General features: G+C 63.1%; 118 protein-coding genes and 1 tRNA gene (1 of these 119 running past the window's edge). 68 read left to right on the forward strand and 51 right to left on the reverse strand.

Annotated elements, in window-relative coordinates:
• From QMG83_RS06865 to QMG83_RS06885, 5 genes are all read left to right on the forward strand, one after another.
• A protein-coding gene (locus QMG83_RS06865; RefSeq protein ID WP_283504638.1) for a Gfo/Idh/MocA family protein crosses the window boundary here: on the forward strand, window positions 1-1074 show its 3' portion. It extends 63 nt beyond the left edge of the window; the window shows 1074 of its 1137 coding nt (coding positions 64-1137); its start codon lies beyond the left edge, outside the window; the stop codon is at window positions 1072-1074.
• Between the two features lie 39 nt (window positions 1075-1113).
• The gene (locus tag QMG83_RS06870; RefSeq protein WP_283504639.1) at window positions 1114-1920 is read left to right on the forward strand and encodes a zinc-ribbon domain-containing protein; all 807 of its coding nucleotides are present in this window, start codon (window positions 1114-1116) and stop codon (window positions 1918-1920) included.
• A 32-nt stretch (window positions 1921-1952) separates the two neighbouring features.
• Window positions 1953-2315: an iron chaperone gene (locus tag QMG83_RS06875; RefSeq protein ID WP_283504640.1), complete on the forward strand. Its 363-nt coding sequence runs from the start codon at window positions 1953-1955 to the stop codon at window positions 2313-2315.
• A gap of 76 nt (window positions 2316-2391) precedes the next feature.
• Window positions 2392-4899: a glycoside hydrolase family 2 protein gene (locus tag QMG83_RS06880; protein ID WP_283504641.1), complete on the forward strand. Its 2508-nt coding sequence runs from the start codon at window positions 2392-2394 to the stop codon at window positions 4897-4899.
• Between the two features lie 166 nt (window positions 4900-5065).
• A complete protein-coding gene (locus QMG83_RS06885) occupies window positions 5066-5374 on the forward strand; it encodes a hypothetical protein (protein WP_283504642.1) in 309 nt (102 codons plus the stop codon).
• A 74-nt stretch (window positions 5375-5448) separates the two neighbouring features.
• On the opposite strand, the gene QMG83_RS06890 is transcribed toward QMG83_RS06885, so the two are convergent.
• Complete coding sequence (locus QMG83_RS06890) at window positions 5449-6303, reverse strand: carbohydrate kinase family protein (protein WP_283504643.1); 855 nt, start codon at window positions 6301-6303, stop codon at window positions 5449-5451.
• 130 nt (window positions 6304-6433) lie between these two features.
• On the opposite strand from QMG83_RS06890, the gene QMG83_RS06895 reads away from it, so the two are divergent.
• Together QMG83_RS06895 and QMG83_RS06900 are read left to right on the forward strand one after the other, a co-directional pair.
• Complete coding sequence (locus tag QMG83_RS06895; RefSeq protein WP_283504644.1) at window positions 6434-6796, forward strand: VOC family protein; 363 nt, start codon at window positions 6434-6436, stop codon at window positions 6794-6796.
• A gap of 85 nt (window positions 6797-6881) precedes the next feature.
• Complete coding sequence (locus tag QMG83_RS06900; protein ID WP_283504645.1) at window positions 6882-7067, forward strand: hypothetical protein; 186 nt, start codon at window positions 6882-6884, stop codon at window positions 7065-7067.
• Between the two features lie 18 nt (window positions 7068-7085).
• Here QMG83_RS06900 and QMG83_RS06905 read toward each other — a convergent pair whose 3' ends face one another.
• Complete coding sequence (locus QMG83_RS06905) at window positions 7086-7862, reverse strand: IclR family transcriptional regulator (RefSeq protein ID WP_283504646.1); 777 nt, start codon at window positions 7860-7862, stop codon at window positions 7086-7088.
• 155 nt (window positions 7863-8017) lie between these two features.
• Between QMG83_RS06905 and QMG83_RS06910 the strand changes: the two genes are divergently transcribed.
• Both QMG83_RS06910 and QMG83_RS06915 read left to right on the forward strand, forming a co-directional pair.
• Entirely contained in the window at window positions 8018-8581 is a 564-nt protein-coding gene (locus QMG83_RS06910) for a DJ-1/PfpI family protein (RefSeq protein WP_283504647.1), read from the forward strand.
• Between the two features lie 258 nt (window positions 8582-8839).
• Complete coding sequence (locus QMG83_RS06915; protein WP_283504648.1) at window positions 8840-9289, forward strand: PQ-loop repeat-containing protein; 450 nt, start codon at window positions 8840-8842, stop codon at window positions 9287-9289.
• 14 nt (window positions 9290-9303) lie between these two features.
• Here the strand turns inward: QMG83_RS06915 and QMG83_RS06920 are convergent, their stop codons facing one another.
• Window positions 9304-9951, reverse strand: coding sequence for a phosphoribosyltransferase (locus QMG83_RS06920; RefSeq protein ID WP_283504649.1), 648 nt, complete (start codon window positions 9949-9951; stop codon window positions 9304-9306).
• Window positions 9952-9974: 23 nt separating this feature from the next.
• Window positions 9975-10286, reverse strand: coding sequence for a hypothetical protein (locus QMG83_RS06925; protein ID WP_283504650.1), 312 nt, complete (start codon window positions 10284-10286; stop codon window positions 9975-9977).
• A gap of 88 nt (window positions 10287-10374) precedes the next feature.
• On the opposite strand from QMG83_RS06925, the gene QMG83_RS06930 reads away from it, so the two are divergent.
• On the forward strand, window positions 10375-10950 hold the full coding sequence (locus QMG83_RS06930; RefSeq protein WP_283504651.1) for an HhH-GPD-type base excision DNA repair protein: 576 nt from the start codon (window positions 10375-10377) through the stop codon (window positions 10948-10950).
• On the opposite strand, the gene QMG83_RS06935 is transcribed toward QMG83_RS06930, so the two are convergent.
• From QMG83_RS06935 to QMG83_RS06945, 3 genes are all read right to left on the reverse strand, one after another.
• Window positions 10913-11206, reverse strand: coding sequence for a hypothetical protein (locus tag QMG83_RS06935; RefSeq protein WP_283504652.1), 294 nt, complete (start codon window positions 11204-11206; stop codon window positions 10913-10915). The two genes, QMG83_RS06930 and QMG83_RS06935, sit on opposite strands and share 38 nt — an antisense overlap.
• Window positions 11203-11733 carry a hypothetical protein gene (locus QMG83_RS06940; protein ID WP_283504653.1) on the reverse strand — a complete coding sequence of 177 codons (531 nt, stop codon included), beginning with the start codon at window positions 11731-11733 and terminating at the stop codon, window positions 11203-11205. The genes QMG83_RS06935 and QMG83_RS06940 overlap by 4 nt, the downstream gene beginning before the upstream one ends.
• 112 nt (window positions 11734-11845) lie before the next feature.
• A complete protein-coding gene (locus QMG83_RS06945) occupies window positions 11846-12640 on the reverse strand; it encodes a hypothetical protein (protein WP_283504654.1) in 795 nt (264 codons plus the stop codon).
• Between the two features lie 139 nt (window positions 12641-12779).
• Between QMG83_RS06945 and QMG83_RS06950 the strand changes: the two genes are divergently transcribed.
• Genes QMG83_RS06950 through QMG83_RS06960 form a run of 3 tightly spaced genes read left to right on the forward strand, consistent with a single transcriptional unit; the run spans window position 12780 to window position 14016 of the window.
• Entirely contained in the window at window positions 12780-13190 is a 411-nt protein-coding gene (locus QMG83_RS06950) for an ArsR/SmtB family transcription factor (protein ID WP_283504655.1), read from the forward strand.
• Window positions 13178-13621, forward strand: a complete 444-nt coding sequence (locus tag QMG83_RS06955; protein WP_283504656.1) for an SRPBCC family protein — start codon at window positions 13178-13180, stop codon at window positions 13619-13621. Before QMG83_RS06950 ends, QMG83_RS06955 begins: the two co-directional genes overlap by 13 nt.
• 56 nt (window positions 13622-13677) lie before the next feature.
• Complete coding sequence (locus QMG83_RS06960) at window positions 13678-14016, forward strand: YciI family protein (protein WP_283504657.1); 339 nt, start codon at window positions 13678-13680, stop codon at window positions 14014-14016.
• Window positions 14017-14063: 47 nt separating this feature from the next.
• On the opposite strand, the gene QMG83_RS06965 is transcribed toward QMG83_RS06960, so the two are convergent.
• Window positions 14064-15827, reverse strand: a complete 1764-nt coding sequence (locus QMG83_RS06965) for a DEAD/DEAH box helicase (RefSeq protein ID WP_283504658.1) — start codon at window positions 15825-15827, stop codon at window positions 14064-14066.
• Window positions 15828-15917: 90 nt separating this feature from the next.
• Here QMG83_RS06965 and QMG83_RS06970 point away from each other — a divergent pair, with 90 nt between their 5' ends.
• Together QMG83_RS06970 and QMG83_RS06975 are read left to right on the forward strand one after the other, a co-directional pair.
• Window positions 15918-16688 (forward strand): hypothetical protein, encoded by a 771-nt coding sequence (locus QMG83_RS06970; RefSeq protein WP_283504659.1) that lies wholly within the window; start codon window positions 15918-15920, stop codon window positions 16686-16688.
• Window positions 16689-16789: 101 nt separating this feature from the next.
• On the forward strand, window positions 16790-18331 hold the full coding sequence (locus QMG83_RS06975) for an SPFH domain-containing protein (protein WP_283504660.1): 1542 nt from the start codon (window positions 16790-16792) through the stop codon (window positions 18329-18331).
• Between the two features lie 12 nt (window positions 18332-18343).
• On the opposite strand, the gene QMG83_RS06980 is transcribed toward QMG83_RS06975, so the two are convergent.
• The 4 genes from QMG83_RS06980 to QMG83_RS06995 form a co-directional block, all read right to left on the reverse strand.
• Window positions 18344-18664: a protealysin inhibitor emfourin gene (locus QMG83_RS06980; RefSeq protein ID WP_283504661.1), complete on the reverse strand. Its 321-nt coding sequence runs from the start codon at window positions 18662-18664 to the stop codon at window positions 18344-18346.
• A gap of 5 nt (window positions 18665-18669) precedes the next feature.
• Window positions 18670-19743 carry a M4 family metallopeptidase gene (locus QMG83_RS06985; RefSeq protein WP_283504662.1) on the reverse strand — a complete coding sequence of 358 codons (1074 nt, stop codon included), beginning with the start codon at window positions 19741-19743 and terminating at the stop codon, window positions 18670-18672.
• A 206-nt stretch (window positions 19744-19949) separates the two neighbouring features.
• Window positions 19950-20336, reverse strand: coding sequence for an RNA-binding S4 domain-containing protein (locus QMG83_RS06990; RefSeq protein ID WP_283504663.1), 387 nt, complete (start codon window positions 20334-20336; stop codon window positions 19950-19952).
• Between the two features lie 39 nt (window positions 20337-20375).
• A complete protein-coding gene (locus QMG83_RS06995) occupies window positions 20376-20819 on the reverse strand; it encodes a hypothetical protein (RefSeq protein WP_283504664.1) in 444 nt (147 codons plus the stop codon).
• A gap of 143 nt (window positions 20820-20962) precedes the next feature.
• Here QMG83_RS06995 and QMG83_RS07000 point away from each other — a divergent pair, with 143 nt between their 5' ends.
• The 3 genes from QMG83_RS07000 to QMG83_RS07010 all read left to right on the forward strand — a co-directional run bounded on the left by QMG83_RS07000 (window position 20963) and on the right by QMG83_RS07010 (window position 22889).
• Complete coding sequence (locus QMG83_RS07000; protein ID WP_283504665.1) at window positions 20963-21496, forward strand: FHA domain-containing protein; 534 nt, start codon at window positions 20963-20965, stop codon at window positions 21494-21496.
• On the forward strand, window positions 21496-22194 hold the full coding sequence (gene ftsR / locus QMG83_RS07005; RefSeq protein ID WP_283504666.1) for a transcriptional regulator FtsR: 699 nt from the start codon (window positions 21496-21498) through the stop codon (window positions 22192-22194). Before QMG83_RS07000 ends, ftsR begins: the two co-directional genes overlap by 1 nt.
• Before the next feature lie 146 nt (window positions 22195-22340).
• Window positions 22341-22889: a MerR family transcriptional regulator gene (locus tag QMG83_RS07010; RefSeq protein ID WP_283504667.1), complete on the forward strand. Its 549-nt coding sequence runs from the start codon at window positions 22341-22343 to the stop codon at window positions 22887-22889.
• 94 nt (window positions 22890-22983) lie between these two features.
• On the opposite strand, the gene QMG83_RS07015 is transcribed toward QMG83_RS07010, so the two are convergent.
• The gene (locus QMG83_RS07015) at window positions 22984-23793 is read right to left on the reverse strand and encodes a ParA family protein (protein WP_283504668.1); all 810 of its coding nucleotides are present in this window, start codon (window positions 23791-23793) and stop codon (window positions 22984-22986) included.
• A 122-nt stretch (window positions 23794-23915) separates the two neighbouring features.
• Between QMG83_RS07015 and QMG83_RS07020 the strand changes: the two genes are divergently transcribed.
• From QMG83_RS07020 to QMG83_RS07030, 3 genes are all read left to right on the forward strand, one after another.
• A complete protein-coding gene (locus QMG83_RS07020; protein WP_283504669.1) occupies window positions 23916-27314 on the forward strand; it encodes a pyruvate carboxylase in 3399 nt (1132 codons plus the stop codon).
• A 98-nt stretch (window positions 27315-27412) separates the two neighbouring features.
• Complete coding sequence (locus QMG83_RS07025; RefSeq protein WP_283504670.1) at window positions 27413-28831, forward strand: MinD/ParA family ATP-binding protein; 1419 nt, start codon at window positions 27413-27415, stop codon at window positions 28829-28831.
• Between the two features lie 4 nt (window positions 28832-28835).
• Complete coding sequence (locus QMG83_RS07030; RefSeq protein ID WP_283504671.1) at window positions 28836-29327, forward strand: peptide deformylase; 492 nt, start codon at window positions 28836-28838, stop codon at window positions 29325-29327.
• Between the two features lie 12 nt (window positions 29328-29339).
• Here QMG83_RS07030 and QMG83_RS07035 read toward each other — a convergent pair whose 3' ends face one another.
• The gene (locus QMG83_RS07035; RefSeq protein WP_283504672.1) at window positions 29340-31172 is read right to left on the reverse strand and encodes an AMP-dependent synthetase/ligase; all 1833 of its coding nucleotides are present in this window, start codon (window positions 31170-31172) and stop codon (window positions 29340-29342) included.
• Window positions 31173-31305: 133 nt separating this feature from the next.
• On the opposite strand from QMG83_RS07035, the gene QMG83_RS07040 reads away from it, so the two are divergent.
• From QMG83_RS07040 to QMG83_RS07050, 3 genes are all read left to right on the forward strand, one after another.
• Entirely contained in the window at window positions 31306-32250 is a 945-nt protein-coding gene (locus tag QMG83_RS07040; RefSeq protein ID WP_283504673.1) for an ROK family glucokinase, read from the forward strand.
• A 66-nt stretch (window positions 32251-32316) separates the two neighbouring features.
• Window positions 32317-33006, forward strand: a complete 690-nt coding sequence (locus tag QMG83_RS07045) for a lysophospholipid acyltransferase family protein (RefSeq protein ID WP_283504674.1) — start codon at window positions 32317-32319, stop codon at window positions 33004-33006.
• Window positions 33007-33130: 124 nt separating this feature from the next.
• Window positions 33131-34447, forward strand: coding sequence for a class II 3-deoxy-7-phosphoheptulonate synthase (locus QMG83_RS07050; RefSeq protein ID WP_283505523.1), 1317 nt, complete (start codon window positions 33131-33133; stop codon window positions 34445-34447).
• On the opposite strand, the gene pknB is transcribed toward QMG83_RS07050, so the two are convergent.
• Window positions 34444-36417: a Stk1 family PASTA domain-containing Ser/Thr kinase gene (pknB, locus tag QMG83_RS07055; protein WP_283504675.1), complete on the reverse strand. Its 1974-nt coding sequence runs from the start codon at window positions 36415-36417 to the stop codon at window positions 34444-34446. The two genes, QMG83_RS07050 and pknB, sit on opposite strands and share 4 nt — an antisense overlap.
• Before the next feature lie 83 nt (window positions 36418-36500).
• A complete protein-coding gene (locus QMG83_RS07060) occupies window positions 36501-37862 on the reverse strand; it encodes a lytic transglycosylase (protein WP_283504676.1) in 1362 nt (453 codons plus the stop codon).
• Between the two features lie 190 nt (window positions 37863-38052).
• On the opposite strand from QMG83_RS07060, the gene QMG83_RS07065 reads away from it, so the two are divergent.
• On the forward strand, window positions 38053-38394 hold the full coding sequence (locus tag QMG83_RS07065) for an Rv2175c family DNA-binding protein (RefSeq protein ID WP_283504677.1): 342 nt from the start codon (window positions 38053-38055) through the stop codon (window positions 38392-38394).
• A 30-nt stretch (window positions 38395-38424) separates the two neighbouring features.
• Here QMG83_RS07065 and QMG83_RS07070 read toward each other — a convergent pair whose 3' ends face one another.
• The gene (locus QMG83_RS07070; protein ID WP_283504678.1) at window positions 38425-39546 is read right to left on the reverse strand and encodes a polyprenyl synthetase family protein; all 1122 of its coding nucleotides are present in this window, start codon (window positions 39544-39546) and stop codon (window positions 38425-38427) included.
• 92 nt (window positions 39547-39638) lie between these two features.
• On the opposite strand from QMG83_RS07070, the gene QMG83_RS07075 reads away from it, so the two are divergent.
• From QMG83_RS07075 to dnaE, 20 genes are all read left to right on the forward strand, one after another.
• A complete protein-coding gene (locus tag QMG83_RS07075; protein ID WP_283504679.1) occupies window positions 39639-40016 on the forward strand; it encodes an SCO2097 family morphological protein in 378 nt (125 codons plus the stop codon).
• 237 nt (window positions 40017-40253) lie between these two features.
• Window positions 40254-40685, forward strand: a complete 432-nt coding sequence (gene mraZ, locus QMG83_RS07080; protein ID WP_283504680.1) for a division/cell wall cluster transcriptional repressor MraZ — start codon at window positions 40254-40256, stop codon at window positions 40683-40685.
• A 126-nt stretch (window positions 40686-40811) separates the two neighbouring features.
• Window positions 40812-41765: a 16S rRNA (cytosine(1402)-N(4))-methyltransferase RsmH gene (gene rsmH, locus QMG83_RS07085; RefSeq protein WP_283504681.1), complete on the forward strand. Its 954-nt coding sequence runs from the start codon at window positions 40812-40814 to the stop codon at window positions 41763-41765.
• Window positions 41762-42346 carry a cell division protein FtsL gene (gene ftsL / locus QMG83_RS07090; RefSeq protein WP_283504682.1) on the forward strand — a complete coding sequence of 195 codons (585 nt, stop codon included), beginning with the start codon at window positions 41762-41764 and terminating at the stop codon, window positions 42344-42346. Before rsmH ends, ftsL begins: the two co-directional genes overlap by 4 nt.
• 33 nt (window positions 42347-42379) lie before the next feature.
• Complete coding sequence (locus QMG83_RS07095) at window positions 42380-44113, forward strand: peptidoglycan D,D-transpeptidase FtsI family protein (protein WP_283504683.1); 1734 nt, start codon at window positions 42380-42382, stop codon at window positions 44111-44113.
• A gap of 90 nt (window positions 44114-44203) precedes the next feature.
• Window positions 44204-45607 (forward strand): UDP-N-acetylmuramoyl-tripeptide--D-alanyl-D-alanine ligase, encoded by a 1404-nt coding sequence (locus QMG83_RS07100; RefSeq protein WP_283504684.1) that lies wholly within the window; start codon window positions 44204-44206, stop codon window positions 45605-45607.
• Window positions 45604-46701, forward strand: a complete 1098-nt coding sequence (gene mraY, locus QMG83_RS07105; RefSeq protein WP_283504685.1) for a phospho-N-acetylmuramoyl-pentapeptide-transferase — start codon at window positions 45604-45606, stop codon at window positions 46699-46701. Before QMG83_RS07100 ends, mraY begins: the two co-directional genes overlap by 4 nt.
• On the forward strand, window positions 46686-48233 hold the full coding sequence (gene murD, locus QMG83_RS07110) for a UDP-N-acetylmuramoyl-L-alanine--D-glutamate ligase (RefSeq protein ID WP_283504686.1): 1548 nt from the start codon (window positions 46686-46688) through the stop codon (window positions 48231-48233). Before mraY ends, murD begins: the two co-directional genes overlap by 16 nt.
• Complete coding sequence (gene ftsW / locus QMG83_RS07115) at window positions 48187-49467, forward strand: putative lipid II flippase FtsW (RefSeq protein ID WP_283504687.1); 1281 nt, start codon at window positions 48187-48189, stop codon at window positions 49465-49467. The genes murD and ftsW overlap by 47 nt, the downstream gene beginning before the upstream one ends.
• Window positions 49464-50543: a UDP-N-acetylglucosamine--N-acetylmuramyl-(pentapeptide) pyrophosphoryl-undecaprenol N-acetylglucosamine transferase gene (locus QMG83_RS07120; RefSeq protein WP_283504688.1), complete on the forward strand. Its 1080-nt coding sequence runs from the start codon at window positions 49464-49466 to the stop codon at window positions 50541-50543. The genes ftsW and QMG83_RS07120 overlap by 4 nt, the downstream gene beginning before the upstream one ends.
• Window positions 50544-50567: 24 nt before the next feature.
• Window positions 50568-51968, forward strand: coding sequence for a UDP-N-acetylmuramate--L-alanine ligase (gene murC, locus QMG83_RS07125; RefSeq protein WP_283504689.1), 1401 nt, complete (start codon window positions 50568-50570; stop codon window positions 51966-51968).
• Window positions 51969-52230: 262 nt separating this feature from the next.
• The gene (locus QMG83_RS07130) at window positions 52231-52986 is read left to right on the forward strand and encodes an FtsQ-type POTRA domain-containing protein (protein ID WP_283504690.1); all 756 of its coding nucleotides are present in this window, start codon (window positions 52231-52233) and stop codon (window positions 52984-52986) included.
• Between the two features lie 199 nt (window positions 52987-53185).
• Entirely contained in the window at window positions 53186-54349 is a 1164-nt protein-coding gene (ftsZ, locus tag QMG83_RS07135; RefSeq protein ID WP_283504691.1) for a cell division protein FtsZ, read from the forward strand.
• A gap of 6 nt (window positions 54350-54355) precedes the next feature.
• Window positions 54356-55030, forward strand: a complete 675-nt coding sequence (locus tag QMG83_RS07140) for a YggS family pyridoxal phosphate-dependent enzyme (protein WP_283504692.1) — start codon at window positions 54356-54358, stop codon at window positions 55028-55030.
• Between the two features lie 36 nt (window positions 55031-55066).
• Window positions 55067-55534 (forward strand): cell division protein SepF, encoded by a 468-nt coding sequence (locus tag QMG83_RS07145; protein ID WP_283504693.1) that lies wholly within the window; start codon window positions 55067-55069, stop codon window positions 55532-55534.
• A gap of 9 nt (window positions 55535-55543) precedes the next feature.
• Complete coding sequence (locus QMG83_RS07150) at window positions 55544-55849, forward strand: YggT family protein (protein WP_283504694.1); 306 nt, start codon at window positions 55544-55546, stop codon at window positions 55847-55849.
• Window positions 55850-56029: 180 nt separating this feature from the next.
• Window positions 56030-56824 (forward strand): DivIVA domain-containing protein, encoded by a 795-nt coding sequence (locus tag QMG83_RS07155; RefSeq protein ID WP_283504695.1) that lies wholly within the window; start codon window positions 56030-56032, stop codon window positions 56822-56824.
• Window positions 56811-57419 (forward strand): signal peptidase II, encoded by a 609-nt coding sequence (gene lspA, locus QMG83_RS07160; protein ID WP_283504696.1) that lies wholly within the window; start codon window positions 56811-56813, stop codon window positions 57417-57419. The genes QMG83_RS07155 and lspA overlap by 14 nt, the downstream gene beginning before the upstream one ends.
• A gap of 2 nt (window positions 57420-57421) precedes the next feature.
• Entirely contained in the window at window positions 57422-58342 is a 921-nt protein-coding gene (locus QMG83_RS07165) for an RluA family pseudouridine synthase (RefSeq protein ID WP_283504697.1), read from the forward strand.
• 85 nt (window positions 58343-58427) lie between these two features.
• Entirely contained in the window at window positions 58428-61961 is a 3534-nt protein-coding gene (gene dnaE, locus QMG83_RS07170) for a DNA polymerase III subunit alpha (RefSeq protein ID WP_283504698.1), read from the forward strand.
• A 309-nt stretch (window positions 61962-62270) separates the two neighbouring features.
• On the opposite strand, the gene QMG83_RS07175 is transcribed toward dnaE, so the two are convergent.
• A complete protein-coding gene (locus QMG83_RS07175; RefSeq protein WP_283504699.1) occupies window positions 62271-62807 on the reverse strand; it encodes a flavin reductase family protein in 537 nt (178 codons plus the stop codon).
• 111 nt (window positions 62808-62918) lie between these two features.
• On the opposite strand from QMG83_RS07175, the gene hisD reads away from it, so the two are divergent.
• Genes hisD through QMG83_RS07190 form a run of 3 tightly spaced genes read left to right on the forward strand, consistent with a single transcriptional unit; the run spans window position 62919 to window position 65791 of the window.
• Entirely contained in the window at window positions 62919-64232 is a 1314-nt protein-coding gene (hisD, locus tag QMG83_RS07180; RefSeq protein WP_283504700.1) for a histidinol dehydrogenase, read from the forward strand.
• A gap of 25 nt (window positions 64233-64257) precedes the next feature.
• Window positions 64258-64734: a transcriptional regulator NrdR gene (gene nrdR / locus QMG83_RS07185; RefSeq protein WP_283504701.1), complete on the forward strand. Its 477-nt coding sequence runs from the start codon at window positions 64258-64260 to the stop codon at window positions 64732-64734.
• A gap of 31 nt (window positions 64735-64765) precedes the next feature.
• Complete coding sequence (locus QMG83_RS07190; RefSeq protein WP_283504702.1) at window positions 64766-65791, forward strand: quinone-dependent dihydroorotate dehydrogenase; 1026 nt, start codon at window positions 64766-64768, stop codon at window positions 65789-65791.
• A gap of 12 nt (window positions 65792-65803) precedes the next feature.
• Here QMG83_RS07190 and QMG83_RS07195 read toward each other — a convergent pair whose 3' ends face one another.
• Window positions 65804-66385, reverse strand: coding sequence for a DUF3043 domain-containing protein (locus QMG83_RS07195; RefSeq protein WP_283504703.1), 582 nt, complete (start codon window positions 66383-66385; stop codon window positions 65804-65806).
• 38 nt (window positions 66386-66423) lie between these two features.
• Here QMG83_RS07195 and QMG83_RS07200 point away from each other — a divergent pair, with 38 nt between their 5' ends.
• The 6 genes from QMG83_RS07200 to QMG83_RS07225 all read left to right on the forward strand — a co-directional run bounded on the left by QMG83_RS07200 (window position 66424) and on the right by QMG83_RS07225 (window position 71838).
• On the forward strand, window positions 66424-67821 hold the full coding sequence (locus QMG83_RS07200; RefSeq protein ID WP_502949011.1) for a dipeptidase: 1398 nt from the start codon (window positions 66424-66426) through the stop codon (window positions 67819-67821).
• A gap of 9 nt (window positions 67822-67830) precedes the next feature.
• A complete protein-coding gene (locus QMG83_RS07205; protein WP_283504704.1) occupies window positions 67831-68214 on the forward strand; it encodes a HesB/IscA family protein in 384 nt (127 codons plus the stop codon).
• Window positions 68215-68350: 136 nt separating this feature from the next.
• Window positions 68351-69208: an aa3-type cytochrome oxidase subunit II gene (gene ctaC, locus QMG83_RS07210; RefSeq protein WP_283504705.1), complete on the forward strand. Its 858-nt coding sequence runs from the start codon at window positions 68351-68353 to the stop codon at window positions 69206-69208.
• A gap of 2 nt (window positions 69209-69210) precedes the next feature.
• Complete coding sequence (gene ctaD, locus QMG83_RS07215; protein ID WP_283504706.1) at window positions 69211-70965, forward strand: aa3-type cytochrome oxidase subunit I; 1755 nt, start codon at window positions 69211-69213, stop codon at window positions 70963-70965.
• A 2-nt stretch (window positions 70966-70967) separates the two neighbouring features.
• Entirely contained in the window at window positions 70968-71408 is a 441-nt protein-coding gene (locus QMG83_RS07220) for a cytochrome c oxidase subunit 4 (RefSeq protein WP_283504707.1), read from the forward strand.
• Complete coding sequence (locus tag QMG83_RS07225) at window positions 71377-71838, forward strand: GNAT family N-acetyltransferase (RefSeq protein ID WP_283504708.1); 462 nt, start codon at window positions 71377-71379, stop codon at window positions 71836-71838. The genes QMG83_RS07220 and QMG83_RS07225 overlap by 32 nt, the downstream gene beginning before the upstream one ends.
• A gap of 5 nt (window positions 71839-71843) precedes the next feature.
• Here the strand turns inward: QMG83_RS07225 and QMG83_RS07230 are convergent, their stop codons facing one another.
• The 5 genes from QMG83_RS07230 to ctaE form a co-directional block, all read right to left on the reverse strand.
• Window positions 71844-72482, reverse strand: a complete 639-nt coding sequence (locus QMG83_RS07230) for a maleylpyruvate isomerase family mycothiol-dependent enzyme (protein ID WP_283504709.1) — start codon at window positions 72480-72482, stop codon at window positions 71844-71846.
• A gap of 69 nt (window positions 72483-72551) precedes the next feature.
• On the reverse strand, window positions 72552-74171 hold the full coding sequence (gene qcrB / locus QMG83_RS07235) for a cytochrome bc1 complex cytochrome b subunit (RefSeq protein ID WP_283504710.1): 1620 nt from the start codon (window positions 74169-74171) through the stop codon (window positions 72552-72554).
• Window positions 74168-75244 (reverse strand): cytochrome bc1 complex Rieske iron-sulfur subunit, encoded by a 1077-nt coding sequence (gene qcrA / locus QMG83_RS07240; RefSeq protein WP_283504711.1) that lies wholly within the window; start codon window positions 75242-75244, stop codon window positions 74168-74170. Before qcrA ends, qcrB begins: the two co-directional genes overlap by 4 nt.
• Window positions 75245-75283: 39 nt before the next feature.
• Complete coding sequence (gene qcrC, locus QMG83_RS07245; protein WP_283504712.1) at window positions 75284-76093, reverse strand: cytochrome bc1 complex diheme cytochrome c subunit; 810 nt, start codon at window positions 76091-76093, stop codon at window positions 75284-75286.
• A 53-nt stretch (window positions 76094-76146) separates the two neighbouring features.
• Window positions 76147-76821, reverse strand: a complete 675-nt coding sequence (gene ctaE / locus QMG83_RS07250; protein ID WP_283504713.1) for an aa3-type cytochrome oxidase subunit III — start codon at window positions 76819-76821, stop codon at window positions 76147-76149.
• Window positions 76822-76860: 39 nt separating this feature from the next.
• Here ctaE and trpD point away from each other — a divergent pair, with 39 nt between their 5' ends.
• Window positions 76861-77916, forward strand: a complete 1056-nt coding sequence (gene trpD / locus QMG83_RS07255) for an anthranilate phosphoribosyltransferase (protein ID WP_283504714.1) — start codon at window positions 76861-76863, stop codon at window positions 77914-77916.
• Window positions 77917-77930: 14 nt separating this feature from the next.
• Here trpD and glpK read toward each other — a convergent pair whose 3' ends face one another.
• From glpK to QMG83_RS07275, 4 genes are read right to left on the reverse strand one after another with little or no spacing between them, the layout of a single operon-like run.
• Window positions 77931-79451: a glycerol kinase GlpK gene (gene glpK / locus QMG83_RS07260; RefSeq protein ID WP_283504715.1), complete on the reverse strand. Its 1521-nt coding sequence runs from the start codon at window positions 79449-79451 to the stop codon at window positions 77931-77933.
• 36 nt (window positions 79452-79487) lie between these two features.
• Complete coding sequence (locus QMG83_RS07265; RefSeq protein WP_283504716.1) at window positions 79488-79877, reverse strand: YchJ family protein; 390 nt, start codon at window positions 79875-79877, stop codon at window positions 79488-79490.
• A gap of 22 nt (window positions 79878-79899) precedes the next feature.
• Window positions 79900-80331 carry an iron chaperone gene (locus QMG83_RS07270; RefSeq protein WP_283504717.1) on the reverse strand — a complete coding sequence of 144 codons (432 nt, stop codon included), beginning with the start codon at window positions 80329-80331 and terminating at the stop codon, window positions 79900-79902.
• Window positions 80332-80340: 9 nt separating this feature from the next.
• Entirely contained in the window at window positions 80341-80649 is a 309-nt protein-coding gene (locus QMG83_RS07275) for a MerR family transcriptional regulator (RefSeq protein WP_283504718.1), read from the reverse strand.
• Window positions 80650-80770: 121 nt separating this feature from the next.
• Here QMG83_RS07275 and QMG83_RS07280 point away from each other — a divergent pair, with 121 nt between their 5' ends.
• Window positions 80771-81211: an Hsp20/alpha crystallin family protein gene (locus tag QMG83_RS07280; protein WP_283504719.1), complete on the forward strand. Its 441-nt coding sequence runs from the start codon at window positions 80771-80773 to the stop codon at window positions 81209-81211.
• Between the two features lie 697 nt (window positions 81212-81908).
• On the opposite strand, the gene QMG83_RS07285 is transcribed toward QMG83_RS07280, so the two are convergent.
• From QMG83_RS07285 to QMG83_RS07300, 4 genes are all read right to left on the reverse strand, one after another.
• Complete coding sequence (locus QMG83_RS07285) at window positions 81909-82478, reverse strand: alpha/beta hydrolase (protein ID WP_283504720.1); 570 nt, start codon at window positions 82476-82478, stop codon at window positions 81909-81911.
• Window positions 82479-82713: 235 nt separating this feature from the next.
• A complete protein-coding gene (locus QMG83_RS07290) occupies window positions 82714-83718 on the reverse strand; it encodes a TerC/Alx family metal homeostasis membrane protein (RefSeq protein WP_283504721.1) in 1005 nt (334 codons plus the stop codon).
• A gap of 68 nt (window positions 83719-83786) precedes the next feature.
• Window positions 83787-84089: a P-II family nitrogen regulator gene (locus QMG83_RS07295; protein WP_283504722.1), complete on the reverse strand. Its 303-nt coding sequence runs from the start codon at window positions 84087-84089 to the stop codon at window positions 83787-83789.
• A gap of 5 nt (window positions 84090-84094) precedes the next feature.
• Window positions 84095-85039, reverse strand: a complete 945-nt coding sequence (locus tag QMG83_RS07300) for a sodium-dependent bicarbonate transport family permease (protein WP_283504723.1) — start codon at window positions 85037-85039, stop codon at window positions 84095-84097.
• Between the two features lie 169 nt (window positions 85040-85208).
• Here QMG83_RS07300 and QMG83_RS07305 point away from each other — a divergent pair, with 169 nt between their 5' ends.
• The gene (locus tag QMG83_RS07305) at window positions 85209-85493 is read left to right on the forward strand and encodes a helix-turn-helix transcriptional regulator (RefSeq protein WP_283504724.1); all 285 of its coding nucleotides are present in this window, start codon (window positions 85209-85211) and stop codon (window positions 85491-85493) included.
• 22 nt (window positions 85494-85515) lie between these two features.
• On the opposite strand, the gene QMG83_RS07310 is transcribed toward QMG83_RS07305, so the two are convergent.
• Window positions 85516-86001 (reverse strand): heme-degrading domain-containing protein, encoded by a 486-nt coding sequence (locus QMG83_RS07310; RefSeq protein ID WP_283504725.1) that lies wholly within the window; start codon window positions 85999-86001, stop codon window positions 85516-85518.
• 378 nt (window positions 86002-86379) lie between these two features.
• On the opposite strand from QMG83_RS07310, the gene QMG83_RS07315 reads away from it, so the two are divergent.
• From QMG83_RS07315 to QMG83_RS07335, 5 genes are all read left to right on the forward strand, one after another.
• A complete protein-coding gene (locus QMG83_RS07315; protein WP_283504726.1) occupies window positions 86380-87591 on the forward strand; it encodes an ABC transporter substrate-binding protein in 1212 nt (403 codons plus the stop codon).
• Between the two features lie 85 nt (window positions 87592-87676).
• Window positions 87677-88546: a branched-chain amino acid ABC transporter permease gene (locus tag QMG83_RS07320; RefSeq protein ID WP_283504727.1), complete on the forward strand. Its 870-nt coding sequence runs from the start codon at window positions 87677-87679 to the stop codon at window positions 88544-88546.
• Window positions 88543-89649 (forward strand): branched-chain amino acid ABC transporter permease, encoded by a 1107-nt coding sequence (locus tag QMG83_RS07325; protein ID WP_283504728.1) that lies wholly within the window; start codon window positions 88543-88545, stop codon window positions 89647-89649. The genes QMG83_RS07320 and QMG83_RS07325 overlap by 4 nt, the downstream gene beginning before the upstream one ends.
• Window positions 89636-90412 (forward strand): ABC transporter ATP-binding protein, encoded by a 777-nt coding sequence (locus tag QMG83_RS07330; RefSeq protein WP_283504729.1) that lies wholly within the window; start codon window positions 89636-89638, stop codon window positions 90410-90412. The genes QMG83_RS07325 and QMG83_RS07330 overlap by 14 nt, the downstream gene beginning before the upstream one ends.
• Window positions 90405-91097: an ABC transporter ATP-binding protein gene (locus tag QMG83_RS07335; protein WP_283504730.1), complete on the forward strand. Its 693-nt coding sequence runs from the start codon at window positions 90405-90407 to the stop codon at window positions 91095-91097. The genes QMG83_RS07330 and QMG83_RS07335 overlap by 8 nt, the downstream gene beginning before the upstream one ends.
• On the opposite strand, the gene QMG83_RS07340 is transcribed toward QMG83_RS07335, so the two are convergent.
• The 3 genes from QMG83_RS07340 to QMG83_RS07350 are packed head-to-tail and all read right to left on the reverse strand — an operon-like array spanning window position 91094 to window position 93328.
• A complete protein-coding gene (locus QMG83_RS07340) occupies window positions 91094-92035 on the reverse strand; it encodes a LysR family transcriptional regulator (protein WP_283504731.1) in 942 nt (313 codons plus the stop codon). The genes QMG83_RS07335 and QMG83_RS07340 overlap by 4 nt on opposite strands.
• A 56-nt stretch (window positions 92036-92091) precedes the next feature.
• A complete protein-coding gene (locus QMG83_RS07345) occupies window positions 92092-92544 on the reverse strand; it encodes an NUDIX hydrolase (protein ID WP_283504732.1) in 453 nt (150 codons plus the stop codon).
• 4 nt (window positions 92545-92548) lie between these two features.
• Window positions 92549-93328 (reverse strand): SDR family oxidoreductase, encoded by a 780-nt coding sequence (locus QMG83_RS07350; RefSeq protein WP_283504733.1) that lies wholly within the window; start codon window positions 93326-93328, stop codon window positions 92549-92551.
• A 100-nt stretch (window positions 93329-93428) separates the two neighbouring features.
• Here QMG83_RS07350 and QMG83_RS07355 point away from each other — a divergent pair, with 100 nt between their 5' ends.
• The 4 genes from QMG83_RS07355 (at window position 93429) to QMG83_RS07370 (ending at window position 96137) form a co-directional block, all read left to right on the forward strand.
• Entirely contained in the window at window positions 93429-93938 is a 510-nt protein-coding gene (locus tag QMG83_RS07355; RefSeq protein ID WP_283504734.1) for an NfeD family protein, read from the forward strand.
• Window positions 93931-94860, forward strand: a complete 930-nt coding sequence (locus QMG83_RS07360) for an SPFH domain-containing protein (protein WP_283504735.1) — start codon at window positions 93931-93933, stop codon at window positions 94858-94860. The genes QMG83_RS07355 and QMG83_RS07360 overlap by 8 nt, the downstream gene beginning before the upstream one ends.
• Window positions 94860-95630 (forward strand): glycerophosphodiester phosphodiesterase family protein, encoded by a 771-nt coding sequence (locus QMG83_RS07365; RefSeq protein ID WP_283504736.1) that lies wholly within the window; start codon window positions 94860-94862, stop codon window positions 95628-95630. Before QMG83_RS07360 ends, QMG83_RS07365 begins: the two co-directional genes overlap by 1 nt.
• Window positions 95631-95771: 141 nt before the next feature.
• Window positions 95772-96137 (forward strand): RNA polymerase-binding protein RbpA, encoded by a 366-nt coding sequence (locus tag QMG83_RS07370; protein ID WP_283504737.1) that lies wholly within the window; start codon window positions 95772-95774, stop codon window positions 96135-96137.
• A gap of 13 nt (window positions 96138-96150) precedes the next feature.
• On the opposite strand, the gene QMG83_RS07375 is transcribed toward QMG83_RS07370, so the two are convergent.
• From QMG83_RS07375 to QMG83_RS07430, 12 genes are all read right to left on the reverse strand, one after another.
• On the reverse strand, window positions 96151-96909 hold the full coding sequence (locus QMG83_RS07375) for a polyprenol monophosphomannose synthase (protein WP_283504738.1): 759 nt from the start codon (window positions 96907-96909) through the stop codon (window positions 96151-96153).
• The gene (gene lnt, locus QMG83_RS07380; protein WP_283504739.1) at window positions 96902-98482 is read right to left on the reverse strand and encodes an apolipoprotein N-acyltransferase; all 1581 of its coding nucleotides are present in this window, start codon (window positions 98480-98482) and stop codon (window positions 96902-96904) included. The genes QMG83_RS07375 and lnt overlap by 8 nt, the downstream gene beginning before the upstream one ends.
• A gap of 57 nt (window positions 98483-98539) precedes the next feature.
• Window positions 98540-100972 carry a DEAD/DEAH box helicase gene (locus tag QMG83_RS07385; protein WP_283504740.1) on the reverse strand — a complete coding sequence of 811 codons (2433 nt, stop codon included), beginning with the start codon at window positions 100970-100972 and terminating at the stop codon, window positions 98540-98542.
• 21 nt (window positions 100973-100993) lie between these two features.
• Window positions 100994-101782, reverse strand: a complete 789-nt coding sequence (gene tatC, locus QMG83_RS07390) for a twin-arginine translocase subunit TatC (protein ID WP_502949012.1) — start codon at window positions 101780-101782, stop codon at window positions 100994-100996.
• 4 nt (window positions 101783-101786) lie between these two features.
• Window positions 101787-102029 (reverse strand): Sec-independent protein translocase subunit TatA, encoded by a 243-nt coding sequence (tatA, locus tag QMG83_RS07395; RefSeq protein ID WP_283505526.1) that lies wholly within the window; start codon window positions 102027-102029, stop codon window positions 101787-101789.
• Window positions 102030-102112: 83 nt separating this feature from the next.
• A complete protein-coding gene (locus tag QMG83_RS07400; protein WP_283504741.1) occupies window positions 102113-102475 on the reverse strand; it encodes a hypothetical protein in 363 nt (120 codons plus the stop codon).
• A 7-nt stretch (window positions 102476-102482) separates the two neighbouring features.
• Entirely contained in the window at window positions 102483-102884 is a 402-nt protein-coding gene (locus QMG83_RS07405; protein ID WP_283504742.1) for a hypothetical protein, read from the reverse strand.
• On the reverse strand, window positions 102881-103894 hold the full coding sequence (locus QMG83_RS07410; RefSeq protein ID WP_283504743.1) for a helix-turn-helix transcriptional regulator: 1014 nt from the start codon (window positions 103892-103894) through the stop codon (window positions 102881-102883). The genes QMG83_RS07405 and QMG83_RS07410 overlap by 4 nt, the downstream gene beginning before the upstream one ends.
• Window positions 103887-104882 (reverse strand): helix-turn-helix transcriptional regulator, encoded by a 996-nt coding sequence (locus tag QMG83_RS07415; RefSeq protein ID WP_283504744.1) that lies wholly within the window; start codon window positions 104880-104882, stop codon window positions 103887-103889. Before QMG83_RS07415 ends, QMG83_RS07410 begins: the two co-directional genes overlap by 8 nt.
• A gap of 9 nt (window positions 104883-104891) precedes the next feature.
• Window positions 104892-105866: an FKBP-type peptidyl-prolyl cis-trans isomerase gene (locus tag QMG83_RS07420; RefSeq protein WP_283504745.1), complete on the reverse strand. Its 975-nt coding sequence runs from the start codon at window positions 105864-105866 to the stop codon at window positions 104892-104894.
• 50 nt (window positions 105867-105916) lie between these two features.
• Window positions 105917-106915, reverse strand: coding sequence for a tRNA (adenine-N1)-methyltransferase (locus tag QMG83_RS07425; protein ID WP_283504746.1), 999 nt, complete (start codon window positions 106913-106915; stop codon window positions 105917-105919).
• On the reverse strand, window positions 106912-107583 hold the full coding sequence (locus QMG83_RS07430; RefSeq protein ID WP_283504747.1) for an HAD family hydrolase: 672 nt from the start codon (window positions 107581-107583) through the stop codon (window positions 106912-106914). Before QMG83_RS07430 ends, QMG83_RS07425 begins: the two co-directional genes overlap by 4 nt.
• 67 nt (window positions 107584-107650) lie before the next feature.
• Between QMG83_RS07430 and QMG83_RS07435 the strand changes: the two genes are divergently transcribed.
• Window positions 107651-108586: a proteasome assembly chaperone family protein gene (locus QMG83_RS07435; RefSeq protein ID WP_283504748.1), complete on the forward strand. Its 936-nt coding sequence runs from the start codon at window positions 107651-107653 to the stop codon at window positions 108584-108586.
• A gap of 31 nt (window positions 108587-108617) precedes the next feature.
• Here the strand turns inward: QMG83_RS07435 and mshC are convergent, their stop codons facing one another.
• Genes mshC through QMG83_RS07450 form a run of 3 tightly spaced genes read right to left on the reverse strand, consistent with a single transcriptional unit; the run spans window position 108618 to window position 112023 of the window.
• Window positions 108618-109832 (reverse strand): cysteine--1-D-myo-inosityl 2-amino-2-deoxy-alpha-D-glucopyranoside ligase, encoded by a 1215-nt coding sequence (mshC, locus tag QMG83_RS07440; protein ID WP_283504749.1) that lies wholly within the window; start codon window positions 109830-109832, stop codon window positions 108618-108620.
• 9 nt (window positions 109833-109841) lie between these two features.
• Entirely contained in the window at window positions 109842-110693 is an 852-nt protein-coding gene (locus QMG83_RS07445) for an undecaprenyl-diphosphate phosphatase (protein WP_283504750.1), read from the reverse strand.
• Between the two features lie 25 nt (window positions 110694-110718).
• On the reverse strand, window positions 110719-112023 hold the full coding sequence (locus QMG83_RS07450; protein ID WP_283504751.1) for a M20/M25/M40 family metallo-hydrolase: 1305 nt from the start codon (window positions 112021-112023) through the stop codon (window positions 110719-110721).
• 85 nt (window positions 112024-112108) lie between these two features.
• Here QMG83_RS07450 and QMG83_RS07455 point away from each other — a divergent pair.
• Window positions 112109-112193 (forward strand) — tRNA-Leu (locus QMG83_RS07455).
• The last annotated feature ends 100 nt before the right edge of the window (window positions 112194-112293 follow it).

Raw genomic sequence — 112293 nt, forward strand, 5'->3', positions numbered from 1 at the left:
ATCAGCGACACCTACCTCGAGAACCTCAACAGTTTCCCCGATATCAGTGTTCTCATCGTGGGCGACCTCGATCGAAGCAGGTCTGCTGCGCAGGCCGCGAAGCACGGCGTTCCGGCATCGGGAAGCGCCGACGATGTGCTCGCGCATCCTGACGTCGAGCTCGTCATCAACCTCACCATCCCAGCGGTGCACGCCGCCGTGTCATCCGCTGCGATCAGCGCGGGCAAGCACGTATGGAGCGAGAAGCCAATCGCGATCGACCGCGCCAGCGCCGCCGCCCTGCTGGACCAGGCGGATGCCGCGGGACTGCGCGTCGGCGTAGCGCCCGACACTGTGCTCGGCCCAGGCGTGCAATCCGCCAAGCGCGCGATCGAGCGCGGTGACATCGGGAGACCGCTCTTCGCCCAGACGACAATGCAGTGGCAGGGTCCGGAAATCTTTCATCCAGACCCCGCCTTTCTGTTCGCGACAGGTGCGGGGCCGCTCTTCGATATGGGGCCCTATTACTTCAGCACGCTAGTTCATGTGCTCGGGCCTGTGGCGTCGGTCGCCGCTTTGGGGCTGAAGGCGCGCGAGAACCGTACGGTGCTGGTCGGGCCAAAAGCGGGGGAGACCTTCCCCGTAGAGATTCCCTCGACCATCAATGTGCTCGCCGAGTTTGAAGGCGGCGCGCACTCCCAGTCGATGCTGAGCACGGACTCACCGCTGCTTCATCAGGGTTTTGTTCAGATATCAGGCACGGAGGGCACGATCCTGCTGCCCGATCCGAACATGTTCACCGGTCGCTCGTCACTAATCCGGCCACTCTCCAGCACTGATTCGACACAGGAATGGATCGAATTGGCCGAGGAGGGCGCCGTTGTCGGTCGCGGCCTTGGGGCGCTCGACATGGCGCGGGCTATTCGCGGCGGAACCTCCCACCGAGCGACCGGAGAGCTGGGGTACCACGTGCTCGACACCATGCTCGCCGCGGAGGAGTCGGCCGAATTGCGCGAGTTCGTTGAGGTGCGCAGCACGGCTGATCCCATCGAGGCCATGCCGGTTGACTTTGACCCGTTCGCTGCGAGTCTCTGACGCCGCCCAGAAGTCGGTGCCCGAACCTAGCATGGCGGTATGCCAGAGCAGGTGGAGGCGTGGTGGGCACGCAGGCAGTCGTCGAAGGGGGCGACCACGCCGTATCCGATCGGGGCGTTCCGGGATGCGTGGATGCCTTATCCGGTGCTGATCCGCCAATACCACCCCGACCTCAACTTCGGGATTGTGTTGAGCCAGATCCCGCCCGCCGCTGATGTGTATCTGCTCTGGCAATGCGAGAGCGGCCATCTCTTTGCCGCGACACCGTGGGAGCAGCGACAGCGACCCGGCCGAAGTCGCCGACGATCGACGTGGTGCCCCGAGTGCTCGATGGAAGCGACAGGACGGCCAGCTACCGCCCCTCGCAGAAAGCCGGCTGCCGACCTGTGCCCGAAAACTCCGTCATTGGCCGTCGGCGCGTCATTTCACAGCGAGTGCGCGCCGCGCCCGGCATCCGCTGCCGAGGAATTGCTGAGACAGAAGCTCACCGCGCGACTGAACTTTCAGAGCGGTGTGAATGCGGTGCGGGTCGCCCAACCGTTCTTCACGCACCTCGAGGTGTGGCCGGACATCCTTATCCCGGAACTCATGGTCGCCATTGAGTACGACACCACCGGGCGCGACGGGCTCGAGCATGTCGGCACGAGGGAGCCGGTTGATCGCCGCAAGGATCGGCTGCTTCGCCGCACCGGCTGGGAAGTCGTGCGCGTGCGGGGAGGAAAGCTGCATCACATTGGGCCATTCGACGTCACCAGCGCCACCGTGACGGGGAAACTCATCGATCGAGTGGTTGATCGGCTCTGTGAGATTCGGGGAGATCTCATCGTGAACTCCTACCTCGCCTAAGAAGGCTGGGTGCTCAACGCTAAATTGAGGTTATGGGTGAAAGAGCGAGGAGCGTCGAGGATTACCTCGGTGCGCTCGAGCCCGCATACCGAGCAGAACTCGAACGCATCCGCGCGCTCGTAAAAGATCTGGTGCCGGACACCGAAGAGACCATGAGCTATGGAATGCCGACTCTCAAATACAGGAACCGGGCATTGGTTTACTTCACCGCGTCCAAGAACCACATGAGCTTCTATCCCTCCTCATGGGCGATCGAGGAACTGAAGGATCAGCTCAAGCATTACAAGACCACCGAACACGTGATTCAATTCACGCTGGACAAGACCCTGCCCGACCGCCTGGTCGAGGAGCTTGTTCGTGTGCATGTGCGGGAAATTGACGCCAACAGGCAATAGGGCCAATCGCCGACATGGTGAGGGAATCCGAGTGGGTTGCCTGGCCCGACCACCGCCTGACAACTGGAGAAGCTAAATGACTCATCGACGAGAACTACACGATGGATGGACGGTGCAGGCAGCGCGCGGCCCCGTCCCGGCCGAGCTCTCCGTGGCGGTGATGAACGGCGCGGTACCTGCGGCCGTTCCCGGGTGCGTGCACACGGATCTGCTCAGCGCCAATCTCATCCCGCACCCATATCAGGGCGAGAACGAGGCACTGCTGGCGTGGATTGGTCGGGTCGACTGGACCTACTCGACCAGCTTCGAGTGGGCACCGGACGGTGAAGAGCGCCACGATCTCGTGTTCGAGGGGGTGGACACGGTCGCCGGGATCTGGCTCAACGGGACTCATCTTGGTTCGGTCGCCAATCAGCACCGAAGCTATCGCTTTGCCGTGGACGAGTACATCCGCGAGGGCGCGAACGCCATCGAGGTGCGATTCACCGCCCCCCTGCCGTACGCGAACGCGCAAAGCCTCGAACTCGGCAGCCGACCGCGACCGTACCCGCTTCCCTTCGAAGCGATTCGTAAGTCCGCCGCTAACTTCGGATGGGACTGGGGCATCGCGACGTTCACCAGCGGTTTGTGGCGGCCCGTGCGGTTGGAATCATGGTCGGTCGCGCGACTCGCCGAGGTGCGTGTGGTTGCCACCCCAGACGGTGACGGCGGCGCGGTCTCGGTCGTAGCCGATATCGAACGGGCGACCAGCAGCAGCGACGTCGATGTCAGGCTCCAGATGACGATCGCCGGTCCGGGGATCGACTCCACGATTGAGGCGTCGGCAGATTTCGCGGCATCAGAAAACCGCGCCGACACCCGCCTTGAGCTGCCAGCCGTGGAACGCTGGTGGCCCATCGGGCACGGTGCCCAACCCCGATACTCGGTGTCGATTGATATCCAGGGTGAGGGTGCGATGCGAGACTCCGCCCTCCGCGTCGTGGGATTCCGCACCGTGGAATGGGACACCGCTCCCGACGAGCAGGGAGCTCCGTTCACGCTTGTGGTCAATGACCGGCCCATCTTCGTCAAGGGTGTGAACTGGATCCCCGACGACGCACTTCCGGTGCGCGTGGATCGTGCACGCTACGAGCGACGACTCCGCCAAGCCGTGGATGCGAACGTCAACCTTGTGCGCGTGTGGGGTGGAGGTGTGTACGAATCTGACGACTTCTATGACCTTTGCGACGAATTGGGCCTGCTCACCTGGCAGGACTTCCTCTTCGCCTGCGCCGCGTACCCCGAGGAGGAGCCGATCCGGTCCGAGGTTGAGGCCGAGGCGCGCGACAACATCGTGCGCTTGGCAAGCCACCCTTCGCTGGTTCTGCTCACCGGAAATAACGAGAATCTCTGGGGCTTCGAAGACTGGGGCTGGAAGCAGCGCCTGGAAGGCAAGTCCTGGGGCGCGTACTACTACTACGACCTCTTCCCGCGGCTGATCGCCGAACTCGCGCCGCACGTGCCATACGCACCCGGAAGCCCTTTCAGCCCCGGCACAACGTGGGACGGTGAGGTGCAGAACGGGCCGCACCCCAACGATGAACGCCACGGCAGCACGCACTTGTGGGACCAGTGGAACCGCAAGGACTGGCTGACATACCGAGACCACACTCCGCGATTCGTCGCCGAATTCGGTTGGCAGGGCCCGCCGACCTGGACGACGCTCACCACATGGCTTGACGACGATCCGCTGACGCCGGAATCGCCCGGCATGATCCTGCATCAGAAGGCGACGGAGGGAAACGTCAAGCTTGAGACCGGACTCCTCCCTCACTTCCGGGTTCCCGGGGACATGGAGACATGGCACTGGGCGATGCAGCTGAACCAGGCGATCGCAGTGGGAACCGCCCTTGAGCACTTCCGCTCTCACGCGCCACACACCATGGGCGCGGTCGTGTGGCAGCTCAACGATTGCTGGCCCGTGATCTCCTGGGCGGCTGTGGATGGTGACGAGCGCCCGAAGCCCCTCTACTACGCCATGCGCAACGCCTTCGCTCCTCGGCTGGTGACCATCCAGCCGCGAGACGAAGGACTGACGGCGGTCGTGGTCAATGACTCCGACACGCCATGGAGCGGGACGATACATGTCGCGCGCCGCGACATGTCGGGCGGCATCCTCGCTGACTCGTCGATGCCGGTGTCTCTTCGGGCATACAGCTCGATTGGATTCGACATCGATGCGTCGGTCGCTGACGCCGGTGACGCCGCATCCGAGCTGCTCACGGCCGAGCTCGACGATGTGCGCGGAGTGTGGTTTTTCACGGAACCCCGCGACAGCAACATCCCGCCTGCTGTGTTCGATCTGGATGTCGTCGATGCCGGCGACGGCGTAGACGTCACCATCACGGCGCGCAGTCTGGTGCGTGATCTTACGTTCCTGGTCGACAAGGTCGACCCGGGCGCGGTCGCCGTCGACGGGCTGATGACACTGCTCCCGGGTGAGGTGCGCATTGTGCACCTGCGCGGGCTGAGCTCCGCGCGAGCGGCGGAGCTGCGCCACCCACGGGTGGCGCGCACCACCAACGAGCTCGTCGACGCGGGTTGAGCGTGGGGCAGCGTGATGGTTGTGGGAGACGTTCCTTCGACTTGTCGCGAGCGCTTGCCAATGATTGGGTCGAGGAGTAGCTTCGGCTTGTCGGTGACTCTCGGTCGCCTTGCGGTCGTTAGTTTCGATGCCAAAATCCGAAACACATCACAATGAGGTGGCGACTATGAAGCGAGCGATCATCGGATGTTTCGTTACATTCGGTCTTGTTCTCGGCGGAGCCGGAACGGCATTCGCGGGCGAGACGAATGGTAAGGGGGAGCCTGTCCCAGGCGCGCAGAAGGCAAGTTCGGCTTGCGCGTTCTCAGGGCGGGATCTGCCCGACTCGATCGAGGGTAACCCGCCGGGTTTCGACGATGATTTCGTCACAGGTGGGCACGTGCAGACCTACGGAATGTATGTCAAGCACGGACTGAAGGGCGTTGTGCCGTCTCCGGGCGTAGCTTGCCGCGGCAACACGGACTTCGTCGAGTAGTAGTAGACCAGCTTTTTCGAGTATCTGTTGGCCCCGTCGCGAATCGGCGGGGCCAACGGAGCAGAACCCCAGACCTACGGGAGCGCGGTCTCGACGGCGGGATGAAGGTGCTTCGACTGGAGGGCAACCACGGCCTGTGATGCGGCAGCGGCGAGAGCTCCGTCTGTCGAGGCGCCCGAGAGCGTGGCATCCAAAAATCCCGCGAAGAACGCATCTCCCGCGCCGTTTGTGTCCCGGATTTCGGTTGTCACTGCACGCACCCGGTGTAGCCCGTCCGCATCGAAGGCGATGGCCCCGTCTGCACCGAGAGTGCACACCACCGCGCTGGCACCCGCTTCAACCCTCGCGCGCATGAATGACTGAGGGCTGGGCATCCCGTCGGCATTCATGAACACAAAAGACGCCGCCTGGATGAACGGCTCATGGAACTCGGACTCGCCGTCATAGTCGTGGATGTCAGTCCAGATGGGCACGCCGGATGAGGTTGCGTGAGGGAGAAGCGCTCGCGATGTCTCCGAAAGGTCCATAACAAGCGCCGCCGCCCCTGTGGCCAGTGACCGAAACTGCTGAACATCCGGCTTTCGGAATTCCGGAGTGGACAGGTACAGCGACACCCGCTCTCCCGCCTGTGTCATCAAGTTCAGATGTCGCTCACTGGGCCCGGGCACGGTGGTGCCACTCAGCTCGACGCCAGCAGCTCCGAGCGCTGCGCGGAGGTGGATGGATGCGGCATCGTCTCCCAGCACCGTGAAGCAGGAAACCTCATACCCCAGCCCGGAAAGGTGCAGCGCCTTTCCAGCGGATGTGCCGCCCACCGTCGCGAAATCCTCCAGCGCAAATTGCATATGAGGGCGAGGTTCGGGTAGTCGGTCAAGGTAGACGATGGTGTTCCACGCCACCGGCCCTGACACGAGAATGTGGTTCCGCATGGGCACACATTACGCGGACTGCCGAGGACGAGGCGAAGGGGCCCCAGAGTCCGATCGAGACCGCCACAACTTGACCTCTCTGCGTAGTGTGGGCCACACGGAACGGTTCGAGGCGGAAGCACTGACGCACATGCTGGTCGTGGCCGATGCTGCAGCCAGTCGCGACTGGTATGTCGATGTCTTGGGCGCCTCGGTATTCGGAGAGTATGGCGGCACATCGGTAGTGCTGGATCTGATGGGGAACTGGCTGCTTCTCGTCACCGGGGGCGAACCAACGCCGGACAAGCCGAACGTAACCCTGACGGCGCCCGACGATCCCGATCGGGCCAGCGCTGAGATTATCTTTCGGGTAGGCGACTGTCAGCGCGCCTTCGAGTTCCTCAGCCAGCGAGGAGCCGAGTTCCTGACCACGCCACTCGACCGCGGTGGTGAGATCCGGGCTTTCTTTCGCGACCTGGACGGTCATCTCTTCGAGATCTCCGAGTTGACCTGAACGGCGAGCCGCGGCACCGGTCATCCACCCTTTCCCTCGCTGTGTGTTGGAGGGATGCTGTCTCGGAGGAGGGCGGCAATTTCTGATGGCATCCGAAATTGCGATGACAGACGGCGGCATCGAGACGGTGCTTCTGTTCCGGGAGGGAGACCCTGTCGCGCTGGGCCGCGACAATGCCGCTCTTCGGGAATTGCTCCCGCACATTCAAGTGCTCGGCGGATGCTGCGGCACCGATTCCCGTCATGTCGGCGAGATAGTCGCTGCGTGGTGACGGCTTGGCGACCCGAGGTCAACCGAGCTGCGACGACACAGTCCACGCGGTGCGGCGCACGGCTCGCTCGAGCACGTCCGCGCGCGACCCGAAGTCGTTTGCGGAGACAGATACCGAGACCGCGCCGATCGTGTGACCACGGGGCGAGCGCACAGGGGCGGCGATACATGCAAGTTGCGACATATATTCCTCGACCTCGATGGCGATGCGGTTTTCCCGCACCTGCTCGAGTTGGTCGCGAAGCACCGACGTGCCGGTCTGGCTGTGGCGCGTGAGCGCCGTCGGCGGGTGCTCGTCGAGGTACATATCGAGTTGCGCCTTATTCTTCTGGGCGAGCATCAGCTTTCCGAATGCCGTGACGTGGGCGGCATCAGCGAATCCGACGTGCAGCTGCCCGATGCGCGGGTAGTCAGCTGAGTCGGCGATGTGGGCGACGACAATCTCGTCGACGTGGAACGCGGTGAGGTAGACGGGAGCGCGCAGCTCGTCCCTCGCTGCTTCGAGCACGGCCCTTACCGCGGGCGTCGCGAGTAGTTGCCTGTTTGCCGCCATCCCGAGCATGGTCACGGAACGGCCCAGGAGATAGCGCGGCTCCTGATTCCGCTTCGCCAGGTACCCCTGACGTTGAAGTACCCCAACGAGCCGATAGGTGGTCGACGTGCTGAGCTCGAGCGCCGCGGCAATCGTAGACACTTCCGCGCCGTCGGGGTTTGATCCCACCACCTCGAGCACCTTGAGTAGTCGCTCGACCGCTTGGGTGCCCGAGTTGCCATCCTGCTCCAGCGCAGACTTCATGCTCACATGCTACGGCCGCTCGATGGCGTGCAGCATGCTCAGTTTCGATCCGTTTCCCACATGGTGAGAACGCGACTTGTGGCGCGGCACTGCCGCTTTCACCATTGACCTCGAGTCGGCAATGCTGCTGGCTCCTGACAAGGAGGTCTGGCCAGATGGCACGCATCATTATTCTCACCGGCGACGCGGCAGAAACACTCGAAGTCTTCTATCCGCTTCACCGCCTGCAAGAGGCCGGATTCGAGGTGCACATCGCTGCGCCGGAGAAAAAGAAACTGCAATTCGTCGTGCATGACTTCGTCGATGGATACGACACCTACACCGAAAAGCCGGGCCACAGCTGGGATGCCGACATCGCGTTCAGGGACGTTGACCCCGACGACTACGTGGCCGCAGTCGTCCCGGGCGGGCGCGCTCCCGAATACATTCGCAACAATGCTGACGCCAAGCGCATCGTTCGCTCGATGTTCGAGCGCAACGTACCGGTCGCCGCCACCTGCCACGGGCCGCTGCTTCTTGCCGCGGCGGATGTGCTCAAGGGACGCGTCACCTCCGCGTACCCAGAGCTGGCGATCGACGTCGAGCTCGCCGGCGGAGTGTTCGAGAGCGGGGGAGCGGTCGTCGACGGCAATCTGGTGAGCGCTCGCGCCTGGCCAGACAACGGCACGTGGATGGGCCAGTTCGTCAAGGTGCTCGAGGAGGCTCGAGTCCTGGCCTAGCGTGCATCCGGGGAGGCGTCAGCTTTCGCACCAGGCTTGTGCGCAGACATGCCGCCTCCCCTCGTTCCTGCCGCGAGAATGGTCCCTCCGTGCCGCGCCCGAAAGGCCAAAAAGGGCGGGTCCCGTAATTGGGTGAGCGATGGTCTTGACGCCGGATTTCATGGTGCATATGCTGTGCAGGGCATTGTTGATGTCCTCGAAGAATGTCGCCCAAACAGGTTCTCCCTGGGGCCGTGAGAAAGTACGTAAACACCCCCGATGGACATCAACCCTCTGGTCATCAATGCGCTCGGATTCGCGGCGACCAGCTTCTCGATTTTGATGTGGTTGCCTCAGGCCAGAACGACCTGGCAGAGCCGGAATGACGCCGTGCGTCTTGCCGGGATCTCGGAGACAACCCAGTGGCTTCTGGTGGGTGGATACCTGCTGTGGGGTGTCTACGGCCTGCTGAGCGAGTCGTTCTGGGTTGCCGCCCCCAGCATCGTCGCGCTTCCCGTGGCGATGACGACGATCGTCGTGATTCACCGTGGTCGGAAGCTGCCGGAAACCACGCGGTCAGTGCCGATCCTGTCGCTCAGCGAGACCGTGTCGATGGCACCGGTCACCGCGGCCACCCCCATCATCTCCACTCATGCCGAGGTTGGCGTGGGGGAGACGATCACGGACGAGAAAAACCCGACCACCAGCACGATCCGAATCCTCGTCTAGCTTCGCGCCACACTCTACTGATCGGTCTTCTTGCGCCTGCGCGCGTTGCTCAGTAATTCGTTTACCTCGTCTTCGGATGTCTGGCCAAATCTGAGGTAGTGCGCACCCACCGCGTGGAACCCGCGGGGCTGGATGAGGCAGATCACCTCGTCGGCGCCGCGGATACGGCGTACAGCATCGGGCCCACCGACGGGTGCGGCCATGACCACGCGCGCGGCACCCAGCGCGCGGGCCACCAGGCAGGCGGCGGAGGCGGTGGCCCCGGTAGCGATTCCGTCGTCCACAACGATCGCGGTGCGGCCAGCCAGGTCGAGTGGCTCGGGCCGAAACAGCGCCACCCGCGCCTCGAGGGTGGCGCGCTCGGAACGTTCGACGGACGCCAGCTGCGCGGCGGTGACGCCGGCGCGATGGATCAGGTCGTCATCCAGCACCTTCACGCCGCCCTCTCCGATCGCGCCCATTGCGACCTCGGGTTGAAACGGCACGCCGAGCTTGCGAACGACGATGACGTCAAGAGGCGCGTGAAGCGCTGAGGCGACCTCGGCGGCCACCGGCACGCCGCCACGGGGGAGTCCGATGACTATTACGTCTCCGCCGTGATCTGCCAGCCGGGCGGCGAGACGACGTCCGGCATCCAGCCGATCACGAAAGGGGAGATCCATCTCAGCGTTATCTTCCTGAGTGATCAGCTCCCCGCGGCAGGCTTGTCCATCCCCAACTCGTTCACCGGATTTCCGTTGAACGGTCGTGGCAGGTGGGCGGCGGGGCAGTTGAGAATCGTGTCGTGGGCCGAGCGGTCAAACGTGTGTTCTGACATTGGCCGCCCGCAGACCGGACAGGCGGCCTCTCCGAGTCGCTCGACCACGGGCCCATATGGTCCAACCGGCGGTGGGCCCCACGTGGAGTACAGCTTTCGATTGAGCCAATCAATGAAACCGACATATCCCTTGCCGCCAGCAGGGTGATCGTCGAACTCTGTGAACTCTTCGTCGTCCATGCGGCGAGACTACTCTCGCTCACCCACGGTAGATAGGTGTTGGGCGATCACGCTGGTTGGGGGGAGCCAGTCGTGACACCATCGAGGGATGGCCCCCTCACTGCACATCACGGGCGACGCGGAGTCGGACGCCCTGCTCTCGAACGACCCGCTGGCCCTGCTTATCGGAATGCTCCTCGACCAGCAGATTCCCATGGAGACCGCGTTCGCAGGCCCAGCGAAGTTGAGAGACCGTCTCGGTCAGTTGGATGTCGCCGAACTCGCCACTTTCGAGCCCGAGAAGCTGGTGGACGTGTTTCGCATCACGCCGGCCGTGCACAGATTCCCTGGTTCGATGGCGGGACGCGTGCAGACTCTGTGCGCGGCGGTGGTGAGCGACTGGGGCGGGGACGCCGCGGCGATCTGGACTCGCGGTGCGCCCAACGGCGCCGAAATCCTCACCCGTCTCAAAGCCCTCCCCGGTTTCGGCGAGCAGAAGGCGAAGATCTTCCTCGCGCTGCTCGGAAAGCAATACGGGCTGAATGCTGATGGCTGGCAGCAGGCCGCCGGCGACTATGGCCAGGATGGATCGTGCCGCTCGGTCGCGGACATCGTGGATGCGGCATCCCTCACGAAGGTTCGTGAGTTCAAACGGGCGGCGAAGGCGGCTGCAAAGGGCAAGTAACCCGAGTTCGGCGCCCACCGAATCGGATCGCCGCGGTGAGCACCCGCGGGTCCGGCCAGTCCTTGCAATACTGATAGCGGTACGCGAGCTGAACAATGCCGGCGGAGTCGATCACGAACTCTCCCGGAAGCTGCCAAGGGCTGTCGACGAACGCTTGCTCGGTGCCGTGGCGTGCCGCGGCGAGCTCTTCCCCGGCCGCGGCTTCGCAGCGAATCATCGGATCGGGTGCGTCGGGGCGGGCGACGGTGGATGTCATGGCTGGTGCTGCCAGGGGACCATCGAGGCCAATTCTTCGGAGACCTCGAGGATGCCAGCCAGCGGTGCGACTTGGTCGCCTTGAGCGACTTCCGCATCGGTCGCCGCGTCGAGCAACGTCCGATATTCGGATAGCGCCAGAAGCGCAGTCTTGATCACAGGCAATGACAGCGAGATGCACACGGTGATGTTGTCGTCGCTGAACGTACTGTCATCAGCGATCCCGTACATCGCGAGAACACCGAACTCGTCAGGGAACGGCATCAACGTGACCGCGATTTCCAGTCCCATCCCCGCCATTCGAACTTTCCCGGTGGCGGCAGCCGCCGACAGCACAGGCCTCGTCGAATCCGGCCGACTCGCCTTCAGCAGCGGCCACCATGGCTCCAGCATCGGTCCAGCAGACGCAACTACGTAAAGGTGGCCGCCAAGGGTCAATCCAAACGCTCGGACCCGGAGATCCCCATCGAGGATGTGTTCGATCGTGAAACGGTCCTCTCCTCGACGAAAACCGATGCCGTTGTTCACCAGCTCCTGCCTGTGGTCTGGCGCAAATCCGATCACGAACGGAATTTCATCTCCGTCCAATGATTTAGGAATCCTCCGAAAACTCACAGCACCCATGATCAGATCTCTCTTGTCAACGGTCGTCCACTAGATTGCTCACTTGTTTGGCCACGTCGCGGGCGTCGAGAAATGCTTCGACCACGTTGAGGTTCCCCTGAAAGCCGCCTGCGATTCCGGTCGCGAGGCCGGCTCCGGAGCTAAGCAATTCGGCGATCGAGTTCAGCCGACGCGTACCCAGTTGAGGGCCTCCAAGAACGTATACGAGTCCTGGCAGCGCTTCCGACAAGGCGACCACGTCAGACGTGCGGACGAAAACCTCCAGTGCGGCTTGGATGATGTCCAAAACAAATTTCGGTAGGAACTCGTCTTGGGCCGCTGGCGAACACCTTCCGACCGCCCACTGGACCTGACCGCCCATGAAAGTTTTTATCATCATCATGTGGTCGCTGCCGGGACGGTTGCTATGGAGCAACAGCTCGTAGAGCTCTGGCCATTGGGAGGCGACGAGCTTGGTGAGCTCATCTCCGAAGTCGGCGCCGGAGAGGTACGTGAAAAATGGCTCGAAAGTCTGGTCGATTGACGCAAGGACCAGGTTGGTGTCGTCGGTGTAGGGCACCAAATAGAGAACGAATAACCCGTCCAAATTTGCGGAGGGGATGTTGATCTCCTTGTACCAAGGAGTGTGCACGATAGTCCAACCCCCCGTGGTGCGCTCAATGATGCCTGTGGGTTCGCGAGTCTGCTGCACAACGAAAAGTGCGGGCTTGACGGGGAACTGGCGGAAATCAAGCAGGAGTGGTGAATCGATCGCTTTTCGTTCTCCCGGCATCACGACTCCAAGCGCTGGTTGCACGCGCCGCTGCATCACGGTGGGCACAGTATGGCCCTTCCAATATTCTGATCGCAATAGTCAATCCGGCCGGGGCCAACCCACTCCTGCATTTGGAGGTTCAGTAAGGGCAAGTGAAGGCTTGCGCTTCTCGTCGGATGCGTGAACAATAAACCACATGGTTTATTCGACTGCCGACATTGACGAATCGAGCGCCACAGAAGCACTCGACCGCGTCTTTGCCGCGCTCTCGCATCCCACCCGACGTCGCCTCGTGCGCTACCTGGCAACCCGCGCGAGCGCGCCCCGAATGTCGCAAGCGGCCCAGGACAACGGACTTTCCCCCCAGTTGCTGAACAAACACACCGCCGCGCTGGAGAAGGCCGGTATGGTGCAGCGCGTATCCGTCGGCCGCGAGAGCATGCTCGTCATCGACCGCGCAGCGCTTGTCGAGGCGCAGAAGTGGATCGTCGACACTCGCGCCTTCTGGGAAGGCCAGCTCGACTCGCTCGATGCCTATATCGACAAGCTTGCGTCGCAGGGCGAGCTGCCGCCGACCACACCAAAGGATCAGCCATGGCCGAACTAAGTCTCACGCTCGAGCGCACCTTCGCGGTGAGCCGCGACACGATGTGGCAACTCTGGACCGATGAAACGCACGCGTGCCAGTGGATGCGCCCCTCGCTCACGGACTATGGCCCGACCAAGGCGACCATCGACGCGCGCGCCGGTGGTCAGTACCGATTCGAGCTCATTCACGGCAGCGATGAGATGTCGGTGATCGTGGGCGAATACCTCGAGGTCGAGGCCCCCGAACTGCTCGTCTACACGTGGTCGTGGGAGGGTGACCCGCACGTTTCTCGCGTGGAGGTGCGGTTCGACGAAGTACCAGATGGAACACGCGTGAACATCTTCCACAGCACGTTGGCATCGCCCGAATCCGTTGCGGCCCACGAGCTGGGTTGGATCGGCTGCCTCAACACCCTTTCCAGCACTATCGACTCCGTCGCGCGTACCTGACGCTCGACGGCGCCCACCGGCATCCGTCGGTCGGCCCGCGATGAAAGAAGGAAATCATGACCAAGTACTTGTTCATCTACCACGCCCCCATGAGCCCGGCAGACGCAACACCGCCAAACGATGCGGACATGCAGGAGGTCATGGGCCAATGGATGAGTTGGGCTGGCGAGGCCGGCGAGCATCTGGCCGACTTCGGTACGCCCCTCGCCAACGGGGTGCGCGTTTCCCCGGGCGGAGCAACAGAACCCAGCACCCGTGAGGTCAGCGGCTACTCAATGATCGAGGCAGCCAGCATGGATGAAGCTCTGTCACTGGCTAAGAATCACCCACACCTCAACATGCCGGGCGGGTGCGAAATCGAGGTTCACGAAGCCCAGGCCGTACCCGGAATGTAGCCAACGGGTCGGGCCGATCGCCCGACCCCATCCGGCTGCGTGGCGGGTCAGCCCTTGTAGCGCTGCGGGCGTTCGCCGCGGTCGCTCTGGCGCGATCCGCCGCGGGCATCCGGACGGATCTCGATCAGCTTGCCGCTGATGCGGGTGTCCTTCAGTTTGGCGAGCACGTGGCCCGGCAGGTCGGCCGGCAGCTCGACGATAGAGAAATCCGGTCGGATCTGGATGTGACCGAAGTCGTCCCTGCTCAGGCCGCCCTCATTCGCGAGTGCTCCCACAATCTGCCTCGGCTCGACACGGTGACGCTTGCCGACCTCGATGCGGTACGGAGACATGGGCTTCGTGGAGCGCGGGCGGCGCTCGGGGCGGTCGCCGCGGTCGTCCCCGCGATCCGGCCGGTCTGAACGCTCTTCGCGGTCGAAGCGCTGCGGGCGCTCGTCGGCAGCAGACAACAGCAGCGGGGTCTCGCCCTGGGCGACCACGGCGAGGGCTGCTGCAACGTCTGCCTCGGGTACATCGTGATTCTTGATGTAGTGCCCCACGATGTCGCGGAACGCGGCGATGCGGGCCTGCTGGTTGAGTGCCTCGGTGATGGCGTCGTCGAAACGGGCCAGGCGGGTGACGTTGACGTCCTCCACTGACGGCAGCTGCATTTGCGTCAGCGGCTGTCGGGTCGCCTTCTCGATCGCTCCGAGCAACCGGCGTTCACGCGGGGTGACGAAGCTGATGGCGGCTCCACTGCGGCCAGCCCGACCGGTGCGGCCGATGCGGTGCACATACGATTCGGTGTCGATCGGGATGTCGAAGTTCACCACGTGACTGATCCGGTCGACGTCGAGGCCTCTAGCCGCGACATCCGTCGCCACCAGGATGTCGAGCTTGCCCGACTTCAACTGGGCGACAGTGCGCTCGCGCTGGGCCTGGGCCACATCACCGCTGATGGCGGCGGCGGAGTACCCGCGTGCGCGCAGCTTCTCGGCGAGAGTTTCGGTCTCGTTCTTGGTGCGGACGAACACGATCATGCCCTCGAAGTTCTCGACCTCGAGGATGCGGGTGAGCGCATCGACCTTCTGCGGGTACGACACCATGAGGTAGCGCTGGGTGGTGTTGACGCTTGTGGTGGTCTTGTTCTCGACGGTGATCTCTTCGGCATCGTGGAGGTACTTCTTCGAGATGCGGCGGATCTGCGGGGGCATGGTCGCCGAGAAGAGGGCGACCTGCTTGTCGTCGGGGGTGTCGGCGAGGATCGTCTCGACGTCTTCGGCAAAGCCCATCTTGAGCATCTCGTCGGCCTCGTCCAGCACGAGGTATTTCAGCTCAGACAGGTCGAGAGTTCCCTTGGCGAGGTGATCCATGATTCGCCCGGGGGTACCGACGACGACGTGGACGCCACGGCGGAGCGCCGACAGCTGCACGCCGTATGCCTGACCGCCGTACACGGGCAGCACGTGAACGCCGCGCATGTGGGCCGCGTACTGCTCGAACGCCTCACACACCTGCAATGCGAGCTCGCGGGTGGGGGAGAGCACGAGCGCCTGCGGCTTCTTCTGCGAAACATCCAGCCTCGACAGGATGGGCAGGGCGAACGCTGCAGTTTTTCCGGTGCCGGTCTGCGCAAGGCCCACGACGTCGCGGCCGTCAAGCAGGGGTGGGATGGTCGCTGCCTGGATGGCCGACGGATTCTCGTACCCGACGTCACGCACAGCCTTCAGGACCGCGTCGCTCAACCCGAGGTTCGCGAAGCCCGTCGTCTCGGGAACCGCATCAGTGTCGGTGTCGGCTTCGGTGTTCTCGGTGGTGTCGTGGGACGTCATTCCTACAACGGTAGTCGTCGGGGCGGGTTCTGGCTTGCGCGGCGCCCCCTATCGCTGTCATCGCGGTGCTGCCGCCCTTAGAATTGACGGATGACTGACCTCAGCCTGCGCATGCCCAACACGCGACTGCGGGCGGTTCTCAACCTGGGAGTCAGGCGGAATCCCGCGCCCGTGTTGCCCCTTTCTCTTGCCGACCCCGAACTCTTTGCCGACTGGGACGACGAGGCGCAATTGAGCGACCTCCATGTCGAGTTCGAGGATGGCCAGTTGCATCTCGAGACAACGGGCGACGGTGTCAACCACCATTTCCACACCGCGGCCGGCGAGCACCGCGGTTCGAGCCCGTGGTCGACTGACGACACCAGCGCACTGTTGCGGTGGGCGACGGCTCTCGCCAGCGACTTCCACGCACTGCTGCCGGCGCTGCTCGACGACGTCACCCAGGCGGCTGCCTGGCACGACTCAGGATTCGACCTGTACATCTGCGAGGTTGAAGAGCCCGTGCAGTTGGAGTTGCTGGAGATTGAGGTCGAGGGCGAGCTGATGACGCTCCCATGGCTCGGTGCCGGCAGCGTTACGCACGACCACATCGATGGCGAAAACCACCCCATCGCTCTTGCCTGGGGCGCGGGGGAGTCAGAACCCGATCAGCCGATCGCCGAAGCCTGGACCGATCCGAACACAGGGTCGCCCCGATCGAAGGCGGTGCCCGGCGTGGATTGGGATGTGATCGGCCTGCCCGCTGACGAGGTGTTGCCGTGGCTCGAGGGCATCTATTTGAACCATCACGTCATTCCGGATGCGGAGGGCACCCTGCTGAACGCTGTGCTGCGGCGCCTCGGTGGCCTCGACCCCTCATAACAGCAGCAACCCGCAGTCCAGCGGCCTGAGTCTCGAGAAATGCTCGGGAGCAGACCGGTAGGCTCGATCCGACCATTGCGCCGCTCGAAAGGCTCCCATAAATGTTTTCCCCAGAGTTCGTGACCAACGCCATCCTCATTGGGGTCGTCGTTCTTGTCGCACTTGTCGTCCTCATAACGTTGCTACGTGGAATCAAGGTCGCGAAACCTGACGAGGCGATCATCGTCACGTCGCGTCAAAAAGCCCTGAAGATGGGCGAGGCGGAAACCGAGAATGCCGGCCAGAAAGTCGTGTTCGGCTCCCGGGTGTTCGTCAAGCCCATCATCGAGGCCCACTTCAAGCTCAGTCTTCGCAGCCGCCAGCTCAATGTTCAGGCGACCGCGCAAACCCGCGACGCCATCACCATCCGTGTCAACGCTGTCGCGGTCGTCAAGGTCGGCGGATCCGAGTCGATGGTGCGTGCAGCAGCGCAACGATTCCTGAACCAGCAGGACCAGATCGAGACATCCACCGAAGAGGTGCTGAGTGGATCGGTGCGATCGATCGTCGGACAGCTGACGGTCACCGAGATCATCACCAACCGCTCGGCGCTGCAGGGGCAGGTCCTCGAGGCTGTGCGCGAATCCCTCGACGTGCAGGGACTCACCATCGACACCCTGCAGATCAAGGAAATCGACGACGACAACGGCTACATCCGCGACCTCGGTCGAGGCGAAGCCGCCCGCGTAAAGCAGGTCGCTGAGATCGCCGAGTCGGTGTCACGCCAGGCGTCTGAAGAGGCCAGGATCAGTGCAGACCAGGCGGTTGCCGAGTCGCAGCGCAAGCTCGACCTGCGAAATGCCGAGATCCAGAAGGAGACGGACAAGGCTCGTGCGGAGGCGGCCGCGGCCGCACCGCTCGCCGAGGCGATCGCCCAGCAGGAGGTCGTGGCCCAGCAGGAAGTCACGGCGGGCAAGCGCGTTGGCCTTCGCAAGCAGGAGCTCGACGCAGAGATTCGTGCCGTCGCAGACGCCGAGGCATACTCCATCGGAAAGAAGGCCGAAGCGGATGCTACGGCCGCCGTCGCCGCCGCCAACGCTGACCGCGACGCGCGTCGATCGAGTGCCGAAGCCATCGAAGCCGAGGGTGTCGCGGAGCGCAACCGTCGTCGCAGCGCTGCCGAGGCCGTTGAGGCCGAGGGTATCTCTGAGAGGAGCCGCCGAATCGCGGCCGCCGAGGCACTTCAGGCCGAAGGTGAAGCCGAAGCCGCCTCGATCCGGGCCAAGGGAAATGCTGAGGCGGAGGCCACCAGGGCCCGCGCCGAGGCGCTCGAGCAGGGCGCGGGCGACCTGCTGCGTCAGCAGGTCATCGCGCAGCTGCCCGACATCGTGCGCGCGGCGTCCGAACCTCTCGCCTCGATCTCGAACATGACAGTGATCTCGTCAGACGGCAAAGGCTCAGAGCAGGTCGGTCAGAACGTCGCGACGCAGCTGACTACCGTCAATCAGATCCTGAAAGACCTGGTCGGCATCGACATTTCCGACATCATCACGGGCCGGATGACCGGAGATGCCATCGGCAAGGGGATTGCCGGCGCCACGGCGACCGCTGCCCCGACTACCGGTCGAACTGGCACGCCGAACACCCCGGCGCCAAAGGCGTAAACCGGCCCGGCGTCAGCGCGACGGCGGGGGAGTGGGAGGCGCGGCCGGCTCGGCTGGTTCTTCCTGCACGCGATTCACGAGAGTTTTCCACGGTCCCGTGAGCGCCGATTCCGGCACTGTTGCTGATCGACGCTTGCGTGGGGCTCGCACGGTAATCACATAGACGAAGCGATCCCGCGAGACTTCGTCCTTTGCGACCCTGGGCCACGGACAGGCGTCGACAAGCTCGATGAGTTCGTCGGCTTCGTCGAGGGCCGCCGACACCGACCACCTGCGGGTGATGCCCGCGAAGCCGCCCGAGCGGGCGACGGTGATGGTCAGGACAGCGGGCATGTTGATCAACCGATCTTCGCGGGCCTGGGGGCTGAAGCTGGCCTGATCCCGACTCCGGCCCATCCGGCGCGAACCGCGCTCACCTCGGCTGACCTGGAGCCGTACCGGGAACCAGCCGCATCAAGGGTCGCTGCGGCGAAGGCGGAAAAATCGGCTCGCGCCGTGAGGATCGGCCCGGTGATCGTGTCATACCAAATCTGGCCCGCTCGATCCCAGGCGTTGCCCCCGAGTGCCTCGGCGACGAGATAGAACGCGCGGTTGGGAATCCCCGAATTGAGATGCACCCCGCCACCGTCTTCATCGGTGTACACAAAGTCGTCGAAATGCGCCGGCTGGGGATCTTTGCCGAGAATGTCGTCGTCGTACGCTGTGCCGGGTGCTTTGAGGGAACGCAGTGCCGACCCCTCGACTTCATCGGTGAAGATGCCCTCCCCAATGAGCCAGCTGGCATCACCGACCGACTCGTTGCGAGAATGCTGCTCGACGAGTGCGCCGAAGACGTCGGACACCGACTCGTTGAGGGCGCCGGACTGGTCGCGGTACACGAGACTGGCGCTGTACTGCGTTACTCCGTGCGACAGTTCGTGCCCGATGACGGACAGGGAGGCCGTAAACCTGGAGAAGATTTCGCCGTCTCCGTCGCCGAAAACCATGCGTTCGCCATCCCAGAACGCATTGTCGTACCGATCGCCGTAATGCACGGTCGCGTTCAGGGGGAGACCAGCCCCGTCGATCGAGTTGCGGCCGTAGACCTCGGAATACAGCGCAAACGTGGCGCCGAGGCCGTCGTACGCCTCGTCCACGGCGGCATCGCCCACTGGCGCGTCGCCCTCGCTGCGAACCACGGTGCCGGGCAGGGATTCCGTGCTGCCAGCATCCGAAACCGTACGATCGGGCGCATCGACCAGAGTGGCGACAAGGTCATAGTTCTCGTCGAAACTGAGGTCGAAGCGCACCGACCGAAATTCACGATCGTGCTTCAGCGCGACGCGGGCGGCATGGGCTGCCACCGCGAACTTCGCGTCATCGAGCCGCGAGATGCGTCTCAGAAGGTACGGGGGAATGATTCCATGAGTCATGATGTGAGCATGCCCCGTGCCACTGACGGAGGTTAGTCCTTGCGCTTGCTGGCGGCCTTGTCTTTCTTGTCAGCGCGCTTCTCCTTGAGAGACTTGCTGGCTGCAGTCTTGGCTGTGGTTTTCTTCGGTGACTTATCGGCCATGACGTTATCCTCCTGTGAGCCGGGCGGCTCGTCTCCCGAGCGTACCCCGCCAGACGTGTCTGGTCATCCCAGCTCGTCGGTTGTTCTGCCCCGCAACTTTTCCATGTCGCGGCGTTCGCGTTTCGTGGGTCGGCCCGCCCCTCGGTCGCGCCGCGGAAGCATTGCGACCTCCTCTGGTGCTGGCAGTGGCGGGCTGATGTCTGTGTATGCCTCGACGGCGACTATCGCCCCGACCCGCTTAGAGAGGATGTCGCGCACGATCAGGATGCGATCGAAACCCGCGATCCGCACCCTCACCTCGTCCCCGGCCTTCACGTGCTGGGCGGCCTTGGCGCGGTCTCCGTTGACGCGGATATGGCCGGAGCGCGTGGCTGCGGTGGCGGCAGACCGGGTCTTGAACACCCTCACGGCCCACAGCCAGCTATCGACGCGCGCCGAGAGCCCCGTCATGGCCGACGCCGAAGTAAGCGGCCTCGAGCGAGGCCGGCACTAAACGGCTGCGACATCCGTCTTCCATTGCACAAGCCCTCGAACCGTGTCGCTCTGGTCGTGCGCGAGCTGTTCCATCGTGTCGGCTGGAACGAAGAAGTTCAGTGCCAGAAAGCCACGCACCCGTTCCGACGGGTCGGCGACCAGCGACCGCAGTACATCGCACGGCACGGATTCGTTGCGAGCCACGCATGCTCGGACGCCCTCGTCCGAGTCGGTAGCCAGAGTGACGAACAGATCTTCCGGGGTATTCAGGCTGCTTGCGACGCTCTCGCGAATCTTGGGGTTCGTGTTGGTCGCCAGGAGGCGAAGTCTCGCAATCTTGCTCTCGGTAATATCCGGAGCTGGATGAAGCGTTGCCGCCTGCTCGGCAGTCAACATCGCCGGCGCCATGGCCCTCATTTGCTTTCGCTGGGCTGGGGTGTTGAAGCGGATGCACGACATGGTTTAAACGCTAGCCTGTCGGCCACCCAACCGACTGGGTAACACGACGGGCAATGTGGCCGAAAGAATACGGTCTCAACCCGAAATCGGCGGGGCGAGTGACGCGTCTGATCCGTTACTGTGGTCTATAGGGGAGGACCGCAATGGCTGGACATGACAATTCTTTCGACGGCGCCGACCTCCCCGAGGGCGCAACGCCCGACAAAGCTGAACTGGGAGTAGCTGTGCCTGAAGAGTCCTCAACGCCGCGCGACGATACGACAGTCACGTACGGCGACGAGTTTGCGGCACAACTCGCTGCGCTCGATAGTTCCGCATCGCCGGAGGAGCAGGACGCGATCTCCGCGCTGCCGTCCGGATCGGCGCTGCTTGTTGTGCGCCGCGGACCCAACGTCGGTGCGCGTTTTCTGCTCGATGCTGACGTGACGACCGTCGGTCGTCACCCCGAGGCAGACATCTTCCTCGACGACGTGACAGTGTCGCGCCGTCATGCTGAATTCCTTCGCCATGGCACCGCCTTCTCGGTCAAAGACCTCGGCTCGCTGAACGGCACCTATTTTGATGGAGTTCGCATCGATACCGCGCTGCTGAGCGATGGCGCCGAGGTGCAGGTCGGAAAGTTCCGGCTTACCTTCTATGCGTCACGACTCGACCTCGCGCACCTGGCCGGGCGGTAGTGGCGGGCAGTGCTGCCCAGTCGAGAGCGTCTGGGAGCCCGAGCCTTCTGAGCATCGGGCAGGTGCTGGCGAAACTGAGTCCGGAATTTCCTGACCTCACGCCATCCAAGCTCCGGTTCCTGGAGGAACGTCAACTCGTCTCTCCGGCACGAACGGAGTCGGGTTACCGCAAGTTTTCGACGGCCGACATGGAACGTCTGCGTTTCGTATTGTCGATGCAGCGCGATCACTACCTGCCGCTCAAAGTAATCAGGGGCTACCTGACCGAACTTGATGCCGGCCGTTCCCCTGAGTTGCCCGGTGGAATGCTCCCAGGCCCGTCAATGCTCTCCACCGAGCGGAAGCTGAGCCGTGACGAACTGATCCGGGAGGCGGGCGCCAATTCGATGCTGCTCGGTGACGCGATTTCAGCGTCTCTCATCGTTCCTGCCGACCTGTTCGGCGAGGATGCCCTCGCGGTACTGAAGTCGCTCGTCGAGTTGCAGCGTTCCGGAATCGAGCCGCGGCACCTTCGCGGCTTCCGCGCGTCGGCAGAGCGCGAGCTCGGCCTGATCGAAAATGCTCTCATGCCGGTGGCGAGGCGCAAAGACGCGTCAAGTCGTGCGCGCGCGGCAGAAATGGCGCGTGAAATCGCCGGCCAGCTAGAAATTGTGCGCAGCAGTCTTATCCGATCCGCCCTCACGAGGCTCGATTCGTAGTACGTTCGAGACACCCCCCATTTCGACACGCCTGACGAATGTCGTCGTTCGAAGCGCGGGGCGTGAGTACCTTGGGGTTAGACGCAACACTAAGTGTCAACTGCAAGATGAATGTTTGTACTCTCCAGCATTAAGGGGCATGTGCCATGAGTGAACTCAGCCGTAGCGAGTCTTCCCGCTACGACCTCGGCCTGCTCTTCACCGACGGAATGGTCGAGCTCGATTCAGACGCCGGATACCGCGGCGCGGTCGCCGCTCGAGCGGCTGGTATCAGCTACCGTCAGCTCGATTACTGGGCACGCACCCAGCTCGTGGAGCCCACGGTTCGCGGTGCCGCAGGATCGGGTTCGCAGCGTCTGTACGGCTTCCGCGACATCCTCGTTCTCAAGCTCGTCAAGCGCCTCCTGGACACCGGGATTTCACTGCAGCAGATTCGGGTAGCCGTCAACCAGCTGCGCGAATCCGGCATCAATGACCTCGCCCAGACCACTCTCATGAGCGACGGCGCGAGTGTCTACCTGTGCACGTCGAACGACGAGGTCATCGACCTCGTCAGCCGCGGCCAGGGCGTCTTCGGCATCGCCGTCGGCAAGGTTCTGCGCGAAGTGGAGCACGACCTCGTCGAACTCGATTCGGTCAAGGGCGAAGACCCCATGGACGAGCTCGCAAAACGTCGCTCCGTCCGCGCTTCATAGCGTCAGGCAGCAGAGCAGAGCAGAGCAGCGCACGTCCCGCCCTTACAGGCGAGGTCTGTGCACGCGCGGCTGACGCCGTGACGCACGAGTCTGGTTAGACGGAATCGTTCGCGAAGTCGCCGATGCGAGCGGTGCGCATGACCCGTTCGAGCAGCTGATCAAAGTTGCGTGCCATTTCCTGAGCACTTTCACCGGGCCAGACATGCAGGGGCTTTGCGGCGCCCTGAGCCTGCTGCAGCGATGTGCGCTCCGGGAGCTGAGGGCTGAGAACGAGCGGCCCGAACATGTCGCGCAGCTCCTTGATCCTGAACTGGTGCTCGAGTGACTGCGACCGGAGGCGGTTGACGATGATGCCCAGCGGCTGGAGTCGCGGTGAGAGGCCTCGTCTGATCTCCTCGATCGCCCTCAGTGCGCGGTCGGCGGCGGCGACGGAGAAGAGTCCAGGCTCGGTCACAATCGCGACCCGGTCGCTGGCGGCCCATGCGGTGCGCGTGAGCGCGTTGAGCGAGGGTGCACAGTCGATGAGCACGAGGTCGTAGTCGGCCTCGACGTGAGCGAGAGCCTCTTCAAGCTTCCAGATGTCGCGGATGCTCGGATGCGGACCATCGAAGTTGATCGCAGACGGCGAGCCGATGAGCACATCCACCGTTCCGGGTCGCCCCTTGGTCCAGCCGCTGGGCGCTATGGCTGCCCGCACGATCTTTTCCTTGGGGGAGGCGAGGACGTCGGCGATGTTCAGATGCCCGCCCACCTCGATATCCATCCCGGTCGAGACATCGGACTGTGGGTCAAGGTCGACGACGAGGGTTCGGACACCACGGGCGAACGCGGCCGAGGCCAGCCCGAGCGTCACGGTGGTCTTTCCCACGCCCCCCTTGAGGGAGCTGACGCTGAGTACATGCACGAGTAACGACGATACCTTCACTACTGTTGAAGAACCTAAAAGGAGTCGAAATTTAAGGCATCTGCTTGGGTAATTGCCAGCGTCGTGCTCCCATATGCTGGGCAGCGTCAGGAAAGGACCGGATGTTCACGAAGATTCTTGTAGCGAATCGCGGCGAAATTGCGATCCGCGCTATGCGCGCTGCTTTCGAGCTGGGGGCCAGGACCGTTGCAGTCTTCCCCTGGGAAGATCGCAACTCGATGCACCGTCTCAAGGCCGACGAGGCCTACCAGATCGGCGAGAAAGGCCATCCCGTCCGGGCCTATCTCGATGTGAGTGAGATCATCCGGGTCGCGAAAGAGTGCGGTGCCGACGCAATCTACCCGGGCTACGGCTTCCTGTCAGAAAACCCCGACCTGGCGCAGGCTGCATCCGAGGCCGGAATTACGTTCATCGGGCCGCCGACGACCGTACTCGAGATGGCAGGCAACAAGGTCACAGCGAAAGAGCACGCCATCGCCGCGGGTGTGCCAGTGCTGAAGTCGACGCCGGCCTCGAAGGACATCGACGAACTGCTGGCCGGTGCTGACGAGATCGGCTTCCCGATCTTCGCCAAGGCTGTCGCCGGCGGTGGTGGTCGTGGAATGCGCCGAGTCGAATCGAAGGATGCGCTCCGCGGAGCCCTCGAGGAAGCCATGCGTGAGGCCGACAGCGCGTTCGGTGACCCGACCATGTTCCTCGAGCAGGCCGTGGTTCGACCGCGCCACATCGAGGTGCAAATTCTTGCGGACTCGCAGGGCAACACCGTGCACCTGTTCGAACGCGACTGCTCAGTGCAGCGTCGTCACCAGAAGGTGATCGAGATCGCGCCTGCGCCGAACCTCGACGAGACCACACGCCAGGCGATGTACCGTGACGCGATCGCGTTCGCAAAGTCCATCAACTACGCCAACGCCGGTACCGTCGAGTTCCTTCTCGACACGGCGGGGGAGCGCGCCGGTCAGCATTTCTTCATCGAGATGAACCCTCGCATCCAGGTGGAGCACACCGTGACCGAGGAGGTCACCGACGTTGACCTCGTCCAGTCGCAGATGCGCATCGCCTTCGGCGAGACTCTTGCCGCCCTTGGGCTTGAGCAGAAGGACGTGAAACTTCGCGGCGCCGCGCTGCAGTGCCGCATCACCACGGAAGACCCGGCGGATGGCTTCCGGCCAGACACCGGCAAGATCACCACGTACCGCTCACCCGGTGGGGCAGGCATCCGTCTCGACGGCGGAACCGTCGCGGCTGGCGCCCAGATCTCACCGCACTTCGACTCGATGCTCGTGAAAATGACCTGCCGCGGTCGCGACTTCACCGCAGCGGTCACGCGAGCTCGCCGTGGTCTCGCAGAATTCCGACTTCGCGGCGTCACCACGAACATCCCGTTCCTGCAGGCCGTTCTTGACGATCCGGATTTCATCGCGGGAGACCTGAGCACCTCGTTCATCGAGGAGCGCCCGTGGCTCGTGACGGGCCGCCAGTCGAAAGACCGCGGTACTCGCATCCTGAACTGGCTTGCCGAGGTCACAGTCAACCAGCCGAACGGAAGCGGCGAAGGGCTCATCGACCCGAAGCTGAAGCTGCCTGTCGTTGATCTTGAGGCCCCGGCGCCCGCAGGCTCGCGCCAGCGACTTCTTGAACTCGGACCAGAGGGCTTCGCGAGTGCCCTTCGCGCGCAGGTGCCGCTTGCGGTAACGGAGACGACCTTCCGCGACGCCCACCAGTCGCTTCTTGCGACGCGGGTGCGCACGCGCGACCTCGCTGCTGTGCTCCCGCACGTTTCCCGCCTCACCCCCGAATTGCTGTCGGTCGAGGCATGGGGAGGCGCGACCTACGATGTGGCTCTTCGGTTCCTTGGTGAAGACCCGTGGGAGCGGCTGTCCACCATGCGGGAGGCCCTTCCGAACATCGCCATCCAGATGCTGCTGCGCGGCCGGAACACCGTCGGTTACACGCCGTATCCGACCGAGGTCACCGACGCGTTCGTGAACGAAGCGGCGGCCAGCGGCGTCGACATCTTCCGCATCTTTGACGCGCTGAACGATGTCAACCAGATGCGACCGGCGATCGACGCTGTGCTGCAGACGGGTTCTAGCGTCGCAGAAGTTGCCATGTGCTACACCGGCGACATGCTCGATCCTGCTGAGGACCTTTACACGCTCGACTACTACCTGCGTCTCGCCGAGCAGATGGTCGAGGCCGGTGCGCACATCCTGGCGGTCAAGGACATGGCAGGCCTGTTGCGGGCGGATGCCGCGTTCCAGCTCGTCAGCGCACTGCGCGACCGTTTCGATCTTCCGGTGCACGTCCACACCCACGACACCGCGGGTGGGCAGCTCGCCACACTTCTTGCGGCGTCGCGTGCCGGTGCGGATGCTGTGGATGTCGCCAGCGCGCCCATGGCTGGCACGACCAGCCAGCCGTCGGCGTCAGCTCTCGTCGCGGCTCTCGCCCATACCGATCGCGACACGGGGATCTCGCTGCAGGCCGTCTCGGATCTCGAGCCGTACTGGGAGGCAGTTCGCCACGTGTACAAGCCGTTCGAGTCTGGACTGCCGGGGCCAACGGGCCGCGTCTACAAGCACGAAATTCCCGGCGGACAGCTCTCAAACCTGCGCCAACAGGCCATCGCCCTCGGGCTCGCGGACCACTTCGAGAAGATCGAAGACCTGTACGCGGCGGCGAACCGCATGTTGGGGCGTCCGCCCAAGGTGACGCCGTCGTCGAAGGTGGTGGGCGACCTCGCCCTGGCTCTCGCGGCTGCCGATGCCGATCCGGATGATTTCGAGCAGAACCCCGACAAGTACGACATCCCGGATTCGGTGATCGGATTTATGGCTGGCGAACTCGGAGAGCTTCCGGGTGGATGGCCAGAGCCCTTCCGCTCGAAGGTGCTCAAGGGGCGCACCGTGAAGATCGGCATCGAACCGATCACGGCTGAGGACCAGCAGGCACTTGATGGCGACTCCCTGAGCCGCCGCGCTGCGCTCAACAGGCTTCTGTTCGCCGGGCCGGCGAAGATATTCGAGCAGAGTCGCGAAACCTATGGCGACCTCTCGGTGCTCGACACCGTCGACTACCTCTACGGGCTGCACCAGGGCGTCGAGCATGTGATGGAGATCGAAAAGGGCGTCAGCCTGTTCATCGGTCTCGAGGCCATCGGCGAGGCCGACAACAAGGGCATGCGCACCGTGATGGCTACCCTCAACGGGCAACTGCGCCCGGTCTTCGTCCGCGATGCCAGCATCACCGTCGACATCACGTCGGCGGAGAGAGCGGATGCCACCAAGCCTGGTCATGTTGCCGCACCGTTCTCCGGGGTGGTCACGCTGCAGGTCGCCGAAGGTGACACCGTCGAGGTCGGCCAGAGCGTCGCATCCATCGAGGCCATGAAGATGGAGGCCGCGATCACCGCGAACGTTGCAGGCAAGGTTGTGAGGCTGGCAGTGCCTAAGACCCAACAGGTCGATGCGGGCGATCTGCTGGTCGTCATCGAGTAAGCGAGACCGATAGGTCTACTCTCAGCAAGCGCAGAGGTGAGGATAATATCGAATTCTGACCCGGTAAAGTTGGGTGTTTGCACCGAAAGGGATCGACCTTGGTTAACAGCCGCACCACCAACGAGGACGCCGCGTCGGCGGAGTCGATCGATTCCTTCGACGACGATGACGTGACGACGGCAGAGGTTCAGGACGACGCCGAGCTCGAAGACGACGAATCTGACGAGTCCGACGAGATTGACGAGTCCGAGTCCGAGTCCGAGTCCGAGGCTGTGACCGAGCTCGCCCGGGTTGAGCCGACGACCGAAAGCGTGACGTTCACGATGTCGCTGCCCGTGCAGGTGCATGTCACTCCAGACGACGAGGCGGCGGTCTCAATCTCCGAAGTCGCCATCAATCCGGACTATATGGATGTTTCGGGCCCCGCCACAACAACCGTGACCATGGTGGCCGATGAGGTTGCCACGATGCCCGAGGGTGCGGTTGAAGAAGTCGTCATCCCTGCCCTCCCGGCGCCTGATGATGTCTACACCCGCCGCGGTCGCCAGCGTGGAGAAATCTCAGCTCGACCTGAGCCTGCCACCATGCTCACCGCCGAGCGCCTGATCGTCCAGGGAAAGGGCCGAAAAAAGTCGGCCCCTGAGGGTTTCTGGCAGCATCTTCTGTATACGGCGACGTTCCATGGGGTGAACGTTGGAGACTCGTACGCTGTGCGCCACCGCAAATCCATCGACGCCCGGATCAGCAAGAATTTCGAAGGCGGCACGAGGTTCGTGGCCGTCCTGACCCGCAAGGGTGGTGTGGGTAAGACCACCATTTCTGCGCTGCTGGGGATGGCCATGGCCGACGTTCGCGACGACCGCGTCATCGCCATCGACGCCAACCCCGACCGCGGCACGCTCGCGGAGCGCATCACCAGAAACACGCGAGCTACAGTTCGGGATGTCATCACCCGTGCCCGTTCCGTCACCACCTTCAGCGAGTTCCAAACGCTGATCTCGCGGGACGAAACAAGAATGGACGTGCTCGCCTCCGACGCGGACCCGACGGTCTCCGAGGCCTTCGACGAAGATGACTACAACGTCGTCGCTGACATCGCCGAGCGCTTCTACTCGGTGGCGATCACCGACTGCGGAACAGGGATGCTGCACTCCGCAATGAGCGCGACCCTCCAGCGGGCAGATTCCATCATCATCGTTTCGGGCGGCAGCGTCGACGAGGCGAGGCTTGCGTCTGAGACACTGACCTGGCTGGAGTCCAACGGGTATCCCGAACTGGTCAAGAACGCCGTCGTGGCCCTCAACACCGCCACACAGGGCACCAACCTCGTGAAACTCGAAGAGATCGAGGCGCACTTCCAGTCGCGCGTCAGGGCCATCGCCCGCATCCCGTATGACCCGACACTCGCCACGGGCTCGGTGATCAGGTACCTCTCGCTGAAGTCGAACACGCGCAACGCTGCGCGGGAGCTGGCCGCCATCGTTGTCGATGGCCTCGACGAGCAACGGGCATCCTGAATCAATGACGGAACGACAGATTCGCGTTTTCGGCGATCCAGTTTTGCGCTCTGCCTGTGACCCCGTAAGGGTCGGAGACCCCAGGGCGACCGCGTTGGTCGATGACCTGATCGAGACCGTGACGCTGCCCGGCCGAGCGGGTGTCGCAGCCAATCAGATCGGTGTCAGCCTCAGGGCGTTCAGCTACAACATCGACGGCGTGATCGGCTACATCATCAACCCCACCCTCGTCGAAGTTTCCGGCGAGGCTGAGCTCGTCGACGAGGGCTGTCTCTCGGTGCCCGGGTTTTACTTCCCTCGCCTGCGCCACCCGTTCGCGAGGGTAACCGGGGTGGATCTTGACGGTAACCCGGTCGAACTCAGCGGCGACGGCCTCATGGCACAGGCGCTCCAACATGAGACCGATCACCTCGACGGCCATCTGTTCATTGAGGGACTCGAGCCCGCGGCAAAGAAAGAGGCCATGCGGTTGATCCGCATGGCCCCCTGGTACTAATTTCTTCTGGCGCTACTGGCTCAGCGAGATGCCTTCTGTCTCGGGCGCGCCGGCCGCGGAGTACATGCTCTCGATCGAGTCAGCGAAATCCTTCAGGATCACGTTGCGCTTGATGCTCATCTTCGGCGTCAAATGACCACTTGCTTCGGTCAGTTCCGCATCGAGGAGTGTGAACTTGCGGATGGATTCCGCTCGCGAGACCTGTGAGTTCGCGGCATCGACTGCTGACTGCACCTCTGCCATCACCTTTGGGTTGGTGACCGCCTCGGCGAGGGACATTGACGCATCGAGCCCGTTGTTGTTCAGCCACACCGGCAGCATCTCGTCGTCGAGGGTGATGAGAGCGGCGATGAACGGCTTCTGATCGCCGACCACGATGACCTGGCCGATGATCGGATTGGCCCTGATGGGATCTTCGAGAACCGCCGGAGCGACCTTCTTGCCACCCGCGGTCGCAATGATCTCTTTTTTGCGCCCGGTGATTTCGAGGTAGCCGTCGTCGTCGATCACTCCGATGTCACCCGTGCGGAACCACTCGCCGTCGAAAGACTCGGCAGTGGCGGCCTCGTTGTTCCAGTAGCCGGCGAAGATGTCGACACCCTTCGCCTGGATTTCACCGTCTTCAGCGATGCGCACCGAAACTCCGGGGAGCGGCGGGCCGACCTTGCCGATCTTGAAGTTGGACGCGAGGTTGACCGAGATGGGCGCCGTGGTCTCGGTGAGGCCGTAGCCCTCGAGGATCGTGAGGCCGAGGCTGCGGTAGAAGTGCCCGAGTCGTAGGCCCAGGGGAGCGGAACCTGAGACGGCATATTTCACGCGACCACCGAGAGCCGCACGAATCTTGCTCAGCACGAGCCGGTCAAACACCGCGAACTGGATCTTGAGCCCCAAGGGAACATTGCCAGCGTCGACAGCCTTGGAGTGAGCGATGGCCACCTGGGCGGCCTTGCGGAAGATCTTGCCCTTGCCGCCGGCCTCAGCCTTCTGTTCTGACGAGTTGTACACCTTCTCGAAGACGCGGGGTACGGCGAGCAGGAAGGTCGGCTTGAACGAGCCCATGGAGGGCAGAAGCTGCTTCGTGTCTGCCTGATGACCGACCTTCACGCCACCGTGCACCGACAGCACCGCGATGAAGCGGGCAAAGATGTGAGCCATGGTGATAAAGAGCAGGGTGCTCGACTCCGGGTTCACGACCTCAGGGATCGCCTTGGCCGCATTGCGGCAGGTCTCAACGAAGTTGGCATGGGTCAGGACGCAGCCCTTGGGCTTGCCCGTGGTTCCCGACGTGTAGATGAGGGTGGCCAGATCGGCGCCGGTGGCGAGATTGCGGCGGCGTTCGATTTCTTCGTCAGGAACGCCGACGCCCGATGCGGCCAGTTTGTCGAGGTCACCGACGTCGATCTTCCAGGTGTGGGACACCGCGGGAACTTCGTCACGGATCTCGTCAAAACGGGCGAAGTGATCAGCCGTTTCGGTGATCATGCCCTTTGCGCCTGAATCGGTCAGGTTCCACAGGATCTGGCTGGGTGCGGAGGTGTCGTAGATCGGCACGAGCACTGCACCGGCGAACCAGACGGCGAAGTCAATCAGGCTCCACTCATAGCTGGTCTTGCACATGATTCCGATCCTGTCTCCAGGCTCGACTCCTGCGGCGACGAACCCCTTCGAGAGGGCTTTCACCTGCGCGAGAAATTCGGCAGCTGTGACATCGGACCAGCCACCATCGTCGGTGGGGATCGAAAACAAGGCACGATCGGGGGTCGCTTTGACTCTCTCGATGAGCAGATCGGTTGTGTTGGCTGAAGGGTCAGCTTCTACTAGGGCGGGGACGTCGAACTGTTGCACGGCAACTCCTTTGGCACCGGTCGGGGCTTTGGCGCCCAGTCTACGGGGCGATTCGGGACATTCGCGGGCATTTGGAGCCGCGACGGAGAGCTTTTGGGCGGCCGCGTCGCTCTCGTGGGTAAACTCATCCATCGTGCAAGCCATAGGAATTGACATCGGTGGAACCAAGATCGCTGGCGCCGTCGTGACCGAGGACGGCCTCATCGTTGATGAGGAGAGAGTTGCCACCAATGCTGGCGACTCAGAAGCAATCGTCGACGCTGTGGTCGAGATGGTGCAGAGCCTCGCCAGTCGCCATCAGATCGCCGCGGTGGGTGTCGCGGCGCCCGGATTTATCGACGTAGAGCAGTCGACCGTCTATTACACGCCCAATATCAACTGGCGAAACGAGCCGCTGCGGGATCGTCTCACGCAGAGACTCGCCCTCCCTGTGACAATCGACAACGACGCGAACGCCGCAGGGTGGGCCGAATACAGGTTCGGCGCCGGGCGGACCGTCAGCGACATGACCATGCTGACCATCGGCACGGGCGTCGGTGGTGCCATTGTCACGCGCGGCGGCCTGTTCCGCGGAGGCTTCGGCACCGGGGCCGAAATCGGCCACATGCGCATCGTTCCCGACGGACTGCCCTGTGGCTGTGGGGCCCGAGGATGCATTGAGCAATATGGTTCGGGTCGTGCCCTGCTCAGAATGGCGAATGAGATAGCGGATGTCGGCGGAATTGGCCTGCCGCTGGCGGAGGCCAGACGTCTTGAGGGCGAGCTTGACGGCAGCATCCTCGGTGCGTTCATCTCCGAGGGAGACCCGGGAGCGCTTCGTGCACTCGAGCAGCTCGGACATTGGCTCGGGCAGGCGTGTGCTTCGCTGAGCGCGGTGCTCGACCCCGAAATGTTCGTGTTCGGCGGGGGAGTCTCGGTCGCCGGTGACCTGCTGCTCGATCCGATCCGTGATTCCTATCGAGAGAACCTGCCGGCCCGTGGATATCACCCCGAGCCGCAGTTCGTGATCGCCGAGCTCGTGAATAACGCCGGAGTGGTCGGCGCCGCGGATCTTGCGCGATTGAGTGTGCTCGCCTGATCAATCGAGCCTGAGGCCCAGCGTGGCGGCATTAGAGTAGAGATTTCCCGGTCGGAGGTTGGTGCGATGTTCTACTGGTTCATGAAGAACCTGGTGGCTGGACCGCTGATTAAGACGGTTTTCCGCCCCTGGATCGTCGGGCTCGAGAACATCCCCAAGACCGGCGGCGTCATCCTGGCCAGCAACCACCTGTCGTTCATCGACTCCGTGTTCCTGCCGCTGCTCATCGACCGCCGAATCTACTTCCTCGCAAAGAGTGACTACTTCACGGGCAAGGGCTTCAAGAATTGGGCGACGAAGCATTTCCTGCTCGGCACCGGGATGCTGCCCATCGATCGATCTGGCGGCAAGGCCTCAGAGGCGTCGCTGAACACCGGGCTTGCCGTCATCGCGAAAGGGAATGTGCTCGGGATCTACCCGGAAGGCACCCGCAGCCCCGACGGCAAGATGTATCGCGGCCGCACGGGTGTGGCCCGCATGATTCTCGAGGGACACGTTCCCGTCGTTCCCGTCGCCATGGTCGACACCGAGAAGGTCATGCCGATCGGAAGCAAGCTTCCCAAAGTCCGCCGCGTCGGCGTCATCTTCGGCGAGCCACTCGATTTCTCCCGCTTTGAGGGCATGGAGAGCGACAGGTTCATCCTGCGCTCCATCACTGACGAGATCATGTACGAACTCAGCCGAATCAGCGGCCAGGAATATGTGGACGTGTACGCAAGTTCCGTCAAGGAGAAGAAGGCTTCTCGAAGCCGATAGGCTTTGCGGGGCTTTGCGCCCCAGTCCGATCCTGATTCGCCAGTATTCGTCACAGCTAAGGAAACATCTCGTGGTTGACCCGTCCGAACCCGTAGTACTCGCCGATCCCGACGTGATCGCGGGTATGGATTACTGGCGGACGCTCCCCATCAAGCAGCAGCCCAGCTGGCCCAATCCCGACGCTGTCGGCGCCGCATCGGCCAAGATCGCGAGCCTGCCGCCCCTGGTGTTCGCCGGCGAGGTCGACGTGCTGCGTGAGCGCCTGGCACGGGCAGCACAGGGTGACGCGTTCCTGCTGCAGGGTGGCGACTGCGCAGAGACGTTCGCCGGGGCCACGGCCCAGAACATCAGGGACAGGGTCAAGACGATCCTCCAGATGGCAGTCGTGCTCACCTACGGTGCTTCCAAGCCCATCATCAAGATGGGCCGTATGGCTGGCCAGTTCGCGAAGCCGCGCTCAAGCGAAACCGAAACCAGGGGCGACGTCACCCTGCCCGCGTACCGCGGCGATATCGTCAACGGCTTCGACTTCACCCCGGAATCGCGGGAGGCTGACCCTGCGCGCCTCGTCGAGGGCTACCACACCGCAGCATCCACGCTCAATCTTGTTCGCGCATTCACGCAGGGTGGCTTCGCCGACCTGCGCCAGGTGCACTCATGGAACAAGGGCTTCGCTCAGAACCCGGCAAACCATGCGTACGAGAAGGTCGCTGGCGAGATCGACAGGGCGATCAAGTTCATGGAGGCTGCCGGCGCCGACTTCGACGAGTTGAAGCGCGTCGAGTTCTACTCCAGCCACGAGGGTCTGCTCATGGACTACGAGCGCCCCATGACCCGCATCGACTCACGCACGGGAACGCCGTACAACACCAGTGCCCACTTCCTCTGGATCGGAGAGCGAACCCGCGATCTCGATGGTGCCCACGTCGACTACTTCTCTCGCGTTCGCAACCCCATCGGTGTTAAGCTCGGGCCGTCGACGAGTGCTGATGACATGGAGCGGCTGATCGACAAGCTTGACCCGAACCGCGAGCCCGGTCGACTGACCTTCATCACCCGGATGGGTGCCGGCAAGGTTCGCGACGCGCTGCCCCCGCTTCTCGAAGCGATCAAGGGCATGGATGCCACGCCGCTGTGGGTTTCCGACCCGATGCACGGTAACGGACTCACCACCCCCAACGGCTACAAGACCCGTCGCTTCGACGATGTCGTCGACGAGGTCAAGGGATTCTTCGAAGCACACAGTGCTGCGGGAACCTACCCAGGTGGAATCCACATCGAGCTCACCGGTGACGACGTCACAGAGTGCCTTGGCGGCTCCGAGCAGATCGACGAGGCGACCCTGGCGACCCGCTACGAGTCGCTGTGCGACCCGCGACTGAACCACATGCAGTCGCTCGAGCTGGCGTTCCTCGTGGCCGAGGAACTGACCGCCTTCTAGGCGCTGAAGCTGACCCTGAGGGTGCTGCCCTTCGGGGCGAACGTGCCACCCCCGGGGTTGAGGCCTGACACCTTGAAGGAGTCAGGGAGCAGATCGGCGACCCCGTTGTACTGGAGGTCGAAGCCTGCGTCGATCAGCACATCCTTCGCGGTCGCCCACGTGTCTCCCACGACATCAGGCACCTCAATCAGTTCGACACCCATGGAGGTCACGAGGTCGACGGCGTCGCCCTGTCTCACGATCTCTGCGCCGGCGACGGGAACCGCCCGGATAACAGAGCCCTGACGAATCGTGTCGCTGTTCTCCTCTTCGCGAACCTCGCCCACAGCGAGGCCCGCTTCCTCGAGCACGGCCGTTGCATCGCCGACCGTCAGTCCTGAGACGTCGGGAATTGATCCGGATGACACGATCAGCGTCACCGGCTGGCGCTCGCCATACTGTGCCACGCCGGTGAGGCTCGACCCATCACCGGCGAGAGCATCGATCACTGTCCCGGCGCTGACCGCGTCATCGAACTGGCGGATTACGTTGTCGTCGAGAGTGAAGGGAGCAGCCGCGATTGCGGCCTTCGCGTCGTCTTCGGTCATGCCCGCGAATGCGGGAACGTCCAGCAACTGCGGGCCAGTTGAGACGAGCAGCTGAACGACCTCACCCTTGGTGACGAGCGTGCCGCCGGCAGGATCGGTGGCGGCAACGGCGCCGACGGGCACGACCGGGTCGCTGATCGCGCCATTCTCCGGATTCACCGTCAGGCCAACGGCAGTGAGCCTGTCGGCCGCTTCCTCAGGAGACAGGCCAGACAGATCGGAGGGAATGGTCACGCTCGAGCCTGGACCGAAGCCGAAGTACCACCCAGCGGCGCCAGCCCCAGCGACAAGCAACAGGATCACAATGACGATGAGTGGCGCTCGACTCCGGCGCCTCTTGGTTCTGAGCGCCAATTCGGTCGTCGAGTCCGTCGCGACACCGCGGGTGAGGGCTGCCTGTGAGTGAACGGAGGTGGGGGCCATCGGAAGGCGTCCACGCTGGCCGATGATCTGGGTTTCGGCCGTGGCATCCGCCGATACTGCGGTCGGCATCACCATGGTGCGTTGCACCGAGGTCGCCGCCGTTGTGGGGAGCGCCGTCATCAGGTCGCTGTGCACTTCATACAGCCGGTCGAGCATGGCGCGCGCGTCGCGCGGGCGATCATCCGGCTCTCGGGAGGTAGACCAGAGCACCAGATCGTCCAGCTCGGCAGGCACCTTCGCGTTCTTGCGACTGGGGGACGGCACCGAATCATTGGCGTGCTGGTAAGCAATCTGCATCGGCTGCTCGCCCTTGAAGGGCTGCTCGCCTGTGAGCATTTCGAACATCATGATGCCGATGGCGTAGATGTCGCTTCGTGCGTCTGCAACGCCCCTCGTGACAAGTTCGGGGGAGAGGTAGGCGATCGTGCCGAGGAGCGCTGCACCGGTCGCCGTGTTGGCCGATGCCGCACGTGCAAGGCCGAAGTCGCCGATCTTGATTCGTCCGTCGTCGGCCAGCAGCACGTTTTCGGGCTTCAGATCACGATGGACGATTCCGGCCTTATGGGCGGCGGCGAGGCCCGCGAGAACGGCTTCAAGAATGTCGAGGGTCTGCTCGGTGGTGAGCAGCTTGTGCTCGGTGAGCAGGTCGCGAAGGGTGATGCCCGGCAGGTACTCCATCACGAGGTAGGCCATGTCGCTGTCCTGGCCCTGATCGAAGACGTTGACAACGTTCGGGTGAGCGAGTCGCGCTGCCGATCGCGCCTCCTGGATGAAGCGTTCTTTGAACTTGCTGTCGTCGGCAAGATGTCCATGCATGACCTTGATGGCGACGCGGCGCTCAAGTCGCAGGTCTGTTGCGAGGTATACCGTCGCCATTCCGCCGCGCGCAATGCGGGATCGGATCTGGTATCTACCGTCGAGAAGGCGACCAATCATGGGGTCGGTGCTGTTGACGGTCACCCAGTGATTCTAAAGTTCGAGGCTGGACGCCGGCGGTGTTGACACGGCTCGCCGCCAGATCGGACGGTGAATCGAGTTCGGAATCAGCCGAGTTCTGAAAACCAGGATCGCGCGGACGCTTCCCACTTGGCGTACGCCTCGGGGTATGCAGAGATCTGAACCGCCTGGGCCGCGACGGTGAGTGGCATTGACTCCCAGCCCGAAATATCCAGCAAACCTTTGGTGTGACCAGCGTTCGGGTTCGAGGCGCCGCCGTAGAAAAGTTTGGCGGCGTACGACGGCGTCGTCAGCTGGGTCACCGAGCCCCATCCGGCGCTGGGGCGCTGCTGGAAGAGCCCAACAGAATCCCGATCGCCCCAGGTGAGGTTGCGCAGCGTCGACTCCTGCATGGCCGTGGCCAAAGCAATGATGATGCCTTCGCTCGGCACTCCGAGGTCGTGGCCGACCTGAACGATCACGGCGGCGTTCGAGCGCATCTCTTCGTTCATGATGGTCACGCTCGAGCCGACCGACGCTGTCGAAATCGATGCGGGCGCCGTCGGCGAGCCTGGGAGTGCGAGTGTGTCACCGGAGAAGATCAAACTGGATGCCTGCAGACCGTTCGCCTCGAGAAGCGCGGCCTCGCTCACTCCCAGCTTGGACGCGATCGCGCCGATGGTGTCGCCGGAAACGATCGTGTATGAACCTCCGGAGGAAAGCGGCGAGGTGTGCGAGGCCAGGTCGACCGCGAGGTCGGGTTCGATCGCTGCTGGGGGAATGAGGGTGGTGGGAATCGTCAGGCTCTGGTTGGGGAAGATCAGGCTCGACGATCCGAGACCGTTCGCGCTCAATACTGTCGCCGTCGAGACTCCGAAACGCTCGGCAATCGAGCTGATGGTGTCGCCGGCGACGATCGTGTACTTGACCGTCGGGGCGACCTCGACCGCAGGTTCGACGCTGGGGGCTGGCGCCGCGGGACTGCCCAGAGTGAGCACCTGGCCGGGAAAGATGAGTGAAGACCAGCCCAGTCCGTTGAGGGCGAGTACTGACGCGGTGGACAAACCGAATTGACCGGCAATGCTGCTGACGGTGTCGCCTGCAGTGACGGTGTACGAGGTCGATCCGGTCGCGGAGGTCGTTCGGGCCAACGATGCCGCTGTTGTCTTGATGGCGGCGTTCGCTGACGCCACCGCTTCACGGATGGTCTTGCCCAACTCCATCGCGGATCCGCGCGGCTTGAGGACCGGCCGAGCCTCAGCGGGCGCTACGGGCCCGGTCAGATTGAGCGCCAGGGCCGCCATCGAACCGACCAGAAGCACCGAGCCGGTCGTGAACGCTGTCTGAGCGGCCTTGCTTCGCTTGGGGGCAGGACGCCATGGGGATCTGGCTCGGCCGTGGGTCGAGGGTGTGAGTCCACCGAACACGCTTCTGGCCACGCTGTCCGTGGTCTCCGGAATGCCTGTCATGTGTTGCCTCCACCCCTCGCCCCCGCGAGCATGCCGACCACCGCTGACGGTGGCATCGCGTACCACGGTGGCACAGGTGATAACTGCTGTCAACCAATGTGACTAATGTGAAACGAATTTACCTGCCGGAAACATTGCGTTTAGAGGTGTGTCTCCGAAAATTCGCTGACGCCCGTGGCAGGCTTGGAGGGTGACCGAAACACCCGATGTGCAGTGGCTGACCATTCCCGACCTGACCGAGATGCTCGGTCTCAAAGTGAGCCAGGTCCGGCGGCTGATCGAGGATCGCGCTCTGCTTGCCAGTCGAATCGACGGCGCCTGGAAAGTTCCCGCTGCGTTCATCGTTGATGGGGAGCCCCTCAGCGAGCTGAAGGGAACGCTGATCGTGCTGGGAGACAGCGGTTTTAGCGACGAGGAGGCGCTGCGCTGGCTCCTCAACAAAGACGACAGCCTGGGTGTGAGTCCCATTGCCGCCCTGACCGCTGGTCGCAAAGCCGAGGTGCGTCGGGTCGCACAGGCTCTCGGCTTTTAGGTCGAAGCCGGCGTCAACCGGATTGGGAGCTTACGCGGCCCGGCGCGTCACGGTTTCGGCAAGTTCGAGCAATTGTGCCCGGGCGGACGCAGCGAGCGGGGCATCGCGAATAGCAGCCCTGGCAAGCGCGACGTTGTGCTCGATGATCCGTTCGACGTGGTCTACAGCGCCACAGTCGGTGAGCGCGGTGCGAATCATCGCGACCTGCTGCACATCGAGATCGGGGTCGCCGAGCAGCTCATCAATGACGTTGCGCAGGTGAACCGGCAGCTTGGTGCGGGCCAGCGCAATGAGAACAGTGCGCTTACCTTCTTTCAGGTCATCCCCGGCGGGTTTGCCCGTGACGGCGGGATCGCCGAAAACGCCGAGCATGTCATCCCGCAATTGATAGGCGACGCCGAGAGGCAGACCGAAAGCGCGCAGTGCCGCCATTTGGTCGGGCGACGCTCCGCCCAGCGCCGCACCGATGGCGAGCGGGGCTTCGACGCTGTATTTCGCCGATTTGTAGACGATGACTCGGTGTGCGCGGGGGAGTGCCTCGGCCTCGGGGTAGGCAGCCCAGGCGTTCTCCTCGAGGATGTCGAGGTACTGGCCGGCTGTGACTTCGGTTCGCATGCGTGCGAACTCCGCGCGACCGGCGTATCCGGCAGCGCGATCAGCAAGCATTGACGTTCCTTTGTCGAAGAGTTCGTCGCTCCAGCCGAGCAGCAGGTCACCGAGCAGCAGCCCCGCTGAGCGGCCGAAGGCCGCGGCATCCCCGCTCCACCCACCATCGCGGTGGATTGACTCGAATCTCTTGTGGGCCGCCGGTGCGCCACGACGGGTGTCGGAGTTGTCCATGATGTCGTCGTGCACGAGGGCCGCCGCGTGAAAAACCTCCAGTGCGGAGGCAGCAAATACAATTCCGGGCAGAACGCCGCCGGCGGGCGAGGGGGCCAGCGGATCGAATTCGTCGATCGTGTGGGTCACCGACTGCCAGCCCCAGTAGCAGAACAGCGCGCGGAATCGCTTGCCGCCCGACAGAAATGAGAGCGTAACGTCGGTGAACTGCCCCAGTTCGGGAGCGATTGCCGCCAGTTCAACCGTTCGGTCGGATACAAACTCGTCAATTTTCAGTTGAACAAGGTCAACTAACCGCGTACTCTCAGCCACCCGTATAGCCTAGCCACCGCAGCGGGCGTACTATTGAGTTCTACGCGTTGACAGCATTCCGCGCGTCTATCCCGAGACATGAGGGGAACAGGATGCCACTTTCCGAGCAGGAGCAGCGACTCCTGGAGGAGATGGAGCGAAGTCTCTATCAGAACGACGCAGACTTCGTTGCTACCGTCAACCCCAATCGCGGCAGGACCAACTACCGAATCCTCGTTATCGGCGTGCTGGTCGGCGTCGCCGGCATTGCCACCCTGGTCGCCGGGGTCATCGTAAATCAGCCACTGATCGGCATCCTCGGCTTCGCCGTGATGTTCGCTGGCGTGCTCCTGATATTCGCGCCGCCCCGCAAGGGATCAGCCCCGGCGCCATCAGCGCGCCCGACGCCGACGAAGTCCAGCGGCGGATCGTCGAGCTTCATGTCCAACCTCAACGATCGTTGGGACAAGCGCCAGGACGGTCGCGAGTAATTCAAGCGCTTTATCGGGTCAGCCTTCGGGCTGGCCCTTTTTTTGTGCCCAGATTCGCGCAGAAATGGTCGCTGAGACTCAGCCTGCCGAAATTCCCTCCACCTCGGACATCCCACTAACTCCGGGTATTTTGTAGCGAATTTTGCGATTAGCTGACGATTTCATAGATTTGGTGGGGGAAAGTGGAGTAAAGTGGAGGAAACCTGAATCCGGGCCGGAGAATGAGGGGAGGCTGCCGTGTTTCTAGGCACCTATGCCCCCAAGCTGGACGACAAAGGGCGGGTCGTTCTTCCCGCCAAGTTCCGCGACGAGCTCTCGTCGGGAATGGTTGTCACCCGCGGACAGGAACGCTGCCTCTATGTGTTCAGCCAGCGCGAGTTCGAGAACATCCAGCTGAAGGTTCGCCAGGCGTCGCTTACGAGCAAGCAGAGCCGCGACTTCCTCCGACTCTTTCTCTCCGGCGCCAACCAGGAAATTCCCGACAGCCAGAATCGCGTGACGATTCCGGCGAACCTGCGCGAGTACGCGGGTCTGGGCCGCGAGCTCACCGTGATCGGTGCGGGGGATCGCGCCGAGATCTGGAACACCGACGCGTGGAACGCCTACTACGAAAGCGCCGAATCCGACTTCGCCAATACAACGGAGGAGGTGATCCCGGGTCTCTTCTGATTCACAACCACACTCTCGTTGACGCTGACTCCCAGCCGTACGCCCTGGCTTTCTTCCCCGATGCCAGGTCGCACCGGATGGGGATCAGCATTAACGACGAGGTGATGGTGAATCTCCCCGAATGTCATGACAGACAACACGATTCACACCCCGGTGATGCTCGAACGCACCATTGAGCTCCTCGCGCCGGCCTTGGAGCGCGACGGAGCAGTGCTCGTCGACGCCACCCTCGGCATGGCTGGCCACGCCGAGTCGTTCCTCCAACGCTTTCCTGGCATCACTCTTGTCGGCATCGACAGGGATCAGGATGCCCTCACCATCGCGCGTCGCCGACTCGAGCCTTTCGCCGGCCGGGTGCATCTCGTGCACGCGGTGTACGACGAAATCACCGCCGCACTCGCGAGCCTCGGCATGTCCAGGGTGTCCGGGATTCTGTTCGACCTCGGCGTCTCGTCACTGCAGCTGGATCGGGCCGAGCGTGGTTTTTCTTACTCCAAAGACGCCCCGCTCGACATGCGGATGGACGCGTCGAGCGAGCGGACCGCAGCGCACATCCTCGCGACCTACAGCGAAGAAGAGTTGCGCCGAATTTTTTACCAGTACGGCGACGAGAAGCTCGCTCCCAGATTTGCGAGCCGGATCGTCCAGCGGCGCGTCGATAAGCCCCTCGAAACCTCCGCCGAGCTCGTTGAGTTGGTGATCGCGGCGACTCCCGCCGCAGCCCAGAGAGCCGGACATCCGGCCAAGCGGGTATTCCAGGCGCTTCGTATCGAGGTGAACCAGGAACTCTCAGTGTTGGAGCGAGCGATTCCGGCCGCCGTCGATTCCCTGGAGGTTGGCGGACGAATGGTCGTGCTGTCATACCAGTCGCTCGAAGACCGCATTGTCAAGCGTGTGCTGCAGGCACGATCGGCGTCCACAGCGCCGCGGGGACTCCCCGTCGAACTTCCCGAGCACCGTCCCGAACTCAAACTTCTTGTGCGCGGCGCTGAGCTCGCGAGCGAAGAAGAAAAACTGCGAAATCCGCGCGCCACCCCGGTACGGCTCCGTGCCGTCGAGAAACTACGGGAGATCGCATGAGCGGCACCGCTGCATACGCCCGCCCACTTGTCGCGCCGGCGCCGTCACCGACGACTCATCCACACATCGAGATTGTCACCACGCGTGAGCAGCGTCGGGCCCGCCCGAAACTCGCGTACGCGGTTGTCACGATCACGAGCCTGTTCGCAATCTTCGCGGCCCAACTCATGATGAGCATCGTGGTGTCCGAAGGCGCTTTCCAGATCGAGGCTCTCCAGCAGCAGCAAAAGGAACTGCTGCGCACCCAGGACGCCCTCAGCGAGAATCTGAACCTTTACGGGTCGACCCAAAATCTCGCCACCCAGGCCGCCCACCTCGGCATGGTGCCCAACCCGTCGCCTCTCACGCTGAACCTGGATTCAGGAGTGGTGTACGCATCGCCCGGCACAGCCGACCCGATGGGATGTGGTGGCGGATGCAATCTCATCGCAAACTCGCTTCTGGTTGGTATGCCCCTCGTCGACCCGGCCGGGACGACAACAGGAAACGCCGCGGCACCTGCCGTTGGGTCGCCCGTCGCATCGCAGACTGATACAGCACCTGCCACCACGAACGCTCTTCCTGCGCCAGTGACCCGTTGATCCCGATCAGATAGACCCGAGGACGCGCACGATATGAGAACACGTAGCAGCCGCGCCAGGATTTCGCTCGCTGTGCTTGTGGTCTTCGTCATCGTCGGTGTGTTCGTAGTTCGGCTCGTCGACATCCAGGTGGTACGCGCCGAGGAACTCAATGCGGCGTCGCTGGACAAGCGCGGACGGGATATCACCACCTACGGCGTGCGAGGCGACATAGTTGACGCCAACGGTGCTGTCCTTGCCGATAGCGTGCTTCGCTACGACATCACCGCATCGCCGAGAGTCGCCCTGCTTCCGAGTGATGCTGCGACTTCTGTCCCTGCGCAGCTCGCTGAGCTCGCTGCGATTACCAAGCAGGATCCAGCCGCGTTATACGCCTCGATTACGGAAGACCCCACCTCTGACTTCATGTATCTGGTCAAGGGCGTCACCCTTGACGTCTTCGAGCAGATCGACGCCCTCGACATTTCGTGGATCTATCCGGAACGAAAGTCGGCTCGAAGCTACCCGAATGGCGAGATTGCCGGAAACCTGGTGGGCTTCATCGGCACGGATGGTCCCCAGGCGGGGCTCGAACTGACCGAGGACGAGTGCCTGGCCAGTGACAACGGAACCATCACCTACGAAAAGGGTGAAGACGGAACCGCGCTTCCCGGCAGCGAAGTCGTCACCAAGCAGAGCAAAGACGGCGGCACGCTTCGACTGACGATAGATCGCGACCTCCAGTTCTATGTGCAGCAGCGCATGGAGCAGACCGCGCTTGAACTGGGTGCGACCTGGGCGACCGCGGTGGTGATCCGGGTGGCGGACGGTCACCTCATGTCCGTGGCGGACTGGCCAACCCTTGACCCGAATAATGTTGACGACGCGTCACGAGACGCTTTGGGCTCGCGGGCCTTCAGCACGCCCTATGAGCCGGGATCCACGATGAAGGCGCTGACAGCCGCATCGCTCGTTGACTCGGGGGCGGCACGCCCGGGGGACGGCGTTGTCGTGCCATATGAGCTCCTCCAGGCTGACGGCAGCTCCATCCACGACGCTTTCTACCACGAGACTCAAAACCTCACTCTTGCCGGGGCGTTGGTCGAATCATCCAACGTCGCGGTCGCCCAGTTCACCGACAGACTGCCGGCCCAGAAACGCCACGACTACATGGCCGCGTTCGGACTCGGGCAGTACACCGAGGTGGATTTCAACGGTGAGTCCGCCGGCCAGCTCTCTGACGCTGACCAGTGGTTCGGCCGAACCAACTACGCGGTGCAATATGGCCAGGGCATGAGCGCAACGTCGGTGCAGATGGCGAGCGTCTTCCAGACCATCGGAAACCAGGGTGTCAGAATGCCGGTCACGCTCGTGGCGGGATGCGAGCTTGCCGACGGCACCATGACGGACGTCGCTTCTACGGAGGGCAGGCAGGTGCTCTCGTCATCGGCAGCAGATACCACCGTCGCCATGATGGAGCAGGTCGCCAACAAGAGCGGGTCGGCCCCGAAACTGCAGATCCCCGGCTACCGCACCGCGGTCAAGAGTGGAACAGCCGAGGTGGCCGTCGACGGCGGATACTCCGACAACAGCGTCGTAATCTCCTATGCGGGTGTCGCCCCAGCCGACGACCCCCAGTACGCGGTCGTGGTGACCGCTGGCATCCCGGCTAGGGTGTTCTCGGGACTTATCGCCCCGACCTGGCGCGATGTAATGGCCCAGACCCTCACCACTTTTCGGGTTCCACCGTCAACGTCGCCGGCTCCAGACCTCCCCGTCAATTGGTGAGAAACAGCAATTTGACGGCCAGGAGCACCACGTACCGATGTACCGAGTAGAGATTCACACGCACACCGACAAAGAGAGCAGGATTGCTCGATGATCGACCTGCGAATCGACGAGATTGCTGAGGCGATCGACGGCACACTCGCCGGTTCCGTGGATGCCGCGGCGCTCGTCGTCGGCGGCGATGTGCAGACTGACTCGAGACTGGTCGCCCCCGGCGCGATCTTCTTCGCGCTACCCGGCGAGTTCTCAGATGGTCATCTCTTCGCGCAGGCAGCCGTTGACGCCGGCGCAGCACTTCTTGTCGTCGAACGTGAATTGCCGATAGCTGTTCCGCAGCTCATCGTGAGTGATGGACTTCTGGCGCTCTCGGCGCTCGCCCGCGCCGTCGTCGCACGTGTCAGGGCAGGCGGCGACCTGAAGGTTGTCGCCGTGACCGGCTCGAACGGCAAGACGACCACGAAGAACATGCTGCGAGCGATCCTGGCTGACCACGGCTCAACGGTTGCCCCGCTGGGTTCATTCAACAACGAGGTTGGCGCCCCCATCTCGATGCTGGGTGTGACGATGTCCACGCGCTTTCTCGTCATTGAGATGGGCGCGGACGCCATCGGCGACATTACGAAGCTGGTCTCGGTCGCCACCCCTGATGTCGGAATCGTGCTCACCGTTGGGCTCGCCCACATCAGCAAATTCGGCAGCGCTGACGCGATTGAGCTGGCGAAGTCCGAGATGGTCAGTGGCTTGCCCCCGACGTCGGTGGCTGTGCTCAACGCTGACGATGGGCGCGTCAGCCGAATGGCAGCGCGCACCGCAGCGCCCGTCTCTTGGTTCGGTCTGGATGCAACGGCCGAGGTCAGAGCGACCGACGTCGACACCACCGTCGATGGCACATCCTTCACGGTCGTTGCCGACGGACAGTCTCACCCCGTTGTTCTGCGCATCCTCGGGGAGCATCACGTAACGAATGCCCTCGCCGCGATCACCGCGACCCGGGCGCTCGGAATCCCCGTCGCCGACGCGATTCGCTCGCTGGAGTCACTCACGCGAGCCGAACGATGGCGAATGGAGGTCATCGAGAACGCCGACGGCGTGATCGTGATCAACGATGCGTACAATGCGAGCCCAGACTCAGTAGCCGCAGCGCTCAAGACTCTCGCCCAGGTGACGGGTAGCGAGCGGCGTTCCTTCGCTGTGCTCGGCGAGATGGCCGAGCTGGGTGAATACGCTGACGACGAGCATGACCGGATCGGCAGGCTCGCCGTTCGACTGAACGTGAAACAACTGGTTGTCGTTGGTCACAAAGCACGCCACATTCACAACGCTGCTGGCCTTGAAGGCTCATGGGATGGGGAGTCGATATTCGTCGAGACCGCCGATGAGGCATACGATGTTCTGCGTGACAAACTGCGCAAAGGGGACGTTGTGCTCGTGAAGTCATCCAACTCAGCCGGGCTACGTTTTCTCGGTGACCGACTGGCAGGGATCAGCGCGTGATCGCCCTGCTCATCGCCGGAGGAACCGGTCTGGTGTTCACGCTGTTCCTGACACCGCTGTTCATCAAGCTGTTCAACCGGCTCAAATGGGGCCAGTTCATCAGGGATGACGGCCCGCAGGCGCACCACACCAAACGCGGTACGCCCACCATGGGCGGCATCATTTTCATCCTCGGTTCAGTTGTCGGATACGTGGTTGGTCACATTGTCGGCGGGGTCGACATGACCCTGGTGGGCCTGTTGGTCATCTTTCTGATGGTCGGTCTCGGAGTCGTCGGATTTCTCGACGACTTCCTGAAAACCCGCAACCAGCGAAGCCTCGGGCTCGGTGGATGGTCGAAGATCCTGGGCCAGGTGATCGTCGCCGGGATTTTCGCGGCAGTCGCTCTCAATTTTCCCGACGAGCACGGCCTGACGCCCGCGTCGACCATGATCTCGGGCGTGAGGGATATCCCCTGGCTCGACTTCGCCACGTTCGGGGTGATCGGGGCAGGAATCGCCTTCGCCCTCTGGTCGACCCTGATCATCGTCAGCGCCTCCAACGGTGTCAATGTTGCTGACGGGCTCGACGGCCTGGCGACCGGCGCGTCGATCTTCGCGCTCTCGGCCTATATCTTCATCGGCTTCTGGCAGAACAACCAGGCATGCTACGCGGCAGGTCTTCAACCCGACGACGTCGCGTACTGCTACAACGTGCGGGATCCTCTCGATCTCGCGGTCATTGCAGCGGCGATCGTCGGAAGCCTGGTTGGGTTCCTCTGGTACAACACCTCTCCGGCGCGGATTTTCATGGGCGACACGGGGTCGTTGGGACTCGGTGGTGCTCTTGCGGCGCTCGCCATCCTCTCGCGCACCGAGCTGCTGCTTGTGCTGATCGGCGGGCTGTTCCTCATCGTCACCGGTTCGGTCATTCTGCAGCGGGCCTACTTCAAGGTGTCGAGGGGCAAACGGATCTTCCTGATGAGCCCGCTTCACCACCACTTCGAGCTCAAGGGGTGGGCCGAGATCACTGTCGTCGTCAGGTTCTGGATCATCGGTGCCTTGTGCGTCGCAGCCGGGGTCGGTCTTTTCTATCTCGAATGGGTCACACGGTAGCTGTGCGCGATCTCGACAACCTCACCAGCTGGCACTCTGAATGGCGTGGCGTGCGTGTCGTCATCCTCGGTCTCGGGGTCTCGGGATTCGCGGCAGCCGACACCCTCCTGGAGCTCGGCGCCGGTGTACTCGTCGTTGCGGCGAATGCCGGGGAACTCCGCCGAGAGATGCTGGACGTGATCGGCGGCCGATTCGTCGAGCATTCAGGATCCGAGGTTATTCCGAAACAGCTCGATGAGTTCGACGCCGAACTCGTGATTGTGTCGCCCGGCTTCGGGCTGGATCATCCACTGATCGCGTGGGCGCAGGGTAGAGGCATCCCGATCTGGGGAGATATCGAACTCGCGTGGAGGCTGCGCGACAAGGTGGGCGCCCCCGCCGAATGGATCGCCGTCACCGGCACCAACGGCAAGACGACAACGGTGCAGCTCACCACTCACCTTCTGGTTGCCGGAGGCCTGCGCGCTGTTCCCGCCGGAAACATCGGCGTGCCCGTGCTCGATGCCATCCGCGACCCACAGGGGTTCGACGTCATTGTGGTCGAGCTGTCGAGTTTCCAGCTGCACTGGATGCCCCGCAGCGGCCCTGGCGCCATGGCGCCGCTCGCGAGCGTGTGCCTCAATATAGCTGACGATCATCTCGACTGGCACGGGTCGCGAGCGGCCTACGTCGACGCGAAAGCCACCGTCTACGCGAACACGAAGCTCGCCTGTGTCTATAACCGTGCCGACGCGGCAACCACGCGCATGGTGGAAGACGCTGAGGTGCAGGAGGGATGCCGCGCCATAGGGTTCGGCCTCGACACGCCAGGGCCCAGCGACCTGGGGATGGTTGACGACATCATCATCGATCGCGCCTTCCTGGAGGACCGTCACAACTCGGCCCTCGAGTTGACGACGCACGGGGAACTCGCCGCCGCCGGCCTCGCGAGCCCACACATGATTGCCAACGTGCTGGCGGCCGCCGCTCTCGCGCGAAGCGCCGGTGTCGCGGCTCCGACAATATCGAGCGCACTCTCCACTTTCCGGATCGACCGCCACCGCACCGAGATTGTCGTCACCAGCGGGGGAGTGTTGTGGGTCAACGACTCCAAGGCAACCAACTCACACGCGGCCGATGCTTCGCTGCGCTCGTACGACTCCGTCGTGTGGATCGTCGGCGGCCTGCTGAAGGGTGTCGACATCTCTGATTTGGTCGCGGGCCATGCATCGCGACTCCGCGGGGTAGTCGTCATCGGGCTTAACCGTGAACCTGTGGTTGAAGCATTCGCGCGACACGCGCCACAGGTGCCGGTGTTCGAAGTGGATGCGACAGAAACTGGTGACGTGATGCCGCAGGCGGTGAAAGCCGCTGCACGTATCGCGCTGAATGGTGACACGGTTCTCATGGCTCCGGCCGCGGCATCCATGGATCAATTCACCGACTACGCCGACCGTGGCACCCGATTCGCCGAGGCCGTAAACGACTACCTGGAAGGTGGCGCAGATGACGACGACCCGGCACCCGCGTCCCCGGCAACAGGAGCGCCCTAGCCCGCAAACGGGCCCAGGCCCCTCCAGCGCCCGGATCCCTCTCCGGCGAATTTTCGCCGCCGAAAACGGCAACTACTTTCTCCTCCTCGGGGTCACTCTGTTTCTCGTGATTTTTGGTCTGGTCATGGTCTTGTCGTCGTCGACGATCGAGTCGTACAGCGCAGACCAGGGCTTCTTTGGGCGATTCGCTCGACAGGGAATGTTCGCGGTCATTGGGATTCCGCTGATGCTTCTGGCGTCGCGGCTGCCCTCGGGATTCTGGCGGCGATGGGCGTGGCCCGCGTTGCTCATCGGCGGCGGGCTTCAGCTGCTGGTTTTCGTGCCAGGCATCGGAATCGTCTCGGGCGGTAACCGGAACTGGATCGGCATTGGCGGCTTCACCGCCCAACCGTCCGAGTTCGTCAAGATCGCCTTGATCGTCTGGGTCGCCTGGATGCTGTCGACCAAACAGGACATGCTCGGCGACTGGAAGCATGTGATGCTGCCCATCGCGCCGGTGTCCGGCGCTGCGATCGGCCTGGTTCTCGTCGGCGGTGACCTTGGAACAGCGGCGGTCATGATCGTCATCCTCTTCGGCCTGCTGTACTTCGGGGGAGTGCGACTTCGCCACCTCGCCGTGGGCGTCGCGGGCGTTGGCGTGCTTGCCTACCTCTTCTCGAAAGCCAACTCGTCGCGCACATCCCGCATCGAAATCTGGCTGAACGGATGCACGGCCGAGGACTACTCCGGGTACTGCTGGCAGCCCGAGCACGCCAACTGGGCACTCGCCGCCGGCGGTTGGTTCGGCAAGGGGCTTGGAAATTCCGTCGCGAAATGGAACTGGCTGCCGGCCGCGTCGAGCGACTACATTTTCGCGATCATCGGCGAAGAGCTGGGGCTCATCGGAGCCATCGTCGTGCTCGTCCTGTTTGTCGTGCTGGCTATCGCCTTCATCAGGATCATCCGCACCAGCATCGACAGCTTCGCGCGAATCGTCACCTCGGGGGTGATGGTCTGGGTCATCGGTCAGGCTTTCGTCAACATCGCGGTGGTGCTTGGCGTGCTCCCCGTGCTCGGGGTGCCGCTGCCACTGATCTCGGCGGGTGGTACCGCACTCATTGCCAACCTGCTCGGCATCGGTATCGTGCTGTCCTTCGCGCGAGGCACCAGAGCGGCGCCGGAGGCTCCGGTTGAGCAGAGCCCGGCAGAGCGTTCACGAATGCTTGCCGCGCAGCGAGTACGCTCGCGCGCATGACCACATATCTTCTCGCCGGCGGTGGGACTGCCGGTCACGTCAACCCGCTGCTCGCCGTCGCCGACCGGCTGCGTGAGCGCGAGCCTCAGTCCACCATCCTCGTACTCGGCACCAAAGAGGGGCTCGAAGCCAGGTTGGTACCAGAGCGCGGTTACGAACTGCTGACGATCGACCGTGTGCCGATGCCACGCCGTCCCAACGCAGCAGCCCTCGCGTTCCCTGGCGCGCTGAGGGGCACGATCGATGCGGTCAGACAGATCGTCCGTGATCGTTCGGTGGATGTGGTTGTGGGATTCGGCGGATATGTGTCGGCTCCCGCGTACCTGGCGGCACGCGCTGAACATGTCCCGCTGGCGATCCATGAGGCGAATGCGCGCCCTGGCGTGGCCAACCGGTTGGGTGCCCTGTTTACAAAGTTTGTGGGTGTCGCTTTCGCCGGAACGAAGATCAGCAGCGGCACCTTCGTCGGGATGCCCCTTCGCCGCGAGATCGAGCAACTCGACAGGTTCGCGGCCAGACAGGAGGGCATCCGTACCTTCGGTCTCGATGCAGGCAAGCCGATCCTGCTGGTCACGGGCGGGTCGTCTGGCGCCCGGAGCATCAATAGCACCATCTCTCAGTCGATCACACTGCTTCTCGGTGCGGGGTGGCAGGTCATCCACGTCACCGGCGAGTACCGCGACGCTGTGGCCGACCCGAATCTTGCGGGTTATATGGTCGTCAAATACATGGATCGAATGGATCTGGCACTCGCCGTTGCCGACCTGACATTGGGCAGAGCCGGAACCTCTACCGTTGCGGAAGCGGCAGCACTCGGTATCCCTGCCGTGTTTGTTCCGTACCCGGTGGGCAATGGCGAACAGCGCCTCAACGCGCGCAGTGCCGTCGATGCTGGAGGCGCCATTCTGGTGGCAGACGCGAAGTTCACCCCCGACTGGGTGGGAGCCGAGCTCGTGCCATTGCTGCGCAACAGAGCGGTGGTCGCCGACATGGCCGTGCGAATGGCAACCACTGGCGCACTTGACGGCACCGATCGAATGGTCGAACTCATCGGTCGCGCCCTCGCGGCGAAATAGATTCGAGCGGGTAAAATCAGCCCAATGATCCATCCTGACCTCACCATGCCATTGCCCGCCGAATTGGGTGCTGTGCACTTCGTAGGCATCGGCGGGAGCGGCATGAGCGGCATTGCGAGGCTCTTCCTGGCCTCTGGCCACGCAGTGACGGGTTCGGATCGCTCGGAGAATCACAACACGGAGAATCTCCGTGAGTTGGGTGCCGGGGTATCCATCGGGCACGACGCAACGAACGTGGGCGAGGTCGATGCCCTCGTCTACACGGGCGCGCTGTGGCCAGACAATCCCGAATATCTCGAGGCCATCCGCCGCGGCATCCCCGTTCTGCACCGTTCGCAGGCTCTCGCCTGGCTGATCAACCACAAGCGACTCGTCGCGGTGGCAGGGGCCCACGGCAAGACCACCTCCACCGGCATGATCATCACGGCGCTTCTCGCCCTGGAAGCATCACCCAGCTTCGTCAACGGGGGAGTGATTCAGAGTCTCGGGGTTAGTTCGTCCTTCGGCGAGGGGGAGCTCTTTGTCGTCGAGGCGGACGAGTCTGACGGTTCATTCCTGCTCTACGACACCTCGGTCGCTCTCATCACCAACGTCGATGCTGACCACCTCGATCACTACGGCGACCATGACGCGTTCGATGCGGCATTCGTGACGTTCGCCGAGAAGGCAAGTGAGCTGGTGGTGGTCTCCAGCGATGATCCGGGCGCCGTGCGGGTGACCGGCATGCTGAAGCATCAGCGTGTGGTGACCTTCGGTGAGGATGCGGCCGCCGACGTTCGCGTGCACTCCATCGTCACCGATGGTCCCGTTTCTTTCACTGTCTCGTGGCAGGGTAAGGATTACTCGACCACCCTCACTGTTCCCGGTCACCACAACGCCCTCAATGCTGCCGGGGCGTTCGCAGCGTTGGTTGGTCTGGGATTCGATCCGACATCCTCGCTCGACGGGATCGCGATATTCGGCGGAACCGAACGGCGATTCGAGCTTCACGGAGTTGTTCGCGGGGTCAGCGTCTACGACGACTACGCGCACCATCCCACCGAGGTCGCAGCAGCGCTGTCAGCGGCCCGAAGCGTCGTGGGCAGCGGGAGGATCATCGCCGTGCACCAGCCGCACCTGTACAGCCGTACGAGGGATATGGCTCTGCAGTTCGCCCAAACCTACGAGCAGCTTGCCGACCACACCATCGTGCTCGATGTTTTCGGCGCTCGAGAAGACCCGATTCCGGGAGTGACCGGGGCAACGGTCTCTGAGCGATTCCACGATGCGAGCAGAGTCGACTATCTGCCGGACTGGCAACAGGCCGCCGACCGCGTTGCCGAGATTGCTCGCGAAGGTGATCTGATCATGACTCTCAGTTGCGGCGACGTATATCGCATCGTGCCGCAACTGCTGGCTTCGCTCGACTCGATCCCTGAGGCATAGGCGCGTGAAACGCCCAGACGGTTTCGATCAGAAACCCAGTGAGCCGCCGCCCAAACGCAAGTACCAACCAGGGTCGCCGAAACAACAGAAGCCCGGGCCACCGCCGGCCGCCCAGTCGCAGCCGCGCCCGCCGACGCCTGCGCAGCCGAAGGCAAGAACTGATTCCCCAACGCGGGCCACGTCGCAGCCATCGAGCGCACCAAGGATGGCGCGCAGAGCGTCCAGGCGAGGAGCGCGCCCTGACGAAGCAACCCGTGCCGAGTTGCGCCGATCTGCTCGCGAGAGACGCAAGTTCGAGCGTGCGGAGGTTCGGCGCTTCACGCGTCGCGCCCGCAACAGGAAGATTGGCCTTGCCTCGCTGGCCGGGGTGCTCGCGACACTGATCGGATTGGTTTTCACCGCCGTCTACTCGCCGATCCTTTCCCTGCGCACGATCTCGATCGATGGCACGTCGCGTATCAATGCGGTCGACGTGGAATCGGCGGTGTCCGGACAGCTCGGAACTCCGCTGGCGCTGCTCGACTACGACGCCATTACGCAGGACCTCACAGTTTTCCCACTGATTCGCAGCTATGTCACCGAAATCGTGCCACCGGACACGCTTCTGATCCACATCACCGAGCGCCAGCCCGTCGGTTCGGTCAAGGTCGGCGAGATGTACAACCTGGTCGACCCAGCAGGCATCGTGGTGGAGCAGTCCGCCGAACGGATTGCGGGGGTTCCGGTTCTGGATCTGCCCGACGGCGACCTCACTGGCGCCGCATTCACATCGATGGTCGCCGTGCTTCTTGCACTGCCGCCCGAGATGCTCGCCCAGGTCGATAGCGTGACGGCACGCACCCAGGATGACGTGTCGCTCGTGCTGACCGGTGTCGGGCAGGGTGTGACGTGGGGTAGTGCGGACGATTCCGTCACGAAGGCGAACCTGCTCGCGCAACTCATCAGACTGACCGATCCGACGCAGCCGGGAGTCTTCGACGTCTCGGCCCCCGGCAATGGGGTCTTTCGCCCGAGCTGACCGAGGGCCCGATGCGGGCCCACGCTCGAGTTTCTGAAGTTCACATGCGACACGCGGCAACCGTTGCGGTATGTGGGGGTGAGACCGACCTACCCTCAACACAGGAAATGCATACTGAGCATAACTTTAGACCTCAACTGGAGGTTGAGAGTCTGCAACGGGCAGAGTGTGCAAGCGCAGGGGCAGCGGAGGCCGGAACGTGACATCAAACCAGAACTACCTAGCGGTAATCAAGGTAGTAGGCATCGGCGGTGGCGGAGTAAACGCCGTCAACCGCATGATCGAGCTCGGCCTGCGAGGCGTCGAGTTCATTGCGATCAATACGGATGCCCAGGCGCTGCTGATGAGCGACGCCGACGTCAAGCTTGACGTCGGCCGCGAATTGACACGCGGGCTGGGTGCAGGCGCAGACCCCGAAGTGGGTCGTCGAGCCGCTGAGGATCACGCCGAAGAGATCGAGGAGGCGCTAGCCGGCGCTGACATGGTCTTTGTCACCGCGGGTGAAGGTGGCGGTACCGGTACAGGTGGCGCCCCCGTCGTTGCTCGCATCGCCAAATCGATTGGCGCACTGACCATCGGTGTCGTTACGAAGCCCTTCGGCTTCGAGGGCAAGCGGCGCTCGGCGCAGGCTGAGATCGGAGTCGACAGCCTCAAGAACGAGGTCGACACGCTCATTGTCGTTCCGAACGACCGCCTCCTGGAAATCAGCGACCGCGGCATCAGCATGCTCGAAGCGTTCGCCACGGCCGACCAGGTTCTGCTCGCTGGTGTCCAGGGCATCACCGACCTGATCACGACCCCTGGGCTCATTAACCTCGACTTCGCCGACGTGAAGTCCGTCATGCAGGGCGCAGGCTCCGCGTTGATGGGAATCGGCTCGGCTCGCGGCGCGGATCGTGCGATCAAGGCTGCAGAACTCGCAGTGGCATCACCGCTGCTTGAGGCCTCGATCGAGGGAGCGCACGGCGTGCTCCTGTCGATCCAGGGTGGTTCGAACCTCGGCATCTTCGAGATCAACGACGCTGCGAGGCTCGTTCAGGAAGCAGTGCACCCCGAGGCGAACATCATCTTCGGTGCGGTCATCGACGACACCCTCGGAGACGAGGTGCGCGTCACGGTGATTGCCGCGGGATTCGATGGCGGAACGCCACAGGCGAAGCCCAATGAGGTTCGCCGCACGAACTACGTGGTTCCCGAGGTTGGCGCCCCTGCGGCAACAATCACCGGGCTCGACACCCCGCAGCAGCCTCTCGCCGAGACCCAGCCGTGGAGCCCCGAGCCCAGCCTCGTCAGGGCGGCACCGGTCGACCGCAGCTTTGACGATGACGAGTCGGAACTCGACATCCCCGACTTCCTCAAGTAGTCGTCCATGACCGCAGTCCCACCGCTGGCTGAGCGGCTGCATGCGGTGCGTGACGGAATCGCGGATGCGGCGCGGGAGGCTTCCCGCGACGTCGCAGAAATCACGACCATCGTGGTCACCAAGTTTCATCCGGCCACGATGGTGCGCGAGCTGCACGACCTCGGCGTACGGGATTTCGGCGAGTCGCGCCATCAGGAAGCGCAGCCCAAGATTGCAGATCTCGCCGATCTCGATGCGACGTGGCACTTCGTGGGTCAGTTGCAGTCGAAGAAGGCACGGCAGGTGGCCGCATATGTCGACGTGATTCATTCGGTGGATCGGGATTCGCTGGCCACCGCCATCGCCGGCTACCCGCTCGAGGTGTTCATTCAGGTGAATTTGACCGAAGATTCGGGCCGGGGTGGTGCGGAGCCGGAGGCCATCCACCGACTCGCTGAGCATCTGGAGGGCGCAGCCGGGCTGACGCTGAGAGGGCTCATGGCCGTTGCGCCGCTCGGCGGCGAGGCCAGAGCCGCCTTCGCGCGGCTGCGGCAACTCTCGGAGCAGCTCGTGCAGATCGCGCCGCGTGCGAGCGCACTGTCGATGGGCATGTCCGGTGATTACCGGGACGCGATCCTCGAAGGCGCGACACACCTGCGTATTGGCACGGCAATCACGGGTAAACGGCCCGAACACGGTTAATCTCGACCTACAAGCTTCACCACTCGGAGGAATGAAATGGCAAATCCACTGCGCAAGACCATGGTCTACCTGGGCCTCGCGGATGAGGACTACGACTACGAGCAGGCTCCGTCCGCTCCCGTCGCTCCGGTGGCGCACCACACACCATCTGCTGCTCCGAACCGTGCGCCGGTTACCCCGATGCGCCGAACCAGCAATGCGCGACCGGCTGCGACCGAGATGAACGAGATTTTGACCGTTCACCCCCGTCAGTACAAGGACGCCCAGGTCATCGCCGAGAATTTCCGCGAGGGCATCCCCGTCATCATCAACCTGTCACAGATGAGTGAGCCGGATGCTCGTCGACTCATCGACTTCGCCAGCGGTCTCTCACAGGGGCTCTTCGGCAAGATCGAGCGCGTCACAAGCAAGGTGTTCCTGCTGTCCCCAGCTCACGTCGCAGTGAGCGGTGACCACGCAGAGGCCGAGTCTGACGTCGACGCGTCGTTCTTCGCGCAGCAGTAACCTGTCAGGGTGACAATTGTTTCACCCGTCTCCATCATCGCCCTGATCCTCAATGTGGCACTGACGATCTTTTTCGTCATGATGTGGGCCCGGTTTGCTCTCGATCTTGCGCGCACCTTCGCGCGTCGCTGGCGTCCGCAGGGGTTTGTCCTCGTGCTGGCGGAGGCAGTTTTCGTCGTCACAGACCCTCCGATCAAAGTGGTTCGTCGAGCTGTCCCTCCGCTGCGCATTGGCGGCGCAGCAATTGATTTCTCGTGGAGCATCGTGATGCTCGCGGTCATCATCCTCAATTCGATCGTTGCTCGATTTCTCTAAAGGGCGCTTCGCGGCTCGTCATCGGGTTTGTCGCTGTACTGTGGAAATGGAATTTGTGGAGCCATGTGAAATCAAGGTGCAATGCTGTTGACTGCATTGCATAGAATGACTTCCGTTGGCTCAATGTCATGCAGACGTTGAACGTCTCGCGAAAACAAGAAAGAGTGTGAGGTGGCGGCGATGGCTTTAACTCCTGAAGACGTAGTGAACAAGCGGTTCCAACCGACAAAGTTCCGTGAGGGGTACGACCAGGACGAGGTTGATGATTTCCTCGATGAGGTGGTCGTCGAGTTGCGTCGACTCAACCAGGAGAACGAGGAGCTGCGCCAGCGCCTCATCGCGAGTGACTCGCGAGTCAACGACAACGAGCGCTCAGGATCACAGCCGGAGCCCGTACAGGCAGCTCCGAGCTTCGTGCAGCAGCCCGAGACGGCTGTCATCGAGCCTGCTCCAGTAGCAGCCTCAGCGCCCGTCGCTGCCGCGCCAGCACCCGCACAGTCGATGGACACCTCAGACACCGGCGGAACGAACAACCTTCTGCAGCTGGCGCGCCGCCTGCACGAAGAGCATGTTCGCGAGGGCGTCGAGAAGCGTGACGCACTCATCGCCGAGGGACACGCCACCGCAGCACGAATCGTCGAAGAGTCCGAGAGCGGCCACCGCGCCCAGATCGAGATCCTCGACGAGGAGCGCCAGAAGCTGGAGCACCGCGTCGAAGAACTCCGCAACTTCGAGCGTGAATACCGCCAGAAGCTCAAGGGCTACATCGAAGGCCAGCTGCGCGAGCTCGACAACGAGAGCAACGTGCTGACGTCGTCGAACAACGGCCCAGCTGCCGCTTTCATCGATGCGCCGGTCGGAGACTCATCGTCAACCGACGCTCCTGAGTTCGCTGACGCATCTGCCAATTCGGAGCACTCGGCACAGGACGGCCAGCAGTCGCCCACGAACTTCAGCGGTTTTGCCGGAAACTAATCCGCAGCAGGCGACGGCCAGTAAACGCGAGATAAGCGCACGCGCTCTCGTAGTACTGGCCGTTGTTGCTGTGCTCGCGTATGTCGCCGACCGGATCAGCAAGATCCTGGTCGTCGAGAATCTCACCCTGGGTCAGCCCGTGGATGTGCTGGGCAACCTGCTCCAGTTCCACTACGTCGAGAACCCGGGAGCCGCGTTCTCGCTCGGTTCCGGCAGCACGTGGATCTTCGCCATCATCGCGGCGGTCGTCGCGGTGTTCATCATCTTCTTCGCCCGCCGCATCCGGTCGACCGGATGGGCAGTGCTGTTCGGGCTCCTGCTCGGCGGGAACCTGGGAAACCTCACCGACCGACTGACCCGGCCTCCGGGTTTTGGGGTCGGACACGTCGTCGACTTCCTGCAGGTGTACGGCTTTCCCGCGATCTTCAATGTTGCAGACATCTCGATCGTCTCGAGCATGGGGCTGTTTATCCTGTTGACCATTCGCGGGGTGGGTCTCGATGGCACGCGCACTCCTCCGAAGGCAAAGACCTCGCAGCCTGCCGCTGACGACGAGTCGGCCTCCAGCGCACAGTCTCCGACGGATCCGGCCTGACGATGGAATCTCGCAGTCTGCCGGTGCCGGAAGGTCTCGCTGGCGAACGAGTCGACTCAGCCATCGCCAAGCTCCTCGGATTCTCCCGGACCTTTGCGGCCGAGGTCGCCGAGCGTGGGGGAGTGCAACTCGACGGCCGCGTCCTCGTTAAGTCCGACCGGCTGGTCGCTGGCGGCTGGCTCGAGGTGTCGTGGCAATCCAAGGTCGAGCCTTCGATCATCCCGATCATCGTCACCGACCTCGGGATCGTGTGGGACGACGACGACATCGTCGTGATAGACAAGCCCGCCGGAGTCGCTGCGCATCCCTCCATCGGCTGGGAGGGTCCCACGGTTTTGGGAGCTCTCGCCGGTGCTGGATTCAGGATTGCGACGACCGGAGCTGCCGAACGAGCCGGGATCGTGCACCGCCTCGATGTCGGAACGAGCGGCCTGATGGTTGTCGCCAAGACGGAGACTGCCTACACGGCGTTGAAGAGGGCGTTTCACGACCGGCAGGTACACAAGATCTACCATTCGGTGGTGCAGGGACACCCGGACCCGCTGGCGGGCACCATCGATGCGCCAATTGGGCGTCACCCTGGCTCGAGTTGGAAGTTCGCGATCACCGCCGACGGCAAGGCGAGCGTCACACACTACGAAACGCTTGAGGCATTCCCGTCGGCATCGCTTCTCGAGGTCGAACTCGAAACGGGCCGCACCCACCAGATCCGGGTACACATGGCCGCGCAAAGACATCCCTGTGTGGGCGACACGATGTACGGCGCTGATCCGACAATCTCAGCCAAACTCGGGCTCACCCGGCAGTGGCTGCACGCGAAACGCCTCGGGTTCGAACACCCGGCGACGCGAGAGCCTGTCGAGTTCGAAAGCCAGTACCCGGCCGACCTTCAACACGCACTTGAGGTGCTTCGGGGCGACTAGATGGCCAACTCTGGCGCGTCAGTTTTTCACCCCACCAACCCGGGCTTAGGGTAGATTCACGCCCTCGAGCAAGTGAAGAGAACCAGTGTCATCCAGCGATTCCTTCGTGCATCTGCATGTGCACAGCGAGTACTCGATGCTGGATGGAGCGGCCAGAATCGGGCCCCTCATGGAGGCTGCTGCCGCCGAGAAAATGCCCGCGATCGCCGTAACTGACCACGGCAACATGTTTGGCGCCTACGAATTCTGGAAGCAGGCGACGGCAAACGGAATCAAGCCGATCATCGGCACCGAGGCGTACATCACGCCGGGCACGGCCCGCACTGAGAAGACCCGCATTCGCTGGGGCCAGAATCACCAGAACCAGGACGATGTCGGCGGCTCCGGCTCATACACCCACATGACGTTGCTCTCAGAGAACAACGAGGGCATGCACAACCTGTTCAGGCTGTCGTCCCTCGCGTCCATCGAGGGTTTCTACTTCAAGCCCCGAATGGACCGCGAACTGCTCAGCCGGTACGGCAAGGGCATTATCGCGACGACGGGATGCGTCGGTGGCGAGGTCCAGACCCGCCTCAGGCTTGGCCAGTACGAAGAGGCCAGACAGGCGGCATCCGACTTCCGAGACATCTTTGGCGCTGGCAATTTCTACGCCGAGATCATGGATCACGGAATCGACATCGAGAAGCGCACGATGAACGACCTCCTGCGTCTCGCCAAAGAGCTCGACCTGCCACTCGTGGCCACCAACGACCTGCACTACACGCACGCCCACGACTCGACCGCACACGCCGCACTGCTGTGCGTGCAGTCCGCATCGACGCTCGATGACCCGAACCGTTTCAAGTTCGATTCAGACGAGTTCTACCTCAAGAGCGCCGCCCAGATGCGGCACCTCTTCCGTGACTACCCGGAGGCGTGCGACAACACCCTGCTCATCGCGGAGCGGTGCGAGGTCAACTTCCAGCATCGCGACCTCATGCCGCGTTTCCCGGTGCCTGAGGGCGAGACCGAGGCCAGCTGGTTCGAAAAAGAGGTGGACGCCGGCATGATGCGTCGCTTCCACAATGCGCCATCAGACGCACACCTGGCGCAGGCGAAGTACGAGGTCGACGTCATCAAGCAGATGGGGTTCCCCGGCTACTTCCTGGTCGTGGCCGACTTCATCTCGTGGGCAAAGGCGCAGGGCATCCGCGTCGGCCCCGGCCGAGGTTCGGCCGCCGGCTCCATGGCGTCGTACGCGATGGGCATCACCGAGCTCGATCCCATCGCCCATGGTCTGATCTTCGAACGATTCCTCAACCCCGAGCGTGTGTCGATGCCCGATGTGGACGTCGACTTCGACGATCGTCGCCGCGGTGAGGTGATCCGCTACGTCACCGAGAAGTACGGCGACGATCGTGTCGCCCAGATCGTCACCTACGGCACCATCAAAGCCAAGCAGGCACTGAAAGACTCCTCGCGAGTTCTCGGCATGCCGTACTCCGTCGGCGAGAAGCTCACCAAGGCCATGCCCCCGCCCGTGATGGGCAAGGATATGCCCCTCGGCGACATCCACAACAAGGATGCCGAACGGTACAAGGAGGCCGGAGACATCCGGGCGCTGATCGAGACCGATGGTGAAGCAGCCAGGGTTTTCGAAACAGCGAAGGGTATCGAGAACCTGAAACGGCAGTGGGGTGTGCACGCCGCCGGCGTAATCATGTCGGCCGAACCGCTGCTCGACGTGCTTCCGATCATGAAGCGCGAAGACGACGGCGCGATCATCACCCAGTTCGACCAGCCGCCGCTCGAATCGCTCGGTCTGATCAAGATGGACTTCCTGGGGCTTCGAAACCTGACGGTGATCGAGGATGCCCTGCGGATGATCGCAGTTAACACCGGCACCACTCTCGTCATCGAAGACCTCGATCTCGACGCGGACCAGGCAACATACGACCTTCTCGCGCGCGGTGACACGCTTGGCGTGTTCCAGCTGGATGGCGGCGCGATGCGCGCGCTACTGAAGCAGCTGAAGCCCACCAACTTCGAAGACATCTCGGCAGTGATCGCCCTATACCGCCCGGGCCCGATGGGCATGAACTCCCACACGAACTACGCGCTGCGCAAGAACGACCTCCAGACGATCGACGCGATCCATCCCGAACTCGAAGAACCGCTGCGCGACATCCTCGGCACCACCTTCGGGCTGATCGTCTATCAGGAGCAGGTGATGTCGGTCGCGCAGAAGGTTGCCGGCTTCTCGCTCGGCCAGGCCGACGTGCTGCGACGCGCCATGGGAAAGAAGAAGAAGAGCGAACTCGACAAGCAGTTCGCTGACTTCGAGGGCGGCATGGTGGCCAACGGCTACAGCAAGCAGGCGGTGAAGGTGCTGTGGGAGACCCTGATGCCGTTCGCCGACTACGCCTTCAACAAGGCGCACAGCGCGGGCTACGGCGTGCTCAGCTACTGGACGGCCTACCTCAAGGCCAATCATCCGGCCGAATACATGGCGGCGCTTCTCACGAGCGTCGGTGATTCCAAAGACAAGCTCGGCATGTATCTCAGTGAGTGCCGGCGCATGGGAATCAAGGTGCTCGCACCCGACGTCAACGAATCGTCGGTCGACTTCACCGCTGTCGCCGCCGAGGGAACACGAGGAGACGTGCGATTCGGCCTTGGAGCCGTGCGCAACGTCGGCCACAACGTCGTCGAAGCGATCTCGAAGGCCCGCGCCGAGAAGGGGCGCTTCACGTCCTTCCACGACTTCCTGCGCAAGGTTCCGCTGCAGGTCGCGAACAAACGCACCGTGGAATCGCTGATCAAGGCCGGAGCGTTCGACTCGCTCGGGGCGACGCGCAGGGCCCTCGCAGAGATCCACGAATCTGCAGTCGATGGCGCCGCCAGCGAGAAGCGCGCGGAAGCGAACGGGCAGGTCGGTTTCGACTTCGACAGCCTGTGGGACGAACCGGCCCAGGCCGAGCACGTTCCCGACCGTCCGGAGTGGGCCAAGCGCGACAAGCTCGCCTTCGAGCGCGAAATGCTCGGGCTCTACGTTTCCGATCACCCTCTCGCCGGGCTGGAAATTGCCTTGGCTAAACACCAGTCCGCATCCATCACGGAAATCATGGGCGGGGAGGTCGCTGGCGACGGGGAGCACGTCACCATCGCCGGGCTCATCACGAGTGTTCAGCATCGGGTAGCCCGCAACAGCGGCAACCAGTACGGCATCATCACCGTCGAAGACTTCGCTGGTGAAATCAGCGTGATGTTCCTCGGAAAGGCATACCAGGAGTTTTCGCCCGGCCTCACGAACGACGCCATCGTGGTCGTGCGAGGGCGCGTCAGCGTGCGCGACGATGGCATGAACCTGCATGCCGTGAGCATGTTTGTTCCCGACACCGGGACGAGTCTCGGGTCGGGGCCGATCGTGATCGCCGTGCAGGAGACGAGGGCAACCACGGACGTGGTGACCGCGCTGAACGATGTGCTCATCCGCCACTCCGGCGCAAGCGAAGTGCGGCTCAAACTCATCAAGGGCGACACCGCCCGGATCTTCGAGATTCCGTTTCCGGTGACAGTCTCGGCAGACCTCTATGGCGAGCTGAAAACTCTGCTCGGGCCGAACTGCCTCACGTAGGACCCGCGCGCGGGCATCCCTCCTTCACCCCCAAATGAAGGAGATTTCCCGTCGGTGCCCCTGCTGGACGCGTGAGCGCTCCCGAAACGGAGGTTTTTCCTTCATTTGGACGGTGGCGAGGGGCGGAGGGCACAGGATGCCAGGCGCCTAAGTGGCTTCGCGCGGCTCGCGGCGTCGCCCTTCACCCCCAAATGAAGGAGATTTCCCCGTCGGTGCCCCTGCTGGACGCGTGAGCGCTCCCGAAACGCAGGTTTTTCCTTCATTTGGACGGAAAGGGCGAGGGCGACGGCGAGTAGGACGGGGCGTCAGCTAGGCCGTCTCGCCTGGCCTGAAGTAGCGGCGCTCGTGGTAGAGCAGGGCGTCATCCTCTGCTCCCAGCGAGCCGTCCTCGATCTGCACCACGATGACCGCGTTGTGATGTACAGGATGCACCTCAATGATGGTGCCGAGCATCCACGCGGTGACATCGTCGAGAATGGGCACGCCGTACGGCCCCGAGTGCCAGTGCTCGCCCACAAATCGCACGGCATGGTCGGATGCCATGCGCTCGGCCAGATGGCGGGAGCGTGGGCCGAGCGTGTGGATCGCGACGCGGTTGCCCACGGTCATCGCGGGCCACGAACTGGATACCTGTGCCATGTTGAACGTGGCCAACGGTGGCACTGCCGACAGGGACGCCAGAGAAGTCGCCGTGAAACCCGCTGGTGTTCCGTCCGGCATCAGCGCCGTCACCACTGCGACGCCAGCCGCATGGCGGCGGAAGGCGCGCTTGAACGCGTCAAGTCCATCGACAGGAATCCGGTGGTGCTCGGCGGAGGGGGGCTGGGGTGCGGTTGGTTCATTCATACGTTGTGATCAATCATGCTCCCGTTTCGGCCATCACTTCGACGTTCGGATCGCCGGTTACGCCTCGTGACGCACGATGCTCTCATGTGCGCCAACTAATATTGGATGGCCATGATGCACACCATCGATCTGCGTGATCTCCCCACCAGCCAAGCCGATCTCGCGACGGTAGTCCCTCGCGCACTTACGGACGTCTCTGCCGCCTCGGAAGTGGCGGCACGGCTCATCGCCGACGTCCGTGAACGCGGCGAGGAGGCGCTCCTCGAGCAGGCCGAGCGCCTCGACGGTGTGCGACCCGAGCGCATCCGAATTCACGCGGATGAGGTGAACTATGCCGTGAGGTCGCTGGATTCGCAGGTTCGCGACGCGCTGGAGACCGCGATCGGCCGGGTGCGCCAGGCGACTCAGGCGCAGGTGCCCAAGAGCACCGTCACAGAACTTGGCCCCGGCGCGCACGTGATCCAGCGCTGGCAGCCCGTGAACCGGGTGGGCCTCTACGTGCCAGGCGGAAAAGCCGTGTACCCGTCCAGCGTCGTCATGAACGTCGTTCCGGCTCAGGTTGCAGGCGTGTCCTCGGTGGCACTCGCATCCCCGCCTCAGCGCGAATTCGGCGGATCGGTGCATCCCACGATTCTCGCTGCAGCCGGCGTGCTCGGCATCGACGAGGTCTACGCGATGGGCGGTGCCGGCGCGATCGGTGCCTTCGCCTACGGAGTACCGAACTTGGGCATGGACCCGGTGGAGATCATCACGGGGCCCGGCAACGTCTACGTCGCCGCCGCCAAGCGACTGGTGCGCGGCATGGTCGGAATCGACTCAGAGGCCGGGCCAACCGAGATCCTGATCATCGCGGATGCCACGGCCGACGCCTACCTGGTCGCCACCGACCTCATTTCGCAGGCCGAGCACGATGAGCTCGCCGCCGTTGTGCTGGTGACGGACTCCGTCGAGCTGGCAAACGCGGTGTCGCGCGAGGTCGAGTTGCTCGTGGCATCCACCAGCCACAGTGCCCGGGTCCGCACCGCCGTCGATGGAGTGCAGTCTGCCGTGGTGCTCGTCTCCGACATGGCCGCAGCGGCCGCGTTCAGCAATGCATACGGACCTGAGCACCTCGAGATCCAAACTGTCGAGCCCGGAGTCGTGCTCGACATGATCGAGAGCGCTGGCGCGATCTTCCTCGGCGCACACTCGCCCGTCAGCCTCGGCGACTATCTGGCGGGATCAAACCACGTGCTTCCTACGGGCGGTCAGTCACGCTTCGCGTCGGGTCTCGGCGCGTACACCTTCCTGCGTCCTCAGCAGGTCATCAGCTACGATCGGGCGGCCCTCCAGCAGGTGAGCTCGCAGATTGTGGCGCTGAGTGATGCAGAAGATCTTCCCGCCCACGGTGCCGCGGTTGCCGCCCGATTCGAAGACCGGGGCTAACCTCAGCCGGTAGACTCAGGACACCATGTTCTGCCCATTCTGCCGGCATCCTGACAGCCGCGTCATCGACTCGAGAACGAGCGACGACGGACTTTCCATTCGTCGCCGTCGTCAGTGTCCCGAGTGCGGCCGTCGCTTCTCGACAACAGAGACTGCCTCGCTGAACGTGATCAAGCGCAATGGCGTGGTCGAGCTGTTCAGCAGGGAGAAGATCGTGTCTGGCGTGCGGAAGGCGTGCCAGGGGCGACCGGTCACCGACACTGATCTTGCCGTGTTGGCACAGCGGGTCGAAGAGAGCATCCGGGCTACCGGGGCGGCCCAGGTCGATGCCAACGACATCGGCCTGGCAATTCTGACGCCACTCCGTGAGCTGGATGAGGTCGCCTACCTCCGATTCGCCAGCGTCTACCAAGGTTTCAACTCGCTCGAAGACTTCGAGTCGGCCATCACACAGCTGAGGGTCGACCACACCGCTGACGAGTCACAGGCCACCGCGGACTGAGCGTCCTCGCAGCCGATATCCTTGGGTCGGCATGTACAGCTTTATTTTCAGGGTCTTCTTCGCGCGCATGGACCCAGAGCGCGCTCACACTCTTGCTTTCCGGGTAATCCGTCTGCTCCCGACTCTCGGGGTTGGGGCGATCGTGCGCCGATTCACGCGGCCGGACGACTCGTTGAGAGTGACAACGCTGGGGCTCCAGTTCGACTCTCCGTTCGGGGTGGCGGCGGGTTTCGACAAGGAGGGAACGGGCATCCGGGGTCTCGGTCAGCTCGGTTTCAGCCACGTCGAGGTCGGCACGATTACCGCGCGCCCACAGCCGGGAAACGAGAAGCCGCGACTCTTCCGGCTGATCGCCGACAGAGCAGTCATCAACCGCATGGGCTTCAACAACCACGGCGCACAGGCCGCCATCGACATCATCGGCGCGGCGCGAGCACGCTCCGTCCGCCCGATCATCGGGGTGAACATCGGCAAATCCCGGGTGGTCGACGTGGATGACGCGATCAACGACTATCTCGTGAGCACCAACGCGTTGGCGCCCCTCGCCGACTACCTCGTGGTGAACGTGAGCTCGCCGAACACGCCCGGCCTGCGTGGACTTCAAGAGCTCGAGAAGCTTCGCCCGCTCCTCACCGCAGTCAAGGCGGCAGCGGGGGAGACCCCGGTTCTCGTCAAGATCGCTCCGGACCTCACCAACGACGAAGCGACGGCTATTGCCACCCTCGCGGTGGAAGTGCTCGACGGGATCATCGCCACCAACACGACGCTGTCGCGAGAGGGCCTGACGACGGATGCCGCTACCGTCGCCGCGGCCGGGGCCGGGGGAGTCTCCGGGCCACCGGTAGCCGCACGCTCACTCGAGTTGCTGAAACTCATCAGGTCTGTGGTGCCGGCGCAGTTCTGCGTGATCTCGGTCGGGGGAGTGGAAACTGCTGCCCATGTCGCCGAACGCCTCGCGGCAGGTGCCACTCTGGTGCAGGGCTACACAGCTTTCCTGTACCGCGGCCCGCTGTGGGCGCGACAGATCAACCGCGGCCTCGTGAAGCTCCGCGCCTAAAGTTCTGCGAGGTCAGGCGGGGAACTGTCCGCGCTTGACCTGTGGCTTCGGCAGCCTCATCACGCGAAGCTGGAGCGCACGCATCGCGGCGTACCAGCGCACCTTCTCAACGCGGTCGGCTCCGAATTTGGCGGCCAGCTTGCGCTTGAGGATGAAACCGAGAATCACCACGTCGATGATCGCAACGAGGAAGAACGCCCAGAGCGCCACGATGCCGATGGACTGCACCTCGGGCTGCGGGAAGAACGTGAGGATGATGACCGCGAACATCAGCGGGATGAGCAGTTCGCCGACGCTGAACCGCGCATCGACGTAGTCGCGCACGTAGCGCTTCTGCGGTCCGCGGTCGCGCATGGGGAGGTACTTCTCTTCGCCGGCAGCCATGCCGATGCGGGCGCGCTCACGCTCGATCTGCATTTGGCTGCGTGCGGCCTTGCGTGCGGCTGTGCGGTCGCTCGACACCAGGGGTTGCTTGCGCGCAAGCTCCTTCTCACGGCGGGTCGGGGTCGCGTGACCCTTGCCAATCGTGACGCTGTCCTGATTGAGTTCGTAGCCTGCCTTGCTGGCTGCGTCGCTCTCTGATGTCTTGCCCACGGGGTTCCTCGCCTCTGTTGAGCTTTAAGATTACTCGCATGACTGAAATGCTGCAGCCGCACCCCCTTCTCGCTGACCTGACGAAGGCGGTGCGAGGCGGGATGCCCGTCGCCATCGCCGAACTCGGCTCCCTCGTGCGCATTCCCTCCGTGTCCTGGGACGGATTCGATGCCGAAAACGTTGCCAAAAGCGCCGCTGCCGTGAAGGTGTTGCTCGACGGACTCAACGTGTTCGACTCGGTGGAGATCTCGACGGCGCCGATCGATGAGACCCGCACCGGGCATCCGGCCCTGCTGGCAACCAGGAAGGCGAAGAACGGCAAGCCAACGATCCTGCTGTACGCGCACCACGATGTGCAGCCTCCCGGAAACCCCGAAGACTGGATCTCGCACCCGTTTGAACCCACGGTGCGCGGCGACCGTCTCTACGGTCGAGGCGCCGCCGACGACAAGGCCGGCGTCATGGCGCACATCGCCGCGATTCGCGCCTTTGTCGAGACCGTGGGCAGCGACTTCGATCTCGGCCTCGTGGCGTTCTTCGAGGGGGAGGAGGAGTTCGGCTCCCGATCCTTCGAAAACTTCGTCGTGCAGCACCGCGAGCAGCTCGCCGCTGATGTGATCGTCGTCGCTGACTCCGACAACTGGGATACCGAGACCCCGGCCCTGACGGTGGGGCTCCGCGGAAACGTGACGTTCAAGCTGAAGATCTCGACCCTCGACCACGCCTCACACTCCGGCATGTTCGGTGGAGCCGCTCCCGACGCCATGCTTGCGGCCATCAAGCTTCTCGCGACACTTCACGCCGACGACGGCTCCGTGGCGGTTGCCGGGATGACGAGCCGCGAATCAGACACGCCCGAGTATTCGGAAGAGAAGCTGGCCGAGGAGGCCGCACTGCTGGACGGCGTTTCCCCGATCGGTCACGGTCCGGTGCTCTCGCGCCTGTGGGACCAGCCGGCCATCACCATCACCGGAATCGACGCCCCGACCGTGGTGAATGCATCAAACACGCTCTCCCCATCGGTCACGGTGAAACTGAGTGCGAGGGTGGCGCCGGGGCAGACCGCCGCGGACGCCTACGTTGCCCTCGAATCCCATCTGACGGCCCACGCGCCGTTCGGTGCGCATATCGAAATTTCGGATGTGGATCGCGGCGACCCGTTCCTCGTCGACACCAGCGGCTGGGCCGTGGCCGAAGCCAAAGACGCCATGCACCAGGCCTGGGGAGTGGAGCCACTGGAGACCGGCATCGGTGGTTCGATCCCGTTCATCTCCACACTCGTCGAGAACTTCCCGAGCGCTCAGATTCTCGTGACGGGCGTGGAAGATCCGGATTCGCGCGCTCACAGCCCGAACGAATCGCTTCATCTCGGCGTATTCCAGCGTGCAATTCTCACCGAGGCTGTGTTGCTGGCGAAGCTCGAAAAGCGAGCGTAGAATTGACGGATGACTGACACCGCCACCAGCACCGAACCCACGACCGAGGCCACCACCCCCGCGGCGCACGGCGTTGGGCTTACCGATGCTGCCGCTGGCAAAGTCAGGAGCCTGATGACACAGGAGGGTCGCGACGACCTGCGCCTGCGTCTTGCTGTGCAGCCCGGAGGCTGTTCAGGACTCATCTACCAGCTCTATTTCGACGAGCGCAGCCTCGACGGCGATGCTGTCGTCGACTTCGGCGAAGGAGTCGAGGTTGTTCTCGACAAGATGAGCGTTCCCTACCTTGACGGCGCGACCATCGACTTCGAAGACACCATCCAGAAGCAGGGCTTCACCATCGACAACCCGAACGCCGAGGGCAGCTGCGCATGTGGAGACAGCTTCCACTAACAGCACCCTTTTTCGACGAAACGCGCCAGCGATGGCGCGTTTTTTCGTTCTCCGAGCCCGGCGAGGTGACGGGCTGGGCGTCGCTCGGGTTATAGACTGGCCATGAATCTTGTCCGTGTTTTTCGAGAGGTAACTGGTGCGCCCCAACCGCCGTCTACGATGGATTGCCATTCCGCTTGGCGTCATCGTCACGATCGCCCTGGCTGGCTGCACGCCGGAACAGCTTCAAGGCTGGCTCCCCGGTAGCGGCGAGACAACAAACCACACATCATCGATCGTCGGACTGTGGGTGACGTCCTGGATCGTGCTGCTGATAGTCGGAATCATCACCTGGGCGCTCATTATCTGGACCGCGGTCGTCTATCGCCGCCGGAAGGGCCAGACCGGACTCCCGGTTCAGCTGCGGTACAACCTTCCGATCGAGATCTTCTACACGATCGTCCCGCTTTTCCTGGTTCTCGGTTTCTTCGCATTCACCGCGCGGGACCAGGCGCAGATCGAGGAGCCGACCCAAAACCCCGACGTTCAGATCGAGGTCATCGGCAAGCGCTGGGCGTGGGACTTCAACTACGTCACCGACGATGCGTACAGCGCAGGTGTGCAGGCCGACTTCAACGCGAACGGCAGCATCAACACCGACAACCTTCCGGTGCTGTACCTCCCCGTCGACAAGACGATCGAGATCAAGATCGAATCGCGCGACGTGATCCATTCATTCTGGGTAGTGGACTTCCTGTACAAGAAGGACATGATCCCCGGCAAGAGCAACTACATGTATTTCACCCCTACTGAGGTGGGTACCTTCCAGGGCAAGTGCGCCGAGCTGTGCGGCGAGTACCACTCGCTGATGCTCTTTACCGTCGAGGTTGTCTCCGAGGCCGACTATGAGGCGTACATCGCCGAACAGAAGGCTCTTGGCTTCGACGGCCAGATCGGTGTCGACTACAACGTGAACCAGAACCTGCCCGGCAACGGCAGCACCGACGAGGAATAGCGATGACTACAACAGTCGAGCGACCAGCCACCGTAGGTGGCTCGTCGACCTCAAGCCCGTTCGGCGGATCGAAGGTCGAACGCAAGGGCAACGTCCTGGTCAACTGGATCACCTCCACTGACCACAAGACGATCGGGTACCTGTACCTGATCACGTCGTTCATCTACTTCCTCCTGGGAGGAGTGATGGCGCTGGTCATCCGGGCGCAGCTGTTCGCGCCCGGCCTGTCGATCGTCGCCACCGGAGAGCAGTACAACCAGCTGTTCACCATGCACGGCACGATCATGCTGCTCATGTTCGCGACGCCGCTGTTCGCCGGCTTCGCAAACGTTCTGATGCCGCTTCAGATCGGGGCGCCCGACGTTGCGTTCCCGCGGCTGAATGCGTTCGCATACTGGCTGTACAGCTTCGGTTCGCTTATCGCCGTCGCAGGTTTCCTCACCCCACAGGGCGCGGCATCCTTCGGTTGGTTCGCCTACGCTCCGCTGTCGAGCACCACCTTCTCACCAGGCTTCGGTGGCAACCTGTGGGTGTTCGGTCTCGCGCTCAGCGGGTTCGGAACGATCCTCGGTGCCGTGAACTTCATCACCACGATCATCACCATGCGCGCGCCAGGAATGACGATGTTCCGCATGCCGATCTTCACCTGGAACACCCTCGTCACGTCGCTGCTCGTGATCATGGCGTTCCCGGTCCTCGCCGCCGCCCTGTTCGCCCTCGGGGCAGACAGAGTGGTCGGGGCACACATCTACGACCCGGCCAACGGTGGCGTCATCCTGTGGCAGCACCTGTTCTGGTTCTTCGGGCACCCTGAGGTCTACATCATCGCGCTGCCGTTCTTCGGCATCGTTTCGGAGATCTTCCCGGTGTTCGCCCGCAAGCCGATCTTCGGCTACCGCACACTGATCTACGCGACAATTGCCATCGCCGCACTGTCGATCACGGTGTGGGCTCACCACATGTACGTCACCGGGTCGGTTCTGCTGCCGTTCTTCTCCCTGATGACAATGCTGATCGCAGTGCCGACCGGTGTGAAGATCTTCAACTGGATCGGCACCATGTGGCGCGGTTCCGTCACCTTCGAGACGCCGATGCTCTGGGCGATCGGGTTCCTGATCACCTTCACCTTCGGTGGACTGACCGGTGTCATCCTCGCAAGCCCCCCGCTCGACTTCCACGTTTCTGACACCTACTTTGTGGTCGCTCACTTCCACTACGTGGTGTTCGGCACCGTCGTGTTCGCCATGTTCGCCGGCTTCTACTTCTGGTGGCCGAAGTGGACGGGCAAGATGCTCAACGAGCGTCTCGGCAAGATCCACTTCTGGTTGTTGTTCATCGGGTTCCACACGACGTTCCTCATCCAGCACTGGATCGGCGTCATGGCGCTGCCGCGTCGCTACCGCACCTACCTCGAGTCCGACGGTGTGACCTGGATGAACCAGGTCTCGACCGTGGGAGCGGCCATCCTGGCCGTTTCGATGCTGCCTTTCCTGTACAACGTCTACATCACCGCGCGCAAGTCGCCCAAGGTGACCGTCAACGACCCGTGGGGCTACGGCCGCTCGCTGGAGTGGGCGACAAGCTGCCCGCCCCCGCGCCACAACTTCACCTCCATTCCCCGTATTCGTTCCGAGGCTCCCGCCTTCGACCTGAATCACCCTGAAGCTGGGATCCCGGTCGGGATCGGCGGAGTGGGACCGTTGAAAGACGCTCCTGATGCGCCGGTGTACGACCTCGGCGACGAGAAAGTCAAATAAGCATGGGAACCAACGCACGCCTCTTCTGGGTATTGGCAGGATTCTTCTTCCTCGCCGACGCCATCTACATCGTCTGGTCGCTTCTCGTCTCGACGAGCCCTGCGGCCCAGACCGCCCCGACAATCGAGTGGGTGGGCACGGTCGCCATTGGGCTGACCGGTGCGCTCTCCGCGCTGATTGCTTTCTATCTCGGTCGCATCCATAAGGCACAGGGGGGCGAGCTTCCCGAAGACCGCCTCGACGCAAACATCGATGACGGCGACGCCGAGCAGGGCTTCTTCAGCCCCTGGAGCTGGTGGCCGATCGTTTTGGCTACCAGTGCCGCGCTGACCTTCCTTGGTCTTGCGATCGGACCGTGGATCGCCTTCATCGGGGTTGCGATCTTCCTGATCAGCATCGTGGGGTGGATTTTTGAGTACTACCGCGGATACTTCGCCCGCTAGCACCTTCAGTCTCCGACCGGCGGTCGAAGCTGACTACTTACGCGTCTTTGCCCTCTTGCAGCAGCTCGAGGGGTATTCGCCCGAGCAGGAAGCATTCGACAAGAACTTCGCACTGCTGCTGCACGACGAGGCGACCACGCTTCTGCTTGTCAGCACAGATTCTGAGGGCTCGGTTGTGGGTTACGCCCTGACGACGATCACACCCCTGTTGCACGTCAACGGGAGTTCTGCCCAGCTGCAGGAACTTGCAGTGGATGTCGCCCGCCAGGGCGAAGGTATCGGTACCGCCCTGGTCGAAGAAGTCGAACGACTGTGTCGCGAGCGTGAGGTGCGGCAGCTGACGGTGCCGAGCCGCCGCTCAGCGGACTTCTACGAGCGGATCGGTTACCGCTCCACCGCCGACTTCCTCAAGCGCACACTCGACGACTGAGGCCCCTAGCGCGACGTTCTGCCCAAGAATGTCGGCGCTCCCGGGCCGGCAAACTCAGCCGCGGGCACGGGTCGTCCGGAAACCGCGAGCAAGAGCGCGATCGCGGTGGAGCGGACCTCAGGCCCGCTGCCGTGCTCACATCCGGCATCGGTAGCGACCAGGCGTAAACCCTGGGCGCGTTCCTTTCCACCGCCCATCGTGACGCCGGTGCGGACCTGATAGGAAAGAGCGGACGCAACATGCTCAGGCGGGTAGTCGCGGCCGATTCCGAGCGGGCGACGGATGTCTTCGCCGTGCACGAATGCCTCCACCAGCCGCGTGGCCAATGCAGCCGGTGGGGAGGAGGTGTGCAGTAGCACCCTCCTGAACTCGGAGAGAGTTTCGCGAGGGTCGGATCTCTTCTCCCGAGCCACACCCTCCGCGTTGTCGCGATCGAAGTCGAACCTGGCGGAAAACATCCGCTTGATGAAGCCCAGACGGGTTGTTTTCGCAGTGTCGACAAGATGCGCCACAACGTCATGAACATCCCAGTCAGGGCACAGCGACTGGGTGGCCCACTGCGCGGATTCAAGGGACGACATGTCGTCGATCAGCGCTTCACGCTCGATGTGGACCGCGGCCCAGGTTGGATCAGGGTGAGTCATAGCTTCATCTTCCCGGGAAATGATGAACGCCGCCGACCCGTGGGTCAGCGGCGTTCATCGTGAATCGGATCAGTGCTCGTGGTGCGAGCTCTCGATCTCCTTGCTGGTAACGGGCGCGATGCGGTCTTCGAAGAACCAGCCAGACGCGGCAGCGCGCATCCGCTGGTTGATCGAGATGCGGCCATTCGCATCGGGACGGATCATGAGCGGCACGTAGTCCTCGTAGCTCACGAGCTTCCAACGCTGGTACTCGTCGAGCTGCTCGTGCACCTCGATGTACTCGCCACCGGGGAGGCGAACGATGCGGCCGGACTCGAACCCGTGCAGGGCGATCTCGCGGTCCTTCTTCTGGAGACCGATGCAGATGCGCTTTGTCATGAAGTAGGCGATGATCGGGCCGACGATCAGCAGCACCTGGCAACCGTGGATGACGCCCTCGATCGACAGCCTGAAGTGGGTCGCGATGAGGTCAGAACTCGCGGCCGCCCACAGCATGGCGTAGAAGGTCACTCCTGCCGCGCCGATGGCGGTGCGGGTCGGCGCGTTGCGGGGACGGTCGGCGATGTGGTGTTCGCGCTTGTCGCCGGTGATCCACGCCTCGATGAACGGGTAGAAAGCGACGAGTCCAAGGAAGACGGGCAAGATCAGCAGCGGAACAATGATGTTCCATGAGAACGTGGCGCCGAGGAACTCGGTCTCCCACCCTGGCGGAACCAGCCTCAGCGCACCGTCGGCAAAGCCGATGTACCAGTCAGGTTGGGTTCCTGCGGAGACCGGAGACGGGTCGTACGGCCCGTAGGTCCACACCGGGTTGATCTGGAAGAGCGAGGCGATCAGCATGATCACGCCGAAGATGATGAAGAAGAATCCACCGGCCTTCGCAGCAAACACGGGCATGATCGGCACACCGACGACGTTGTCGTTGGTGCGGCCGGGGCCGGCGAACTGGGTGTGCTTGTTGATGATCAACAGCAGCATGTGCACGCCGATCGCGGCGACCAGGATGGCCGGCAGGATCAGGATGTGGAGAACGTACAGTCGCCCGACAATGTCGACGCCGGGGAACTCTCCACCGAACAGCAGGTACGAAATCCATGTTCCGATGACCGGGATGCCCTTGACCATGCCGTCGATGATGCGCAGGCCGTTGCCCGAGAGCAGATCGTCGGGGAGAGAGTATCCGGTGAAACCCTCGGCCATTGCGAGGACGAACAGCACGAAACCGATAAGCCAGTTGATCTCACGCGGCTTGCGGTACGCACCGGTGAAGTAGATGCGCAGCATGTGCAGGCCAATGGATGCCACGAACAGCAGTGCGGCCCAATGGTGCACCTGGCGCATGAGGAGGCCACCGCGGATGTCGAACGACAGGTCGAGAGTGGAGGCCATGGCGGCCGACATCTCGATTCCCTTCAGCGGTACGTACGAGCCCTCGTACTCGACCTCGACCATGGTGGCCTGGAAGAAGAAGGTCAGGAAGGTACCCGAGAGGAGGATGACGATGAAGCTGTATAGCGCCACCTCGCCGAGCATGAACGACCAGTGGTCGGGGAAGATCTTGCGACCGACCTCTTTGACGATCCCAGAGATGCTGGTGCGCTCGTCAATGTAGTTGGCGGCCCAACCGGTGAAACGTGTTCCGCGGCTCTTCTGCACGGCGACGGCCGGGCGTTCCTCGGTGGTGGTCATAGCTTGCGCTCCCAGAAGCTTGGTCCAACTGGTTCGGTGAAGTCGCTCTTTGCGACAAGGTAGCCCTCGGCATCCACCGTGATGGGGAGCTGGGGGAGCGGACGCTTGGCTGGTCCGAAGATCACCGCTGCCTCCTGAGTGATGTCGAACTGCGACTGGTGGCACGGGCACAGCAGATGATGGGTCTGCTTCTCGTACAGGGCCACAGGGCATCCGACGTGGGTGCAAATCTTCGAGTAGGCGATGATGCCTTCGTAGTTCCAGTCCTCGCGACCGGCAGACACATTCAGGTCTTCTGGCTTGAGGCGCATGACGAGCACGGCGGCCTTGGCCTTCTCTTCCAGCTTGTGCTCCGACTCGTCGAGACCTTCCGGAATGACGTGGAAGGCGGAGCCGAGTGTGACGTCTGACGCCTTGATCGGGGTTCCTGATGGGTCGCGGGTGAGCCTGACTCCCTCAGCCCACAGCGTGTGCTTCAACAGCGGCACTGGGTCTTCGGCGGGCGCCAAGTCGCGGAACAGGGCGATGGCAGGAACGGGCGATACGACCAGGGCGCCGATCAGCGTGTTGCGGATAAGCGTGCGGCGTCCGAAGCCGGACTCCTTGTTGCCGAGGGTGAAGACTTCGACGGCCTTTGCGCGGGTGGCGTCGGTGCCGCGCGTGCCGTGACGCTGCTCGACCATGTCGTGGCCATCCATGAGCGCCTTCGACCAGTGAACTGCGCCGATACCGATCGCCAGCAGCCCCAGCGCAATGCTGATGCCGAGCAGGAGGTTGTTCAGTCGAACGGACTCCATGTCGCCCGGGATGATCGGGAACAGGATGTAGACCACTACGGCCGCGATGCTGCCGATGATCGAGACGAAAAACAGCGCAGAAACGCGGCGCTCCTGAGCCTTCTCGACGGCTGGATCGAGATCAGACACCCGGGGGCGGTATGGCTCGAAGCCCGGGTTCTGAATTCGGTCAGACACCACGACGGCGGTGCCCGCGTGCGGCGGGTTGTTGCCGTGCTTCTCCACGGTCGTGCCGACGATGGAGCTGTCGGGGGTGCCGTCGTGGTCGTTCGCCATTCTCTTCCCTACGTTTGCGTTGCTGTTCGAGATCGTGCGTTAGTTCGAGCGGGCGGTCAGCCAGATCGTGATGGCCACGATCGCGCCGAGACCGAAGATCCAGATGAACAGACCTTCGGATACCGGGCCGAGGTTTCCGAGGCCGAAGCCACCAACGGAAGGCGTCTCATCGAGGTACTTGAGGTACGTGATGATGTTTGCCTTCTGCTCAGGCGTGATGTTGGTGTCGTTGAACACCGGCATGTTCTGAGGGCCGACCAGCATCGCGTCGTAGACGTGGTTGGCGGCGACGTCGGCCAGCGGTGGCGCGAACTTACCTTCGGTCAACGCGCCGCCAGCGCCGGCGACGTTGTGGCACATGGCGCAGTTGATGCGGAACAGCTCTGCGCCTTCAGCGGCATCGCCATCACCCTGGAGATATTCGTCAGAGGGGATTGCCGGGCCCGGGGCCTTCGAGGCGACGTACTCTGCGAGTGCCGACACCTGCTCTTCGGTGAACTGCACAGGCTTCTTTTCTGCCTGCGGACCGGTTGCGGCCAGCGGCATGCGGCCGGTGCCGACCTGGAAATCGACGGATGCTGCGCCGACACCGATGAGGCTTGGCCCCTGTGTCGAGCCCTGAAGGTTCAGACCGTGACAGGTGGCGCAGTTGGCGGCAAAGAGCTTGTTGCCATCCTCGATCGTCGCCTCGGCGGCGGCACTGGTCTCGGCCGTTGCGCTCGTCGTGAAGAGTGCGTACGTTCCACCGGTGGCGAGGAGGCCGACCACAATGAGGGCGACAGTGGCAAGCGGATGGCGGCGCCCTGTCGGTCGCTGCCTGCGGTTCTGTCGTGCTGGCTTTGTGGCCATGCTGCGTGGGGTTCCTTTGTTCATCAGGGTGCCGGTTTCGTGTCTCTGGCCGACTATTTCAGCAGGTAGATAACAGCGAACAGGCCGATCCAGACCACGTCGACGAAGTGCCAGTAGTACGACACGACTATCGCGCTCGTTGCTTCCTTGTGTCCGAAGTTCTTGACTGCGAATCCGCGGCCGATCACGAGCAGGAAGGCGATGAGCCCGCCGGTGACGTGCAGACCGTGGAATCCGGTGGTCATGTAGAACGCGGAGCCGTACGAGTCGCTCGAGAGGCTCACGTGCTCAGCCACGAGGGTGGCGTACTCGAAGATCTGCCCGGCGACAAAGGTGGCCCCCATGGCGTAGGTGAGGTAGAACCACTCGACCATGCCCCACTTCCAGAACTGACCGAGAGTTCCGGAACGGCGAGCCTGGAGCCGCTCTGCGGCGAAGACGCCCGCCTGGCAGGTGAACGACGAAAGAACCAGAACGATCGTGTTGACGGCGGCAAACGTCACGTTGAGCTTGGCCGTCTCTTCAGCCCACAGTCCGGGAGAGGTGGACTTGAGAGTGAAGTACATCGCGAAGAGACCGGCGAAGAACATCACCTCGCTGCCGAGCCATACGATCGTTCCCACAGCGACGACGTTCGGGCGGTTAACCGTCTGGGCTCCGAGCGAGCGAGTTAATGAGGCAGTAGTCACCCGTCCATTATGGCTGATTTCCAGCGCGGGTTTTGTCATTCGGCGGGTCTGTCGCGACCGGATCGTTAGGATTTGACCATGTCACGCGAGCGAACATGGCCCGGTATCCTCACTTCTCTGGTCGACGGCGATGACCTCTCCATCAGCGACGCCGAATGGGCCATGCACAGCGTGATGGCGGGGGAGGCGACATCCGCCCAACTCGCCGGGCTTCTCGTCTCGCTTCGGATCAAGGGTGAAACTGTCGACGAAATCGTCGGATTCAGGGACGCCGTGCTGTCGAAGGCGCTTCCGCTGGACGTCGACTCCATGGTTCTCGACATCGTGGGCACGGGCGGTGACCCATATGGGGCCGTCCTTAACATTTCCTCTGTCGCCTCGGTTATTGCGGCTGCGGCGGGCGTCCCCGTCGTGAAACACGGCAATCGCGGCGCCAGTTCGGCGTCAGGGGCATCCGATGTGCTCTCGGCGCTCGGCGTGAATCTCGACATCCAGCCAGCGAGGGTGGCCGAGGTTCTGGGGGAGACGGGCATCACTTTCGCCTTCGCGGCGCTCTTCCACCCGGGGTTTCGGCACGCGGGGCCGACCCGAAAAGAGCTGGGAATTTCGACGCTGTTCAACATCCTCGGGCCGCTCTGCAACCCAGCGCGTCCGGAAGCGTCTGCGGTGGGTGTTGCGTCGCTCGAGCGCGTGCCCCTGGTCGTCGGAGTGTTCCGGTCGCGGGGCGCAACGGCTCTGGTCTACCGCGGTGATGACGGCATCGACAAGCTCACCACCACGGGGCACAGCCACATCTGGGAGGTTTCCCGAGGTTTTGTCAGTGAATACGATCTCGATCCCGCTGACCTTGGGATTGCGCGAGCAGACATCCGGTCATTGCTGGGGGCAGACCCACAGCACAATGCCGGCGTGGCCAGGGGAGTGCTTGCGGGGGAGACCGGGCCAGTCCGCGACATCGTGCTGCTCAATGCTGCCGCAGGTCTCGTCGCGTTCGACCTTGCGCAGAACCCCGAGCAGTTGCACCAGCCGATTCTGGGCAGACTCGCGCAGCAATACGAGCGGGCGGCCGCCGTGGTTGATTCAGGGCAGGCCGAGCAGAAACTAGCCGACTGGGCTGCCGCTACCCATCGCTAGGTCCGCTGAACGGGTCAGAGCACGTCCCCATCGACCCAGTCGAGAGTCTTGCTGACGGCTTTCGACCAGTTGCGCATGATCCTGGCGCGTTCGTCGGCGTCCATATTGGGCTCCCAGCGCTCGCCCTCCTGCCAGTTTGAGCGCAGCTCGTCACGGTCGCTCCAGAAGCCGACGGCGAGCCCGGCAGCGTAGGCGGCACCGAGCGCAGTCGTTTCGGCGACGACCGGTCGGATGACCGGAATATCCAGCAGGTCAGCCTGAAACTGCATCAGCGCGCCGTTCGCCACCATTCCGCCGTCGACCTTGAGCTCGGCGATATCGACTCCGAAGTCGGCATTCACCGCGTCGAGTACCTCACGCGTCTGGAAGGCGGTCGCCTCGAGGGCGGCACGCGCGATGTGACCCCGGTTCGCGAACCTGGTGAGTCCGAGAATGGCGCCACGGGCATCCGGGCGCCAATGTGGCGCGAAAAGCCCGGAGAACGCCGGCACGAAATAGACACCGCCATTGTCGTCAACGCTGGCGGCCAACGACTCCACCTCCTCGGAGGTGGAGATGATCCCGAGATTGTCACGCAACCACTGAACGAGCGATCCGGTCACCGCGATGGAACCTTCGAGCGCATACCGTGGCGCTTCGGTTCCCAGCTGATACGCAACGGTGGTGATCAGCCCGTTGTCGGAGCGCACGATCTCCTCCCCGGTGTTGACGATGAGGAAGTTGCCGGTGCCGTAGGTGTTCTTGGATTCGCCCTTATCGAAGGCAGCCTGCCCGAACGTGGCGGCCTGCTGATCGCCGAGAATTCCGGCCACGGGCACCTCGCGCAGCAGGCTCGATGGCTCCACCGTGCCGTACACCTCCGACGAGCTGCGGATCTCCGGGAGCATCGATGCGGGGATCCCGAACAGGTCAAGCAGCTCGCTGTCCCAGGCGAGGGTCTCGAGATCCATGAGCAGGGTGCGGCTCGCGTTGGTGACATCCGTCACGTGAACGCCGCCGTTCTTGCCTCCGGTGAGGTTCCACAGCACCCAGGTGTCTGTCGTTCCGAACGCAAGTTCGCCGGCCTCCGCGCGCTGCCGGGCCCCGTCGACGTTGTCGAGGATCCAGACGATCTTGCTTGCCGAAAAATAGGTGGCGAGGGGGAGGCCGGTCTTCTCTTTCAGCCGGTCTGGGTCCCCATCGGCGATGCCGTCGATGATGGACTGCGTGCGGGTGTCTTGCCACACAATCGCGTTGTAGACGGCCTCGCCGGTCGCGCGATCCCAGACAACCGTCGTCTCGCGCTGGTTCGTGATGCCCACCGCCGCGATGTCATGGCGGGTCAGGTTGGCCTTGCTCAACGCCTGGCCGATCACCTCGCGTGTGTTGTCCCAGAGCGCCTTGGGGTCGTGTTCGACCCATCCAGCGTGTGGGAAGATCTGGCGGTGTTCCAGCTGGCCGGTCGAGACCACCGACCCGCTGTGGTCGAAGATGATCGCCCGGCTGCTTGTCGTGCCCTGGTCGATCGAGATCACGTACTGGGGGTCGTCTGACATCGCTTCAGCTCCTTCGCTCGGCATGTTCACCGCACCCTACTCGACCACACCCGCGACATAGCTCCAAGCCCCTGATTCGCGCACGAAGCGGCTGATCTCGTGCTGGGAGCCTGACCCCGACTCTGATCGGAAGTGGGCAATGAACTCGACGGTCCCCTCAGTGTCGAGCATTCCTCCGCGGCTGCGGCCGAGGATGTCGAGCCGGGTCCAGCGGATGTCGGCATCAAGGGCCAACTCGACGGGTCTCGTTGATGGATGCCACGTTGCCAGCAGGTAGTTGACGTCACCCACCGCGAACGCACTGAATCGTGATCGCATGAGCCGTTCTGCGGTGGATGCGGGGGAGTGGCCCGAGTGGGCAGGGCCACAGCACTCGCCGAAGGGGAGCCCCGAGAGGCAAGGACAGCGGGAGTCGGGGGTGATCACAGTGCTCTCACCGTCGTCCGCGCTACTTGAGGCCGTCGACCGCTTGTGTCACCAGGGCGATAATCCGCTTCTCGGTAGCGGAAGTCAGAGCATTGATGGCATAGGAGGTCGGCCACAGGTCGCCGTCATCCAAATTTGCCTGGTCGCTGAAACCGAGGGTCGCATACCGGGTCTTGAATTTCTCAGCGCCCTGAAAGAAGCACACGATCTTGCCGTCCGCGTTCGCGTAGGCCGGCATTCCATACCAGGTCTTGGGGGAGAGGCTCGGAGCGCTGCCCGTGATGAGTTCGTGGAGTCGCTCGGCGATCGGCCGATCAGTATCAGAAAGCTCGGCGATTTTGGCGAGGACCTCGTTGGCTGCTTCCTCCTTACTGGCGTTGGCTTTGAGTTCGCGCGCACGTTCCTTCATGGCTGCGCGCTCTTCTGCGGAGAATCCTTCTGTTTTCGCATTCATGAGCCGATCCTAATTGTGTGGCTCGCGGTCGGCGTCGATTAACCGCGCCAAATGCGCGCGCAGCTGCCGGTTGCTTGCCTCAAGGGCAAGCACGCGACCAACACCGGCGAGGTTTAAACCTTCGGCGAGCAGCTCGACCACGCGGATCAGCACGGTCACATCATCGTCGCTGTAGCGGCGAGTTCCACCTGCCGTGCGTAGCGGGGTGAGCAGCCCCCGTCGTTCGTAGAGGCGCAGGGTTTGTTCGCCCACGCCGGCCATTTCCGCAGCGACAGTGATGCCATACAGCCCTCGGCTGCCCGGAGAAATCCCGTTCATTTTTCCTCCTTAAATTTTCAAAATCGACTTGCATTACCTGCCGCAGCGGAGGTATAAAACCTATACCAGTTGACACAGATGTGTCGACGGTTCGAACAAGTGAATTGGAGGAGATCAAAAAATGCTGTTGCAACATGACCCGTTCCGCGACCTCGACCGGCTCACGCAGCAGGTGTTCGGAACCGCAGCCAGGCCGACTGGCATGCAGCTGGATGCGTGGCGGGAGGGTGACGAGTTCGTCGTCGAGCTCGACTTGCCCGGAATTGACCAGGACAAGCTCGACATCGACGTGGAACGCAACGTACTGACGATTCGTGCCGAGCGGCTGAGCCGCATGCCTGATGCCGCGAATGCTGTCGCGACTGAACGCTCCTGGGGTGTCTTCAGCCGTCAGCTGGTGCTCGGTGATGCGCTGGATACCGAGAACGTCGACGCCGAATACACGGCCGGCGTGCTCCGACTGCGGATCCCGATCGCCGAACGGGCGAAGCCTCGAAAGATCAGCATTGCGCGCCGAGACGAGGCCGACTACAGAGAGAACGAAAAGAGCATCAGCTCGTAGCTGGGACGCTCCAAGGAGGTGATCAGGATGATGCTGCTCAGCGCACTCGTCGAGCCCGACCAGAGCGCCCCATTTGCGTCTGTGGAACTCATCCTCGATGACAGGGCGTGGCTCGAGAGTGAGTTTTTGGACATCATGAACGCCTCCGGGTTTGGTCATTCACTCGTCGTTGGGACCATCCCGCGCCCGTGGCAGCGACCTTGTGTCCCGGTGACGACTGACGAGTCTCGGTGGAGCGGGAGTGCTGACTGCTCAGGCAAGCCGGCATCTGACGCGAGGGTGCGATCACCTCCGGAGGAATGAGGAACGAAGCGCCCGGAGCCCGGCAGGAGGCTCCGGGCGGGGGACCGGGGGAGAGGGAGCATTCCGAATGACAATCGCGGTCCAGGCGGGCATCCGCCTTCCTTCTATCGCTGTCCCCGCACGTTCTACCACTCCAGTCACGATCTACTCACGGTGGTGGAGCCGCAGGGGACACCGCGTCCGCCGAGTTCTCGAGCGTGCGGGCGTTTCATATCAGTTCGTCCACGTCGGGCCGCACCCCGAGGCCGAGAGCCTCTGCGGGCGGGCGGCACGCTGTGCACTCAAATTCCCCATCGTCTACGTGGACGGCGAATGGCTGGCTCAACCCACCATCGAGCAGCTGGAGGACTCGTTGCGTCGACACGGTCTCTGCCGATCCAACTCGGCGTAAAAGTCACACTGTGGTCGCCGTCAGGCCGCGAATATCGTCAGCGACAGCGCGAAGGTCGTCTCCCAGTTGGTGCCCGCCCGCGGTGGTGCGAACTTCGGCCCGGGGAATGGCCGCGGCGAAAAGGTCACGATGTGCAAACGGAACGATCTCATCATCTTCGCTGGCGTAAAAAATGATCGGCGCATCAGGCGGGAGTCGCTCGTCGAGGTCTGTGGGCAGTTCGAAACCGTCGAAGGTCCAGTCCTGGTCACTCCCGGGGAACGGCGCAGCGATGATGCAGATCCCGGCTATCTCGGTGGTGTGGCGCCGCAGTGCGAGCTGCTTGAGCAGCATGTAACCGCCGGCGGAGTGTCCGACGAGGACCGCCGGACGTGACGCACGAGAAATCGCGGCGCCGATGGCCTCGAGCCACAGATCATCGCCGGAATCCTCGTCTTCGGGCAGGTAGGGCAACGTAACCGAAAATCCGTCGCCCAGATGTCGTGCGAGATTCTCGGCGAGTTTTTCATCCGCCTCGCGAGCTCCGGCTCCGGCGCCGTGGAAAAAGATGACATCGACAGGTGCGCTGGACATGGACCAACCCTATGTAGACATCGTACACATATCAAGATCGTCGAATTGAGGATTTTGCTGGAGCCCGCCAGCCCGCCAGCCCGCCAGCCAACCAGCCAGCCAACCGAGCGGGGAGCGTCTCACGCCTGATTTCCCTGGGCGATAGGAGCTGAATATCAGTTACTTGACATAATGTGCATTATCGGATGTTGCGTAGCCCCGATTGAAGCGGGAATTTACGCTCTCGACGAGACTGTCAACTCGTCCGTTCGGAGTCGGCTGCGCCATCTCCCGTGAGCGAGCCAGCGTGTGCGCGAGCTGTGGGGTTTAGGCGAACTTTGATCAGACTGGCGATCGTCGTCACTGTCAAAACCACGCCGATGACGAGAAGACTGACGTTGGTGCTGATCTCTGGCACGTTGTCGTCCAGTCCATGCCCCCAATGCAGGACGAGTTTCACGCCGATAAAAGCCAGAATGAGCGCCAGGCCGGTAGAGAGATACACCAGCCTGTCCAGCAGTCCCTTGACGAGGAAGAACAGCGCCCGCAGCCCGAGCAGGGCGAAGGCGTTGGCGGTAAAGACGATGTACGGCTCATCGGTGATGCCGAAAATCGCCGGAATTGAGTCGAGTGCGAATAGCAGGTCGGTGCTGCCGATTGCCAGGAGCACGATGAAAAGCGGCGTCACCGCCCGGCGGCCGACGGCGCGCGTAAACATTCGCCCGCCCTCGTACTCCTTTGTGACCGTTAGTGCACGTCTGGCTACCCGGACCAGTACGTTGTCGTGCACGTCGGGGTCGACGTTTCGATGCCGGAAAAGCTGGACGGCCGTCACGATCAACACCAGACCGAAGATCAGGAACATAAACGAGAACAGCGAGAGCAATGCGGCGCCCAGGGCGATGAAAATCGCCCGCAGGACCAGGGCCATCGCTATTCCGAAGATGAGGACCTTCTGCTGGTACTTCTCCGGCACGGCGAAGGTCGACATGATTATCACGAAGACGAAGAGGTTGTCGATGGACAGGCTCTTCTCGACGATATAGCCCGCGAAGTATTCCGCCCCGAAGTCCCAGCCCACTTGCGCGGCGAAAACCAGGCCGAACACGATCGCGACCGCGATGTAGAGCACCGATGAGATTGCCGCCTCGCGGAACTTGACAACGTGCGGTCGCGCGGTGGCCAGGCCCAGGTCGAGAGCAAGCAATCCGAGAATGAGTCCGATGGTGAGCGTCCAGCGGAGCGCAGTGACGTCGAGCACTTTTGGCCTTCCTATCGTCCTTCGACTGCAGTTGTGCGGTTATCCAGGTGATTTGCACCGGATGGGGTTCAGAACTTCTCCGGGCGAAGCACGGCGATGTCGCTCATAAACAGGATCATGGCGTAGTCGTCGTAGTAATGCTCCCGTAAATAGGCGGCGATTGCCGTGGCCGTCTCGGCGTCACACACAACCTCGACGCGGATATTGCCGCTCGCCTCCCAGCCGGCATCTCGCACGCCTCGATTCCCTTTGCCGCGCGCGTCGGTGATGGTGTATCCGTGCGCATTCAACCGATCCAGATCGCGGACGAGTGTGCCCTCGAGTGCTGCTTCGGTGATAACGGTCAGGAGCTTGCGGGTATGGCTGTGCATGTGTCTCATCCTCTCGCGAATGTATGTGCCCACTCGGCGAGCGCGTAGTAGATCGGGATGCCGAGCAGCACATTGAATGGGAACGTGATTCCGAGCGCCGCTGATAGTGACAGTGTGGGATTGGCCTCGGGCACGGAGATGCGCATCGCCGCCGGTACCGCGATGTACGAAGCGCTGGCCGCCAGCGTCGCGAGGATCGCCGTCCCCCCGACGGACAGGCCCATGGCCCACCCGAGCCCGACTCCCACCAGTGCCGAAAACAGCGGCATCACAATTCCAAACCCGATGAGGAACGGTCCATAGAGGCGAAGGCTGCCCAATTGTTTCGCGGTGATCAGCCCCATCTCCAGCAGAAACACTGCGAGGAATCCCTTGAAGAGATCGAAGAACAGCGGTTCGATCGGTTTCAGCCCTTCCGGCCCCGCCGCCCAGCCGATGAGCAGTCCCCCGAGCAGCAGGACGATCCCCTTGCCCAGGAATACCTCGTGCGCCACGGACTTCCAGCGCGTCTCGCGCGAGAGGCCTCGAGCGAGCACGATTCCCACCAGGATGGCTGGCACCTCCAGCATGACCAGGAGCAGCGGCATGTGTTCTTCGAACGCGATCTGGCGGCTGCCGAGGTAGGCAACCACCACGGCGAATGTTCCGACGCTTACCGAGCCGTAGTGTGCGGCGATGGAGGCCGCATCCGCACGCTTGAAGCGGCCCAGATACCTAAGCACGGGGAAAGCAACCAGCGTGAGCACGAAGCCCATAGCGATGACGACCAGCATGTGCGGCAACAGGCTGAGGAACGGCTGCTTCGCGAGTTCGACGCCGCCCTTGAGGCCGATCGCGAGCAACAGCACGATGCTGACGAATTCGTAGACGGCCGCCGGGAGGCGCAACTCCGACCGCAGCAGCCCGGCGACCGCTCCGAGCAGGAAGAAAAGGATGATGGGATCGATCACGTGGTGGCTCTCTTGTTCGAAACAGCCCGTGGTGAGAAGGTGAACCCCGACCCCATTGACGAGTGCACCCTCAATGCACGCGCTGCAATACGTGCTAAATAATGCGTGCTACAGAATACGCGCTAAGCATAGCGTGTATTCCATAACGTGTGTCAACTATGATTGCGAGATGGCCGACTGGACGTTTCTCACCAACCACGCGCACGTATTGCTGTGCGTCTCGAAGGATCCGGGAATGCGGCTGCGGGACATCGCGGAGGCGGTAGGCATCACCGAACGTGCCGCCCAGCGCATCATTGCCGAACTCGTCGCCGACGGTTACCTCACACGAGAGCGCGACGGACGTCGCAACCGCTACCAGCTCTACCCGGAGTTACCGCTTCGGCATCCCCTGGAACATAACCACCAGATTGGTGAACTTCTCATGACGCTTGGATCTGACCCCCGCCACTAGCGGCTGGGATCGATCGGCATGCTTAGCCCTTGGGGCTGATGCTTGCTCCATACCGCGCCAGGGCCTCTGCCGCGGCCTCGTGATCGATGGCGTCGGGTTCGCCCGACATCGTGATCGTCCCCACAACGGCGCCGCCGACACGCAGCGGAATGGATCCACCATGCGCCTTGTAGATGTCGTGATCGATATCCGTTCGTTCGGCAAACGGCGTGCCCGCCTCAAGGTGACGAAGTTTTACTAGAAGCGACGGCTCACCGAATCGCACGGCCGTGGCGGCCTTGCCGGCGAGCCAAGGATCGTTTCCGGCATCTGTCGATTTGAACTTCGCCCTGAACACCAAATCGTCGCCCAGGACGATGTCGACCGCAAGCGCCAGGTCCCACTGCCGAATGACGTCAACGGCGATCAGCCCCAACGCAACGGCATCGTCATTGGTCATGCGAGGAAACTGCATGGAGTTGAGATATTCAAGGTCGGCCGCGGTGTATGCGGGAACGTTATGTGTCATTAAATCTTCTCCCTGTGGCGCGAGCGATGCGCTCGATCAATTCTGCAGCGTCTCAAGTCCGGGTGCGAACCCGCCCACTTCCGCCTGAAACCTGAACCATCTGTCAGTTTTGGAGCTCTTGCCACCTCGCGACTGCGTCTGGACCTGACCACCGCATCGTTAAAACTCGCCAACCATGTGTGCAAAATTGCACAGCCGCCACGATGGTGTGGAGCATTCTTCTCACATACCTTGTGATGAGTCGCGCAGCAGAATGCGGTCACCTCTCCCCCCCCAGTCGCGGGTCTGGTGACCCGAGCATCTGAATTTCGACTCCCTCCCCTGCACCAACCGCATCACAAACACAAAGGAGTAATTGTGAAAAGTAGAACCGTGCCTATGATCGCCGTAACATTCGTCTCGGCGGCGATGCTGGCCGGCTGTGCAGGCGGACCGCCCGCACAAGACGGATCAGCACTCAGCGACGGCAAAGTCGTCATCGGAATCCTCAATGACCAGTCCGGCGTGTACCGCGACCTCTCCGGACCGAACAGCCGTGTCGCCGTTGAGCTCGCCATCGCCGACTATGAGGCCAAGTACGGCGATGAGGCAGTCGCAACGGACATTGAGATCATCACCTCGGACCACCAGAACAAGCCGGATGTCGCCAACACGCAGGCGCAGCAGATGTACGACCGCCGTGGCGCTGACATCATCCTCGACGTTCCGACCTCGTCTGCGGCATTAGCCGTCGCAGAGGTTGCCGCGGCGAAGAAGCGACTGTTCATCGATGTCGGCGCAGCCACGATGGAACTCACCGGCGCCGCCTGCAACCCGTACACCTTCCACTGGGCGTACAACACGGAGATGCTCGCCAAGGGCGCGAGCGGGGTCGTTGACAACGGCGGAGAGTCGTGGGTCATCATTTACCCCGACTACGCATTCGGCCAGGGCATGAACGCATCCTTCACCGCGTCCATCGAGGGCGCGGGCGGAACGGTTCTGGAGAGCATCGCCACGCCGTTCCCGAACGACAACTTCTCGACGTTCATCACTCGCGCGGCCGCTCAGAACCCGGACGTGATTGGCATCATGGCGGCGGGTGGCGACCTGATCAACTTCGTCAAGCAGTACAACCAGGCGGGGATGCAGGATCAGGCCGCCCTGGCGGTCGGTCTGATGTTCATCACCGACATCAACTCTCTCGGCGTCGAAGAGTTCCAGGGCACCACGTTCACCGACGCGTGGTACTGGGACTACGACGAGCAGAACCGTGAGTTCGCCGACCGCTTCCTGCAGCTCACCGACGCGCGTCCGACGTTCGCCCACGCGGGCAACTACTCGGCAGCATTCCAGTACCTCGAAGCGATCCAACGGGCCGGAACCGACGACGCCGACGCGGTCATTGCAGAGCTGGAAGGCGCCAAGCTCGAGGACCTGTTCCTTCGCAACGGCGAGGTGCGCAGCGACCACAGCGTGGTGCACGACTCCTATGTCGCCCGGGTGAAGCCGGCCGCTGATGTCGCCGAGGCGTGGGACTACGAGGAGATCATCTCGACGATCCCCGCAGAGGAAGCATTCTCGCCGGTGAACTCCGCCTGCACGATGTAGTTTCTTCTCCAGCTAGTCGACTTATCCCCCTCAATGGTGAGCGGGGCGGGACCCGTCCCGCTCATCAGGAAGTGACCTCGCGATTATGGACGCGTTTATCCAATACACAGCCCAAGGCCTCGCGGCTGGCGGCTTCTATGCCCTTGCCGCGCTGGGGCTGGCCGTCATCTTCGGAGCGCTCAACGTAGTCAACTTCGCGCATGGGGCGTTCTACATGCTCGGTGCGGTGCTTACCGCCGTGCTGCTGGACGTCGCTGGCATCAATTTCTGGGTCGCGCTCGTGCTCGTTCCCGTCATTCTGTTTGGCTTCGGAATAATCATCGAGCGGCTGCTCGTGCAGTGGCTGCTCGGTCTTGACAACCTCTATTCGTTCCTGCTGACCTTCGGGATCTCGCTGGTCCTGGTCGACGTCATCAAGATCCGGTACGGCGTGTCAGGCCTGCCGTACGGGCAGCCACCCGGCCTCGAGGGACTCATCCGGATAGGTGCCGTTCAGCTGCCGGTCTATCAGGTATTCGTCTTCGTCTTCTCGGTGCTGGTCTGTCTGGGAGTGTGGTTGCTGCTCGCTAAGACTCGCGTAGGAGTCATCGTGCGCGCGGCGACAGAAGAACCCGAAAGGGCTCGCGCTCTCGGAATCAACGTCGGCCTCTGGGTGACGCCCGTGTTTGGCTTCGGTGTCGCTCTCGCAGGAATCGCAGGCGTTCTCGCGGCTCCGTTCCGCGCCATCACCGCCACGATGGGGTCGAGCTTCATCATCATCCTGTTCGCGATCGTCGTGATTGGCGGGCTGGGTTCCATTCTCGGCTCGGTGGTGGCGGGCTTCCTGGTCGGCCTTGTCGAGGCGTACGGTCAGGGCTACGCGAGCACCTTCTCCCAGATCATCATTTTCGTGCTCATGGCCGTCGTGATTCTGGTTCGACCGGCGGGCCTGTTCGGAAGGAAGGAGTCGGCATGACCACCTCCCCTTCGTCGGCGGTTCGAACCTTCCCCCTCGCGCCGACGCCTCGATCACGCTGGCGGGTCGCTCGACTCATCATGTGGCCCACCATCGCGTTCGTGGCGCTGCTGGTGCTCCCATGGGTCGTGTATCCCCCGATCGCCATGGACATCGCCGCCTGGGCGCTGTTCGCCATGTCCATTGACCTGCTCCTCGGTTTTGGCGGTGTTCTGTCATTCGGGCATGCTGCCTATTGGGGCAGCTCGGCGTACCTGACCGGGTGGGTGGCGGTGAATACCGGTGTGCCTTTTCCGGTCGCCATCCTGATCGGTGCGCTCGGGGCGATGGTCCTCGCTGTACCGATCGGGATGCTGTCGGTCCGCCGCTCTGGCATCTATTTCGCGATGGTGACACTCGCCTTCGGGCAGATGATCTACTTCATTGCGAATCAACTGAGCGTGATCACGGGTGGTGAGAACGGACTGCAGGGAGTGCCGAAGACATTCTTCGGGATCGAAGCGGTCGAGAAGGAGTCGTTCTTCTTCTACTACGCAGCCATCCCGATTGTCGTACTCGGCGCCCTGGCCGCCTGGCGCATTGTCCACTCCCCCTTCGGGCGTGTGCTGTCAGGCATTCGGGATAATCCAGAGCGCGTCCGGGCGCTGGGCTATGACGTTGAGCGCTACAAGCTCATCGCCTTTGTCCTGTCGGCCGGGCTTGCCGGTCTCGCCGGTGGTGTCTACGCGGTGAGCCACGGATTCGTCTCCCTTCAGGAGGTCGACTGGACCACCTCCGGAAAGGTCGTCCTGATGACCGTCCTCGGCGGGATCGGAACTCTCTGGGGTGGTCCGATCGGCGCAGCGATCATCGTGTTGCTCGAGGACTACCTCGCGTCTGCCGGCTTCGAGGGAATCGGCATCGTCACGGGACTGATCTTCATCGTCTGCGTAGTCCTGTTCCGTAAGGGCATTCTGGGGACCATCCTGGCATTCGTTGATCGGGCAAGGACGGGCGGGCGCGGGATGCCGCGATTCGGGCGCGCAGATCGGCTTGCTGCCCCGGACTCGGTGACCGCGACCAATACCGCACACGACGAGGAAGGCAATCATGCACCCCGATGACACGTCGGCCGCTGGCGATGTAATCCTGCACGCCAAGGGCCTCACGAAGACGTTCCGCGACTTTACCGCGGTAGACGCAGTAGACCTGTCGGTGAAACGAGGGACTATTCACGCCCTCGTCGGACCGAACGGAGCAGGAAAGACCACCCTGTTCAACCTGCTGTCCGGGTTCCTCAAGCCCAGCGGTGGAACCATCACCTTCGACGGCCGAGACATCACCGGGATGCAGCCCGAAAACATCGCGCATCTGGGAATCGCTCGCTCGTTCCAGATCACGAGCCTGTTCGAGAAGCTCACTGCGCTCCAGCATCTCGAGCTGGCGCTGGGAAGCCCTACCGGCGTGGGCTTCCAGTTCTGGCGATCGGAGAAGCGACTGGCTCGCTTCCGCGACCGGGCGATGGACCTGCTTGACCAGGTCGGCATGGCGAGTCTTGCCGACCGTGAGGTGGGCCACTTCGCCTACGGGCAGAAGCGTGCCGTTGAACTCGCACTCGCTCTGGCCCTCGACCCGCAGCTGCTTCTGCTCGATGAACCGACGGCGGGCATGGGCATCGAAGATGTCGAGCGCACGATCGAGCTAGTCGACAGGATCTCGGCCGGGCGCACTGTCGTGTTCGTCGACCACAACATGCACGTCGTCGGCACCCTCGCCGACCGGGTTACCGTGCTCCAGCAGGGCGCGATCCTGGTCGAGGGAAGCTACGACGAGGTACGCAATGACGAGAAGGTCATCACCGCATATTTAGGGCAGGCGAATGTTTGAAATTTCGGGTCTCTCCGCACACTACGGTGAGGCGGCCGCTTTGCACGACGTCTCTCTCACGGTCGGGCGCGGGGAGGTCGTCACGCTTGTCGGCCGAAATGGCGCGGGCAAGACCACGCTTTTGCGCTGCGCGATGGGACTACATCGCGACAGTGTGGGCGCCATCACGTTCGACGGTGCGCGAGTCGAACAACTCAGCCCGGACCGCCGGGCAAAGGCCGGCATCGGCTGGGTTCCGGATGATCGCGGAATCTACTCGACGCTGACGGTGTTCGAGAACCTCACGCTCCCCCCGGTCGTCAGCAAGGAGGCGTGGTCGCTCGACAGGATCTTCGAGGCATTCCCCGCTTTGCGGAATCGCCGGTCATCTATGGGAACCCAACTGTCGGGCGGCGAGCAGCAGATGCTCGCCATCGCGCGGGTGCTTCGCAGCGGCGCGAAGTTGTTGCTGCTCGACGAGCCAAGCGAAGGTCTGGCGCCGGTCATCGTGCAGCAGATCGGACACATCATTCGCGAGGCGAAAGCGTCGGGTACCTCAATCCTGCTTGTTGAGCAGAACGTCAAGTTCGCTGCGACGGTGGCCGATCGGCACTACATTCTGGCGGAGGGCCGGGTGGTCGAGAGCCTCGACAACTCCGAATTCCAGCGTCGCGAAGGCGAGCTTCTGGTGCACCTCGGTCTCTAGGCGTTGACCTGGCGTGCTCGGGCGGAGGCTCGCGCCTCACCGAGCAGCGTCGGCCTCACCTCGTCGAGCCTCTCGCGCAGCGCGTCAAGATAGGCCGCCACAACGGGCAGTGCATGCACCTCGCTGGGGGCGATCAACCAGTACGGCAGGCGCTGCTCGACCTGGTCAGGCAGCACGCGAACCAGGTTGGTCTCGCGGTCGGCCAGGAAGCAGGGAAGCAGGCCGAAGCCCGCGCCGGCGAGGGTTGCTTCCACGTGGACAAAAACGTTCGTGCTTGTGACGGCGTCGATCATGTCCGGAATTCCCTGCCTCGCGTCATCGAGGGCGTCGACTTGCAGCATCGACTCGATGAAGTAGACCAGCGGTGCTCCAGCGAGCTCGTCAAAGGTGCCGGGCGTGCCGTGCCCGGCGAGGAATTCGCGGGACGCGTAGAGACCCAGCGCGTAGTCGGCGAGGCGCACCGCTTTCGCGTTTCTGACCTCGGGTCGTCCCACGACGACCTCGAGGTCGACCCCGGAACGATGCAGAGACGCATGCCGTGTCTTGGTGACAATTTGCAGCGAGATGCCCGGATGCCGGCGCCTCAGTGCGGCCATCGCCGGTGCCGCGATGTAGGCACTGAACCCGTCGGTCGCGGAGAGCCTGATGGCGCCCCGGAGTTCGGCGCCATCCCCGTCGAGTTGGGACAGCGCAGACTCGACGTGCTCCCCCGCGGCGGCCGCGTGCCCGCCGAGCGGCGTGAGCTGCCACCCTGCGGTCCCGCGTACGAGTACGCGCCCGCCAAGGGCGCGCTCGAGCGCGCTGATTCTTCGCGCAATCGTCGTGTGCGTCACTCCGAGCTGGCGGGCGGCGGTGGTGTACCGGCCAGACCTCGCCACGGCGAGCAGCACGAGCAGATCGTCTGCGGTGGCTCCGCTTGCCGAAAGGTTCACTGTCACCTGTGCAGGATTGCACATGAATTAGTGGAAGGTGATCACAATCGTGCTACGAACGATCACGGCGTCAGCTTCGTCAGGACATCGATGAGTTCGCTCGGCTCGTACGGTTCGGTCGTCGTCGCGAGTTCTTCCAGCGTCCACCAGCGGTGTGCGAGCACATCGACTCGTTCCTCGTCGGTCCACAGTGCATCGGACGGCGAGAACGCATCGACCGTCGCCGCGTAGAACTCGGCGTGACCCGTATCGTGGTCGGCGGCATCCCATTGCACGTCGAAATCATGTGCCCAGACGGGCTCCCCGAGGTTCTCGATGAGGAGTCCCGTCTCCTCCTCGAGCTCACGCACGGCGGCCTGATGATGGGTCTCCCCCGCATCGACCCCGCCACCCGGTGTCAGCCAGCGAGCGACTCCGCTCGTGTCTGGTGCCGTCGTGAGAAACATCAGGATTCGACCATCGCGATCGAACAGGAGCACCCGGCTGGTGAGCCGGTTCACTCCAGATACCGTCACGCTGTCAGGCGTCCAGAAAGTCGGAGACATCCCCTACGTAGCGGGTGTGGTTCTCCGGGACGGGCTCGACGGCGGCAGCAGCCACCTCGGCGGCGAACTCGCTGACGTTGTACAGACGGCCGGCGGCCTCTTTGCGAGCCTCGATAGCGCCCGGGTTCGCGCGCTGAAGCAGCGTGGCGGTGATGGTGCCCTCGATCATGTCGCCGGAGACGACAACGAATTCGATTCCGGCGTCGTCGAGCGTCGGGATGAGGTCGCGCAGCGCATCCTCTCCCGCCCTCTTGCTGAGTGCGACAGGCAGGTACTCTGGCATCGTTTCTACGGTCTTGATGAAGTGCGCCTGATGGCTGGTCACAAAGACGATGCGCGATCCGCTGTGGAGCAGGGGCATCATCGCGGCCAGGAAGTCGACCTGAGCGTCGCGATTCAGCTTCATCGCGTAATCCTCCGACATGCCGCTTTCCATGCCGCCAGAGGCATTGAGAACGAGAACGTCGAGCTCGCCGTACGCAGCGCGAATCTGTTCAGCCATGGATGCCACGGAGGCAGGGTCGGTCAGGTCGGCGCCGATGGCGATCGCCTCGGCGCCCCCCTCCTCCAGTTTCGCCACAAGCTTCAGCGCCCTGGCTTCTTTATTGCGGAAGTTGATCACGACGCGTGCGCCTGCTTCAGCGAAGTAGGTGACGGTGTCTGCTCCAATTCCGCGCGACGATCCCGTTACGAGGATTCGCTTTCCGTCGAGTGAATGAGGGGCGAGTGGGTTGCTGGATTCGGAGCTGGTCACGCTACGACTGTAGCGCCAACTCCCTGCGCACGGCGAAGCTGAGTGATAGCGTCAGGGGCGTAGGCGTGGAAGCCCGAAGTGACGTGAGGAGCCCGGCGGCATGTTGGTGGACCTGACGCAATATCTGTGGATCCTGTGGCTCTCGCTCGTCGTGCTGTTTGTCGTGATTGAGCTACTCACGCTCGAGTTCACCTTCCTGATGATTGCAGCGGGCACGCTGATCGGTGGCCTGGGGGCCAACCTCCTCGGATGGCCGTGGTGGGTGCAAATCGGACTCGCCGCGGTGCTCTCGGCCCTGCTGATCTTCACCATCCGACCCCTCCTCTTGCTGACCCTTCACAAGGGAGCCGACAACACTCCCTCAAACGTCGCGGCTCTCTACGGCCAGGGCGCTCGCGTCATGCGCGACTTTGTCGAGGGCGCCGGCTCCGTGAAGCTCGACAACGGCGAGCTGTGGACGGCACGCATCGCTCCTACGGCGGCTCCGGCCGCCTTGCTCGAAGGAAACAGGGTGACCGTTACCAAAATCGACGGCGCGATAGCCGAAGTTGTTCCGCTTGTTGTACCAACGGAGGGCCCCGCCCTCGAGGAAGGGACCTCAGATGATTAACCCGGAAGGATTCATCGGGCAACTGTTCGTGATCATCCTGCTTGCGATCGTCGCGATCTTTGTGATCGTCGTGCTGTTCCGCGCAATCCGCATCATCCCGCAGGCGAGCGCTGGCGTTGTCGAGCGCCTCGGGAAGTATCACAAGACGCTCAACCCCGGCCTGAACATCCTCGTTCCCTTTATTGACCGTGTCAGGCCGCTCATCGACATGCGTGAGCAGGTTGTCTCATTTCCCCCTCAGCCGGTGATCACCGAAGACAACCTCGTGGTCTCCATCGACACTGTCGTCTTCTTCCAGGTCACGGATGCGCGTGCCGCCACCTATGAGATCGCCAGCTACCTCAGTGCCGTCGAGCAGTTGACCACCACGACGCTGCGTAACGTCGTCGGTGGCCTGAACCTCGAAGAGGCCCTCACCTCGCGAGACAACATCAACGGCCAGCTGCGTGTCGTGCTCGACGAGTCCACGGGCAAATGGGGCATCCGCGTCGGCCGGGTTGAACTGAAGGCGATCGATCCGCCCGTCTCCATCCAGGATTCGATGGAAAAGCAGATGCGAGCCGAGCGCGACCGTCGAGCGCAGATCCTCACCGCGGAGGGCACCAAGCAGGCCGCGATCCTGCAGGCGGAGGGGTCGCGTCAGGCGAGCATCCTCGAGGCTGAGGGCTACGCCCAGGCTGCGGTGCTCCGCGCGAAGGGTGATGGTGAGGCCATCACAACGGTCTTCGGTGCCATCCACCGCGGAGAGCCGACAGCAGACCTGCTTGCCTACCAGTACCTCCAAACTCTTCCGAAACTCGCCGAGGGTGACTCCAACAAGATGTGGATCATCCCCTCCGAACTCACTGAGGCGCTCAAGGGCATCAGCGCCGGGTTCCTCGGTGGCGCAGCCGGCCGCGGACCGACTCCGCCCACCCCGTAGTGAGTCCATCGCACGCTGCGTCTGCCTACCTCTCCCCCGCTGGCCCCCGCGTGTTCGCGCACCGGGGACTCGCGGTGGATGCGCCGGAGAACACCCTCCTGGCTTTCGCGCGGGCGGTGGCCGCCGGGGTCAGTTATATCGAGACCGATGTGCACGCCAGCGCCGACGGCATTGCGGTGATCGCTCACGATCCGGACCTCACGCGAGTCGCTGGGAGCGACCGCAGGGTCGACCAACTCACCCTGGCCGAACTGGAAAAGGTCGAACTGGGTCATGGACAGGCGTTCTGCACCCTTGCCCGCGCCCTCGATGCGTTCCCCGGCACACGGTTCAACATCGACGTGAAGTCGGCCGATGCGGTCTCCCCCACCATTGACGCGGTGCTCAGTGTGGGTGCCACCAAGCGAGTTTTGGTGACGTCGTTCGACGAGCGCCGCCGCAGAGCGGTTGTTCGCGGGCTGCCCGGGGTGGCATCCTCGGCATCGGCTCGCCGTCTCGCGCCCGCCCTGCTGGCTACGCGTCTCGGCATCACCCCAGCGGCGCGATTGGCCCTGCGGGGGCTGGTGGCAGTCCAGGTGCCCGAGAAAGCGGCGGGCATCGCCATCGCCACCCCCGCGATGATCCGGAACTTTCATGCGGCCGGTGTCGAGGTGCACGTGTGGACCGTGAACGAGCCAGCCCGGATGAGCGAACTACTGGATCTCGGCGTTGACGGCCTCATCACTGACCGCGCTGACCTGGCGCTCGAGGTCGTCCAGCAACGCTCCTGAGCGGGATCGAGGCGTCCGAAGTTTCCTCATAAACCGAAACTTTCCTGTGAACCGGCTGGGAAGTGGCGTGCGCTTGAAAGCTTATGTCCAGCTTGTGGGTTTATACCTGTAACGACCGCGAAATTTGAAGGAGGCCACACGATGGCAGATCGAAGTTTACGCGGGATGAGACTTGGCACTCAGAGCCTACAGAGCGAAGAGGGCGTGGAATTTTCCCCGCGAAAGAAAAGTGTTTACCGTGCTGCTGATGGCACCACCTTCGAGGTGATCTTCTCCGCTGATGCGGAGGTTCCGCAGCAGTGGGAATCCCCTAAGTCGGGTCTTGAGGGCGTGCTCCTGACGGATGACGGCGAGCCCGTCGTTCTCGATGAAACTGAGACGAAAGTTCCACGAAGCCACTGGGACATGCTCCTTGAGCGCCGCACCCGTGCCGAGCTTGAAGAGCTCCTGCAGGAACGCCTCGACTACCTTCGCTCGCGTAAAGGCCAGCAGAAGGTCGGCGCGTAGTAGCGCTGCCTGATTAGTTCGATCCGGCTCCCGATCTGTCGGGATTGCCCTTCTTCTGAGGTCTCAGGGTCGCCGCTATCCCCCACGCGGTGACCCTGAGCAAAGCCTCAACGACGATACCGGTGTGCATTTTCGACTGCCCTGTCTCCCGCTCAACGAAGGTGATGGGGTGTTCTGCTATCCGGTGACCGGTTCGCTCCAGCCGCCAGGCCATCTCCACCTGGAAGCAGTAGCCCTGTGACGAGATGGCGTGAAGGTCGAGGTCCCGAAGCGCGCCCGCCCTAAATACCCGGAATCCGGCGGTGATGTCTCGGATCCGCGATCTCAGCATGACGCCTGAGTACCAGTTGCCGGTGCGGGAAATGGCTTTTCGCATCCTCGGCCAGTTGACGACCGATCCCCCGTCGACCCAGCGTGAGCCGATCACGAGGTCGGCGCCATCCGCGGCCAGCGCGATCATGGCGGGTAGCGATTCGGGGTCGTGGGATCCGTCGGCATCCATCTCCACCACGAACAGGTAGCCCCCGCTCCTGGCCACCTCGAATCCAGCCAGGTAGGCCTGCCCCAGCCCGTCTTTGCCGGCCCGATGAAGCACCCGGATAGCGGGGTCGGCTGCGGCAAGCCGATCGCCGAGCTCGCCGGTGCCGTCCGGGCTCGAATCATCAACGATGAGCACGTCGGCATCGGGAACGGCGGAGCGAATCCGGGCCATGATTCGCTCGAGGCCGTCGATTTCGTTGTAGGTGGGCACGATGATGAGGGTGTCAGCCACGTCGTCTCCTGACGGTAAATCCGGCAATGGCGATGCTCGCCAGGCCGAGGGCGGAGACGAACCATTCCAGTTCGCGACCGAGGGTGACAGCGGGAGTTATCGTGCTGCTCAACGAGACATCCTGCACCATGCTGCCTGGTGTGTACCACGGCAGTTGCTGGACGATAGAACCGTCGGGGGCGATCACGGCGCTGAGCCCCACCGTCGAAATATTGACGACGCTGCGACCAAGCTCCATTGCCCTGATGCGAGCGATCGCCAACTGCTGGGCGCTCTCATCGGTCCTGCCGAAGTCCGCATTGTTCGATGATGCGAAAATCACCCTGGCACCCTCGTCGACCGAGTCTGTGAGAAGTTGGTCGTCGACGATATCGAAACAGATATTCACCCCGACCGTCACACCGTCGACATCGAAGACCATGTCGGTCGTACCGGGAGTGTATTCCCGCCCGATGAGGTCGATGAGGTCTGGTGCGAATGGTCGCCAGAACGCCCGATCGGGCACATATTCGCCAAAGGGCACCGGGTGCTTCTTGTTATAGAGGTCGAGCGCGCCCTGTCCGGACTTCCAGAGCATCACAGTGTTGAAGTACTTGTCACCGCTGTTCGTGACACCCTGCGCGATGAGAGGGGCGTTCATCTGTTCAGAGACGTAGTCGAAAACCTGCCCGGTGTACCTGTCGGTGATCGGGTCGAGGTAGGTGGTGCCCTCCGGCCACAACACAACGTCGACCTGTTCGCCGAAAATAGGCACAGTCGCATCGAGTTGCGCCTGCAAAAGCTCGTTGGCGGTCGAACCGTCGAAATAGCCAGCCTTGCCTGCGCCCTGAACAGCGGCGACCCTCAGCGAGCCGTCAGTGGAAACCTGCCATGCAGGGACGACCAGCAGAGCGGCCGCCACACCGACCGGGACTGTGGCGCGGGCAATCCGGGGCGCCCCGACCGCACGGAGGCTTTCGACGGTGACCGCGACAAGCAACACCATCACGAAGCTGACTCCGGACATCCCTAACCAGCCGAAAAGCTGGGCGAAAGGACTGTCGGCCTGCGACATCGCAGCTCTCCCCCACGAGAATCCGCCGTACGGCCACACGGCCGCCCAGGCCTCACGCCCAGTCCAGAGGCCGGCGACTGCGACCGGAAGCAGCGCAAACCTGCCCAGAACGCCGGGCCAGGCTCGTGGCATCCACCGGTATGCCATCGTGATGGCCAGCCCGCCGAGGGCAGCGAAGAGTGACTCGAGAACCGACAGGGCGGCCATGGGGAGCAACCCCAGGAACAGCGATGCCCAGGAAATCTGGGTGAGGTAAAACGCCAGGCTCGCGACGAATCCGACGAGCAGGGCGCTGGAATTGCGCCGGCCGATGAGGCTCACCAGGACGAGGCCGATTCCGACGAAGGTGAGGGGCCAGAATCCCTTGTCGGGGAATCCGGCGTCCATGACCGGTCCGGATGCCGCGGAAACGACCAGAGCCGCCCACAGTGGCAGCACGGCGCGAGTGTGGGGCGCCGGCCTGAGGCCCTCGAAGGTGAAGATCCCGACGGTGGGACGCGTCGTCAGGTTGATGCTCACAAAGGTAGAGCCTATTTCTTTCGAGAGGGGTGTAGCTGTGAGCGAGGACACAGCCGCTCAGGCGACCGAGCTGTAGGCGACGATCCCCCGGCGAATCGAATCGAGCGCCGTGCGAGCGGTGCGTCCCACGTCGCCGTCCGCCACGACCGACAGCTGGTCGAGAAGGTCGATGACCTGTTTCGTGACGCGCACGAAGTCGCCAGCGGCCATGTCTGCTTCTCGCAGGACTGCATCGAGGCTGGTGCCGCTCGCCCACCGGTACATCGCCAGCGCGAGACCGGCCGACAGCGGCTGGCTTCCCGGCAGCCTGTTGAAGCGTTCGAGGTCGTCGAGCTCGCTCCACAACAGACCGGTGCGATCGAACGCCTCGCGGAACCGCCCCCGAGGCAGATGCCGGTCGCCCAGCTGCCCTTCCTCGCGCCGCGGCTCGTAGACCAGGGTGGTGGCCATGGCAGCGAGGGAGGCCGGATCCAGGTCGCTCCAGAAGCCGCGCCGCAGGGACTCGGCCACGAGTAGGTCTCGCTCCCCGTAGATGCGCCGCAGCATCCGGCCATTCGCGTTGAGGGTGAGGTCGCCCTCGTCGTTGGTGGCCAGGTATCCGAGGTGGGAGAGCACGTCGGTGACCCGGTCGAAGACCTTGGCGACGGCGCCGGTACGACTGCGAATCTGGCTGGACAGCTGGTCGGTCTCGCGCTTCAGCTTCCACCAGCGCTCCGCCCAGCGGGCATGCTGTTCGCGCTCAGGGCACGCGTGGCATGGATGCTGCTTCATCCGGCGACGAAGCTCGGTGAGTTGCCGCTGACGGCGATCGCGCTCGCCCCGGCTCGAAGTCTCTGCGCGTGACTGTCCCTTGCGCTCCAGGTCGGTCAGTTCGCGCCGGATGCCCGAATATTCGGTGTAGTCGCCCACGTGGCAGCTCATCGATTTCGCATAGCCTTCGAGTGATTGCTCCTGCGATCGCACCTTGCGGGCAAGTTCGACGACGGCACGGTCTGCCTGGAATTGGGCGAAGCTGGACTCGAGAATCTCGCGGGTTCTCTCTCGCCCGAACTGGTCGATGAGGTTCACGGCCATGTTGTAGGTGGGCTTGAAACTGGAGTTCAACGGATAGGTGCGCCGCGACGCGAGGGATGCCACGGCCTGCGGGTCGAGTCCGTCGACCCACTGGATGACGGAATGGCCCTCGACGTCGATACCGCGGCGGCCGGCCCTGCCGGTGAGCTGCGTGTACTCCCCCGGGGTGATCGGCACTCGCGCCTCGCCGTTGAATTTTTCCAACTTCTCAAGCACGACGGTTCGCGCTGGCATGTTGATGCCAAGCGCCAGGGTCTCTGTCGCAAAGACGACCTTGACCAGCTTCTTCTGGAAGAGTTCTTCCACCACCTCTTTGAACGCGGGCAACAGCCCGGCATGGTGCGCTGCGACTCCACGTTCGAGACCACTGAGCCACTCCCAGTAGCCGAGAACCCCGAGATCTTCGTCGAGCAGGGTACGGCAACGCTCCTCCACGATGGCGCGGATCTCGTTGCGCTCTTCGATGGTCGTCACGCTGATGCCAGCGCGGAGCACTTTCGCGACGGCCTGGTCGCAGCCGACCCTGGAAAAGATGAAGAAGATGGCAGGCAGCAGGTTCTTGCTGTCGAGCAGCTTCACCACATCGGGCCGGTCCATCCTCAGTGATTCCGGACGGCCGCTCCGCGAATAGGTGCGACCGGAACCCTTCGATTGGCGGGAACCGTTGGGGCGCCCGCCGAACTTCGCCAACTGGGTGAGTTCCGGGTTGACCCTGTGGGTGGCCGCGAGCCCCGAACTGTCGAACAGGTCGACCAGTTTTGTGCGCATCAGAATGTGCTGGTCGAGGGGCACTGGTCGTTCTTCCGAGACGATGACCTCGGTGTCGCCCCGGACGGCCTGCAACCAGTCACCGAATTCTTCAGCATTCGACACCGTCGCACTGAGCGACACCATCGTGACGTGCTGCGGGAGGTGGATGATGACCTCTTCCCACACTGCTCCGCGAAAGCGGTCGGCGAGAAAATGCACTTCGTCCATGACGACGCAGCTGAGATTTTTGAGTAGATCCGAGTCTGCATACGACATGTTGCGCAGCACCTCGGTGGTCATGACCACGATGCGCGCGTGCGAGTTGATGTTGGTGTCACCCGTAAGAAGGCCGACGGCATCCTCCCCGTATTCGGCCTGCAGCTCCTGAAATTTCTGGTTGCTCAGCGCCTTCATCGGGGCTGTGTAGAAAACCTTGTCGCTCTCCTGTTGCATCGCCCGGTAGATGGCGAATTCGGCGATGATCGTCTTTCCCGCACCGGTGGGGGCCGCGACCAACACGCTCTTGCCGCTTTCGACGACGGCGCACGCCGCTACCTGATATTCATCGAGGTCGAAGCGCTGCGCCGCCCTGAAGGCCCCAAGAACGGGCAGTTCGCGGTTCTTCTTGGCAGCCGCGTATCGTTCGGCCGGAGACGTCTCGCTCATTGATTCCAGCCTAGGCGAACGCTATGCGAGGGATGCCTCGAGCACGGCCGCCTTGCGCGCGGCCCGGCGATCGTGCACCCAGGCTATGAGGGCCGCGGCGAAGTAGAGCACCACCATCGGTATGGCAAGCAGGAACATCGAGATCACGTCGGCGGCCGGTGTCGCGATCGCCGTGAAGATGCAGATCGCCAGGATGGCAAGGCGCCAGCCCTTGAGGATCATCTGAGCCGAGAGTACCCCGACGAAATTGAGCAGCACGAGGAACACCGGCAGAACGAAGCCGATTCCGATGGCCAGCACGAGTTTGATGACGAAGTCGTAGTAGACCTTCGCGTCTAAAAAGGTGGCCTCCTCATTCGAGGAGAACGACGTCAGCAGTTCCACCATGTGCGGGAACAAATACCAGCCAGCCGCGGCACCGGCGAAGAAAAGCGGTACCGCGGAAAAGAAGAACCCGAAGGTGTACTTCTTCTCCTTGCCAGTAAGGCCGGGAACCATGAACGCGAAGATTTGGTACAGCCAAACGGGGCTGGCGATCACGATGGCGATGGTGATGGCGATCGCTATCCGCAGATCGAAGGCGCCCGTGACTGTCGTATAGATGATCTGGGCGTTTCGGTCCTCGGCGATCTGATTGATCGGTACCCGTAGCGCGTCGATGACGAACGGAGCGAGTAAGAATCCGACGATGGCGGCGACGAGAATCGCGGCGGCCGAGATGACGAGCCGCTTGCGGAGCTCCCGCAGATGGTCGCCGAGCGACATCCGCTCATCGGCCTTGTTGCGCCACCGTCCAGTACGGACGGCCACAGTGCTAGGACTTCGGCTCTGTTGGATTGCTCTTAGGGGCGGCCTTGGCGGTGGGCGACTCATCGCCGGCGTCGTCATCGACGACGACGTTGCCGTTCTCGTCTTTCATCGTCTTCACTTCCGAGCGGAAGATGCGCATCGACTGTCCGACGCTACGGGCAAGACCTGGAAGCTTGGGAGCGCCGAATAGGAGCACAACTACGAGGAGGATGATTATTAAATGCCAGCCCTGAAGGTTGCCAAGCATGGGGGTCACGTCCTCTTTGTAGGGTCAATATCTCGGATAAGTATAGCTTCCCGGGCGACTCGATGAATTCGGTCGACTCGCAGCTAGACGGGAGCTCGGGTGAACGCGACCCGGAACCAGCGGTTCGATTCGCCGAATGCGACCAGGACATACTCGTCACGGCTGGTGCGATCGGGATGGAAGACCACGCGAATCCGCTTGTTGACGAGTTGTTCGTCGCCGGCACTCGCGATCAACTTGCGCACGCTGCGTGTTGTGCCGTTGCTGTCCGTATAAGTGACCACGACCGACGGGGCTCGGCCGAAGCGACCAGCGATCAGTTCGGCGCGTCCCGAGGTTTGCATACCCGTCGCCATCAGATAGGTGCGCAGCGCTCGTCGACGCAGCGCGAAAAGTATCCACAGCAAAGCCAGGAAGGCTATGCAGACGGCCACGATTGTGCCCATCGGTGGCCTACTTAGGCGCCCGGTTGGACCACCGCGCACGAGCTGCGGACACGAGGGCCGATTTCGCGACGGGGTCGAGTCCTGCAATTGCGTGCGCCCGTGCCATCCGCGCGTCGTGACGATCCTGTCGCCGCTGGGCGCGGTGGCGCTTGCGGGCGGCCTCACGTTCGCGGACATCCTTCGTTTCAGCCAGCACCGCTAGCGATGTCTTCGGCAGTCGTGGCTCCTGCTCCCCCGAATCGAGGATGCCGACCTGATCCGTCAGGTCGGCCAGATCGTCGAGCAACGCGAGAAACTTGCGGAACAGCCGCCACGCGAAGAGCGCCAGCATGGCCACCAGCGCGAGTACGAGCCCAGTCCAGATGAGCAACCATCCCCACCAGGCGATTCCCTCCGGCACGGCCGTCACTTCGCTTCTCGACGCGCCGGAACCGGCGCGGTGGGGTCCAGATATCGCGCCGCCCCGGCGGCAGCCCATTCCTGCACCACGGCGCGAGCTTCGGCCGGCTCGATGACGGTGGCCACACCGGGCATGCGCGCGATGAGTCTTTTTAGGCCGTGGTAATGCGACACACGCACCGTGGTGCGCACTATGCCGTCGTGTTCCGAGCTGACGGTGTCATCGGGAACGTAATCTGCGATCAGCGGCAACGCAGCGGCGGCGATGTCGATCGTGACGATCAGGTCGTCGGCTGAGCCCTCGAAAAGGGCATCCGGCAACGGAACATCCCGCGCCTCGTGGGTGATGGGCTTGGTCGTCATGGCTGGATCCGACATGCGATCCAGCCTGAACGTGCGAACGGCTTCCCGTCCGTGATCCCAACCGCGCAGGTACCAGTCGGCATCGATCGATTCGATCCGGAGTGGATCAACCACCCGGCGCTCACCCTGCCCCTGCGAGTTCAGGTAGCCAAACTCGAAACGAACACCCTTCTCGACCGACATCCGGATGAGAGCGAGGGTCGCGTCGGTCTCGCTGGCCTCGACACCCACCGAGCTTGGCGCGGCTGACGCCCCCCTGGACAACTTCGAGCTGAGGCTCGCAATCGCCTCGCGATCCGCATGCTCCGGAAGCGATGACAGGTACTGCAGGCCGGCAATGAGTGCGGCTGCCTCGCGCGCCGAGAATCTTGGCGACTCATCGATGGCAACCAGGTTGGTCAACACGATCTCATCGGTCTCTTCGAAGGTGTCCCATGCGATATCAAAAAGATCACCGTGTTGGTACGTCGCAGTCTCGCCGGGAATGCCGGACACGCCGATGAGACGCACGGCGTCCCTGATCTGTTCTGGCGGAACCCCGAAGTGCGCGGCGGCGTCGACCACACTCACCCTGTCGTGATCCATCAGGTACGGCACGAGCGACAGCAGGAACGCAAGCTTGTCCTGGGCGAGCCGTGGAGGATTCTGCTTAGCCATGGTCCGCCGCCGTCCGTTCGAGTCGCGATCGCACAGCATCACGAAGCTCGGGCGGTGAAACGACGAGCGCCTCCGGACCATAGCCAGCCAATTCATCCGCAAAAATGTTCAAGTCGGAGTAGTGCAGGTTGAGGGTGCCCGGAGCCGAGGTGCTCGATCCCCGGCGCTTTTCCAGTCGTGTGGCGGCGTCCGTGCCCGGCTCGACCTCGACGACGGCCGTATTCGAGTTCCACACTGCCTCGAGCTCAGTAAGGGCGATGTCTGCCTGACCCGGCGCCGGAGGCTCGAAAGTGGCTGGCAGCGTCGCGACCTGCGTCACGATTCGCCTGAGCAGGAAGGTTCGGGTTGTGGACGTCTCGGGATCATTCGCGAACAGGTGCCAGCGGCCCTGGTGCTGCACCAGGGCGAGCGGCTCGACGGTGCGCGTCTGTGCCTCGCTCTCGCCGGGCTTCAGGTACCCGAATCGAACGACCTGGCGCCTCTCAAGGGCGGTTCCGAGTGGATCGAACGCGGATTCGCGCACGCGGACGCGCGGGGCGTACCCCACGACAGGCTCGGTGGTGGTGACGCCGAGAGACCGAAGCTTGAGGATTGCCCGTCGCGATTCCGCGGACAGTGAGCCTTCCCGCCAGACCATCGCCGCGAGGTTCAGCAGCGTCGTCTCTTCAGGGGAAAACCGGATGTCTGTCGGCAGCTCGTAGGCACCGCGAGGGATGCGATATCTCAGGTTGTGGTTGTCGCCAGCATGCCCGGGGCTATCGACGGTCTCGAGGGGCACCCCGAGGTCGCGAATGTCGTCCTTATCGCGTTCGAATTGTCGCTCAAGGTTGGCGTTGTCGCCCGATCGCGAGAACTTCTGGCGATAGCCCTGCACTGTCGACAGGATGTCGGTCTTCGTGAGGCCGGCGTCGGTTGCGAGCAGGGCGAGCACCAGGCTGAAGAGTCGCTCCTCCGCCGGGATTCGTGATCCTGCGCCAGCCTGTGCCACGGGAATCCTTTATTCGATGCCGAGGATGTCGAAGACGAAGACCATCGTCGAACCATCAGGGACGCTGGTGGGAGCCGCCCCTGCCGGGTATCCCTCACTCGGAGGAATCACGGCTATGACCTGGGAGCCGACCCGCTTACCGATCAGGGCCTTGGCGAAGCCAGGAACGAGACCGCCATCGGAATCCTCGAGGCTCACGGCAGGCAACACAGCCGGGGTGTTTCGCTCCCAGGTGGAGTCGAAGACCTCTTGGGTGTCCCACAGGACGCCGGTGTAGTGGAGGACGACATTGTCGCCCTCCGCGACCTTCGCGCCAGCGCCGGCCTTCAGTTGCTCGATCTTCAGGTCTGTCGGCGGGGTGGGATCTGCAAAAGTGAATCCGGGACGTCCGTCTGGTGCGAGAACGATCGACGGGAATCCGGCCTGGAGGATCTGGTCTGCACCGTTCGCCTTGCCGAGATAGACCGACTGGACATCCACGATGATCACGACCGTGTCATCCGCCGCCAGTGACAGTCCGTTCTGCTGGATTGCGCTGTCACCGATGAGATCACCGGCAGTCCCAACCGCCGCGACCCGCGAGCCAACCCTCGCGCACTGGGCGATGGTGGCGAACGCTGGCGTCGAGTCGATGGCGCTGAAGATAGCTCCAGACCCTTCGTAATCGGTCGCGATGATCGCGTCGCCGGATGTGCCGTCGTAGATGGTGATCTGCACGACGACGGTGGCGCCAGGATCGACGCGTTTGCCGTTGCCGTTGCCGTCCGAAATGACGTGCACCTGGCTGGCATCGGCGGCCACGACCGGTGTCGGGAAGGATGCCTTCGGTTCGTTGCCGAAAAGACCGCTGGCGCTCACCAGGGCGGCGTTTGAGCCGGCGGCAAACGTCGGGGTGCAGCCGTCGATGCTGGCGGGGCCCGTCGCGCACGCCGAGAGGGAGATCAGCAGGCCTGCGGCCGCAATAAAGGCTGGAAGCTTTCGCACGAGAACTCTCATTTCTTTGCCATGCGATGTCGCCCGGCTACCCAAATACTCTACTGGTCGGTTGTGGTGCTGCCTGTGGCGGCACGAGCCGCGGCCTGGGCCTCACGAGCGGTCTTGCGCAGTCGTTTTGCGCTGGAGGTGCGCTCCCCCAATGCTCCGGGGGTCCAGGCCTCCACGTCTTCGTCACTGAAATCGGACTTCGACGCACGACGCTTGAGCGCGGGAAGAACGGCGCCGGGGGCGAGCCTGCGGGCCGTCATCAGGAACCCGGTGTGGCCGATCATCCTGTGGTCAGGACGAACGGCGAGACCCTCGACATGCCAGGTGCGCACCATCGTCTCGCTCGGTTCCGGGTCGGTGAACGCGCCGGTTTCGCGGATGGCCTCGGCCACCCGCGACAGCTGAGTCACAGTGGCGATGTAGCAGATAAGGACGCCGCCGGGCGTGAGCGCATCCGCGCATTCGTCGAGGCATTCCCAGGGCGCAAGCATGTCGAGCACTATCCGGTCGACAGAGCCATCGGGCACGGTGGCCGGCATCGCCTCCTGGAGGTCTCCGACGGTGACGGTCCAGTTCGCTGGCTCCGCGCCGAGAAATGCGGTGACGTTGGCCTTGGCCACGTCGGAGAATTCGTCTCGACGCTCAAACGAGTGCAGGGTGCCCGTGGGGCCGATTGCCCGCAAGAGCCACAGTGACAGTGCGCCCGAACCGACCCCAGCCTCCACGACGGTTGCGCCGGGGAAGATGTCTGCCTGCCCGAGGATCTGGGCGGCGTCTTTCGGGTAGATGATGGCGGCGCCGCGAGGCATCGACATCACGAAATCGGTGAGCAGCGGCCTCATTGCGAGGTATTCGACACCGTTGGTCGACTCGACGACCGAGGCATCCGGCTGACCGATGATCGCGTCGTGGCTGAGAACGCCGCGGTGACTGTGGAAGGTGCCACCCGCTTCGAGCGTGACGGTGTTGAGGTTGCCTTTCGGGCCCGTGAGTTGAACGCGGTCCCCCACGCGGAACTCACCGCTCTGCCGGCGGAAACCGTCGCTCATCGCGCACCCTCAATCGTGAATGTTGCCGAAATGTCGGCGACCGACCGCCCGTCGAGGGTGGGCCACAGCACATCGGCCTTCGACCCATCCAGTTCGACCATGAACGGCACGCCGATGACGAATGCGCCTGCGCTGCTGGCGGAGGTGACACCAGGCGGTGAGTCCTCGATAGCAACACAGCGAGTGATATCGACACCGAGAAGTTCAGCACCGCGCAGGTATGCCTCGGGATGCGGCTTGCTGTTGGCGACATCATCACCGGAGACCACGGCGTCGAACCCGACGAAACCGAGTCGGTCCGCGACGTGGTGCGCCATTCTGCTCACAGACATGGTCACCAGCGCGGTAGGGATCTTTTCCTCACGCAGCGCCGTCAGCAGTTCCCTCGCGCCCGGGCGCCAGGGGATGCCGAATTCGACCAGCTGTTCAAGCACCCGCTCCGTGAGGTTATCGATGATCTCGACCTCGGTGAGCTCTACGCCCTTGCTCTGCATGATCTGGGCGGATTTCCACAGACCTGAGCCCACGAGTTCGAGGGCCTCCTCGTGCGTCCACGAGCCGCCGAACGATTCGATGATCTCGGTTTCGGCGGCGATCCAGTAGGGCTCGGTGTTGACGAGGGTGCCATCCATGTCCCAGAGAACGGCGGCGGGTACGTTATGAGTCACAACGCACCATCGTAGTTCTATCCTTGACAGATACCCGGTCACTCGATTCGGGCGAGGAAGGAAACTCGTGACTGACAGCCAATTCGGTAGCGGCCGGCTGCTCGTCGTCGCGTTCGAGGGCTGGAACGATGCTGGCGAAGCCGCCAGCGGTGCCGTACGCGCACTCAAAGAACTGCTCGATCTCTACCCCATCGCCGAGGTGGACCCCGAAGACTACTTCGATTACCAGTTCAATCGCCCATCGGTTGCCTTCGACGACGATGGCAACCGCAAGATTGTCTGGCCAGGCGTCACCGTGTACGGCCCAACCCGGCCCAACAGCGCCCCTGCGGTGGGAATCGCCGACGACGCCGAACTCTCCGTGAGCGGCGCGAACGGCCCCAACATCTACCTGATGCTCGGCACGGAGCCGTCCAGGGGCTGGAAGACCTTTACCCGCGAAATCATCGACGTGATCGAGATGAATGAGATCTCTTCCGTCGTCTTTCTCGGCGCGATGCTCGCCGATGTGCCGCATTCCCGACCGATTTCGGTCTTCACCAGCAGTGAAAATGTCAACGTGCGTCAACAGCTTTCGATCGAACGCAGCGCGTACGAAGGCCCCGTCGGAATCCTTTCAGTACTGGGTGCGGCCGCCGAGACGGCCGGCGTCACAACCATGTCGATCTGGGCGTCGGTGCCTCACTACGTGCACAATGCGCCCTCGCCCAAGGCGACGCTCGCCATTCTCGACAAGCTTGAAGAAATCGTGGATGTCGTCATCCCCCGCGGCGACCTTGTGACCGAGGCGCAGGCGTGGGAATCGGGAATCGACGCGCTCGCCGGAGACGACGACGACATGGCCTCGTACATCGAGCAGCTGGAGCAGGCCCGCGACACCGTGGACTCGCCGGAGGCCAGCGGCGAGGCAATCGCCCAGGAGTTCGAGAAATACCTTCGCCGCACCGACGACAAGCCGGGCGAGGGAACTGCCGGAGATGAACCCTGGCGGCCCAAGGAATAGCAGCGCCAGTGCGCCCCCGGCTGAGCTCCCACTAGCGCAGCGAGATTCCCAGCAGGGCGTGGATCGCGGCCAGATCGACAGGTGTAGCTACGGCTCCGGAGGCGATGCGAGCATCCACTGCGGCCACCGCGGCGGGGGTGTCGAGGTCGTCGGCCAGGGCATCCCGCAACGGAGACAGGATGTCGGAGCCTTCGCCCGTCTCGGTGGCCCACCGCTCCCAGGAGGCGAGTCGTGCCTCAGCGAGAGTGAGCACGTCGTCTGTCCACTCCCAGTCGGTGCGGTAGTGCTGGGCGAGGATCGCCAGCCTGATTGCGCGCGGATCGACGCCGCCCGCGGTGAGAGTTGAGACGAAGACAAGGTTGCCGAGTGACTTGCTCATCTTCTCGCCGCGATACGAGACAAGCCCGGCGTGCACGTGTGCCAGCGCATGATCGCGGCCGGCGAGTGCAGCGGTGTGAGCCGCGGTGAATTCATGGTGCGGGAAGGTCAGGTCGCGCCCGCCACCAGCAACCGTCATGGGAATGTCGAGAAAGTCCTGGGCGATGATCGAACATTCGATGTGCCAGCCGGGGCGGCCGTCGCCCAGCTCGCTCGGCCAGAACGGTTCTCCCGGTCTGGCGCCCATCCACAGCATCGGATCGAGCGGGTCGCGCTTGCCTTCGCGCTCGGGATCGCCGCCCCGCTCCGCGGCCAGGGCGAGCATCGTGGCCCGGTCAAGCTGGCTCACCTGCCCCAGGTGCCAGGGTGACGCGGCCCCGGCGGCAGCGCTGTCGAAGTAAACGTCTTCCCCAAGCCGGTATGCGATGCCGATGTCGAGCAGCCGCCTCACCGCGTGGGCGACAGGGATGACGATGTCTGTCACTGCGACGTAATGATCCGGAGGAACGAGTCCGAGTGCCTGCATGTCTCCGCGGAATAGCTCGATCTGGCCCGCCGCGAGGTCGCGCCAGTCCACGCCGATCGCCGTCGCCCTCGCCAGCAGTGGATCGTCGACATCTGTCACATTTTGCACGTAGCTGACGTCGTAACCCGCGTCCAGCCAGAGGCGGATGAGGGTGTCGAAGGCGAGATAGGTGGCCGCGTGACCGATGTGGGTCGCGTCGTACGGCGTGATGCCGCAGACGTAGAGCCCGGCCAGCGCGATGGGTTCAGTGTCGAGCATCGAACCGGTGGAGGTGTCGAAGACTCGAGGAATGGCGCCGTGACCTGGCAACCGCGGAACCTCGGGCCGGTTCCAGGATTTCACTCTGTAAGCCTAGAGCGGCTGGATGACCCCATTTGACAACAGCACGAGCAGAACGGCTCCGAGCAACACCCGGTAGATGACGAAAGGCAGGAACGATCGCTTCTCGATGTAACGCATCAGGAACGCGATGACGGCGTATCCGACCACGAAGGCCACCACTGTGGCCGCAAGCGTTTCGGGGTAGCCGTAGACCCCGGCGGGTTCGCCGAAGCTGTGCACGAGCTCGTACAGGCCGCTGCCGAACACCGCGGGAATGGCAAGCAGGAAGCCGTATCTGGCCGCGGCGGGACGCGTGTATCCCAGGGAGCGTCCCATCGTCATGGTCGCGCCGGAACGTGAGACGCCGGGAATCAGGGCGAGCACCTGCGCGAGCCCGATCGCGATTCCGTGCTTGTAGGTCATCTCTTCGATGGGGCGAACCTTTTTGCCGAGGTAGTCGGCAATCCCCAGAATGATGCCGAACACGATCAGGACGATCGCAATGAGCCACAACGACCGGAACGCGCTGCGGATGGTTTCTTGTGCAAGAAACCCAATCACCACGATCGGCAGGGTTCCGATGATGATGAGCCATCCGAGTCGCACATCCGGATCGTTCTTGGGAATCTCGACAGAATGTGCGCCACCCCGAGAGCCGAAGTGCTTGAACCAGCGGCTGATGATCCGCACGATGTCTTTGCGGAAGTAGAGGATGACCGCGAGCTCGGTGCCGATCTGGGTGATGGCTGTGAATGTCGCGCCAGGGTCGTTGGCGCCCGGCAGGAACTCCCCCACGATGCGCAGATGCGCGCTCGAGGAGATCGGCAGGAACTCTGTGAGCCCCTGAACGAGTCCGAGAATGATTGCTTCGATGAAGCCCACGGGCCCCTCCTCGGTTACGCCGGCGTTAGTAGTTCAGAAACAAGTCCCCGAGAACCTGCCTGCCAAAGACTAATGCGTCTAACGGCACCCGTTCGTCAACGCCGTGGAACATTGCGGGAAAGTCGAGATCCGGTGGCAGTTGCAGGGGCGCGAACCCGTAACCCTTGATGCCCAGCTTCGACAGCGCCTTGTTGTCGGTTCCGCCGGAGAGCAGGTACGGCAACACCTCGGCTCCGGGATCGCGGCCCTTGAGTGCACCGATCATCGAGTCGACCAGCGGGCCGTCGAAGCTGTTCTCGAGCCCGATGTCGCGGTGCATGACAACGATCTCGATGTCGTCGCCGATCAGTTCGCGCACGCGTGCAAGCACGGCATCCTCTTCCCCGGGCAGGGTGCGGATGTCGATCAGGGCTTCAGCGACATCCGGGATGACGTTGTGCTTGTAGCCGGCGTTGAGCAGCGTCGGGTTGGTGGTGGTGCGCAGCGTACCCAGCACGAACCCGGCCGCCGTACCCGAACTGAGTACGACCTGATCCGGACCTACGACCTCGGGGTCGACGTTCATCAGACGTGCAAGCTCGGCGACCAACTGGCTGGTCGTTGCAGTCAGCTCGACGGGCCACTCCTGCTGCCCGATTGTCGCGACGGCCTGCGCGAGCTTGGTGACGGCATTGTTGTGGATGACACGGCTACCGTGGGCGGCGGTGCCCCGCGCGATCAGCTTGATCCACACGAGTGCCTTCTCGCCGGTCTGCAGCAGGTAGGCGCGTTGGCCGTTGACGTGCACGGAGTAGCCGCCCACCTCGCTGATGGCCTCAGTGGCGCCGGAAAACAGCTCAGGGCGGGTGTCGACGATGTGGTGGGAGCCGAAGTCTCCCCCGTTTTCTTCGTCAGAGAAGAACGCGATGATGAGATCTCGCGCGGGCTGCCTGCCCGACCCGAGAATGTCCTGCAGCGCCGTGATGATCATGGCGTCCATGTTTTTCATGTCGACCGCCCCACGGCCCCACAGCAGGCCGTCACGGATCTCTCCGGCGAACGGATCGACGCTCCAGTTGGCGGGATCCGCCGGAACGACGTCGGTGTGGCCATGCACGACAAGAGCAGGCTTGCTGCCGTCGGCACCGGGAACCCTGGCGATGACGCTCGTGCGTCGCGGAGCGGCATCCACGTACTCGGTGGTGAGGCCCATGCCCTCGAGGATTGCGCCCAAATACTCGGCGGCCTCAGTTTCGCCGTTGGACTTTCCGTCCCCGTAGTTCGACGTATCGAACCGGATCAGATCGCGCGCAATGCTGGCTGTGGATTCGAGCTCGGACGTGTCTGCCATGCCTCCACCTTAGGTGTGTGCATCGGAGGTGTCGGAAGGGTGCTATTCTCGTACCTCGGTGGTCCTGCGAAGGATTCACCAATGCGCGCGGATGGCGGAAATGGCAGACGCGCTAGCTTGAGGTGCTAGTGCCCGTATAGGGCGTGGGGGTTCAAGTCCCCCTTCGCGCACGTTGTTGAGACAGCGAACAGAAAGACCCCGCAGACAGTGTCTGCGGGGTCTTTTCTGTGTTGGGCCAACTGCGGTCCCGTGGCTGTGTCGGGCAACTTT

The sequence above is a fragment of the Salinibacterium sp. G-O1 genome (assembly GCF_030063305.1).
Lineage (GTDB): Bacteria > Actinomycetota > Actinomycetes > Actinomycetales > Microbacteriaceae > Rhodoglobus.

Bases quoted from the DNA above. Each gene is read 5' to 3' on its own strand.
- QMG83_RS07230 (WP_283504709.1), bottom strand. From the start codon at position 72,482: ATGACTCACCCTGATCCAACCTGGGCCGCGGTCCACATCGAGCGTGAA.
- QMG83_RS07330 (WP_283504729.1), top strand. From the start codon at position 89,636: ATGCACCCCGATGACACGTCGGCCGCTGGCGATGTAATCCTGCACGCC.
- QMG83_RS07400 (WP_283504741.1), bottom strand. From the start codon at position 102,475: ATGGGCACAATCGTGGCCGTCTGCATAGCCTTCCTGGCTTTGCTGTGG.
- QMG83_RS06895 (WP_283504644.1), top strand. From the start codon at position 6,434: ATGCTGGTCGTGGCCGATGCTGCAGCCAGTCGCGACTGGTATGTCGAT.
- ftsL (WP_283504682.1), top strand. From the start codon at position 41,762: ATGAGCGGCACCGCTGCATACGCCCGCCCACTTGTCGCGCCGGCGCCG.
- QMG83_RS06980 (WP_283504661.1), bottom strand. From the start codon at position 18,664: ATGCCCGCTGTCCTGACCATCACCGTCGCCCGCTCGGGCGGCTTCGCG.
- QMG83_RS07060 (WP_283504676.1), bottom strand. From the start codon at position 37,862: ATGACAGGCATTCCGGAGACCACGGACAGCGTGGCCAGAAGCGTGTTC.
- QMG83_RS06925 (WP_283504650.1), bottom strand. From the start codon at position 10,286: ATGGACGACGAAGAGTTCACAGAGTTCGACGATCACCCTGCTGGCGGC.
- qcrB (WP_283504710.1), bottom strand. From the start codon at position 74,171: ATGACCACCACCGAGGAACGCCCGGCCGTCGCCGTGCAGAAGAGCCGC.
- ctaD (WP_283504706.1), top strand. From the start codon at position 69,211: ATGACTACAACAGTCGAGCGACCAGCCACCGTAGGTGGCTCGTCGACC.
- QMG83_RS06985 (WP_283504662.1), bottom strand. From the start codon at position 19,743: ATGACTCATGGAATCATTCCCCCGTACCTTCTGAGACGCATCTCGCGG.
- QMG83_RS07145 (WP_283504693.1), top strand. From the start codon at position 55,067: ATGGCAAATCCACTGCGCAAGACCATGGTCTACCTGGGCCTCGCGGAT.
- QMG83_RS07030 (WP_283504671.1), top strand. From the start codon at position 28,836: ATGACGGAACGACAGATTCGCGTTTTCGGCGATCCAGTTTTGCGCTCT.
- trpD (WP_283504714.1), top strand. From the start codon at position 76,861: ATGTCACGCGAGCGAACATGGCCCGGTATCCTCACTTCTCTGGTCGAC.
- QMG83_RS07335 (WP_283504730.1), top strand. From the start codon at position 90,405: ATGTTTGAAATTTCGGGTCTCTCCGCACACTACGGTGAGGCGGCCGCT.
- QMG83_RS07200 (WP_502949011.1), top strand. From the start codon at position 66,424: ATGACTGAAATGCTGCAGCCGCACCCCCTTCTCGCTGACCTGACGAAG.
- tatA (WP_283505526.1), bottom strand. From the start codon at position 102,029: ATGCTTGGCAACCTTCAGGGCTGGCATTTAATAATCATCCTCCTCGTA.
- QMG83_RS06965 (WP_283504658.1), bottom strand. From the start codon at position 15,827: ATGACGTCCCACGACACCACCGAGAACACCGAAGCCGACACCGACACT.
- QMG83_RS07190 (WP_283504702.1), top strand. From the start codon at position 64,766: ATGTACAGCTTTATTTTCAGGGTCTTCTTCGCGCGCATGGACCCAGAG.
- QMG83_RS07315 (WP_283504726.1), top strand. From the start codon at position 86,380: ATGATCGCCGTAACATTCGTCTCGGCGGCGATGCTGGCCGGCTGTGCA.
- QMG83_RS07285 (WP_283504720.1), bottom strand. From the start codon at position 82,478: ATGTCCAGCGCACCTGTCGATGTCATCTTTTTCCACGGCGCCGGAGCC.
- QMG83_RS07305 (WP_283504724.1), top strand. From the start codon at position 85,209: ATGGCCGACTGGACGTTTCTCACCAACCACGCGCACGTATTGCTGTGC.
- QMG83_RS06890 (WP_283504643.1), bottom strand. From the start codon at position 6,303: ATGCGGAACCACATTCTCGTGTCAGGGCCGGTGGCGTGGAACACCATC.
- QMG83_RS06920 (WP_283504649.1), bottom strand. From the start codon at position 9,951: ATGGATCTCCCCTTTCGTGATCGGCTGGATGCCGGACGTCGTCTCGCC.
- QMG83_RS07450 (WP_283504751.1), bottom strand. From the start codon at position 112,023: ATGGCAGACACGTCCGAGCTCGAATCCACAGCCAGCATTGCGCGCGAT.
- QMG83_RS07155 (WP_283504695.1), top strand. From the start codon at position 56,030: ATGGCTTTAACTCCTGAAGACGTAGTGAACAAGCGGTTCCAACCGACA.
- qcrA (WP_283504711.1), bottom strand. From the start codon at position 75,244: ATGGCGAACGACCACGACGGCACCCCCGACAGCTCCATCGTCGGCACG.
- rsmH (WP_283504681.1), top strand. From the start codon at position 40,812: ATGACAGACAACACGATTCACACCCCGGTGATGCTCGAACGCACCATT.
- QMG83_RS07165 (WP_283504697.1), top strand. From the start codon at position 57,422: ATGGAATCTCGCAGTCTGCCGGTGCCGGAAGGTCTCGCTGGCGAACGA.
- QMG83_RS06955 (WP_283504656.1), top strand. From the start codon at position 13,178: ATGGCCGAACTAAGTCTCACGCTCGAGCGCACCTTCGCGGTGAGCCGC.
- glpK (WP_283504715.1), bottom strand. From the start codon at position 79,451: ATGTCAGACGACCCCCAGTACGTGATCTCGATCGACCAGGGCACGACA.
- ftsW (WP_283504687.1), top strand. From the start codon at position 48,187: ATGACGACGACCCGGCACCCGCGTCCCCGGCAACAGGAGCGCCCTAGC.
- QMG83_RS07410 (WP_283504743.1), bottom strand. From the start codon at position 103,894: ATGGCTAAGCAGAATCCTCCACGGCTCGCCCAGGACAAGCTTGCGTTC.
- QMG83_RS06885 (WP_283504642.1), top strand. From the start codon at position 5,066: ATGAAGCGAGCGATCATCGGATGTTTCGTTACATTCGGTCTTGTTCTC.
- QMG83_RS06915 (WP_283504648.1), top strand. From the start codon at position 8,840: ATGGACATCAACCCTCTGGTCATCAATGCGCTCGGATTCGCGGCGACC.
- QMG83_RS06960 (WP_283504657.1), top strand. From the start codon at position 13,678: ATGACCAAGTACTTGTTCATCTACCACGCCCCCATGAGCCCGGCAGAC.
- ctaE (WP_283504713.1), bottom strand. From the start codon at position 76,821: ATGACAAAACCCGCGCTGGAAATCAGCCATAATGGACGGGTGACTACT.
- QMG83_RS07355 (WP_283504734.1), top strand. From the start codon at position 93,429: ATGTTGGTGGACCTGACGCAATATCTGTGGATCCTGTGGCTCTCGCTC.
- QMG83_RS07360 (WP_283504735.1), top strand. From the start codon at position 93,931: ATGATTAACCCGGAAGGATTCATCGGGCAACTGTTCGTGATCATCCTG.
- QMG83_RS07000 (WP_283504665.1), top strand. From the start codon at position 20,963: ATGGCTGGACATGACAATTCTTTCGACGGCGCCGACCTCCCCGAGGGC.
- QMG83_RS07275 (WP_283504718.1), bottom strand. From the start codon at position 80,649: ATGAACGGGATTTCTCCGGGCAGCCGAGGGCTGTATGGCATCACTGTC.
- QMG83_RS07425 (WP_283504746.1), bottom strand. From the start codon at position 106,915: ATGAGCGACGGTTTCCGCCGGCAGAGCGGTGAGTTCCGCGTGGGGGAC.
- QMG83_RS06930 (WP_283504651.1), top strand. From the start codon at position 10,375: ATGGCCCCCTCACTGCACATCACGGGCGACGCGGAGTCGGACGCCCTG.
- QMG83_RS07310 (WP_283504725.1), bottom strand. From the start codon at position 86,001: ATGACACATAACGTTCCCGCATACACCGCGGCCGACCTTGAATATCTC.
- murC (WP_283504689.1), top strand. From the start codon at position 50,568: ATGATCCATCCTGACCTCACCATGCCATTGCCCGCCGAATTGGGTGCT.
- QMG83_RS07270 (WP_283504717.1), bottom strand. From the start codon at position 80,331: ATGAATGCGAAAACAGAAGGATTCTCCGCAGAAGAGCGCGCAGCCATG.
- QMG83_RS07095 (WP_283504683.1), top strand. From the start codon at position 42,380: ATGAGAACACGTAGCAGCCGCGCCAGGATTTCGCTCGCTGTGCTTGTG.
- QMG83_RS06910 (WP_283504647.1), top strand. From the start codon at position 8,018: ATGGCACGCATCATTATTCTCACCGGCGACGCGGCAGAAACACTCGAA.
- QMG83_RS07075 (WP_283504679.1), top strand. From the start codon at position 39,639: ATGCCACTTTCCGAGCAGGAGCAGCGACTCCTGGAGGAGATGGAGCGA.
- QMG83_RS07045 (WP_283504674.1), top strand. From the start codon at position 32,317: ATGTTCTACTGGTTCATGAAGAACCTGGTGGCTGGACCGCTGATTAAG.
- QMG83_RS06900 (WP_283504645.1), top strand. From the start codon at position 6,882: ATGGCATCCGAAATTGCGATGACAGACGGCGGCATCGAGACGGTGCTT.
- QMG83_RS07205 (WP_283504704.1), top strand. From the start codon at position 67,831: ATGACTGACACCGCCACCAGCACCGAACCCACGACCGAGGCCACCACC.
- QMG83_RS07295 (WP_283504722.1), bottom strand. From the start codon at position 84,089: ATGCACAGCCATACCCGCAAGCTCCTGACCGTTATCACCGAAGCAGCA.
- QMG83_RS07010 (WP_283504667.1), top strand. From the start codon at position 22,341: ATGAGTGAACTCAGCCGTAGCGAGTCTTCCCGCTACGACCTCGGCCTG.
- QMG83_RS07120 (WP_283504688.1), top strand. From the start codon at position 49,464: ATGACCACATATCTTCTCGCCGGCGGTGGGACTGCCGGTCACGTCAAC.
- hisD (WP_283504700.1), top strand. From the start codon at position 62,919: ATGATGCACACCATCGATCTGCGTGATCTCCCCACCAGCCAAGCCGAT.
- qcrC (WP_283504712.1), bottom strand. From the start codon at position 76,093: ATGGCCACAAAGCCAGCACGACAGAACCGCAGGCAGCGACCGACAGGG.
- QMG83_RS07385 (WP_283504740.1), bottom strand. From the start codon at position 100,972: ATGAGCGAGACGTCTCCGGCCGAACGATACGCGGCTGCCAAGAAGAAC.
- QMG83_RS06875 (WP_283504640.1), top strand. From the start codon at position 1,953: ATGGGTGAAAGAGCGAGGAGCGTCGAGGATTACCTCGGTGCGCTCGAG.
- QMG83_RS07220 (WP_283504707.1), top strand. From the start codon at position 70,968: ATGGGAACCAACGCACGCCTCTTCTGGGTATTGGCAGGATTCTTCTTC.
- QMG83_RS07050 (WP_283505523.1), top strand. From the start codon at position 33,131: ATGGATTACTGGCGGACGCTCCCCATCAAGCAGCAGCCCAGCTGGCCC.
- QMG83_RS06950 (WP_283504655.1), top strand. From the start codon at position 12,780: ATGGTTTATTCGACTGCCGACATTGACGAATCGAGCGCCACAGAAGCA.
- QMG83_RS07100 (WP_283504684.1), top strand. From the start codon at position 44,204: ATGATCGACCTGCGAATCGACGAGATTGCTGAGGCGATCGACGGCACA.
- QMG83_RS07175 (WP_283504699.1), bottom strand. From the start codon at position 62,807: ATGAATGAACCAACCGCACCCCAGCCCCCCTCCGCCGAGCACCACCGG.
- QMG83_RS06970 (WP_283504659.1), top strand. From the start codon at position 15,918: ATGACTGACCTCAGCCTGCGCATGCCCAACACGCGACTGCGGGCGGTT.
- QMG83_RS07325 (WP_283504728.1), top strand. From the start codon at position 88,543: ATGACCACCTCCCCTTCGTCGGCGGTTCGAACCTTCCCCCTCGCGCCG.
- QMG83_RS07280 (WP_283504719.1), top strand. From the start codon at position 80,771: ATGCTGTTGCAACATGACCCGTTCCGCGACCTCGACCGGCTCACGCAG.
- QMG83_RS06995 (WP_283504664.1), bottom strand. From the start codon at position 20,819: ATGTCGTGCATCCGCTTCAACACCCCAGCCCAGCGAAAGCAAATGAGG.
- QMG83_RS06935 (WP_283504652.1), bottom strand. From the start codon at position 11,206: ATGACATCCACCGTCGCCCGCCCCGACGCACCCGATCCGATGATTCGC.
- QMG83_RS07370 (WP_283504737.1), top strand. From the start codon at position 95,772: ATGGCAGATCGAAGTTTACGCGGGATGAGACTTGGCACTCAGAGCCTA.
- QMG83_RS06870 (WP_283504639.1), top strand. From the start codon at position 1,114: ATGCCAGAGCAGGTGGAGGCGTGGTGGGCACGCAGGCAGTCGTCGAAG.
- QMG83_RS07020 (WP_283504669.1), top strand. From the start codon at position 23,916: ATGTTCACGAAGATTCTTGTAGCGAATCGCGGCGAAATTGCGATCCGC.
- QMG83_RS07320 (WP_283504727.1), top strand. From the start codon at position 87,677: ATGGACGCGTTTATCCAATACACAGCCCAAGGCCTCGCGGCTGGCGGC.
- QMG83_RS06880 (WP_283504641.1), top strand. From the start codon at position 2,392: ATGACTCATCGACGAGAACTACACGATGGATGGACGGTGCAGGCAGCG.
- QMG83_RS07140 (WP_283504692.1), top strand. From the start codon at position 54,356: ATGACCGCAGTCCCACCGCTGGCTGAGCGGCTGCATGCGGTGCGTGAC.
- nrdR (WP_283504701.1), top strand. From the start codon at position 64,258: ATGTTCTGCCCATTCTGCCGGCATCCTGACAGCCGCGTCATCGACTCG.
- QMG83_RS06905 (WP_283504646.1), bottom strand. From the start codon at position 7,862: ATGAAGTCTGCGCTGGAGCAGGATGGCAACTCGGGCACCCAAGCGGTC.
- QMG83_RS06975 (WP_283504660.1), top strand. From the start codon at position 16,790: ATGTTTTCCCCAGAGTTCGTGACCAACGCCATCCTCATTGGGGTCGTC.
- murD (WP_283504686.1), top strand. From the start codon at position 46,686: ATGGGTCACACGGTAGCTGTGCGCGATCTCGACAACCTCACCAGCTGG.
- QMG83_RS06990 (WP_283504663.1), bottom strand. From the start codon at position 20,336: ATGACGGGGCTCTCGGCGCGCGTCGATAGCTGGCTGTGGGCCGTGAGG.